Origin of the sequence: Streptomyces sp. NBC_01775 (genome assembly GCF_035917675.1) — a bacterium.
GTDB lineage: Bacteria > Actinomycetota > Actinomycetes > Streptomycetales > Streptomycetaceae > Streptomyces.
In genome coordinates this window covers 171,720-275,123 of record NZ_CP109105.1, presented here as the reverse complement: position 1 = coordinate 275,123, position 103,404 = coordinate 171,720, and the positions used below count along the sequence as shown (strand labels likewise).

Sequence of the window (103,404 nt, the reverse complement as noted above, 5' to 3'; positions counted from 1 at the left end):
GCCCGCAGACACGACGCGCCGCCTCTACGAGGCGGGGCTCTGGTGTCCTCCGGGCGCCAGTCCGTCCCCTCCGGGGACGGGGTCCCGGCCTCCGGCCGGGCCAACTGGCCTCGCGGCCTGTTGCTTTGAGCCATCACGGCCTGCAGCTGGCCGGGGTGAAGGCGCGCCCCTCCGGGGCTGCGCTGGCGGGCCACGAAGAAAAGAGCTCGGCCACGGTTCGCGTAGCCCTGTATGCATAGCGGGGTTCATTTTGGGATTTAGGGCCACTCCCCTACTCCCATGACGCCTCCCTGACTCCCTGTCAGATATGCAACTCGGGGAGGAATTTAGGTTCCGGTACAACTCCCCTATGTTCCGGGAGCCGTCACCTGCTTCCAGCCCTTTCTACCTTAACCATAGAGAGCACGCCAGGAATTACGGTAACTCGTTGTATGCGGGTGCGCGTGTTTCCCTTCACCGATTTTCTACAGAAGCCCCTTATCCGAATTTGCGGGCGGAGTGATGCAGCAGCCCATGGACAGAAGAACCCCGGAGGTGCGGTGCCGGCCCCTGGGGCCGACACGGTGACGAGCCGTAGGCGCGGGGATGGGTTCGGCTGGATCACCACTCGATGGGGAGAGTAGGGCTACTTGGCGGAGTCGGCCGGGCCTTGGCCACGAGGCGTTTTCGTCGACGTAGTGGCGAAGTGGCCGCTGACCTCAGCCACTGATACCTACCAGGATCAAGAAACTCCTGGTCAGGGCGTTGTGCGTGGGGACTTGTGTAGCTGCTGAGGTTGCATAGGTCTACCAATGTGTAGCTGCTGAGGATGCATATCGAGCCAGAAATGTCGGCGAGGCTGACGTCTGTGTGCGCGGAATGTCAGCGCTGCCGACGTTCCGGAGGTGGGCGCGGAGCGCTGATGTCAGTGAACGCGGAGGGCGACGCCGGGAAGTTGCGTACCTCGTGGGGGTGCACAACTCGCCGGAACGTCGGTATGGCCGACGTAATAGTCGGGCTGGCTGACATACTGGCGTCCTACGCGATCAAGGAAGTGGAGAGCCGCCTCGTGTCAGCCGAGCCACGTCGCCGGAGCGCACCAACGCCCATCCCGGCGCCGTCGCCTTCCGACGACGCCCTGTCGGCGTGGTCGAAGCCCGTCGCGCCGGTACGGGATCTGGATGCCCTTGCGCGCAAGTACCCCAACCGCAAGGTGTCGCTGGACAGCGAGCGGAAGCCGCTGGAGTTCTACTCCCCCGATGGGGCTCCGAACGCCTTCTCCATGGACTCCCTGGAGTTCTTCTTCCTCATCGCGCAGTATTTTCGAGAGGCACTGCCCCTGCGTCTGATCCTGTTGATGATCGCCTGTCAGCGGGCAGGCGGGCGCATCCACTTGACTCAGGAGGAGATGGCCACGGTGCTGGACGTGCATCGGGTGAAGGTGGGGGAGGCTCTCAAAGAGGTCATGGGCCACGGCATCGTGTTCAAGGTGAAACGGGGCGTCTATCAGTTCAACCCGCCCTTCTCCTACCGCGTGGCCGAGTTCATCCCCGGCACCGAGACGGTGGAGGCGGAGTACGTCAACGTGCCCCAGCACAAGACGATCGCGTCCATCCGGAAGAACGAGAAGCTGCCCGACCTCGTGAGGTTCCCCTCGCTGGAGCACATGCGGAAGGCCATCGAGGAGCTGAGGCAAGAGCGCGCCGAGCAGCGCGCGGAGCGGCGCCGGGCACGAGCCCAGCGTGAGGAGGGAACAATCCAATGAGCACCCTGCGATTCGCCTCGGTCAACGCCGACGGACTCCTTGCCGACCTCGACCTGCCTCCCGCCGCGTACCGAGCGCTGCTGAAGCTGCGCGCCATGAGCGAGGCCGGCGGGCGGATCCATACCGACCAGGCCACGATCGGCCAGGAACTGGGACTCAGTCGCCCCAGCGTCAACGCGGCTCTGCGCACCCTGGAGCTGGCCAAGCTGGTCAAGAAGGTCCGCAACGGCCTCTACCAGATCAACCCGATGCTCGCGGGCTACCACTCCCCCGAGGACGCCGTCGCCGCGGTGCAGGCGATGCCCAAGGACGAGCGCCTGGACGCCCGGAACTTCGTTCTCAACTATCGCCAGGCGGTGGCCGCCTACGAGGACCAGCTCGCCGAGAAGCGCCGCCGCAAGGACGACCAGAAGCGCCGGCAGGTCTTCAAAGCCGTCTCCTGAACGACAGCCCGGCCGTCGGCCGCCGCGTCCTGGACCAACTGCTGTACCTGCGGCCCGGAGACCAGCACGGCCGCGATCAGCCAGAACGAGATGTGCGCCGAGCTGGGCGCCAGCAAGCCGACAGTCAACCGTGGCTTCAAAGAGCTCCGCGAGTGCGGACTCGTCTGGAGTCTTGAAGACGGCCTCTACCAGCTCCACCCGCTGCTGACCGGCGGCGCCGTCTCCTCCCCCGTCATGCCGGTCCCGGAGATCAGGGCCGCCGAGCCCGGCCGCTTCACCGAGCAGCGACGGGCGAGGTTCGCCGCCCAGACGGCCAACCTCGCCGCCACCGGCTGAACACCTGCCAGGGGGCCTCCTGCGCCCTCCAGCGGACCCCTCTGCCCCTTCGAAGCCTCCAGGCGCTGCACTTCGGTGCAGCGCCTTCTTCATGCCCAGCCCCCGGACGCCGACGGCGGTAGCACCAGCTGAACCGGGTTGTTCTAGAGGACCAGAACAACCCGACTGCCGCACAGCTCCTCCCGCGCCCTTCCAAAGGGAGCTGGAGGACGCCATCCACGACGCCGCGGTACGCATCGAGGACGGGGAACTGCCCGAAATCGCAGCCCCGGTGTACGAGTCGGAGCACGGCCGCGAGCTCGGCGGCCGGTCACACCAGGTAAAACCCCACGTCTGGCTGTCTCCCGCCCATCAGGTCAACGGGCGCCGTCCAGCTCGGCGAGCAGCGAGGGGTTGACGGTGCGGATGATGGCCTCGACGTCGGCCCGGTTCGCAGCGTGCGGATGTGCCAGCAGGCCGGGCACAGCGGCCCGTCCTCGCTCAGGGCGGGGGCGCGTTCGGGGCGGGCCTGGCAGTCCGCGCACTCGCGCGCGGCGGGGCCGGCGCGGCGGTGGGCTGCTACCAGCTGCGCGGCCGAGGCGCTGGTCGGCTCGGACTCATCGACGCGGTAGAGGGTGGGGGTGGTGCGGCGACCGAGCCCGTCGTAGCCCTCGACACTCGCCGCCGGCGGGCCGGGCTCGCGCGGCAGGTCCATGCCCTTGAGTTGGGTCTTGGTCGCATAGACGCCTTCGGGCACCTGGCGCCAGGTGGGGAAGTGCGGGCGTTCGGTGGTTCCCGGGTCTGTCGTCAGTGTCATTTCTTCCTCCCGTTGGTCGGTTCCTTCTTGTGTTTCTCCGGTCCGTCGGTACTCGTCTGCGACGGGCTGGTTCGCTGCCTGTTGGATATCAATCATTGGCCCGGAAAAAGGGTAGTTGATGGTAGTCACTCGTTTTTTGCTTTTCCTCTATCGGTCAGCTCCGAGAAGGAAATAGACGTTGAAGGGCGAGGGTTGACCCCCTCCGAACGGTCTCCGGAGCGAGGTGGAGCCGGGCGCGGCAGGGGCGCCCCCGCCTTGGCGGCCGACGCCGCCTTCCGGGACGACACATCCCCGAGCTGAACACCACGCGCGGTCCGGCACCCGGCCCAGCCGGACACCGCCGCCCCCCGGACACCGCCACCCGGCTCGCAGGCCCAACGGCCCCAGCCACGAAACCGGCTGCCCCCCAGTCCCATACCGGCTGTTCTTGAGTTCGTTTGCGCGCCGTAGACCGCTTCCCACAGCCCCGGCGCGTAGGGACGGACCAGGACCGGCTCGGACGCGCTCATCCCGCCCCGCGCGGTACCGATGTACGGGAACCGGTGCCGGGCCGCCGCGACTCCGGCAAGAGGGCCGATGTCTTCCAGGGCACGGTCACTCTTGCCGCGATTCGGTGGTGTCTTCGCGACTGATCCCAGCTACGACAGCGGATGTCCGATGGTTGCCTTAGAGGTCATCTCATTTGGCTGGGTCGGTAGTCTGTCGGTCGTGGTGGGGATCGTTGAGCGGCTGGTGCCGGATGAGTTGTGGGAGTTGTTCCAGCGAGTGGTGCCGGAGGTACCGGCAAGGCCGCAGGGTGGTGGCCGTCGTCGGCACGGCGACCGGGAAGTGCTGGCCGCGATCGTGTTCGTGGCGACGTCCGGCTGTACCTGGCAGCAGGTGCCCGCAGCGTCTTTTGGGCCGTCCGGTGCCACGGCCCACCGCCGCTTCACTGAATGGTCGAAGGCCAGAGTGTGGGCGAAGCTCCACCGCCTGGTCCTCGACGAACTCGGCTCTCGCGGTGACCTGGACTGGTCCCGATGCGCGGTCGACTCGGTGAACATGCGCGCCCTGAAAAGGGGGACCTGACAGGTCCGAATCCTGTCGACCGGGGTAAGTACGGCTCGAAGATCCACTTGATCACCGAGCGGACCGGTCTGCCCCTGTCGATCGGGATCTCAGGGGCGAACCTGCACGACAGCCAGGCACTGATCCCTCTGGTCAAGGGCATACCGCCGATCTGCTCCCGCAGCGGCCCCCGGCGCCGCCGACCGGGCAAGCTCCACGCGGACAAGGGCTACGACTACTCCCACCTGCGACGCTGGTTACGCGAGCGCGGCATCACCCACCGCATCGCGCGCAAGGGAATCGAGCCCTCACAGCGACTGGGCCGCCATCGCTGGACCATCGAGCGCACCATGTCCTGGCTGGCCGGCTGCCGACGCCTCCACCGTCGCTACGAGCGCAAAGCCGAACACTTCCTCGCCTTCACCAGCATCGCCTGCACCCTCATCTGCTACCGCAGACTGGCCAAATGAGATGACCTCTTAGTCGTCGGCGGCGACGATGAGAGCGATCTGCCTGGCCGAGCGGTCGACGAGGACGAACTCGTGGAAGTAGTCGTGCACCCGTCCCCAGTCATGAATCGCTTCATCACCGAGCTCGTTGAGGTAGTAGATGCCATCAGCTGCGACCAGGCGGTCGAACACCTCCCGCTGCAGTTCTGCCTCCAGCACGGCGGGCACGTCCCGGAGCGGATCCACCCACTCCCGCAGGATCCGCACAGCTTTCTCCTGGCTGACAGGCTCGTAGACATCGGGGGTGATCAACCGTCGCCAGTACGGACCGTGCCGGGTGCCCTCCGGCAGCACTCCACCACCCGCATAGTCGTTCCGGAACTGCTCATGCCCAATCAGCGCGGCAAGCAGCCCTCCATCGTCCACGGACTGAGCGCAGAAGCGGAGCTGCTTGATATCGACCCACCGGAATCCGTGCTCCTTCGGGTCCGGGAGGTAGCGACGAAAGTTGATGAAGGCGCTTCCCTCGTGAGCGAGCTCGTTGTCCATTACCCCAGCCTAGAAAGCAGGCAAGGACCCTTACCGACCCACCAGACAGATGCTAGAGGACTTGTCCGGGCGATCTCTGAGGCAACGGTGCTGCCCGTGAATCTCATTGTCGAAGGTCTCGCCGAGTGAGGTAGAAGGGCGGTATGGATGCCGCCGTACTTGAACAGATGCTTGACGAGACCTTCGATCACGCGGTCGTGCACCACGGATACACCAACTACATGCGCGACTACGAGGTCATCGTCTACGCGACGGCAGATCCCCGTACCGGCATCACGCCGTCCCACCTGCGGTATCTCTTCCGATGCTGCGTCGAGGCCCGGTGTGAGACGTCAGTACCGGCGAAGACCTGGCGGGTCTCTTTGGACGACCGGCTCATCGACCACGAAACCGGTGTCGATCTCGACGGATACGTCTGGGGAGTGAGGTGGCACTGCCTGTACCCGGGAGCCAAGCTTCCCGCCGAGTCGGCGGCGACCCGCCGCTGGTCGAAGGCCCTTGGGATCGACTTCCACGAGGTTCTCATGGAGACCAACGCTCACAACCTCACCTTGCTCTTCTCCGAGCTTCAGGTGAGCGAGGTCCCGGTCGGATACGCACCCTTCGTCACGGAGTAGCGATCAGGGTTCGTCTCGGCAACGGCGGCTGTGCGGCGGGCGAGGTCGCGGATCCCCGGCAGTCGCCGTTCGTAGGGGAGGAGTTTCCTCGTGAGTTCGCGGATGCTTTCGCGCCGTACCTCTTCCGGTACGGCGCGCTCGGCTGAGAGCAGAGCGCGGTAGCACTCCTCCGGTCTCCCCCAGTCCTCGTACGCGCGTGCCACATCGATGCACAGCCGGGCCGCGCGCTCCCTCGGGAGCCCCCGGACAGGGAGTGCCCGGGCGGCCTTCACCGCGGCTTCCGGGTCGCCGAGGACTTGGTGGACGGAGACCTCGTGCAGGGCGACCTGGCGTGGCCCGAACCAGGCGCTGCCTGCGCAGCGTTCGCCTCCCAGTGCTTCCGCCGTGCGGTGGGCGGCGCGGATCAGCTCCCGTGCTCCGGCTCTGTTGCCGTGCTTGGCCGCGGTGTAGGCAGCCGTGGCGAGCAGGTTGCCGCCGTGCGATGCGCGGGCGGCGCGGGGGGCGGTGCGGTCGGCGGCGAGCTGGTCGGCCGCGCGGACGGCGGTCTGGACGGCGCGGTCGTAGCGGCCGGTGCGGCGGTAGCCGCTGGAGGCCATGCGGTACGCCTCGGCCAGGGCCAGCGCGTCACCGGCCTCGCGGGCGGTGAGGACGGCGCGGTCGGCGGTCAGTGTCACGGTCGTCTCCGGCCTTGATGGCCGCGCGGGCCGCGGTGGACAAGAGCGAGGAGAGGGCCGAGCCCCCGTCCTCGTCCCGGTAGGTCTCGGCCAGAGCGAGCTGGTGTGGGAGGCCGGCGGCCAGTTCGCGGTAGCGGCCCTGGGCGAGAAGGGCGCGTGACTCGGATACTGCCAGGGCCACCGTGGCGGTGGTGGCTTCGTGGCTGCTGGGTGGCGGTCCGTACAGCAGCGCGTCCTCCAGGCCGGACAGGTCCGGATCGGCTGCGGGCTGTGGCCGCGCGGTGGCCGCTGCGGGGAGGCCGGCGAGCACGGCGGTTGCGGCGGTGCCGGTGAGGGCGAGCATCTGGCGGCGGCGCACGGCATCCTCCCAGTCCTCGGCATCGGGACGTGACGGCACCCTAGTGGCCCGGGCGACGGGCGCGGCACCTGTTGGCGGCGACCCGCTCGAATGGGCCAGCCCGAGCTTCTCGGGGCCGATGCCGAGGACGGCCGCGAGCCGGGCGACGGTGGGCCAGTCCGGGACGGTGTGGCCGGTCTCGATCCGGCTGATGGCCGAGTGCGAATACCCGCAGCACCTGCCCAGCTGGGTCTGCGTCATCCGAGCGGCGGCCCGCGCACCGCGGATGACGGCCCCCAGGTCCGGGAGCGTGCTCGTGGACATCGACGCGGTCAGCATGAGGGTCCTCCCGCGCGGCCGGCGGTCAGCCTTCCCACGCTAGCGCCGCGCCCGCGCCCCCGACAGGGCACGGCAGCGCGACGCACGCCGTGTGCGGGATCCGCACACAGCGTGCGGCCGGGCCTGCCGCGTCTTCCCGGCGGGGTGTCGCGGCGGTGTGCTGGGAGTGTCAGGCACGAGCCGAGGCAAGGAGGCAGCGATGACGACAGGACTCGCTGAGAGGCCCGTCCTTCCCGTCGAGCGGGTACGGGATCCCAGGGCGTTCGTGAGCCCTCAGGTGTGGGAGCGGGAGGTCACTCTCCTCCAGCGCGACCACCCCTTCGACGAGGTGATGGCCGAGCGGCTGTTCGGGCAGGCAGTCGCCTACCTGATCACCGCCATGGAGAAGTTCGGGCAGGGCCTGGAGATGTGCTGCGGCAGGCTGGTCGACACCGCCGTGCATGTCTTCATCCTCGACACCCGCAACTACCGCGAATTCTGCGCCCGGCACTTCCAGGGCGGGTTCCTGGAGCACATTCCCGAGATCGCGTTCAAGTATGACGGCAGCGTGGAGCGCACCGCGACGATCCTGCACGAGAACGGGTTCGCCGTGGACTGGCCGCTGTGGGAGCACGACTACGGCAAGTGCGGCCCCTGCAGGCCAGGAGCGAACTGCCACTGAGCGGGCATGAGGTGGCCCGGACGCGAACGTTCGCGTCCGGGCCACCTCATGCCCGCTCAGTGGCGAAGTCCCGGCAAAGACGGCGTGCCGCGATGGAGGCCCCGCTACGGTGTCCAGCTCCACCGGACACACGAGGAGCCCCATGCCTCACCCGCCCGTCTCGCTCCCCGCGTACTGGGACCTGTACAAGCCCTACCGGGGAGAAGGCGACCAGCCGCCCCCGCCCGACGACCGGTTCGACTGGACGCAGTACCCCGGCCACGGCCCCGGGGCCGAACTTCTGGGTCCCTGCACCAGCGCCCTGGAACTCGGCCCCGGGGAGGGCGCGGAGGCGGCCTACCTCGCGCAGCTCGGCGTCCACGTGACGGCTATCGACCTCTCCCCCGTCCAGACCGAGCGCGCCCGCCGTTTCTGGGCCCACCTGCCGGGGCTCGATTTCCTCCACGCGGAAGCCTGTGCCTACCTTCAGGCCGCCGGCCCCTGCTTCGATGCGATCTACTCCAACTGGGGCGCGGTCTGGTTCACCGACCCGGAAGAGCTGATGCCCCGCATCCTGCGCCGCCTGGCCCCCGGCGGGACGCTGGTCTTCTCCCAGGCCGAGCCAGGAGATGCCCACGGGCCCCAGCAGATGGGCGGCAGGTGGCTGGAAGGACGGGAGCGGGAGCTGACCGTCCAGCGCTGGCAATACACCCCCCAGGCATGGACCGGCATCCTCAAACGCCACGGTTACACCGACATCAACGCCCGCACCCTCCCCGCCCCCCAGCCGGGCCGCTTCGGCACCCTCCTCGTCCAAGCCCACCGAGACCAAGCGTCCTGAACGAAGTCCGGCTCCCGGCATCAGAAACCAACCGGGCCGAACCCGGCACCACCCCCGGGTCTGCTTGATCATCCGGACGGTAGATGTTCGATGGACAGTAGGTCTAGGCTCCGCGAGTTGGTTCTGTTGAGGGAGCGGGGGCCGGGTGTACCGCGGACGGTTGGCGGCGAGGGTGTGGGTGGGTGGTGCGGTGATCGTGGCGCTGCTGTCGGCGGTGGGGTGCGGTGCGGGGTCGGTGATACCTGACGGGGCAGGGCACAGCAGTGCACCCTCGGATTATGGGGTCGCGGACTTGCCGGCCGGCCTGGACGCTGCGGGGCTGAAGAAGTCCATGCTCCGGTCGGAGAACCTGGCCACGGCCTGGGAGGTGGGGGCCAGGCCCTCGGCCCGTGACGCCCCCGCGGACCTGCCGTGCAGGAAAACGTCGGGCCCCACCAGGTGTGCCGGGCTGAAGGCTTCAGGGCGGGCGCGGTACGACGACCCGTATCAGACGGGCACGATCTCCATCGACCTGCAGGCGTACGAGAGCCGCACCGCGGCCCGCCGGGACTACACACGGCGCAAGGCATCCCTGGCCCACCAGCCCGGCCGCAAGCGCGCAGTGTCTCCCAAGGTGGGGAACGCGAGCACGATGCGCGAGAGCGTCGATGAGGCCACGGGCGAGACGACCGTCACGCTGGTGATGCGGGCAGGCACGGTCTCGGCCGTGACGCGGTACGTCTGCAACGATTCCTGCGAAGAAGACCCTGACTTCGGCGCCAAGGACGACCTGTTGATCTTCGCGACGATACAGTTCAAGCGCATCCAGTACGTCCAGCGCGGCAAAACACCCCCCACCCGGCTATGAGCCGCCCCGGCACTCCCCTGAGCATTCGCGCAGCTCAGGTCAGGGCGGTGGCGGAGGGGTAGCGCGAGACGTGCACGTGGTGTGTGGGCGCCACCGGTCGGTTGTCCGGACTATCAGAGGCCACTCCGCGAACGCGGCCGGGACGTCGAAGGCGAGCACCTCCACGACCGTCTCCCCCGCGTGCCGCCGTCAGTTCGCCGAGCACAGACGGTCCAGCTCCTCTCCGATCGCCCGACGCAGCAGGTCGTGCTGCGGACCAAGTGCGAATCGCTCGTCGGACCACCGGTCGCGGGGGTAGAGCCACACGGGCCTGCCAACCATGTCGGCGGGCTCCCACTCGAACCGTGGCCACACGTGCGCGTGCAAGTACCTTTCGGTGTTGCCGAGGATTTCCAGATTGACCCGCCGGAAGGCAGCGTCCATGCGACGGGATGCTCGCTCGACTGCCTCTCCGAGCCGGTCCATGTCGGACAGGAATGCCAGCCTCTTGTCCCCGGGCAAGTCCGACAGCCTCTCCACCTGGGGGTCATCCACCAGGAGCACCGAGTAGCCCGGCAGGAACTGCACATCGCCTATCGCGGCGAACCCCGCATTCAAGCGCCGCAGCACCGCAGGGTTTTCACGGCGCAGCGCACTTCCGATCCGATCCGTCCGCCAGTCACCAGTCACTGCAGGAGCCCGATGGTGCGGGCCTCGCGTGCCTGCTCGGAGGTGAGTTTGTGCTGGTTGTGGTGGGTGCGGGTGTTGCTGCGGAAGACGCCCAGCCGGATGCGGTGCTCCCTACCGTCGGCGCCGGTGACGGTCTCGGTGTGGGCGCGCGGGACCCGCAGGTGGCCCTCGCGGGCCTTGAACTGTCGGGCGGCGGCGAGGTTGATCTCCCACCGGGAGGCCCCGGCGGGAGGGGCCACGGCCGCGGGGAGGGCCCCGGCCGGGGCGGGGCCGATCCCCAGCGCGGCCAGGCGCTGCTGCTGGCCGTCGGTGAGGGTGTGCCAGGCGGCGGGCTGTTCGGCCAGCCAGGCGCCGACGTCGTCGCCGCCGAGGTGGACGCCGGGCTGGAGCTCGCCGGGGGTAGCGCCCTGGGAGAGGAGCCAGCGGGCCTTCGCGTAGTGGCGCTGCCAGGTCAGGGGCCAGGCGGGGTTCCAGTCCGGGTCGATGGCCTCCAGCCGCTCGCGCCGGGCTGTGGCGCGCTTCTTGCCCAGGCCGCCAGGTTTGCGCACCTGGTGCAGGCGCTCCCCGACCGCCACCCCGGCCAGCACCGCATCCCGCGGGGCGGCGAGGGTGTGGTGTCCGGCGAAGTAGAGGGCGCACACGTCCAGGAACTCGGTGAACGCCTGGTCGCGGGGGTCGAAGACAAAGCCCGTCTCGGCCAGCAGTTCGGTTCGCCAGTCGGCCAGGTCCCCGTGTCGCCAGGCGCGGCGCTGCTCGGACGCGAACTGGCCCACCTGATAGTCCACGGCCTGGTCGCCGAGGTGGACGGTGGCGGTATAGGGGACGTTGGCGTGCCCGTGCCCGGCGGCGAAGGTGCGGACGGCCTCCAGGCCGGTGAGCCAGGCGGTGGACTCCGGGCGCAGGACGCGGGTGCGCACCAGCCGGGCGATCTCCTCGGCGTCCCGGCCCCGGTCGGAGAAGTGCAGCAGGGGCAGCTCGCGGGCCGGCTCCTGCGCCGGGCCGTGGTCGTCGGCCGGCTCGGCGTCCTCGGCGGCGGGCTCGGTGCCGGTCTGGCGGGCGTCTCCGTGCGGGTCGGCGGCGAGTGTGTCTTCCGCTGTCCCGCTGCGGCGTCCTGCGGGACGCAGTGAGAGCTGTTCGATGATGCGCGGGTCGAAGGAGCGCAGTGCGCGAAGGACCTTCACCAGGGGCTCGAACGCGGCCGTTGCGGCCATGTCCCGGCCCTCGTCCTCCTCGGCCAGGAGGACGGGCACGACCAGCCGTGCGACCTTGCCCTCGTGCGGGGCCTGGCGCAGGGCGCGACCGACGGACTGGACGATATCCACCGGTGAGCTGCGCACGTCGGCGAACAGCACGCCGTCCAGGCCGCACCGTCCGGTGATGTCGGTGCCCTCCCCCAGCAGCCGACAGGTGCACAGGATGCGGAACTCGGTCTTGTGCCCTTCGGCGTCCACCCCGTTCGCGATCTGGTCGAGGACGGCGCGCTGGTGGGCTGCCGGGTGGAGGCCGCACAGCCACTCCCCCCAGATCTCCCCGGGGAAGCGCCCGGCGGCGCGCAGCTCGTCGGCGGCGTCGGGCAGGCCACGGGCGAAGGAGAGGGCCTCCTGGGTGCGGGAGTGGAAAGACAGCAGGCTGACGACGCCGGCGGTTTCCATGTGAGCGAGGGCGGCGGCACGGATCGCGCCCAGCCGCATCCCCCGGCGCTCCTCCAGGCTCGCGTCGTCGCCGGGGGGTGCGGGGTCGCGGATCTCCAGGACGTCGATCTCGAAGGAGGCCAGTACACCTTCCTCGATGGCCTGGCCGAGGGGATAGACGAACGCGGGCTTGCCGTAGAGGGCCTCGTCGTCCATCGACGCCACCAGCACCTCACCGCCCCCGCCGTCGGAGCCGGTGCCGCCGGTTTCCCAGATGCGGGGCGTGGCGGTCATGTACAGGCGCCGGTCGGCCGGGATACGCGTGTTGTCGTGGATGACCGCCCACGGCTTCGACGCGAGGCCCGCGGTGCGGTGCGCCTCATCCACGACCGCCAGGCCGAACCCGTCCAGCTGCTGCCCGAAGTTCCCGGCCAGCGCGCGCTCCAGGACGCCGGCAACGGCGCGCTCCTCGACTGCTTCTCCTTCGGCCGCGGCCTCGTCGACGTCGACGTCAGTGTCGTCGGTGGGACGGCCGGAGTTGCCCACCAGAGACGCGTAGGTGGCGAAGATCGTCACGGGGCCGGTGCCCGCCCACATCGCCAGCCGGATCGGGTTGGTCGTGCACCGCACATCCAGCTCGTCCGCCAGATACGCGCGCACCTCAGGGTCGCGGTCCAGGGAGCAGACCGCGACCGCTTGGCCACGCATGCCGTACTCGCGCCATTTGGTGACCGTCTGTACCAGCAGGTTGAGTGTCGGGACCAGGACCAGGACACGGCCGCGCGGCACGGTCCGGCGGGCCACCTCGTAGGCGACCAGCGTCTTGCCCGACCCAGGGGCGGCGACCACCTGAGTACGCAGACCGGCCGCGGGAATACCGCCAGGCGGTGCCTCCAGTGCGAAGACGGCCGCGTCGACGGCTTCCTTCTGCCGGAGGCGCAGCTCCAGGGGGCTGCCCGTGCTGTCTTCCTTCTCCATGCCTGCTGATCCCTCCCCTTTTGCCGGTCCGTGGCTGTCAGGCGGAGAAGCCGACGGAGGTGGCGTACTCGTACTGGCCCCACTGGGATCCCAGGTCGGTGAGCTGGTCATCCCACGCATCGGCGAGCGCGGCCTCGTCCTGGGCCGCCCAGGCTTCCACGATGCGGTCCCAGGTGCGGATCCGAAGCCGACGGAAGTCAGCCCGGTCGGTAGCGATGTGCCGCTTGCGGGGGTCCGCCACGGCGCGCTGGTCCAGCGGCTGGATCTCCACCCGGGTCCCCCCGCGGGCGTTGAGCCGCTGCAACAGGTGAGGGGCCACGTTACGGCGGCGGTGGGCACGGTAGGCCGCGTCGATCCGGGCAAGGTTGTCGCGGGAGGGGCTTTGTTTGTGCTGGAGCCAGTTGCGCAGCGTGCGGCGGGTGACGGTGATCCCGGCCTCTGCCATCGCCTGGCGTCCGGCGTCGGAGCGGGTGAGGTAGTTGAGCCGGGCGCCCAGGCCCCGGCGGCTGGTGACGGGTGAGCGGATGCCGCCCTCCATCGCCAGCTTGTCGAGGACCTCGCCGGCGAGGTCGGCGCTCTTGCGGCCTCGCGCGCCGTAGAGGCCGAACTGCATGGTGCGCTCCGGCATCCGTCAGTCCGCCTCTCGTTCGCGATAGCTGCCCTCGGCCACCTTCTCAAGCCGGTAGAGCTGCTTGGGCTTGACCTCGGTGACTTCACGCCCTTCCGGGAACAGCGGCGTATCCTTCCCGGCCGCCCGCGCGGTGCGCCAGTTGCCGGCGAGGTGGAGTTCGTCGGTGCCCATCATCCGCACCACCGTCAGCCCCGCCTGACGGGCGCTCCAGGCTTTGTGCCACAGGTTGGCGAACGCCTGGGAGCGGATGATGTGCATCCAGTCGCTCCGATACAGGTCCCGGTTGTAGTTGGACTCCCCCATCGTGGAGACCAGCTTGGAGTACATCGCCTTCACGTACTCATACGCCGCCTCCCCGTGCGCCGAGCCGGCCACCAGGGCGTTCGTACGCACCTGCACCAGCGCCCGTCGCAACGTCTCCAGTAGCTGCTCCGTCGACCCCGACGTCCACGACTCGTGGATCAACGGCCGCTCGCACAGGCCGAGCTTCGGGCCGGACAGGCGCAGCAGGAGACGGAGCGTGGATTCGGTGATCCAGATCTGACCGGGCTCTTCCCGGTCGCCGATCGGGTTCGGCAGGTCGGCATGCTCCCAGGCGGGCGGGGTGACCAGGTGGACCCCCGAGCGCTTGGTGTCGTGCGCCGGGCCGCCGGCGTCCGGGCCCAGGTGGTGTTCGAGCTGCCCGATGGGCAGATGGGCCTTGAGCGCGCTGAGGTAGGCACCGTTGATGTCCAGGGCCGTGACCACGCCGCCGCCGATCTGGTCGAGGACCTCGGGCGGAGCGGTGAAGTGGGGGCGGGCTTCCCAGATGTCGTCGGACTCCTCACGGCCCCGCTTGTGGAGGATGTCGGGCAGGTCGGGGTAGTTGCGGAAGTCGTAACGGCCGCCGGTCCGGCTCGCGTCCAGCAGGTCCATCACATCGGGGATCGCGGTCTTCTTCAGCGCCGCCACTGCCTCCTCGACCTCTCCCCCGGTGTCGGTGAGGACGGTATGGACCTTGCCCTCGATCCGCTCGACGAGACCGGCCACCGCACCGCTGTTCTTGTGTACCGCGGCTGACGGACGCGCGCGGGCGGGACCTGCGCTGCCCGCTCCAGCGCGCTGGGGACGGGGGGAGGTTGGGGCGGGGGGAGGTGAGGTCTGGGCGGGTCCGCGTGCGGCGCCCGCATGAGGCGCCGGAGCCGGGAGGGCCGGTGTGGTCGCGGGTGTGGCCGTGGAAGGGGCGGGCGGGGCGGGCTGGTCTAGGAGACGCAGGTGGGTCATGTCCAGCGCCACTTCCACGGCCGTCAGGGTGCCCAGGTCCCGCGCGGTTACCGTGATCCGGGCCGTGGCACCGTCGCCCGGCCGGGTCAGATGAAGGATGCGGTCCGCGTCCAGACGGGCCAGGATCTGGGCATCGTCGGTGTCCAGCAGTACGACCACGGCGGCCTGCCGGTCGGTAGCGAGACGGGCCAGGGACGTCATCACTGTGGGCAGGGCACGCCCCGAGAGCGGGGTGCCCTCCGCACGGGCGTGCTGAAGCCGGTCGACCACCACCAGACCCAGCCCCTCGATACGGGACGCCTCTTCGGTGATCGCCTGCACGGTCGGCTCGGGCCTGGTGAACGACAGGGGCGCCGCACGCAGCCGACTGTCCGCGTCGAGGACCGCCTGGCGCTGCCCGGCCGTGAGAGTGCCGGCGGCGAATTGGGCATAGGGCACCGGAGCTTCGGCCGCGATCAGGCGACGGGCCGCGACCTGCAACGGCACCCCGGAGGGGACATAGAGCACCGGGGTCGGCTGCTCAGAGTGGAACGCTGCCGCACGCGCGGCCTGCAAGGGCAGCAGGCTCCCGCCCGCGTTCGGCGGCGCGGCCACCAGCGTGACACTCCCCCGCGCCAGCCCCCCACAGGCCCGGTCCAGCGCGGCAACCCCCGTCGACAGCCCCGAGTGCTGCGGAGCGGTCTCCAGCAGGCCGTCCAGCACATCGCCGAGCCCGGTCACGCCCGGCTCCGCCTCCCGCTGCGGCTGCCCGGCCGGGGCCTGGTGACGAAGGACTATTGCGGCGGGACGCGCGCCGACCGTCAAAAGCTGCGGCTCCTCCTGGGCCGCGGAGATCAGACTGCCCAGCTCCTGCCGGGCCCGAGTGCTCGTCCACGTCCCAGCGGGAGCCCGGTCCGACTCCTCAGGGCGGCGCAGCAGAGCTGCTTGACCGCTCTTGGCGTTGGTCAAAACGACCTGATCGCCCTGCTGAAGGCGCTCGACCACTTCGCTCCACCGCTCCCGGGCCTGGGAGAGCGTCACATCCATCAAAGCCTCCTCGCTCGGTCTCCCATGATATCGCAGTATCTACTTTGCAGGTTGATGTATGAGGCATTTGCAAACCGCCGAGGAACGGGCCCCAGCCCCCCAGGTGTCCCCGGACGTTCAGGGTGTTTCGGGCCCCAGTCCCCCAGGCGTCTCACGGTCTCCCCCAGGATCTGTTGCGCAGGGTGAGGCCAGCGCGTCGGAAGGGGTCGTGCAAATGCTGCGTTACGAGCGGGTAGGGCCGCGCGGGCGCCGGCGGCTTCGGCTCGGTGGTGGCGGTCCGGGCCGCGAAAGCCAGCTGTCCGACGTCGACGTCCTGGACCAGGGAGCGAGTTCGGCGAGCAGCGCGGCGTGCGCGAGGAGCAGATCGCCTGTGGGCCGACGCCGGGCTGCCGCGCTCAAGTCGCCTGCCGTCTCCGGGTGTTAGGAGGGCGGCGGTGGGGGAGCGGAACGGGGCGCGCAAGGGCGCCAGACGCAGTACGCCAGCACTCCCGTCATCGACTTCGACGACGGCCAGCGGGCCGATCTCGAACCGCGGATCGGCGCCGTCCGCCGGGGCGTCAGCCGGGGCCGCCTTCTTCGCGCCCAGACGGCGCGACGTCGACTCCGCCGTCGGCCTGGTGGTGCGTGCCGGACGCGGCGCGGCCGCCGGAGCAGCGGCGGCCTCCGACTCAGTCGCCGGCCCGGTAAACGTCGTCCGACAACTCCGGCTGGGACACGGTGGCCGGGTCCGGTGCGGAAGCGTCGTGGGCGGGGTACTTCGCCGCCCAGCCCTTCAGCAGGCGCTTGTATGGCTCCAGACGCGGTGGCCTTGGCTCGCTCCGGGTCTCGTTCTCCCAGTTCTTCACCGTCTGCGTTGATGTCTTGAGCGCGGCCGCGAGGCGGGACTGGGTGACGCCGGCGGCCGCTCGCAGCCGGGCGCGCTCCGCAGGGGGCGGTAGCGGCTCCTCCTCCAGCAGCGCGTCGACGGACGCGAACAACTCTTCCTGGCTTGCCATAGGGCTACCTCCTGCGCCGAATCCTAGCATCTCTTAGCCCTCAAATGCGGATCCACTTAACCTTTGATGTAGCCTTCTGTTTAATCTATGCGGGTTGAGGGCTATGGCCGGAGGGATCACCTGGTGCAGCAAGACGGTTCAGTGGACGGGCCGGCCCCGGACGCGCTCACGGACCGGGAAAGCCTCGCCCTGCTGCGCCAGGTGATCCTTCCGGCCGCTATGAGCGGGGCTGTGCGCCAAGAGCGCCCCGTGGTCGTCGTGGTCGGAGGTCAGCCCGGGGCGGGGAAGACGCAGATCGCCGATCTGCTCGAAGCTGTTCTCCGGCGGCGGGGTGGCGCCGTGCGGGTGGGCCGCGACCTGTACAAGGCCGCTCACCCCGGCTACCTGGCCGCGCTCGCTGCCGATGTGCGCACCGCGGGCGCGGCGGTGCGCGAAGAGACCTCTCGCTGGCAGACGGCCGTCGAGGACCTGGTGCGCGAGCGGGGTTTCGATGCCGTGGTCGAATCCGCTCTCGCGGACATCGGTGAGTTCCGGGCATCGGCGGCCACCTACCGGGAGGCGGGGGCGCGCCTGGAGGTGGTGGCGGTGGCGACGCCCGAGGCGCTCAGCCAGCTGGGGATCCTCGACCGTTTCCTCAGCGAGCCGGTGCGGGGCGGTGGCCGGTACGTGTCGTGGGACAACCACGACACCTGCGCGCAGCGGATGCCCGCAGTGCTCGCGGCCATCGAAGCCGAGCAGCTGGCCGACCGCGTCACCGTGCTGCGCCGCGACGGCACCGTGCTCTACGCCAACGAACTGGTCGACGGCGCCTGGAGTCGGGAACGCCCGGCCGCGGCCCGGGCGGTGACCCGGAACCGCGCCCGGCCCTGGAGCGCGCCGGAGACCGCCGTCTTCCGTCGCGAGTTGGCACGCACTGATCGGCGCCTGCATCGCAACCTCACCTGCGACGACCGCCGCCTGGCGGTCCAGCGAGACGTCGAGCGTGCTGCCGCGTGGGCGGAGCCGGTCCGCCGTATAGCCCAGCCTCGCCGCCAGGCACCGGGGGTGGACTACCACCGGCTGTCGGCCGAGGAACACCGGTGGGTCTTCGAGGAGCTGATCACACCGTCGTACCTGAGTGGCATCGTCCGCCGGGACGACCCCCGCGGGGTCTACGTGCTGGGCCAGCCGGGGGCGGGAAAACTGCTGGCGGCCAGGATGGTGAAGCGGGCCGTGCGTCCCGGGACGGCGCATTTGCTCGGTGACGACTTCAAGGCGTCGCATCCGGACTATCTGCAACTGCTGACGGAGGATCCTCGAAACGCCGGGGCGGCGATCCGTGCTGACTACCGGGCATGGTTCGCCGAGGCTGAGGAGTATGTGCGGCGCGCACGCGGGGATGTGCTCATCGAAGGTGCGCCGGGCAGCACCGGTGAATTCCTCGACAGCGCCCTGCCTTTCGCGGGCGATGGATATCCGATCGAGTTGGTGGTCCTCGCCGTGCGAGGGGCCGACAGCCGGCAGGCTGCTGCGCTGCGATACGCCCGCGCCCTCCAGGCCGGCATCCCGGCCCGCTTCACCTCCCGCGCCGGCCATGACACCTGCTACCGCGCCCTGGACGACGTCGTTGCGCTCGCCCAGACGCACCCGGCTGTCACCGCGCTGACGGTGCTCGGCCGGAACGGGCAGGCACTGCTGCGGCAGGAATCCGGCTCCCCGCCCCACGCGTCCGCGGCGCTGGCTGCCGAACGGTCCCGGCCCTATACCGAGACCGAGGCCCGGCGCTTCCTGACGCTGCACCAAGGACTGCTGCGCGCATTGCCCCAGCACCGCGCCGAGCTGGAGGAGATCGCGGCGCTGGCCCGGCCGATGATGCCCGCAGCGGTGCGGCCGCCCCAGCTGGAGCGACCGCACCCGGTACTGCGGCATCTGCCCACCTCGGCGGCCGCCGCGCCCCGGCCGCCCGTCGCGGCATCGCGCACCTGGCCCGCATCGCCCGTGACTTCCCCACCGGCCTGGAGACAGCCCGGCAACTGGGCTGGGAGGGCCGCGGACACCGCGTCGAAGGCGACGTGTGGTGGCCTCACGGTGACCTCGGCCGCGCGGCCGCCGCCTACCGTGCCGCACGCGCCGAAGCCGAAGAACACGATGTCGCCGGCGAGCGTGCCACCTGCCAGGCCCAGCGTGCTCTCGTCCTGTCCTTCGCCGACCCCGCGGCCGCCGACGACGAGATCGACCTGGCCGAAGTGCTTCTCCAGGGCCTCGATCTGCGCGCCACCGCCCTGACCGTGCGCACCGCCGCCCTCGCCCGGGACGCCGGACGCGGCGAAGCCGGCGTCGATGACCGTGCCCAGGTGCTGCGCACCGAAGCCCGGCTCGCCGGCGTGACCGCCGCCGAGGCCACCGTCGAACTCGTCCTCGCCTTCCACCACGCCATCCGTGACGATCAGCAGCAGCTCGCCGACAGCATCCAGCACCTCAACGCCATAGCCGACCGGGGTGACTACGCCTCCTACGCCGACATCGCGCACTTCATGGCCAACCGCCCGCAGCCCGCCGGCTCATCTGCCTCCACCCGCTGGATCGGCCCCCCAGACCAGGTCCACACACGATGGCGCGACCTGGTCACCGCCCGCCGCTCGTACCTGGACGCCCGGCGCTGAACCCCGGCGCAGTCCCCGGAGGAAACGGCCCGCCCTCCCCGCCCTGCAGGGCGGGGCTCAGGTGGGGTCCAGCGGAGTGATCCCGGTCGCCGCGTACAGTCCGGGCTCCAGCGACAGCACGGTGAGCGGCTCGCCCGCCTTCACCGCGTGCCAGGCGACCGCCGCGACGTGGGCCACCGGCCAGTCCGCCTTCGTCCAGCCCATCGCCTCCACCGCGTGCGCGTCCGTGAACGGCACGCTCTCCGCGAAGCGCAGGGAGGCCGCGTGCTGGCCCGCGCCCGGGAGATGCCGCTCGGCAGCAAGCACCGCCAGGGACGGGATGAGGACGCGGCCGGTGCCGCGCGAGGCCTCGATGTAGAGGCCGGTGAAGAACGGGTCCGCGCGGTACAGGGCGGACACCGCGGTGTGGTCCAGGACAGCCGTCAAGCTCACGCGGCGCCGCCCTGGTGGGCACGGACCCTGGCCCAGGCGTCCTGACCGCTCTGCTGGACCTGCTCGGTGTAGTCGACGCCCAGCTCACCGGCTGCCTCACGCGCGCGCTGTTCCCGCTCGGTCTCCGTCAGCTCCCGGGAGGCGAGCTCCTCCAGCAGCTTGGTGATCGTGGTGCCGCGCTCACTGGCCAGGATGTGCAGCCGGTCGCGCACATCCTCACTGGTCTTGATGCTCGTCGCTTTCCCCATACCCGCGATTCTACCGCCGGTAGAACCCGTGGGTGCAGGATCACCTCTCACGGAGTGCTTCGAGTTCCGCCCGGGACAGAGTGAAGGGCGCTTTCCGCCCCCTCGCATGAAGCCTCTCCCGAAGTGATCAGCCTGCCGTGGCGGGGCTGACTCTTCCCCGATCAGGTGGTTTTGCCTTCCATCGCCCGCGCTGGTGAAGCAGCGGCGCTTGAATGCGGACGTGAACTCCCTTTCCCGCGGCCTGGTGGCCGCTGCCCTGGCCATGCCCCTTCTGGCCGCTGCCGTGCCGGCGGTCGCCACATCAGCCGTGATCGACTGCCCCAGTGGCTACGTGTGCATCTACCCCGAGATCAACTTCGGTGGCCAGCCGTGGGTCAAGCGCGCGGTCGACGGCAGCGTGAAGGGCCTGCCCACAGCCATCCGCGACCGGGGCAGCTCGGTGCGCAACAACTCCGAGCGCACCGCCCGCGTCTACGAGAAGCGCAACTTCGCCGGACGATGGGTGTGCGTCACCAAGAGCGGCGGCTCCATCCACGACCTGCGTGGCTACAACCTCAACGACCAGACCCGCTCTTTGCGCATCAACCGCAACGACTGCGGCTGACACCACCCCGCCGAAGGCGCGGTTGCCGGCCGTACGGCAATGTGGTGTACGCGATCAGGGCCCGGACCGTACACCGCCGCGACTACTGGCCAGCCCGCCGGGTGACCTTGCCGGAAGACCGCCGAGCTGTTGGCGGAGGCACGCGCGGACCGGTCGGGCGACCTGTGGCGCCCGACCGGGGTGTGCGCTCGGGGGCGACGAGCTGCCGCCGGACGCCGGCTCCCAGGCATAGGGCCCTCCACCGCGCCATTCGATCAGTGGGCCGTCCAGCGCGACTTCGTCCGGGTTCAGCCCGGCACGGCGTAAGAACTCCAGCAGGTCAGTCACGCCGTAGGCCCGGCCGAGGATCGCCCCGTCAGCGCGGACCCGCCCTCCTCGTCGGGCGGATACACGATGATCGGAGCGGTGGCCATACATAAACCGTGCGGCCAGCACCTGACGCACTCACCCTGAGCGCAGTTAGACGGCCCCGGACTGCAGGGTGGCCGGGGCCCTGCGTGGCGGGCCCGATGAGTGGGCGATCAACAGGCTGAGGCAGTCCCGGGCCGTGGCCACTCGCTACGACAAGGGCAGATACGTCTACCGCAGCACAGCCACCGCAGCAGCCCTCCGGGCATCGCCTATTTCTGAGCACGGTTAACTTCCCCAACCCTGTCTGTCAGTTTCAGTCTGCTCTCAGGCGATGGTGGTGCGGGCCAGATGCGGATCAGATGTTCTTCCACCATGTGCTCTCCCCCGGAGGCGTCGATGAACTCCGCTTCGTAGCCGGCGTCTCGACCGCGGGCGTGAACACGCAGCCGGTAGATCTCCCGGCTTGCCGGGAGTTCCACGTCACCGATATGGATGCCATCAGGCACGAACACACTGATAGCGTCCCCGGTGATTACGGCGCTGACTTCGACGACCTCCTCCCAAGGGCCCAGGTCGAGAGGAGGTTCGCTGTCATCGATTCCGAACTCAACGGGAATATCGCCGGAGTCCACACCGGTCAGCACCACAATGCGCCCCTCGGAATTCCAGAGCAAACCATTTCCCCCTTTGAAGGGAATGGCGTCGGGATCCCATGCGGCCCACTCCAGTGTGTACTGGTGGTAGGCCGCACTGACACGCAGGGATGTCTCACTCAAGGTTAAACCACCACGTAGAAGGCCTCACCGTTGAGGGCCCGCCAGTCGTTGTGGGATCCGGTGATGTAGCCCCCTTGCTTGCCTTGCTCCCATGCGGGCACCCAGGCGACGCCACGGTTCTTCTTACTCAGAGCCGTACCGCCTTCGCGGGTGCTGGCGAAGGGGTACTCGTCGCAGCTGACGCCCGGCCGCGGGCGAGGTCCAACAATGCGCCTGCCGCACACGGCCCTACGGTTCTTCCCTTGCTTCGTCGCATCCATCATCCGATGCAACGGGTGACCGCTGTGCAGCTTCCCGTAGTGACCAGGGCTGTTGTTCTGAATGCGGCGGATGTTTGCCGCGATACCAGGGAGTTTTTTCATCGCGGTCATCACTTCCGGGAACTTCGGAATCACGCATCCCACGGATCGCGTCTTGATCTTATCGTCACAGCGATAACCGATAGACTTGTAGGTGGTGGCTGCTGGTACGTGCGGAGGCTTCGAAACGGTCCAGGTGTAGCGAGTGGCCGTGGAATGGACCTTGTCCTTCTTCACCGCGTCGGCGTAGGCAATTGTACCCTTGATGATATCACCCTGCTTCAATACCCTGTTTTGCGGAAAATTGTTCGTGGCCCGGCAAGGGGATCCGCAGGAGACTGCCAGGGTCTCACGAATACCTGTCGCTTTGCCGGTGATGCTGTCGACCTTCCGGACAATGGTCTCTCGAAACTTACGACTCTTGGTGCTGAACACCAGTGCATGGGTTGACGTGCTCTTGACCTCACCGATGGGAACCCCCCGCTTGTTGAAGACGGTGGTCGTATGCTTGACAACTCGGCAGGACTGGACGCGGGTGTAGGTGCCACATGCGGCTGCAGCGGCAACGCCACCTGCCAGGGGCTTCGGCAACATGGCGGCAGCACCACCTGCCAGGGTTGCCAGGGGCTTCGGTGACATGGCAGTAGCACCACCTGCCGGAGTCATGGGCGTGGCAGAGGTGGTGGTGACGAGCCGCTGTCCACCCTGGGGGCCGCTACCCCCCTCGGAGGGAGTCGCTGCGGATGTACCGGGTAGGGCGAGGACGCCGGCAAGTGCGGCGGTGCTGGCAACGGCTAAGGCAGAACGTACCTTGCGCATGTGGGATCTCCCCCGATGGTCGTGAACGGCTACTCACCCAAAGACTGCTGACCTTGACGGGTGTAAGCGACGAAATCGGCTGTCTCGAACAGCCTCGAAATTCCGCAGTAATCACACTGCTCCACCAGCCTTGCAAAAAACCTGCAACAAACCTTGAATCGCTACTCGCAGAAGCGCTGCGCGAGGGCGGCGGCCGGCGGCGGCGTCACGCGGCGGGTGGGAGGCGCGGCGCGCCGTCGGCGTGCGACGGGGCCTTTACAGCGACTACCTCACGCCCGTTCCCGCGGCGTTCTTGGGCATGTTCACTGTCCCAACAACGCGAGCGGCAATGGTCCTCGCTGTCTTGAGTGCCAGCGCACGGGCGAGCCGTGAACGCCACCGCCGGACTCACCTGATCACGCCGTCACAGATATGCAGGTAACAGTGCATGGGTTCTACTTTTGGGCCCTCAAAAGAGGGCCCAAAGCAGGATGCCAGACCCGATCACTTCGTCTCGATGGCGCTCTTCACCTCATTGAGGTCAAAACCGGCCTCCATCACCCCGTGGGCGATGGCAAGCAGGGCGTACACCGTCGCCTTCTGTCCGGGGTCGTTGATGCTCCCCAGCAGTTCCTCAGCCTCGTTCGCGAACTTCCGTGCGGCTGGCAGGTGCTTTGACACAGATCCCCCTCATGGGCGACAACAACGCACCATGCTTCCCCAGGTACCCGCGTCAGCACACTGCATAGAACAAGGTCAGAAAGGCGAACAGCCCAAGTTGCCGAGCCGCTGGAGAAGTTCACCCAACGCGTCGAAGACCACCGCAACGAGCAGCAGCGGCGCCGCCAGCAGCAGTTGGACCAGCCCGCCGACCAGGCCACGCCCACAAGCCAGCTGCCGGCGCCCTGACCCCGGGCCTCAGCCCTGCGGATGCCGACGGACTCCTCCTCTGCGTACGAGTGCGTCAGCACATCGTGTGGTTTCTCCCTTCTGCGGTGCAGATGGGCGGGCTCATGCCGCTAGGAATCACCACATGAACACCCTGATGCGCGGTCTGCTGGCCGCCACCTTGTCCGCATCCGTGCTGTCCATTGCCGCGCCCGCGCTCGCCGAGCCGGCCGCGCCAGGTGCGGAGCGGGTGCGTGTGCCTGTGGCCGACGCGATCGAGCAGCTCACGGTGCAGACCGAGGACCGCACTGGCTACAAGCGCACGTCCTTCAAGCACTGGATCGACGCCGACCGGGACGGCTGCAACACCCGCCAGGAAGTACTCATCCAGGAGGCCGTCGAAAAGCCGGCCGTGGGCAAGGGCTGCTCTCTCACCGGCGGTCGGTGGCATTCCTACTACGACGGCCAGGACACGAGCGACCCCCGCAGCCTGGACATCGACCACATGGTGCCCCTCGCCGAGGCATGGGACTCAAGTGCATCGAACTGGGATGCGAAACAGCGGGAAGCCTACGCCAACGACCTCGGCAGCGAGCGCTCCCTGGTGGCCGTGACCGCGAAGCACAACCGAGCCAAGGGAGACAAAGACCCCACCGACTGGTGGGTACCGAGTGCCGACGCGTCCTGCCAGTACCTGTCGGACTGGGTGGCCACCAAGACCCGCTGGAAGCTCACCATCGACCAGGCGGAGAAGCAGGCCCTCACCGACCGCGCCGCCCAGTGCCCCGATACCCGCATCGACACCGAACTCGCCCACTGAACACCGTGCTGGCTCCCCTCTGGCGGGGGCGGGAGCCAGCACGCCCCTTGAAGATCCAGCTCCTCCAGTGACGCGCGGCATCGAAACAGCCAGCCGGGTTGCTGAGCGCGCTCGCCGAGCCAGGCAGCTCCTGGCTGATCGGGCGGTTCAAACCTCGGTGATCTCGTTCGACTGCATGGTTCGGTTCCTCCTTCTCAGCGCAGTTGCTCGGCCAGTCCGACGATGATTCCCTCCGGGCCGCGGAGGTAGCAGAGCAGATAGCTGTCCTCGAACCGGGCGATCTGGCCGACGAGTTCGGCGCCGTGAGGGCGCAGGCGGGCAACGGTGTCCTCGATGTCGTCGACGGCGAACATGACGCGGTGCGTGCCCAGAATGTTGTGCGGCCGGTTGCGCGGCCCGGCGCTGATCGCCGCGGGGCTGCGGTACTTCGCCAGCTCGAGCCGGCTGTGACCGTCCGGGGTCCGGACCATCGCGATGTCACAGCGGACGCCGTCGAGTCCGGTGCACTGGTCGGCGACGAGGCCCTCGACCTGCGCCCTGCCCTCCAGCTCCATACCGAGTTCCACGAAGAACGCAATGGCGGCATCCATGTCCTCGACGACGATGCCGACGTTGTCCATCCGCTGAATCGCCATGCTGGTTTCTCCTTCTTCCCCGTGCGGCCGGTGCTGGCCGCTGATGTCCCTGGGACGGAGCCGGTGGCACGTTCTCGACATCCACAGACCGCCGAACTCCGAAAAACCTGGATCACACTCAGCACCACTCCGCTGGTGACGCCGATGCTGGCGGCACGGGCATGCCCGTCCCAGGGACACCTCCGGGTCGGTGCACACTCGCGACACCCGTTTATCCCCCGCGCTGCACCCTGGTGGCCGTGTGCCTGCTCTGTCCCCGCCGATCGCTCCCATGCTCGCCCGCCCGATCGAGGACCTTCCCCGCCGCCGGGGGCTTTGGTACGAGGCCAAGTGGGACGGCTTCCGCTGTATCCGCTTCGCGCGTCCCGGCGGCACCTACCTCCAGGCCCGGCGGGGCACGGACATGGGCGGCGCCTTCCCCGAGATCGTCCGGGCCGCCGACCAACTCGCGGAGCTGCCGGCGCACGGTGATCCGTCGGCCGGGGCAGCCATGAGGAGGCCCGGCTACTTAACCCCCGACCAGATTCGGCTCCGGGCCGAACTGGAGGAAGCCCGTTCCCTGATTCGGACTTGTCTGATTGAGGCCATCGGGCCAGGACTGGACCGGGAGACGGTCCAGGCGGTGCTGGAGGGGGCCAGGGCATGGCGCGGTCCGAACGCGCACGCTCTGGCGGAGCACTTGCGGCAGCACCCGGATGCCTTGACATCTTCCTCCCCTCATTGTCCGGCGGTACTGGTCAGGGTCTTGGACCTGCTGGTCAATGCTGGGCACGGGGCTACGGTGGCGCGTGTGGCGTGCGCGGACTGTGGCCGCACCAGCCCCCTGCCGTGCGGGTCCACCTTTGATGGCCGAGTCTGCGGAACGTGCGCGTCGCGGCGCCAACATAGTTCCTACGCCCGGTGCGGGAAGGTCAGGAGGCTGCACGTCCGCCGACCCGAGGGAACCATCTGCAAGCCCTCCCGGGACAGAGAGCCCGACGCCCGGCAGGAGTGCGAGAACTGCCACCGCTTGATGATCTGCCGCCGCAACGGGAGCGAGGGCCGGCTTCTGTGTCAGATCTGCTGCCCGGTCCACCGCCGTCGCTGCGTGCGCTGCGGCCGTCAGCGCCGGGTCAACGCACACACACCGCAAGGCCCAGTGTGCAGCAGCTGTTACACCAGTCCGCCGAGGAAGTGTGGGGTGTGCGGCCGTATCGCCTCGATCCGGTCGAAGGCCAAGGGAGGGCAGCCGGATATCTGCGGCGACTGCTACCAGGAGCCGAAGAAGCCGTGCTGTGTGTGCGGCCGTATCCGGCAGGGCCAGCACATCGACAAGGGCCGGGGGGCTTTCCACTGCTCCACCTGCACCCCACGGCCCCTGCGCACCTGCGGCATCTGCGGGCAGCAGCAGCCGGTCAAGACGACCTGGCCCCTGGGTCCGGTGTGCGACCGCTGTTACCGATGGCGGCGCCGCACACCTGCCCCTTGCAGCCAGTGCGGGCGAAGCGGGATTCTCGTCGGCCGAACTGATGAGGGTGAAGATCTGTGCGGCGCGTGCTGCGGGCACCAAAACTCCGCGGCGGCTTGCGCGCGATGCTCCTCTACTGGCCTTCTGCGGCCGGACAGCCTGTGCCCGCACTACTCACTCACACGCAAGGTACGCAGCCTGCTCTCCACCGATGAAAACACCGTCCCGCCCGTCCTGGAGCCACTCGCAGATGTCCTGGCTCAAGCGGACAACCCCTACCCCGTCCTTGAATGGCTGCGCCGCAGCCCGGTCTCCACGCTGCTGGCCAGCCTGGCGCAGGAACCGACGAAGATCAGCCACCAGACCCTCGATGCTCCTCCGCCAAACAACTCCATGCGCTATGTGCGCGACCTCCTGGTCACCGCAGGCATCCTCCCCAGGCGGGATGAGAATTTCGCCCGGCTGGAAATCTGGCTCGCACGTACTCTCACCCAACTACCAGCCCACCACGTCACCATCATCAGGCCCTTCGCCGAATGGGGCGTGGTGCGAGACGCACGCCGCCGCTCAACGCGCGGGCGCTACAGCCTGGGCGCCTACAAGGGAGATTGCCGCGACATCCGCTTCGCCGCCGCCTTCCTGACCTGGCTGGACACCCAGAACATCCAGTTCGCTTCCCTCACACAAACCGACCTGGACCTGTGGCTGATCGAGCACCCCACCATGCGCAGCCGCATCATCCCCTTCCTCCGCTGGGCGAAAGCCCGCAACCTCACCCACGGGGTCACCCTCCACTACCCGCCCAGCCGAAGTCCTGAGCACTTCCAGCCCGAGGACCTCCTCCACCGGCAGCTCCACCGCCGCCTCCACGAGGCCACCCTCCCCCTCGAGGTCCGCCTCTACGCCCTCCCCCTGTCCCGGATCGTCGAGCTGACCGCCGACCACTTTCACCGGGATGCCCAAGCGACCTACCTCACGCTCGACCGCCACCCCATGGTTCTCCCGCCCGCGCTGGCCCACCTGATCGAAACGCAGTTCTCAAGTCTCCACGGTGCTCCTGCACATCAGCGGCAGCTTCACGATGCCACCGGCTACCTGCTGCCGGGCCACAGCCTGGGCCGCCCCCGCATTTCCATGGGGCTGGCCGACACCCTCAGGCGCTATGAGCTGCCGGTCCGGGCCGCACGCAACACCGCAATGATGGAAGCCATCACCGACCTGCCACCCGCCGTGGTCGCCGACCTGTTCGGCCTCACCCCGCCACCGCCCACCGATGGGCTCAATTCGCCGGCGGCCGGTGGACCGACTACCTCGCCGCCCGCCACCCACAGGGCCCTCCGCTCGGGTCGGCGCGACCAAGCGGAAAGTAGCTGTACGTAGTTATGGTGACTGATGGTGACGACCCCTCGGCATCCGGGGCGGGAATCTCGGTGTGATGTCCGCGGTTGAACGGCCCATGGTTAGCATCAGTCACGAAACACAACAGGAAACTCGCGCGCGGCTGCGCCGGGTGCTGGCGGAAGCCGCCTTCGAGGTATTGCCTGGGCACTGGGCGTACCACGAGCACCCCGGAGGGCCGGTACCGCAGCCGTCCGCCGACGCGCTGGCTCTGGTGCGCGACGAGGAGAGCTGGTCGGTCCTCGGACCGGCGCAGGGCGACGAGGCGGAGGTCTTCGGCGTCTTCGCCTTCCACTTCCCGGCAGCGGCCGACAACAGCGGCTTTGTAGGCTGGCTGGCCAGCGAGCTCAAGGACCAACTCGGCACGGGCGTGGCCGTGCTCTGCGGCTACAACTCCGCGCAGGGCGGCATTTACGACTACTGGCTCGTCCCCGCACGACTTTTGGGCGAGGCCGTGGCACACGTGCAGGATCTGGCGGCAGAGGACAGCCAGTAGACAGGATCGTAGCTCTTCGTAAAGCCTTTGCTGTACGGCCCCCGGGACCCATGACGACGTCCGGACATCGATGAGTAGGTCAGGCGGCATGCGGGAGCTGGCCCGGCCGCGTCCTGGCGGTGCGGTCCGGTGCGGCGCAGTCTGACGAGCGGGACTCGTGGTCGGCGCCGGGAGTCTTCGCCGCGTCGCAGCAGACGCTGTCGGTGCAGCGAAAACTCCCGGCGCCGCGACCATGGCGCCAAGGAGAAGCCGACAGCGCGGGCCACTGCTGCGCTGGTGACGAGGCCCAGCACCATGGCGAAGACCTGCGCCAGCCCCTTCAGTCCTCCCTCCGCCCCGGGCAGATCACCCCGTCCCGGCACGTCTGAGCGTGAATAGCGCACCTTCCAAATACTGCATATCTGCCAGTGCTCGCGCAGTGCGCACGACGCGGTGATCGGCGCGGTCACCGGCCCCCTCACCATGCCGCACACCGTGCTCCTCGGCCGCTGGGACGAGGCAGGCCGCCTGCGGCTGGTCGCCCGCAGCACCCCGCTGCCCCTCTCGCTGCGCCAGCAGATCGGCGGCGTCCTGGGGGCGGCCGCGCCCGACCACCCCTGGCGGGAAGTCACCTTCTCCGCCGGCTGGGGCACGCGCGAGGCGCTGGAGCACCGGTGCGTGCGGCCAACGGCCGTCGTGGAGTTTGAGGGCGACGCGGCCCAGGACCGCGGCCGGTGGAGACATCCGGTGCGAATCAGACGCCTACGCCCCGACCTCTCCCCTGATGAACTTCCCGATTTCGAGGGACACTGAGCTTGTTGCTTATCTGAGGAGGCCCGTTTCGACCTCTTCAGATAAACAACAAGCTGAGACCCGGGACCATCCTTGGCACGCCACGGCCGTGCCTCCACCGCTTCCCGTTGCCGAGTAGAATCACCTTCACCCACGCTAGAAACGATATCGTGTTCGATTATTTGGTGCGCGGGACGGTCCATTGCCGGTGCGGTCTGGTGTGACTGAGCCCTTCTGTTGGCCAGTTGAGCGCTTGGTGCCCTGCCTGCTCCACCGACTGGAACCAGCAGATACTTGTCCAAGATTGTCGCTTCGGCTGCCTCAGCAACCTGTGGTCGGCGCGCCATCGTCCCCCCGGTCATGACCGCTAGCAACGGCACCGTGCCAACCACCCCCACCCCTCCCTGGCCGCACTGCGGACACGAAGCTGAGCCTGACTGCCGCGGGATCAGGGTCGGATCGCATGACTACTGCCTGGCTCACCTCGAGGAAGCCGATCGTTCGGCCTACTTGGCGAGCTTGCAGCCCGGCGCCGACATCGACCACCGAGGCACCCGGTTCGACGGGGTACTACTGGCAAAACTGCTCTCCGCGCTCACGCCCACTGCCGACGACCGGGCCCACCTGGGAAGCGCCTTATTCATGGATGCGGAGTTTGAGGGGGATGTCCGCTTCACGAGGGCGGTATTCAATGGTGAGGCCAGGTTCACCGAGGCGCGCTTTCGCGGGGACGTTGAATTCGTGGGGGCGACATTCAAGGGGAAAACCGATTTCAGCCGGTCAGAATTCAGCAATCACGTCAACTTCTTCCATGTAGAGGTCGACGGTGACATCTCGTTCGCCCTGGCGAGAATCGGCGGGAATGGCATCTTCACGAAGGTGGACATCAGTGGCAGCGCCTCGTTCCACATGATGGAGTTTGGCGGGCTTGCCTCGTTCGCAGACGCGCGCATCAAGGGCGACACCAAATTCCACCGAACAAACTTCCAACGCGCGCCCAAACTGGGGCCCATGTCTTGCTGCGGGACGCTGGATCTCTCGGAGGCGACGTTTGGGGCAGCCGTGACAATCGAAGTGGCGGCGCCCACGGTGCTGTGCCGACGGACGCGATGGGCCGCCACGGCAGCACTGCGCCTACGCTATGCAACCGTCGACTTGAGCGACGCAGTATTGGAATACCCAGTAATTGTCGCCACTCACTCCCGGCCGTTCACGCTGCCATTTACCGATCCCCCGGGGTCGGAAGAGCCCGAACTGGATCGGCAGAACCCCCGTGTGCAGGTGGTGTCCCTGCGAGGCGCGGACGCCGCACATCTTCTGCTCGCCGATATCGACCTCACCCAGTGCCTCTTTGCTGGGACCGTGCACCTCGACCAACTACGACTGGAAGGGCTCTATCACCTGCCCGCCACCCCATCCGGCCTGCGCCGGCGCGGGGTATGGCCCGTTCGCTGGACGCCGCGCCGCACCCTGGCCGAAGAGCAGCACTGGCGTACCGCCCGCAGTACCGGCACGGATGGCTGGACGACTCCCGCCCCAGAGGGGGTTGATGTACTGGACCCGGCGGCGCTGGCGCCTGTATACCGGCAGCTACGCAAGGCATTCGAGGACGGCAAACACGAGCCCGGAGCAGCGGATTTTTATTACGGCGAGATGGAAATGCGCCGCCACGCTGACGACATTCCCTTGGGTGAGCGGAGCGTGCTCGCCGCGTACTGGGCGGTATCGGGGTACGGCCTGCGCGCTTCCCGCGCCCTCGGGTGGCTGTTGCTGGCCATGACCACCACCGTGCTGCTGATGACGCTGTGGGGCCTGCCCAAGGATGACCAGAAACCCGAGACCACCGGCAAGCTCACAGACCAGCGCATCTCGCTGACCACCGACACTCCCGAGGCAGCCACGCCTGACGGACCGCTCACACAACGCATGACCCCTGACCGGTTCGAGAAGTCATTGCGAGTGGTCATCAACTCGGTAGTATTCCGTTCTTCCGGTCAGGGCCTGACCACCTTCGGCACGTACACCGAGATGGCCTCCCGTGTCACCGAGCCGGTCCTGCTCGGTCTAGCTGCCCTCGCCATTCGTGGCCGTGTGAAGCGGTAGCCGACCGTAGTCGAAGGAGTATCGCCTCGGCACGAGGCCATGTTCCAGTTAGCCAGCTGTGGTGCTCAACGGGCCAACTGGAATGCTCAGTCGCAGCTGGAGGCTACGCGTCCAGCCCGGCGCCCCTCGGTCGGGTGAACTGCTTTGCCATGCGGAACACATGAGAGGCTGCGGGCGATACGACTACGACGTGATCACTATGACCCGCAGCCTGCTGGCCGCCGCCCTTGCCACCCCGCTCCTGGCCGCCGCGGCTCCGGCTGTGGCCGAGCCCGCTCCCCAGCGCGTCGACCTGCCGGTGCAGCGCGCCGTCCAGGCCCTGCCCGTCGACGAGGAGTCGAGGGCGGGCTACAAGAGGACGTCCTTCAAACACTGGGTGGACGCGGACCGCGACGGCTGCAACACGCGCGCCGAGGTGCTGATTGCCGAGGCGGTCGAAAAGCCCACGGTCGGCGCGGGCTGCAAGATTTTGGGAGGTCAGTGGCGTTCGTACTACGACGACATCACCGTGAGCAAGGCTGGGGCCCTCGATATCGATCACATGGTCCCCTTGGCCGAGGCGTGGGACAGCGGGGCGTCGAAATGGGATGCGGACCGGCGCATGCGCTACGCCAACGATCTTGGTAGCGAACGCAGTCTCGTCGCGGTCACTGCGCGATCGAATCGCCAGAAAAGCGACCAGGACCCCAGCACGTGGTGGGTGCCGAGCGCCGACGCGTCGTGTCAGTACCTGTCCGACTGGGTCGCCACCAAAACCCGCTGGCAACTCACCATCGACCGGGCGGAGAAGAACGCCCTCACCCAGCGCGCCACCGAGTGCCCCGCGGCGAGGGTGAGCACCGAGATCGCGAGCTGAAGCATCCTGGGCCTGGTCACGGACGCCGCCGCGACCAGGCCCAGGCTCAACCGGCGATGCCGGCCGAGGAGCAGCCGAGAGAGTGGTGGAGGGTCTGGCGCGGTCGGGGACTCTGGGCGGGGAGGGCGGTTTCCGCGCTACGCACTGACGAAGTCCTTGAGCATCTCGTTCAGGTCGTTCAGGGACTCCCGCACCGGAACGCGGAATTTGACGGCGCGCATCTGGATGCAGCTGGCGGTGTAGTCGGCGAGCTCCACCACCAGGTCGTAGAACTCACCCTGGTCTCGCGCGAATGCCTTCCCGAGCTCCTCTGCACCGGGCCCGCCGTGGTCCGTGAGCATGCCCCGCAGGACCGGGCCGATAGAAAATTCCTTGCCTCGGGCGGCTGCTGCCGACTCCATCGAGTCCACGAGAGTCTCGGGTGTCTGGTCGCTCTCCTGGGCGAGAACGGTAGTCACCGCCGTTGCGCTGGCTGCCGTGCCTGTCGCCAGGAGCAGTACACGGTCCATGCCACCGTCGTCGGCGTCGGCGTGCGCTTCGCGGGCCATGACGCGGCAGGCGGGGTGATCGGTACGACGTGTGGTCGTGCGGCAGGCAGGGTTCATGGAGGCGCGGACGATTTCCATCACGGTCGCGTGGGGTTCGGGCATGTCTTCATGCTGGCTCACCGGCGCGTCTTTCCGTGGCGGAGTACGCAGATCCGTACTGCTAACGGATAGGAGTGCGGCAGGCGGAGGGCGTGCGTGGCGGTGTCCGCTCTGTCCGTGGCGGGCGTACGGCTCGTTGTGCCGGGCGCCGGAGGGGGATGCTTCGCCCGGGCCGTCTATCTACGCAATAGCCCCGAGACCGCCCGGCGTCACTTCCACCACCGCCGCTACAACCGACTCCACCCCGGCAACCCCCGCCCCGACGCCACCGACGCCCCCCACCTGCGCAACTCGTCGAGGACCCCCCACCCAAGGACGCGGCGCCCGTCCACCTGCGCGCACGCAAACAGCTCGCCCCCGTCCTCTCCCGCCTCCAACGAGCCGCGCGCATGCCACTACGTCACCTCGGACTGCGCGTCGGCGTCTCAGCCTCCTACCTCAGCCGCGTCCTGGCCGGCCAGCGCTTCCCCTCCTGGGAGGTGACCGAACGCCTCGGACGCGCGCTGGGAGCCGACGTGTGCACCCTGCGACGGATCTGGGAGGACGAGGACCGCTACCTGACCGTCGAGAAACTGCACCGCAAATCCCGCGCGAGCACCTCCTTGGGGAAGGCCACACCCGGCGCCGACCTCGCTTCCGCCCTCAGCGCCCTCCACCAGCGCTGCGGGACGCCCACAGCCCGCGCCATCGCCATCGTCCTCGACCACGCGCTCACGCCCGAACAGATCAGCGCAGCCCTCAACGGCACACTGCTGCCCGCCTGGCCATCCACCGAACGGCTCGTGCGAGTCCTTCAGGGCGACCCCGCGACCTTCTACCCGCTGTGGCAGGACAGTGCCACCCCGGCCGCGTCGATCTCGTCAACCGGGGGGCCTTCGCACCCCCCGCGCGGCCCCGCGCCGGCCGCCACCCCCGGCAGCCGACTCACCGACATCTTCGCCACCTTCGGAGCCACCCTCAGCGCACCACCTCCCGCCCTCACACATACCTGACAACGGCCAGGACCTGCCGCCAGGAAACTTGGAAAGGCCCCGGCCACGGTGTTCTCGATGCCGTCCGCCAGACCGCGCGCACCGCCTGACGGACGGCGACACCAGAGCCCAGCTCGGCGGTGGACAGCGAGTTGGCAGCGACGACTACAGGCTCTGGGTGAGGGTCTCGCAGTAGCCGAGGGATATTGTCGCCTGGTGGAGGTCGTCGCTGGCCGCGGACCGGCGAGCCATGCCCATCATCATCACGATGCTTTGCAAAGGCCCGTCCTCATCGGCACCGTCGTCTTGCTCCAGGCGGTCGCGCAACACTCGGCCGGCCTGGTCCAGGAAGTCGGGCCAGGCACCGCGGGAGGCATCCGGGCGTACTCCAGTCAGGGGCGTCAGCCACAGATCGGCGTGCGACTGGAGCAGCTGCTCGGTGGCGCGGAAGTCCAGGACGGTCCCGCAGGGGAGCGAATCGCTGTCGGGATGGGTCCTTGCGCCAGGCCATTCGGGCAGGCTCTCTGAGTGCGCGGGACACAGAAACGCGAGCCAGGCCGCATTCTGTCCGGGCTCGTCAGCGGGTCCCTCTCGGAGCGCGGTCGTCTTGCCGGAACATTTCAGTACGGTTCGGAGCGCGCTGAGTTCACGGTGAGCGGAGAGCTGCTGGAAGGGGGTTGGCATCTGCGCTCCTTCGCGGGCCGGGCCTTGCTGGGGCCGGCGTGCGGTGTACGGCGGTCTCGATACGGCGCGGGCCGTGCCGGCCGGTGGCGTGCGGGCCTCGCGCGGTTGTTCTCTGCGGTCAGCCGCACCAGACCACGACGGGTATGCGGATCTCACGGGCTTCGGGGAGGACCTCGTACTCGAAGAGGACCAGCGCGCCGTGTAGCGCCGCCCGGCGTCGTCCATCGGGTCGCCAGGCGGCCGGCGTCGCCGTAACGGGGTCTTCACCACCGGCGTAGGTCCTCGCGGAGCTTCTCGTACCGCTGGCGCCGGTGCGGCTGTGCGGCACTGGGTGCGGGGCCGAGCGCGACGACCTGGTCGTCGATGCCGTAGGTGAGCCGGTACAGCAGGACGTGGGTGGCGCACTCCATCCAACGTTCGGTGCCACGGGCCGGTGGCGCCGCGCCGAGAACGGTGGCGAACCAGGCCGGCAGAAGGGAGCGGCTGCTGACGGCGTCGTCCAGCCGCCCGCGAAGGGCCAGCGTGAGCCGCTTCTCCGCCCGGACGCCTGCCGCTATTGCCGGCTGCTTGTCGGCGCGGGCCGTGGTGTCCGCGGCCAGGGCCTCGGAGGCTTCCTGTGCCTCGGCTTCCTGCCGGGCCAGGCCCTGGCGCAGTGTGGCCTCGGTTGTGATGGCGCTGCGCAGTTGGGTGGCGGCTTCGGTGTGGTCTTGTGTGCCGTAGCGGGTGCCGGCCAGCGTGCCGGTCAGCTCGACGACTTCTTCCCGGGCCGTTTGGTGTCGGGCTCGCGTGTTGCGGAAGCGTTCCACGCGTGCCCGGTGGATGCCGCGTGAATGGTCGCTGAGGAGGAACTCGGCGGCGTTCCAGCCGGACTGCATGGTGCGTGCCAGGGAGCGCTGGTCCTTGGTGAAGGTGTCCAGGTCCGCGGCGGGAGCTCCGCCGGCGGCCATGATCTGGCCTTCCAGCAGCCGTACGTGTCGGGTGAGACGCGCGACTGCCTGTTCCGCGGTGTCGACGCGGCCGCCCAGCTCTTCTCGGATCTCATCGACTCTGCCGTCGACCTGTTCGATGTCGCTGCGGATATCGCGCAGCTCGTAGTCCAGATCGTCGGTGTATCCGAACCGGGTCTTCAGGCTCTCGTGCTCGCTGTCCAGGTCGTCGAGGCGCCTGTCCAGGTCGCGGACGCGCCGTTCGGTGGCCTCCATCTGGTATTCAAGTTCTTCGCTCATTTCACGGCCCCCTGCTCATCCGCGGAGGCGATGCCGACCACGGCCCAGCCGAACAGGACGGCGATGATGAACCATGCGGACAAGACTCCCAGGGTGACCAGGACGAGCAGCACTCCCACGAGGTGCAGGCCGATGGCCGCTTTACGCCGGGCCTTGTGCTCCTTCGGGCTCGCTTTCAGCGACCAGCCGGTGAGAGTAGCCAGCGCGTGGGGAATGATCAACGCGAGCCACCAGGCGGTGTGCCCGAAGAGGAACACCGCAGCGATGAGCGCAGCGGCCACGCCACTCTGTGCACGCCAGGACCAGAAGATGACCTTCTCGCTGCGCAGCCGCTGCGGTTCGGCGAGCTTGGCCGGCATCTGCTGCTCGAACGCCAACAGCTCCTCCGCCCGACCCACCAGGGCATCGAACGCCTCATCGGTCACCGCGTCGCCGGACCCGAGAGCACCGACGCGCGCATGCTGGTCAGCCAGAGCGCGGGCGAGGCCCTTGTGCCGCTCGTGCAGATCATGTTCCGTCTCGGTCACCGGCTCCCCCGTCGCAAGCTTCCTCATCCCGCCTTCAGATGGCGCGCGGCTTCGAGTATCGCGACTACGGCACCAGCCCACCCGATCTTCGGGAACGCTGGCGTGATTCATTCCCCGCGCGGCAAAAACCTCGCGGAACCAAAGCGACCGCCGATGGATGGAGTGGTGCATCCCCGGGCCCGTCGGCGGCACGCCTGGCTGTTTCACGGCGGCTCGGTGTCGCTTGTTCGGCCACTTCGTGTGACGAACCGGCCAATCTGGCCCTACTCGGGCAGGAATCCTCCTCCGCTTCGGAAAACTACGCAGCGCAACTATCTTGTTACGCGAGCCTGTTGGAGGGATGTCTTGGCGCGCAGGGACGATGTCATCACGCTGCTGATCGACACGAAGAACGAGATGAAGAAATCGGTCGATGACCTGGACAGCCGCGTGGGCGATCTGGACCGGGACCTGCGAGCGACGTTCACCCACGAGATCACCACCTTGCGGGACAGCGGCCTGGCCGACCTGAAGTCGTCCCAGCAAGAGACGCGCGCCAGTGCGAACAGCGCTGGCAAACGGGCCGGTGACGCAGTCACCGCAGTGGCCGAACTACGGCGGGATGTCGACCAGTTGCGCAGCGGGCTGGACAGTCTTCGTCTGGAAGTCGGGGAGGTGCTCGCCCTCCTCCGGACTGCGGCGCCGGTGTCTTCCGGCGGGCCGCCCGACGCGGCCGCAGGAATTGAGGAGGAGCACGGTGTCCTCCCACAACAGCGGCAGCTGATGGAGGAGCCGGCATCGACATCCTTCCCCTTGGGCGCCGGCCCGGAGACGGACGACGCTCTGGATGATCAGGAATCGGCGGATACTGCGGAGCCAAGGGAGGACGCTCCGAAGGCAGGCAAGGAACCGGCGGCGGCCGCGCTGTCCGAACCGGGTCGCGCCGAGGAACACGAAGAGCAGCAGGAGCAGGCCGCCCTCCAGGCGGCGCAGGAAGCCGGCGTCGGAGAACCAGCGCCCAGCGAAGTGAAGGAACCGGCCGCCCTGAGTGAGGCCGGGCGGATCTGGGCGATCATGCGGGCCGGGCGGGTCGCGTCGGCCACACTGGTCTGCCACCGGGACACGTGGGAGTTCGTGGCGTCCCTGGCCGGTTCCCACCCGCACTTCCGTGCCCCGGCTCTTGAAGAACGTGAGGCCGGGCTGGTGGCCGCCGTGCTCTCCGGCCGGTCCCTCGTCGCGGTGCTCCTGGCTCTCTACCGTGCGGCGAAGCCCCCGCACGGGGCGGACGACAGCGACGACAAGCTGGCCGCATATGCCGATTGGGCGATGGCCTCCCAGGTCTACCGGTCTACGGCCAAGGTGCTGTACGACGCGGTACACGCGGAGGGAGCGCCGGTGGTGGTGACTATCGACGACCGCCTGCGCACCAGCCGACCGTAGCCGAGCGGTGCGGTCCGACGCCGTTGGCGCCGCGCGGTCCGTGGCCACATCCGGGCGCTCCGGTACCCGCGTTCGTCTCGGGCGGGACCGTCTCGACATCTAGACGATCCCGGCCGAGAGAAGGCCGCGGTTCTTTTCACGGACGCGTACCAACCGCCTGTCAGCAGGTCCTGGGCGAAACCTGGCAGCAGCAGAGCGCCGCTTCGGTATGCAGCCGCCCTCTCCTCTGCGGCGTGCCTGAGCGATACCCCTTCTTTACTCCTGTGGCTGGTTCGGGGGCCACATTCTGAGTAGGTGCCGCTCGCCGTCGTCGGTCACTTCGACGAGTTGCAGGACGTGGGAGCCGCTGCCGTAGAGCCCGAGCTGCTCGCGATACTTGCGCAGCGCCGTGTCCTTGTCCTCCCCCACACACCGGTCACCGCGGCCCCGTCATCACCGGCGACTGGGAGGAGTGGGAGACCGCCGATCGTAAATACCGTGCCTGGGTCGGCCAGTACGGCGGTGACAGCACCGGGGTAACCATCCGCCTCACGAGAAGGGCGGACGGGCACGTGCTCAAGTCCTGGCCTCTGGCGGAGGAACGAGTGGACAGATGAGCAGCGGGTACGCGACGTGGCGCGGCTCGCTGTCCGCCATGGCCGCTCAGCGTGCCGTGTGTTCCGCTGGCTGTCGGGTCCGCCACTTCACCATGCTGGAGGCCCGAAGAATCCCGGTCACAAGGTGGTTCTCTCAGAAAGTGCGGGCGCCCGCGTTTAACGCCGGCCGCGGTCGGCGTTGCGCTTGCCGGCCGGGCCGGCGCCCGGATGCCCCGAGATGGATGCCTGGTCAGACCAGGGAGCAGGGCCTGCCCGATGCCTGACCGGCGGTCAGGTCACTGACCACCACGCGGTGGTCGTCGTTCACCGTGTGCAGCATGCAATTCCGGGAGTTCAGCCCCTTGTGGAGGATGTAGTCGAACTTCTTGCCCGAACCGACCTGCGTGCCGTTGCAGCGGCTGTCCCAGGTCTGCTTGCAGAACGGGTCGACGTCCGAGAACCCTGACTTCCAGATCCGCCCCATTTCCGGGTACTGGGGCGACCAGGGCTGGGCGTTGAAGTCACCGGCAATCAGCGTGTTCGGCATGCCAGGGACGGCATCCATCAGCTGGTCCACCTGTTTGACGCGGAGGTCTCTATCCCCGGCGTCGCTGAGCTGCGTGTTGAACACCCGGACGTCCCGACCCGCGAGACGGGTTATGAAGAACGTGAGGTTCCGGTTCTCGTTGAAGTCTCTGTCCTTGTAGGGGTCAGCACCGTATCCGTCGACCTTGGTGCCCTTGGCTGCCAGGGCCACCGACCCCAGCATTTTGGTGCCGTCGCAGGTGTTGAGGTCGGTCCACTGCCCGGGATAGGCGTCGTACTCCAGCCCCTGTCGCTTCAGCATCTTGACAGCCTCGTCCACCTCGCCGTGGCACGATTCCTGGAGCAGGGCGATCTGGGGCTTGAAACGCATGATCTGCTCGGCAACGAGCTGCGGTGTGCCGAGGTCCTGCCCGTTGGAGTTCCAGGACATGACCCGGTCACGGACCACCGAAGCCTTGGCGGCCTGCCCCTCGCCCGACCCGCCGGCCCCAGCAGCGAGCCTGGATGTCACTCCTGCCGTCTCAGCTTTGGCGGCCTGCCCCTCGCCCGACCCGCCGGCCCCAGCAGCGAGCATAGGTATCGTCACTCCTGCCGTCACAAGCAGCGCCAGCCCTGCGCCCCATCTTGACCTGTTCATCATTCCCCCTCCTGGCTGGTACCCGCGCGGCCGGCCTGTACGGGCGCGCACGAGTACCCCTTTCCGTCGCGAAGGCCAGTGCCCGACGGACCTGGCCCTTCGCCTGGTCAGTGTGTTCCCACCGTGCCGGGGCGGGCTGGGAGAAACCTGCAACAAACCTTGAATGTGGAGGTGGGCTGAGGGATCAGAGAGTGCGGATGGACTCGGGGCGGTGACCGGACCGCTGACGCTCCCCCACACCCTGCTGCTCGGCCGCTACGACGACGACAGGCTACGAATGATCGCGCGCAGCACTCCCCTGCCCACACCGCTGCGGCATGAGGTGGGCGCCGTCCTCGCAGCTCCCTCACCCGATCACCCCTGGATGAATGTCACCTTCAGCCCGGCCTGGGGAACCCGGGAGGCTTTGGAGCACCGGCGTGTGCGGCCGTCGGCGGTCGTCGAGTTCGAGGGCGATGCCGCCGTCGCCGCAGGGAGATACCGCCACCCGGTGGGGGTACGGCGCCTGCGCCCCGACCTCTCCCCCGACGAACTGCCCGTATTCGGGGAGAACTGAGGCCTGGCGTAGCCGGCCGTGAGGGCGCTCGGCTCGTTCGGCTCCCGGCCGCAACGGTGCGTGCGATGCGCGAGGTGCGTTCAGCGTCGATCTGCTGCCAGGTCCCTTCAAGACAGGGGAACCAGTCCAGGGTTCGCCCCCACGGGATGTGCGTTGTTTCGTAATGCCACCAACGGCCTGCTGCGCTCGCAACTCCGTCGTCGGCGGGAGGTGGCTAAGAGCGCGGTCACCGTCGCGCGTTCGGTGCCGGTGACAAAGGCGATCTTCTCAATGCTCAGCCGCAGGTGCTCATGGAGCAGAGCGGCATCATCGGCTGCGGTGCGGGGGTGGCCGCTGCGCTGGGCGACGGCGCGGGTGTGCCTGCGCCATGCCCAGGCGGCGGGGCAGGGTTTCGCGACCACGGTGCTCCAGTTGCTGGCGACCAGGTTGAAGAGGTGAGCGACGGCGACCTGGGCCTCCTCCGGCGTCAGATGGGAGGCGGCGTAGGCGTGGTAGACGGGGCGGTGCAGGTCGTAGAAGGCGTAGAAGGCGGTCGTGAGCACGGCGGGCGAGACGGAAGTTTTCATGATCCTTCTCATGGGTGTGCGGGTCAGCCGAAGACCTCAGCGGGGGCGGGGCCGGTCTCATGGATGTAGCGGGCCTGCTGCCACATCTGGTGCGCGGTCTGCGGCAAGCCCTTGAACGCGGTGACGACTTGGGCGATCACGTCCCAGTGGGGGACGCCGGGCCCCTCGAGTGCCTGCTGCAGCCTGTGGTCGGTGAGGCCGGGTGCGGAGTCGAGGACGCGCCCTTCGCCCGGGGAGCCGGCGGCGTAGTGAAGGGCCCGCAGATAGGTGCGCAGGTACTGGACTGGTTTGTCCGAGTTCGCAGGAACACCCGCGGCGACCTCCCACAGGGGTTCCAGCAGTTCGGGCTCGACCCCGCACACGTCACAGACCTCCTTGACGTGCAGCCAGGAAGCTTCCCGCTCGCCGGAGAGCAGCCGCGAGATGTAGGACGGGTCGACCTGGAGGGCTGTGGCGACCTGCCGCTGGGAGGTGTTGCTCTCGTGCACCATCCGGGTCAGAGCCGCCGCCACGCGCTGATACGGCTGGCGCCACTCCGGCTGGAGGGCAACGGTGCTCCTCCCCTCGGACGGCCTGCTGCACACCAGCCGTTTGTGGGCCGCGAGCTGTTGATCGACCTTCTCGGGCGGGTATTTCTTGCGTAGCCGGTCCTCGGACAGACCGAGTTCGGTAGCGATCCCGGTGAGGGGTTTGCCCTGTGAGCGCTGCCGTACGACGAGGGCTCCGGCCTCTTTCTGCAGCAGGGTGTTCATCCCTGCGAGAAGCCGGGCGATCTCTGCGGGGGAGCCGTCGCTGTAGGCCGCGAGCATCAGGGACTCGGAGAGCGTGTGGAGCTCTTCGGCGATGACGCGCAGACCGTAGGTGCAGCGGGCCGCCCGGCCGGAGTCGAGAGAAGGGGTGGTGCGGGGCTGCGGGCCGGCGGAGTGGGAACGAGCGGGCACGGACACGGGTGACCTCTTTCGGGGGTGCCTGGGCGGGTATCTACGCCCGCCCGCCGAGGGGCGTGATGGTGATCAGCGCTGCTGCCGGGCGGCGAGGCGGGCGGTTCATCGCCGTGGGCCGCCGCCCGGCCGGGCGGATCAGCGACGACGAATACGCCGGTGGACCAGGAAGGATCCGTGGGAGGCCGCCAGGAGGACCGTGACGAGCGGTACCCCGCGGGGCGGGAGAGCGTCCGGCACCACGAGCAGAGGCAAGCAAAGTGCTGTGATGAGCAGGCTCCCGCGGACGGTGACAGCGCAGACATTCCACTGAGGCGTTTCAACCGCACCGCGACTAGGGATGATACGTTCGCGACTCGATTTCCCCGTAAGTGCATCAGCACGTGCAGGGAGGCGAATTGGACGTGGGTGTAGAGCCATGAGGGGTTCCTCTCGGGGTTCGGACTGGCGTCAAGAAGTGACAAGGACCCCGGTGGGCCGGCCAAGCACAGCCGGGGTCCTTGCTTGCCCGGCGAATGGCCGGAGAGGGGACAGTACTACCTTCCGCACGCACCCGGTGCCGGAAAGTAGCACCATGGGTATAGACGCCCGTCGGCGCTGAGCGACCAGCCTTCTCAATGCTCTGAGCGGTACTGTTCGGTAGACGCTAAAAATCGATCAGCGATTCGGGCATAAGCCGCGAAAATCTCCGCCTTGAGAATCGAATACGCGCGCGCAGCTCAGATCGTCAGTGCCCGCATGCGCCGCCCCGAACGCCTCCCGGCGAGCAACATGGTTGTCATCAAATCCCCCCGGAACCACCGAACTCGTTAACTCTAAAGAGTGACGGCTTCCCCATCACCCAACCGGCCAGCCCGCACCCACCGCGGGCCCGGCGACGCCGACGTGCCGGATGTCCAATCAGTCCCGCACCGCCATGACTCCACGGCCAGCGGGGCCGCGCGCCCACGTCGCCCCGGACCGGCGCGCGGAATACGCGGGGACTGCCGAACCGCTACCCGGAGCGCGAAGCGCAGGTGCCAGTCCTGGTGCAGGGGTGTCAGATCGCGGGCGAGGCCGTGTTCGTGGGCGGGCTCGTGATCGGCACGCAGCTGACGGAAGCCGACGTGGCGGGGGGTGGTGTCGCGGGCCGGCATGAACTGGGCGAGGCCGCGCACATGCCCGACGGCCTGGCGCCCGTCCTCGGAGACGCTGATCGCAACATGTCCCAGACGGCCCCAGGGTGCGACGATCCGCGCGCCGGGCCGGGCCCTGGCCACCCAGCTCAGGGGATCGTCTCGACAGCGTAGGTAGCGATGACCCGCTCGTACCCGTCGCCGGGTACGTCACCCGTCTCGCCGTCCCCGTTGTGCACGTGGACGGCGACCTCGGCCTGCTTCAGTCACTGCCGGGTTGCGGCGGCGATTTCCTCGTCGACTTCGACACTGGTGACCCGTCCGCGCGGGGCTTGTGCCCCGGCCTGCGGTCCGTTAGCCCGGCTTGCTCCCACCCTCCCTCCATCGCTGGGCGAGGTCGATTACCTCATCGACGAACACGCGGAAATCTATGTTGGCTGGAGTAGACATTAGGTTGTGGTGTGGTTATGGTTTCTCTCGTAGCCGAGATCGACGAGGCCTGGCAGAGACGAACTGCCGGCCAGCAGTAGCCGCAGTTGCAGTTCGCAGGACGGTTCGGTGGTGGAGTTCCGGAGCCAGGGTTGTTGCAGGACGGCGACGGGACTGACGACCGGACCGGGGGGCCCGCAGTGATCAGGGGCCGCCGTGAGCAGTACCGCAGTTCGGTATGTGCAGTTCGCAGTACCCAGCAGTGCAGTGAGCAGCACCTCGGTGAAGGCGTCGGCTGCGGACGCACGCACCGGGAGGTTCGGCAGTGGGGTTCCAAGCCGGGGCAGACGCAGGACGGGCGACGGGGCTGGCTGCCGAAGAGTGGCGCTACAGCAGGCCACAGAGCAGTTCGCATCACCAGCAGTACGCAGGAGCGCAGTACCCGCAGTAGGTAAGTGATTGATCCCAGAGGGAAGAAACGGAGGAGCCAGGCGCCATCAGGATCGCCCGGGCGGAAGTCTTGAGCCCGGGTACCGCAGGACATCGATAGTGAGGTGGTCTCCGGTCAAGCAACCGCGATCCCCGCACCCCCGACAGCGTCTCGGTCGGGTCTGCGGATACAGAAGGCCGGTGCGGTATCAGGGCCGGCAGATGGTGTAGCAGTTCCTTCGGGGCCCTGGTGCCAGACGGCACCAGGGCCCCTCCACGCGTTCCACAGAGAGGTGCAATGACAGCAGACGACTCCTTCGGCCGTCTCGACGACGACGACTACCCCGCCTACACCATGGGCCGGGCCGCCGAGATGCTCGGCACCACCCACAGCTTCCTCCGAGCCATCGGCGAAGCCCGCCTCATCACCCCGCTCCGCTCCCCCGGCGGCCACCGCCGCTACTCCCGCTACCAACTGCGCATCGCGGCCCGCGCCCGGGAACTCGTCGACCACGGGACCCCCATCGAGGCTGCCTGCCGCATCGTCATCCTCGAAGACCAGCTCGAAGAAGCCCAGCGCATCAACGCCGAACACCGCCGCACCGCCAAAACAGCAAGCCCAACAACCGCGGCCTGAGACGGCTGAGACCTGCAACTTCCCCAGGAGCCTGCGGGCTGCCAGCCAGGTCCGCTCCGGACTGGCGGCCCTGCGCGACACAGCGGCCGAGCGGGGCTGGCCGTCACTGATCTGGACCAGAGCGGACGGCTACGGTGAGCGGGAAGCACTGGTTCGGCTTCGGCTTGGGCTTGACCATCCAGGAAGGCGCGCTTCTGGCCAGGTGGAAGGCGTACGGCTGCGGGGAACGACACCGCGTCAGGCCGTGCTCTCGCCTCGGCCCTGTTCTCCCGAAGCTGCCGCGAAGTGACAAGTAGCTCTCTGTAGCGGATCTGGGGTGCGCTCGTCAGCGTTTTCGATCTTCTGGGTTCATCGGGGGCCGTGCTCAGCGACGTTGGTCCGGTCATGACGGCCGGAAGGAGCCCGGGGTGCGCCAGGAGTGGGAGCCGGAGGACCTGATCGAGGTCTGGACGCTGCTGGAGGAGGATCAGGAGCGGCTGCGGAACAAGTCGGGGGCGAACCGGTTGGGGTTCGCGCTGTTACTGAAGTTCTTCGAGGTGGAGGCCCGGTTCCCAGAGAACGCCGAGGAGATCCCGGCGCCGGCGGTGGCGTACGTCGCTCAGCAGGTGAAGGTGGCGGCGGAGGAGTGGGCCGCGTACGACTGGGCGGGGCGGGCGATCAAGCGGCACCGGGTGGAGATCCGGGGCGCGTTCGGCTTCCGCGATTGCACTGAGGAGGACCAGGACCAGCTCGCCGAGTGGCTGGCGGTGGAGCTGTGCGGGGTGGAGCTGTCGAGGGACCGGCTGGCGGAGGCGGTGGTGGTCCGCTGCCGCAAGGACAGGCTGGAGCCGCCGACGCCGGGGCGTATCGCCCGCCTGGTGGGGTCGGCGGTCAGCACCTTCGAGGAACGGTTCTGCGCGACTACGGTGGGCCGGCTGTCGGCGGCGACCCGGTCCCGGCTGGATGACCTGATCGCCGAGGACGCCGACGCGAGTGAGGACAGCACGGGCGGCGGGGGCACGTTCTTCACCGAGCTGAAGGCCGACCCGGGCGCGCTGGGGCTGGACAGCCTCCTGGCGGAGGTGAACAAGCTCCAGCGGGTCCGCGCGCTGGAACTGCCGCCGGAGCTGTTCGGGGACGTGTCGGAGAAGCTGGTGGCCGCCTGGCGGGCACGGGCGTCGAAGGAGTACCCCTCGGACCTGCGGGCGGCGGCCGGCCCGGTGCGGTACACGCTGCTGTCGACGCTGTGCCATGTGCGCCAGACGGAGATCACCGACTCGCTGGTGGAGCTGTTCATCCAGCTCGTGCAGAAGATCAACACGCGCGCGGAGAAGAAGGTAGAGGGCGAGTTCAACAAGGAGATGAAGCGGGTCCGCGGCAAGGAGGGCATCCTGCTGCGGCTGGCGGAGGCGGCGGTTGCCGAGCCGGGCGGCACGGTCCGCAAGGTGATCTATCCGGTGGCCGGGGAGTCGACGCTGAAGGCGCTGGCGGCGGAGGCGGCGGCGAACGAGGCCCGCTACCGGGCCCGGGTGCGGACGGTGCTGCGTTCGTCGTACTCGGGCCACTGGCGGCGGATGCTCTCGCCGCTGCTGAACGCGCTGGAGCTGAAGTGCAACAACACCGCCTACCGGCCGGTGATGGACGCGATTGATCTGCTCAAACGGTATCTGGACCAGCCCATCGCGAAGGAAGGAGCGTTCTTCGACGAGGCGGAGAAGATCCCGCTGAGCGGGGTGGTGCGCGAGGAGTGGCGCAAGGCGGTCGTGGACGAGCGCGGCCGGGTCGAGCGCATCCCGTACGAGTTGTGCGTGCTGGTCAGCCTGCGGGATGCGCTGCGTCGGCGGGAGATTTGGGTGCCGGGCGCGAACCGGTGGCAGAACCCGGAGGACGATCTGCCACCGGACTTCGAGGACAACCGCGACGTGCACTACGACGCGATCCGCCAGCCGCAGGACCCGGAGAAGTTCATCGGGGCCCTTCAGAAGCGGCTGCGCGAGGCCCTGACCCGCTTCGACACGGCGCTGGAGGTGGGCACCACGGGCGGGGTGGACATCGTCAAGAAGCACGGCGAGCCGTGGATCAAGGTCTCGCCGCTGGGCAAGCAGGAGGAGCCGGAGAACCTCGTCGCACTGAAGGCGGAGATCGAACGCCGCTGGGGCACCATCGACCTGATCGACGTCCTCAAGGAGGCCGAGTTCGCCACCGGCTTCACGTCTGAGTTCACCTCGGTCGCCACCAGGGAGGCGGTCCCGAAGGCGGTGCTGCGGCGCCGGCTGCTGCTGGTGCTGTTCGCCCTGGGCACGAACATGGGCATCAAGCGGGTCGCGGTCACCGGCAAGCACGGCGAGAGCGAGGCCGTCCTGCGGCGGGTGCGGCACCTGTTCGTCAACCGGGCCAACCTGCGCTCCGCGCTGGTGCGGCTGGTCAACTCCACCTTCGCCGCCCGCGATGCCGCATGGTGGGGCGAGGGCACCGCCTGCGCGAGCGATTCCAAGAAGTTCGGCTCCTGGTCCAGCAACTTCATGACCGAGTGGCACCAGCGCTACCGCGGCCCCGGGGTGATGATCTACTGGCACGTCGAGAAAAAGTCGCTGTGCGTCTACAGCCAGCTCAAGTCCTGCTCGGCCTCCGAGGTCGCCGCAATGATCGAGGGCGTGCTGCGGCACTGCACGGACGTGGAGATCGACCGGCAGTACACCGACACGCACGGCGCCTCGATCGTCGGGTTCGCCTTCGCCCACATGCTCGGCTTCAACCTGCTGCCCCGGCTGAAGAACGTCGGCTCGGCACGCCTGTACCGGCCGGCGGCCGGTCAGGACGAGACGTGGCCGAACCTGGCGCCGGTGCTGTCGACCAAAACGATCGACTGGGACCTGATCCGCCAGCAGTACGACCAGATCGTGAAGTACACCACCGCCCTGCGCCTGGGCACCGCCGAGGCCGAGCAGGTCCTGCGGCGCTTCACCCGCGGCGGGCCCAAGCACCCCACCTACCGGGCGATCGAAGAACTGGGGCGCGCGGTGCGTACGGCGTTCATCTGCGACTACCTCGCCGACGCCGACCTGCGGCGCGAGATCAACGACGGCCTCCAGGTCGTGGAGAACTGGAACAGCGCCAACCACGACCTGTTCTACGGCAAGGACGGCGACCTGACCGGCTCGGACAAGGAGTCCCAGGAGGTCTCGATGTTGGCGCTGCACCTGCTCCAGTCGGCGCTGGTGTACCTGTTGACTGAACTACCGAGAGAGTTTCCGCAGTTCAGCGGACAGCTCGCGAAGCGGGTGGCTATGGTCCCGGCTCGTGATCGAGAGACATGGGGAAGGCCGGGATCTGCGCTCGCTCGACGTACCACGGGTAGGGTCGCTCCTGGAGACCAGCGATGTGTGGGAGCCGTACCGGCTGCTTGATCCGGCAGGCACGGTCGTCGAGCCAGTCGCGGTGTACCTGAAGGACCTGCAGGGCATCGGACGGCCCGCGACGACACAGCGTTCGTACGGGATGGACCTGCTCCGGTGGTTCCGGTTCCTGTGGGCTGTCGAGGTGCCGTGGGACCAGGCCACCCGGGACGAGGCGCGTGACTTCTCCCGCTGGATCCAGATCAGCGACAAGCCGAACCGCGCCAGCGCTCCTGCCACGGCGGTCCCGAATCCGGTGACGGGCAAGGCCGGCCCGGGCCGCAAGTACGCGCCAGCCACCCGCGGTCACAGCGAGAGCGTGCTCCGCGGCTTCTACGACTTCCACCGCGACGTTGGCTCAGGACCGATGGTCAACCCGTTCCCGCTGGTCAGGTGCGGCAGCAGGGCCCATGCCCACCACAACCCGATGGATCTCCACCGCAATGAACGGTCAGGGCTATACCGCCCTCGACCTGTTCAGCGGGCGCCGCGGTCCATCCCGGACGAGAAGTTCAACGAGGTGTTCGCCCAGCTCGGCTCCAATCGGGACCGGGCTCTGGTGGCCTTCTGGGTGTCCACGGGCGCTCGCGCGTCCGAACTGCTGGGCGCGCACTACGGCGACGCCGATCCAGGCCAGCAGCTGATCACGGTGATCCGCAAGGGAACGCGAGCGATCCAGCAGCTGCCGGCCTCGCCGGACGCCTTCGTCTGGCTTCGCCTCTACCAGGCCCAGATGCACGGCCTGGTGCCGACGAGAGTGGATGATCCCCTGTGGTGGACGCTGCGGCGCCCCTTTACGGCGCTCAGCTACCACGCTGCCTACCGGATGTTCAGCCGGGCGAACGCCGCACTCGGGGCCAACTGGTCGTTGCATGACCTGCGTCACACGGCGGCCTACCGGATGGCCCGCGATCCCAACATGTCGCTCACCGACGTGCAGTGGGTCCTCGGCCACGCCCATCTGAGCACGACTCAGCTCTACCTGAACCCGCTCACCGAGGACGTCATCGCGCAGGCCCTGGCCCACCACGCGCGCGTGGCGGCTGGCACCGTGACGGCGACAACGATACCGAAGGACGGGCCGTCGCCGCTGTCGTACCGGCCAGAAGCGCTGAACATCCTGTTCGGGGAGGGAACCGCGTGATCAGGCAGGTTCTGGCCCCGGAGCGCTCCCCGCAACGGCAGCACAGCCCGGAGGTGACGGCGATGCTGAAGCGCTTCCCACCCCGCCGCCGTGAACGCGCCTGGGCTGCCACTGGGCAGCCGCGCGAGCAGGTGACGGAGCGGCTGCTCGCGGCCCCGTTCGTGCTGGCCTCCCCGGCCTCGCAGTCCCGGCGCCGAACCGGACTGACCAAGACCCTGGCCTGGCTGGAGCAGTTTCCCGGGCAGACATGGCAGGACCGCTGGCACGCCAGCGGCGCGGACGAGGTCGGCAACATCGCCTGGCGGCACCTGGCGACCGCCTGGCTCCAGTCCACCGGCTGGTCCTACCAGGACCCGAAGAAGGACTTCGACGCCCTCGGCAGCGGCATGCTGGTGCTGATCAGCGGCGATGTCATCCGGCCCGGCCTGTCCTGGTTGCTCACCCCGGGCACCGTGCAGATCCTGACCGCCGAGATGGCACGCAGCCGCGACCCACAAGGGTTCGCCGCCCTGGCAGCCGTCTGCCGGAGAGACCCGGCCAACGCCCACACCAAGGACGGCGCGCTGCGGCGGATCGCCACCCTGATGGCGGCCAAGGGCGGCAAGGTCCGCGACATCACGGTCGGGGACTGCCTGGAGCTGGCGGACCACCTGCTCGGCATCGGCAGCCGCTCGATCGACACGAGCGTGTACTTCTACCAGTTGCTGCACGCGACCGAGGTCTTCCCGAGGGAGGCACCGGCGACCGTCCGCCTCCTCGACCCCAAGAACCAGGGCCAGATCAGCGTCGAGCAGATGATCGACCGCTACGGCATCGCCTGCCGACCGGTGCGGGACCTGCTGGTCAACTACCTCCACGAACGCGCGCTTTCCCTCGACTACGTCTCGCTGCGGGCGGTGGCCTTCAGCCTGGGCAAGCTCTTCTGGAAGGACCTGGAGGATCACCACCCGGGCATCGACTCTCTACGCCTGGCCCCGGGTGTCACGGCCGCATGGAAGCATCGGATCGGCCTGAAGACGGTCCGTAACAAGACCGCCGACGGCGAGCTCGTCGAGACGCAGACCCCGCGCGCCGATCGCGGACTCAACCACCTGGCCGTCGTGCGGGCCTTCTACCTAGACCTCGCCCAGTGGGCCATGGACGACCCCGCACGCTGGGGCGTTTGGGCGGCACCTTGTCCCATCCGGGAAGAGGAGATGTCGCGCCGGAAGGAAAAGGGCCGGCCGCAAGTCGCGCATGGATCAGCGGACCCGCGAACGGCTGCCCGTCCTGCCGGTCCTGGCCGCGACCGTCGACGCACAGCGCCGACTGGCAGCCGAGCAGCTGGCAAGCTCCCAGGCCGCCCGCCCGGGGACCGACTTCGTCGCCGCTGGCAAACGCTGGCACCGGCCGACCACCAAGAACCCCGCCGCCAGGGTCTGGGCGGTTGACCCCGACACCGGGCAGCGCCTCGACCTCACCCTGGAGGAGCATCGCGCGTTCTGGTCCTGGGCGATCGTCGAAGTCCTGAGGCACACCGGGATCCGCATCGAGGAGCTGACCGAGCTCTCCCATCACAGCCTGGTCCAATACCGGCTGCCCGGCACCGGAGAGCTCATCCCGCTGCTGCACATCGCCCCGTCCAAGACCGACGCCGAGCGTCTGCTCGTCATCAGCCCCGAGCTCGCCGACGTGCTCAGCACGATCATCAGCCGCATCCGCGGCGAGAACGGCGCCGTCCCGCTCGTGGTCTCCTACGACGGCCACGAACGCGTCTGGAACCCTCCGATGCCGCTGCTGTTCCAGCGCCACGTCGGAGTCGAGAACCGGCCGATCCCGCCGTCCGGGATACGGCAATTGCTCAACGAAGCACTCTCGCGCACCGGACTCTCCGACACCGGCGGCCAGCCGCTGGCCTTCAGCCCCCACGACTTCCGCAGGCTATTCATCACAGACGCGATCATGAACGGCATGCCGCCCCACATCGCCCAACTCGTGGTCGGCCACCGCGACATCAATACCACCACGGGCTACAAGGCGGTCTATCCCGAGGAAGTCATCAACGGCCACCGCGCGTTCATCGCCCGCCGCCGGGCCACCCGCCCCAGCGAGGAATACCGGACCCCCACCGAGGCGGAATGGGAGGAGTTCCTCGGCCACTTCGAACGCCGCCGCGTCGCCCTGGGCGACTGCGGCCGAGCCTACGGAACCAGCTGCGTGCACGAGCATCTGCGATGCAGCCTCCTGCGGCCCGACCCCGACCAACGCCACCGCATCGTCGCCATCCGCGACAACCTGCTCGACCGGATTGCCGAAGCCGAGAAGGAGGGCTGGCTCGGCGAGGTCGACGGACTCAAGGTCAGCCTCGCCGGCGCCGCGGATAAGCTCGCCCAGATCGACCGTCGTTCCCGGCGAAGAACAACCGTCAGTCTCGGCATGCCTAGGACCAGGAGCGAAGATCATTGAGCACCGGCGCAGATCACGAAGAACCGGAGCTCGGACTCAGCACGTGGCCGATCGAGCGCCTTCAGGCGTTCACCGCGGACGCTGACCGCCGGCAGCTTGAAGCAGTACGTATCGTCGCGCAGCAACACGCTTACTACGACTCCGAGCAGCCGCAGGAGGCCCGGCGGCAGTGGGCCAAGTTGTCACTGCTGGCGAACCGGCGCATGCACGGTGACGATCCCGGTAATCCATCGCGCGAGGTCCAACAGGACTTCATGCTCCGAATGTGGGTCATCGACCACCTCGGTCCCGACGATAAGGATCCCGATTGGAGCCCCGAGAGGCTGGCGTCCGACACACTCGATGAGCTGGCTCTCACACTGCCACAGGCCCGTGCTCTCACCAGCAGTTGGCGTGAGCTCCCCATCGAGCAGATCCGCGAGCTACGGCGGCACAAGAACCTGACAGCCCATCTTGAAAGGCTCATGAACCGCCTGCGGCCCGGCCCAGCACGAGATCAACTTCTCCCCTGGGCCGAGGCCCGCCGACTCCTGCCCTGACCTGCCGCTGGCCGATCAGACGCCGTACTGCGGGCCCGCCACGGAGTTCAGAGAACACATCAACACCCTGCTCCTCCAGGACATCCTGAGTGAGAAGAAGTGGCAGAAGCGGCTCACCGATGCCGACCGGCGGGCCCTGTCACCGCTGTTCTGGACCCATGTGAACCCCTACGGCCGGTTCGAGCTGGACATGAACTCCCACCTCGATCTCGCTGCCGCAGTGGCCCTGCTGCCTGGTCCCCGCACCGCGCCCGACCCGCAGGCTTCCACCCGCCCGCAGCGCCCTCACGCTCGACTGCGGGGGGATGAGGAGGTCACGCCGGAGTTTCTTTACTGGGGGGCGTCGATCAGGACGCGCCCGCGACCGCCGGCGTCGATGCGGTCGTGGGCCTTGGCAATGTCGGCGAGCGGGAAGCGGTCGCCGACATCGACGGTGAGGGCGCCGACGGCGGCCGCGGCGGTGAGATCGCGGGCGGCCTGGCGCCTGGCCTCGGCGGGGAAGTCGTCGCTGCCGAGCAGGCGCAGGGTGACGTTGTTGAACAGCAGGGTCCAGAACGGGATCTCGGTGCGGTCGTCGCGGGTGGCGTAGGCGGCGATGACCGCGCCGTTCGCGGCGACGGCGTCGTCCAGGTCGGCGTTGTCGGACAGGGCAACCTCGATGATCCGGTCCACGCCGTCGGGTGCGCGGATCGCGGCGGCGGGGTCGCCTGAGTCGAGGGCGACGGCGTGGGAGACGACTGCGGGGTCGATCCGATTCAGTTCGGTGCCGCGGCGGACGGTGCCGATGACCGTGGCGCCGCCCCAGCGGGCGAGCTGGGCGGCCAGTGAGCCGACCCCGCCGAGGACGCCGTTGACCAGCACCAGTTTGCCGTCGACGGGACCGTCGGCGAAGACAGTGCGGTGCGCGGTGATGCCGGGGATGCCCAGGCTCGCGCCGAGATCGTCGGACAGGTGGTCGGGCAGGGGGACGGCGAGGTCGCCGGGGACGACGGTGTACTGGGCGGCGGTGCCGAAGGGGCGGTAGGACTGGGCGCCGTACACCCACACGCGCGTCCCGACGCGGCGCGTGTCGACGCCGTCGCCGACGGCGTCGATGATGCCGGCGGCGTCGCTGTGCGGGACCACCCGCGGATAGGGCATGGCCGAGCCGGTCCAGCCGCGCCGCTTCTTGGTGTCGCCGGGGTTGGCGCCGGAGACGGTGACGCGGACACGGACCTCACCGGGGCCGGGGGTGGGGTCGGGCAGCTCACCGAACTGGAGCACTTCGGCGGCCGGGCCCTGCTGGTCGTACCAGGAGGCAAGCATGTTCAGTCCTTCCGATCACGGGTGGGTCTGCGGGTGGAGCTGTTCGTCCGCTGCCCGGATGCCGTCGCCGTCCAGGATCTCGTGGAGCCAGGCGCGTTCTGCGCGGCTGGTTGCGCGGGCGGTGAGCAGCATGCCGCGCCGATAGGGGTCGGTGACCTGCTCGGCGCGCAGCGGGGTGTCGCCGTCGTAGAAGAAGCTGGCGGGGGTCTCCAGGAAGTCCAGACGGCGGCGCAGCACGGCGTGCTGCTCGGCACTGTCGGGCAGCAGCGAGAGGAACGCCAGGATCGTGAACCAGCGGGAGAAGTCGGTGATCTCGTGCTCGGCAGGTTCCCGCAGCCGCCGCAGTATGTCCTCGCGTCCTGCCGTGGTCAGGTTCAGCACGTACCGGCCGCCGCCGGCCTCGGGGGCGGGGCGCCGTTCGATGAGGCCAGCCTTCGTCAGCCGGTTGATCGCCGGGTAGAGGGTGCCGTCGCTGACCGGACGGCTGTAGCCGGTCAGGTGCGTGATGCGGCGGCGCAGCTCGTGACCGGGCAGGGGGCCTGCGGCGAGGAAGCCGAGTATCGCGAGTTCAAGCATGACTCCAGGATCACACATCGAAACGATGTGTACATCGTTTCGATGTTACGGTGAATGCGGAGGCGCCTCCTCCGTACCGCCTGCAAGGCCAGCCCGGGCGGGCTGCCCGCCCGGCCGCACAAGGAAGAAGATCATGACTGCCGCTCCCCCCGCCGCCAGGCCCACGTCACCTCCACCGACGGCACAAAGATCGCCGTCACGGTCACCGGCCAGGGCCGCCCTTTGATCGTCTCCCCCGGCGCCCTCAACGCCGCCCAGGACTGGCAGATCCTCGCCGACCTGCTGGCCCCGCACTTCACCACCTACGCGATCGACCGCCGCGGCCGGGGCGCCAGCGGCGACCACAGCGAGCACACCATCCAGCAGGAGGCCGACGACATTGCCGCCATCCTCGACCTCGCCGGCCCTGACGCGATCCTGCTCGGCCACTCCTACGGCGGACTGGTCACCCTCGCTCACGCCCTGCACCAGCTCCCGGCAGCGTTCATCCTCTACGAGCCCCCGATCCCGCTGGGCGGCCCCGTCGGCGGCGACGCCATCGCTCCCTTTGAGGAGGCCGTCCAGGCAGGCGACCTCGATCAGGCCCTCACCCTCGGGCTGCGGAACTTCCTGAAGTTCCCCGACGAGGCCATCGAGGAGTTCCGCCAGACCCCGTTCTGGGCCATCCGTGCGTCCATGACCCCGACATGGGCCCGCGAGATGCGCGCGATGGACAGCTTCGGCGACGACCTCACCCGCTTCGCCACCCTCAACATCCCGACCCTCCTCGTGATCGGCGAACTCAGCCCCCGCTGGCTGACCGACGTCTCCCGCCGCCTGCACAAGGCCCTGCCCGACGCCCGCCTCGTCGAGATCCCCGGCGAAGCCCACGACGCCTTCCTCACGGGCCCCCACGCCCTCGCCGAGGCCATCACCGCCTTCGCCGCCGACCTGCCTCTCTGACCGAAGTCGACGCCCGGCTCTCACAAACGACCCTTTGCGCGAGCAAGATCAACAGCAGGCCACCGAACCCTCGCCGGACCCGGATTCGTTCTCAGAACCCGTTCTCACTCAAAAGCGGGACGGACCCCCTTCTGAGACTTGCATTGTGCGAAAATCCGGGGCCATGACGGACCCTCAGCAGCCTTCCCCGACCGACCGGTCGGACGCGGACGACGTCGAACAGCACACCTGCCCGAAGTGTGACGCGCAGCCCGGCTCGCCGTGCCGCTCGCGCGGTGGCGCGGTGGCCTCCGCCTACCACACCCGCCGCTTCACGATGGTGCCCCGGCTGAAGAAGGCGTTGCGGGTGCCGACCCCCGCCGACCGCGGACCGGGCCGGCCGTGGCGGCCGGGCACCCCGCCCCCGGCGCCGATCGACCCGGCCCTGCCGAGCGCGGACATCCGCATCGGGTACGCCCGCTGCTCGACGCTCGGGCAGGAACTCGACTCCCAGCTCGACGCACTCAGCAAGCACGGCATCCCGAGGGACAAAATCTTCAGCGAGAAGATCAGCACCCGGGTACGGGTCCGGCCGAAGTTCGAGGAGGCACTGCGGACGGCGCGAGAGGTCAAGGCGCACGCCCCGCACTGCCGGGTCATCTTCACCGTCTACGAGATGAAGCGGCTCGGCCGCGACGCCGCCGAACTCACCGCCCTCGCCGACCACCTCACCGCCCACGGCCTGGTCCTGGAGATGCTGGCCGGACCCCTGCCCGGCATCTACGACCCCACCGGTCCAGGGAAGCTGCTCTTCGCGTTCTTCGCAGCGATGGCGGAGACCGAGCGGGAGAACATCCGGGAGTCGACCCTGGAAGGGCTCGACACCGCGGCACGCAAGGGCAAGCACGGCGGCCGGCCGCCAGTCATCACCGAGGACATGCTGCACACCGTGCTCCTCAGGCGGGCGAACGGCGAGTCCGTCGAGCAGATCCAGCCCGACCTGATCATCCCTACCGGCAAGCGCAAGGGGCAGAGCCCGTCCGTCGCCAGCATCTACCGCGCACTCGCCGAGAACGAGAAACGGGTGGCGTACCCCGAAGCCATCGAACAGGCCCACGTCGACTTCGCCGCCCTCACCGGCAGCGAGGTGCCTGAACCTCGCACAGAAGCCAAGGCCCTAACGACACGCTGAGTTACTTGTCACTTCGCGGCAGCTTCGGGAGAACAGGGCCGCCTCACCCGTTCGCCACAAGCCCGACAGCACCTTTCCCCAGCCGCCCGGCCCGCTCGGACACCGCGCCATCAGGGCCGGGGATCGCAAACAGCTCAGGGCCAGCGGTGCGGTCACGCCAAAAAGGGCACCGAAGCGGGTAGGTGCGCGCCGCGTCCCCGACGTTGTCGCCCCGGCGCAGTCGGCGTTCCCCGGGGCAGCTACGTCCGGTAGTGGCGGTGGACTTGCTGGACACTGCTGCGCCAGGCCGTCTGATCACTCCCAACGGGGGCGAAGCCGCGGTGGAGGGGATGAGGATCGCCTGTCTCGGTGGTGATCAGAGCGCTGAGCGCGAGTCCGGGCTGGCCGGGCACGTTCCCGGCCTGACGCAGTGCGGCGCGCTGGCTATCCTCCGACAGCCCCGCCAGGCCCTTGACTGAGGCGCACAGCCGCGGCCAGGTAACGGTCTTGCCCAGTCGGGCCGCGTGTTCGAGGACATCGCGGACCGCGGCGGCCAACTCCGGTTCGGACCGGGCGCGGGCGAAGTCGCTTCGCGCCGTGGTGCGGGCCCGTGGAGGCGAGGCAGGCACCGACGCCTTCGACTGGTGCCTGCCCGGCTCCGGGGCGGGCACGCTGTCGGCGGCTTCGCGCTTCCACCGGGCGATGGCTTCCTGCTGTTGCGGAGTCAGGGAGGACATGACCGGGGCGGCGCACTCCTCCAGCCGGGTCACCCTGCGCCGCAGCCCTTTCCCGCTGATGACGTTGCGTTTGCGCTCCAGGTCGTCCAGCAGTTCCTGAACGCCATTGGAGGAAGCGTGCCTTCCCTGAGCCCGCCCTCGCTTTGGCCTCGGCTGGCTGCGCGCCCTCTCGTGACCCGCCGCCGGCTTGCGGGCGGCGCGCTCGGCGCTCTCGACCCGCTTGGCCGCGAGGGCTTTCCACTCCGCAATCTGCTCTCTCTCCCCAGCCGTGACGAGGTCGCCCGCCTCGGCCAGCGCCCGCACAAGTTTCGCCACCTGGCTGCTCAGCTGGGGCCCGAGAAGGCTGTGGCCGCCATTATGGTTGAGCGCGCCCAGGCCCTTCCGTAAGCGCTTGGCCGCCGCCTCCTTGACGACGCGCTGCGCGACCACCGTGCAGTGCCCGCGGGCCGCCTCGATGGCGGCATCCTCGCTCTCCGTGCGGTCCTCCATCGCTGTGGCCCGTTTCAGCAGCTCGCGGACCGTCGGAGTGTCCTGCGCGCGCACCGCCTCCTCCAAACCGAAGAACAGCGCACGGCGGGCCCGGGTCTCTTCTTCCAGCCAGCGGTGCGCGTCCTGGAGTGCGCGGTCAAGGAGCGCCCGTTGTGACTCATCCACATCGCCCACAGCTTCGATGTCTCGGCAGGCCCGTTCCATCATGGCCACGGACCGCTGTCTTTGTGCGCCGGCCAGGCGGCGCAGCAGCAACTCGACATGGGCCTGCAGGGGAGGCACCCTCTCGACTCTGCCGGGCCGTCCTGTGGGCGGGGGTGTTCGGCGGGCCTGGACGATCCGTTCGACGGCCGGTGTTGTCAGCCCCCGCTCGGACAGGCCGCACTCGGCCAGCCCGAACCACTCGGTGGCCCGTGCAAACGCCTCGGTGCCGAGCCGGACGCGCCGCGTGGTGCCCTCGCTCTCCAGCCGGATACGGTGCACATACCAGCGGTCGACCAGCGTGTCCCGGTCGACCGGCACCGACACCCCCAGCACCGGCTCGCGGCCTTCGTCCCACGAGGGCGGCACCGCCTGGTCCAGGTGCACGCGCAGCGCGCCACGCGGCGACTCGATGTCCACGACCGATCCGATCGGCGCCCCGTCCGGACGGGCGAAGTCGAAGCGGACCTGCGCCCCCTGGTCCTGGAGCCACGTGCGGGCAGCGGCCTTGACGTACAGGTGGTCGGCGCTGGCCACTCCGCGAGCACGCCGCCCACACTCGTGCGGCAGACCATCCGGGCCGGGATGGTGGGCGAAGTGACAGACCCGATCGGTGTAGAGCTTGGTGGTCAGCTGGCCGCCGCAGCCCCCGAGCAGCAGCCCGCACCAGAACGTGTCGTGCTCATGTATCTGACGGAAGACGTCCAGCTCGATCGCTTCCAGGGGCAGCATCAGCGGCTCGTCCGAGTCCGCGCTGCCCAGCACCGCTGTCTGGATCCGCCGCCTGTCCTCCTGCACGAAACCCCCACCTTTCATCCCAACTCATCGTTCCATCAACGGGGTTGAGTATCCAGATCGTTGCGAGCCGCTGATCTTCCGGCGGTCCGTGGCTCGGTGAGCGGCGGTGGCGGGAGGGCAAGGCGCTGCTGCTAGGGCGGCGTGTGCCGGGGGTCTGGTTCCGGATAGCCCGGCGACGGGTACGAGCGGATCATCGCTACCTACGCTGTCAAGACGATCCCCTGGAACTGGGTGGCCCAGGCCAGACCCGGCACACCCTGGGGCCGCCTGGGACACGTCGCGCTCACCGTCTCCGACGACGCGCACCAGGCCGTCGGGCACGTCCGCGGCCTCGCCAAGTTCATGCCTGCCCGCGACGCCGCACCCCACCACGTCGGCTACGGAGGACGACCGCCACCCCGCGTCGTGGCCCTCGTCGTCGACCAGGGCGAGGTTGCGATCCCCAGTCGCCCCGGAGGACGCGGAGGACGACCGCCACAACATCCTGTGGCCCATCTACGCCGGGCCGGTGTGGTTGCGATCCTCGGTCGCCCCGGAGGGTGGCGGTCGCCCTCCAGGGCGACCGAGAATCGTCTACGCGATCAACCGATCCGGATTCCGCCAGTTGCTCGATGAAGCAGCGGTCGGCGACACCATCCGCATCGCGGACGCCGCGCGGCTGTTCCGCTCGACCAAGGATGTCATCCAGATCCGGGAAGCCCTACAGCGGCGCGGCCTGCACCTGCACATCGCCACCGGCGCATGGTCCGGCTTCGATCTCGCGGCCGACGACCCGCAGGCCAAACTGTTCGTCACGATGCTCGCCGGGGTCCTAGATGTTGTTGGACATGAGGTTGTTGACGCCTGCGTAGTGGTTATGTCCAGCTCTTGATGATGTTGTGTCCTTGCGGGATGGCGAGGTCGAGGAGCCCGGGAAAGCGATTGTCGAGGTCGGTACGCCGGAGTCGGTTCAGGCGCCTGGTGCCTTCGTCTCGCTGGTAGATCACTCCCGCTTCGCGGAGGGTCTTGAAGTGGCCGCTTTGGGTTGACTTGCTGACGGGCAGCGCGAATGTCGTACAGGCCAGTTCGCCTTCGGGTTCGACCTGGGCGAGCCGCGCAACGATGGCCAATCGGACCGGGTCGCTGAGTGCTGCCAGGACGACCGTGAACTCCACCTCGCCGGGGGCTGGGTGCACGAGCTTGGTTGCAGTCCTACTGGCCATGACTCCCACTCTACCGAACATGTTCAGCGTGCACGAACATCTGCTATGTTCGGCAACCATGAACATGAGGCATGGTGGCAGGGCGGCCGACGACGGCGCTCAGAGTGTGGTTCAGCCTGCGGGCTCAGCAGCATCGGGTGCCCGCGCACGGATGGCCGCCGGGGCGAGCCGGTGGAGGTTCTGGGCGACGGCGTACGCGCTGCTGATCCTGCTTACCGGGACCAACCTGCCCACACCGCTGTATCGCAGCTACGAAACGGCGTTCGGGTTCTCCCCGTTCGTCGTCACGCTGATCTTCGCCGTCTACGTCGCGACCCTCGTCCCATCCCTGCTCGTGGCCGGCCCACTCTCCGATGCGATCGGGCGACGCCGGGTCCTGCTGCCAGCTCTGATGTTGGCGGCCGTGGGATCACTCGCGTTCGCGCTGGCCACCAACACCGGGTGGCTTTTCGCCGCCCGTATCTTGCAGGGCCTCTCGGTTGGGGCGGCATCCGGAGCTCTGACAGCTGCGCTCAGCGAACTCGAACCCACCGGCAGCCGCCGCAAGGCCGCGCTGGTCACCACGGTGGCGTCAGTCGGCGGCCTGGGCCTGGGACCGGTGCTGGGAGGGCTGATCGCCGAGTACGCAACTGCTCCCGATGTGACGCCGTTCGCCGTTGAGATCGTGCTCCTCATTCCCGCGGCCGTCGCGGTCACGCGGATGCCCTCGACCCGCCAGGCGACACAGTGGCGTCCTCGACGACCTCAGATTCCGGCCGCCATGCGAACAGTGTTCATGACCAGCGGAAGCGCCAACTTCCTCGCCTTCGGGGTCATCGGGCTCTTCCTCACCCTCATTCCGACCTACGTGGCGACGCTGACGGGCAGTACGAACCTGCTTCTTGGCGGAGGTACCTCAGCGCTCATGCTGGCCAGCTCTGTCGCTGTCCAACTCATCACCTACGGACGGCGTCCGCGCCATCTTCAGCTCGCTGGACTGCCAATCCTGGCAGCGGGACTGGGGCTGCTCGTGATGGTCGGGAACACACCCTCGCTCGAACTGCTGCTGGCCGCCGCCGTCCTCGCCGGGGCCGGCCACGGGCTGGTGTTCCTCGGCGGCCTCACCACCGTGAACAACAATGCCCCTTCCACCCGGCACGCCGAGGTGCTCTCCAGCTTCTACGTCATCGTCTACACCGGCGTAGGACTACCCGTGCTCGGTGTCGGCGTCCTGGCCACCATCTTCGACCTCGCCACGGCCATGACCTGGTTCGCCGGAGTCGTCGCCCTCTTGTGCCTGCTCGTGCTCGCCGCACTCTCCCGCACCAACCGCGACACCGCCGCAGTGCTCAGCAAGTAGCCCGGATCACCCCACACCTTGGAGGGCCCATGGACACCACTGAACTCGAGGCCGCCTACCGAAACCTCCTCAGGCTCGCCGAGTCAATTCCGGACACAGCAGGCTACGCAGCATCAGCGCGCGAGGACATCGACTGGACGTTGAGCCATATCGCGCTCAGCGACCCACTCCTCACCGAAGCGGCCCGCGACATCCACCGCGGACGCCATGCCATCGTCGACATTCAGGACGCAATGGACCAGGGCGTGATCGCCGAGCTCATCGCTTCCACCACTCATCGGCAACGCGTTGCGATGGTCCGCGACCATGCCCACGCGCTCCGCGAGGCACTCGGCGTCGTCCCCGACCAGGCGGCTGACAGTCCCGTGCTCCTGCGTCTCTTCGACCGTGCCGGCGCCCCCCTTCCCGAACAGCACATGCCCTGGCAGGACCTGATCGCACTCCGCGCCACCACCCACATCCCAGGCCACACAGCCCGAATCAAGACATACGCATCAGCGGAAGACGGGACGCGCGATGCATAAGAACGCGCCACTGACGCCAGAGGGCCGACGTCGGCTTATCGCTCGTTGCCAGACCCAGCCGATCGCCCATGTCGCGGCAGAGATGGGGATCTCCCGCGCGACCGCGTCAAAGTGGATAAACCGGTACCGGCGCTACGGTGAACTCGGGCTGGTCGACCGAACCTCCACGCCCCAGCACCAACCCGCGGCGACGGACCCGACGGTTGTCACCCGGATCGAAGAGATGCGTCGTACCCATAAATGGTCGGCCTCGCGGATCGCCTTTGAGCTCGAAGCAGACGGAATCCAGATCGGCCGGCGCACTGTAACTCGTCACCTCGCGGCACTCGGCCTCAATCATCGTCGCTTCATCGACCCCAACGGTGAAACCAACCGCGAACCGCGCAAGATCATCGCGCGTTGCGTCCCGGGCACATGGTCCACATCGACGTGAAGAAGGTCGGGCGCATCCCCGACGGCGGAGGGTGGCGTGCACACGGCCGCGGATCTGACGGAGCCAAGTTCGCCGAACGCTCGAAGCGAAAGACCCAGCGCGGAGGCTACGTCTACCTGCACTCCGCGATCGACGGCTACTCCCGCCTTGCCTACACCGAAGCACTCTCAGACGAGAAGGCCGTCACGGCGATCGCGTTCGTGCACCGAGCCCGTGCCTGGTTCGCCGCGCACGGCATTGCCCACATCGAGCGGATCATCACGGACAACGGGGCGTGCTACCGCGCTGGGGCCTTCGCCCGCGCACTGCTTGGGTCTCGGCATCAGCGCATCACCCCATACACGCCTCGCCACAACGGCAAAGTAGAGCGCTACAACCGGATCATCTCCGAGGATTTCCTCTACGCCCGCACTTGGACCTCAGAGGACCAGCGCCCCGAGGCCCTCGGAGCCTGGAACATCCACTACAACTATCACCGGCCCCACAGCGCCACCGATGGAAAACCTCCAGCATCGCGACTCCAGGCAGCCGTAAGTAACGTCCTGGCCTCCTACAGGAGTGAAGAGCACACGTGGTCGTTTTCAAGAATCGCCATCACGAGTCGCTGCACGCTATCGACATGCCCGGCCTGCTCGCCGAGCACCTCAAGGCCACCAAGGTCTCCGATATCCGGGAGTCACTGCGCAGCGGCCGGACGATCCGCCGCGGGCAGGGCTACTCGGTGCGCGTTACCGCTCCGCTCGTGCTCCACCAAGCCGCGCTGAAGCAGTGTGTTGCCCTCGCCGCTGACGGCGGCACCCGGGCCGGGCGCAAGGCGTACCGCACGTATGCTGGCCGAATCGCTGCGGAGCATGAAGATGCGGCGCGCGTGGGCGCAAGTACAACGTCTCTTGGCGGGCGATCCGCAATGGCCGTGGACTCGGCTTGGCTGCCGCCGGGGGTAGCTGGGCAGGGCCGATGATGCTCCCGGGTGCCTGAGTATCGGGGCAGGGTGCCGCGGGTGAGGGCCGGGGTCAGCCTCGGATGATCTGGGCGGTGGTGACGGCGCCGTGCTCAAGGCCCCAGTCGGAAAGAATCTTGCCGTATTCGCCGCTGTTGATGAGCGCGTTGAGGGCCTTCCGGGTGGCGTCGCGCAGCGCGGTGTTGGACTTGTTCACAGCGATGCCGATGGGGGCGCCGTCGGTCAGGTCGCCGTCCGGCAGGTGGAAGTCGCCATCGGTGTTCTTTGCCCTGTAGACGGCGTAATCAAGGTCGGTGACCACCGCGTCTATGGAGCGCTTACGGAGCCAATCCACGTCGTCGAGTTTAAGGCCGTCCTCGGACGTCTGCTTGATCGGTTTCGGGCCGCACTCCTTGTAGGACGCCGCCCGGATGGCTTTCTCGGCCGCTTCGTCGTTGTAGCGCGTGGCGACACGCATGCCGCAGAGATCGGCCCACGAGTGGATGTCGTGGGCCGTCGCCCACGTGGTGTAGACCGTGTATCCGGAGTCAAAGTAGTGGACCAAGTCGACGCCCTCTCGTGCCTCCGTGTCGTAGCCGTGGTCGTCCACGCTCGTCGGGACGTCCGTCGGCATGACCAGGTCGTAACTCCTTTCCCTCAGGCCGCTGAGCCCCTCGTAGCCTTCTGTGTCGACAATCTCCACCTTCAGGCCGAGTTGCTCGCCGAGCGCTTTGGCCAGATCAACGTCGAGACTGGACACATCGCCGCTTGCGTCTTTGGAATCGAGCGCACCCGTGGAGTATGTGGCGACCCTGAGTGTTCCGGGCTTCACGAGCTGGAGTTTGTTCTCCTGCTGGCCCGGGCTGCTGGCCCCGCCCGATGCCTTGTTGCCGTCGCCGGAGGAATTCCCCAGGGTGTATGCCGTGACCGCGACCAGCACGGTGGCCACCATCGTCGCTCCGGCGATCAGCCATGAACGCCTACGGCGAGACGGGGCGGCGGGCGGTGGCATAGGGCCCGGTTCCCGAGCCGGGACCCGGGCGGTCTGGGTGGTCTGAAACGCCTCGGGGAGCTTGGCCGTCGTGCCCTTGCCGCTTTCCGCCGCGGCCAGCATGGCGTCGAGCCGCTCGGCAGAGGGCCTCGCCGCCGAGTCTGTTACGAGGAGTTCCGTCAGCACGGGCGCCAGAGCCCCGGCCCGGACGGGCGGCGGCACCGCGCCGTCGAGGACGGCCGCCATTGTGGCCAGTGAGGTCTGCCGGCGCAGCGGGTTGTGGCCCTCGACGCAGACGTACAGCGTCATGCCCAGCGACCACAGATCCGAGGCGGGGTCGTCGTTCGTGCCCCGGATGCGTTCGGGGGCGAGGTAGTCGGGCGTGCCGATGAGTTCTCCGGTCGCGGTCAGCGGCGCGGACCCGACGGCGGAGTCCGTTGAGCCGGTTCGCTGGAGTGCGGCGATTCCGAAGTCGGTGAGTACCGCGTCGCCGTCCGGGCGCAGCATCACGTTGGCGGGCTTCACGTCGCGGTGACGGATGCCGGCAGCGTGCGCGGTCCGTAACGCGGCCAGCACCTGGCGGCCGACCCGGGCGGCTTCTTGAGGCGTCAGGAGCGTTCCCTCGTTCAGCAGCTCCGCCAGGCTGCTGCCTGGCACCAGCTCCATCACGAGCAAGGGGTAGGAACCGTCGCCGTCGTCGATGACGTGATAGATCGTCACTACGTGGGGGTGGCTGAGCCGAGCCAGTGCACGGGCCTCGCTCAGTACGCGTTCGCGCAGCACCCGCGAGGCGTCGGAGCCCTTGGGGACCAGTTCCGGAGCAAGCGGGCGGACCTGCTTGACCGCAACCTCCCGGTGCAGCGCGATGTCCCGCGCCCGCCACACCGTGCCCATCCCACCGCTGCCTAGCCGCTCCACCAGCTCGAAGCGCCCGTCAAGGACCTGCCCGCTCTCCCCATCGATCACGCAGGGAGCGTACGCGCTCGCGCGTGCCCCCAGCACGCCATCAGCCGCCGTAGCACGCCGCGGGCTGCTCCCCATCGCCGCCGACCCTGTCCTCCGCGCCGCAGTCATCACCGTGCTGACCCGGGTTCCACCTCTGCTGATCATGTGACTTAAGGTGAGCGCCGTCACACAGGAGAAGCGATGTGGAGGGGCGGACGGTGGCGTTCCTGACCGATGAACAGCGCCGCAACTACGGCACGTTCAACGCCGTACCGGACGACGGACAGCTGGCCGGCTACTTCCTCCTCGACCGCGTCGCGAGACGGCGGGCGATGGCCTGCCGGGCGCGAGGTCGCAGCTCGGCTACGCCGTCCAGCTCGGCACCGTGCGGTTCTCGGGCACCTTCCTGGACAACCCCGAGGACGCGCCCGCCGAGGCTGTGGAGTACGTCGCCGACCAGCTCGGCCACCCGGCCTCCGTGCTGGCCGGGTACGGCGCCGAGCGCACCCGCTGGGACCACCAGAACGCCATCAAGGACGCCTACGGATACCGGGACCTCAAGGGCGATGCCTGGTGGAAGCTGGCCCGCTGGCTGTGGGACCGCTGCTGGTCAGGCAACGAGCGCCCCATCGCCCTGTTCGACCTCGCCACGCTGCACCTCGTGGAGAACAAGGTGCTGCTGCCCGGCGCCACCGTCCTCGAACGCATGGTCACCACCATCCGCGAGCACACCAACCGCAAGACCTGGCGCACCCTGGCTGCCAAAGCCAACCGCCGAGCAGCGTGCCGCCCTGACGGCTTTGCTGCCGGTCGAGGACAGCCGCCGTACCTCCAAGCTGGACCGGCTGCGCCGCTCCCCGCGTGACATCACCGGCCCCGGTGCGGGCAAGGCCATCGACCGGTTCATCGAGCTCAACAAGCTCGGCGCCTCCAGCTGGCACTTGGCCGCCATCCCCGCGGGCCGCCTGGGCGCCCTGTCCCGCTACGCCTCCTCGGTGCGCGCCCGCGCGGTCGCCGACCTCACCGAACCGCGCAGGGTGGCCACCCTGGTGGCGTTCGCCGCCGCGATGCGCACCCGCGCCGCAGACGAGGCGATCGAGGTCTTCGACATGCTGATCTCCGACCTGGCCCGCACCTCGGCGAACCTGGCCGCCAAGCAGCGCATGCGCACCCTGGGCGACCTGGACGCCGCCGCGCTGATGCTGCGCGAGGCGTGGATCATCCTCAGCCACGCACCGCCGACCCCGAGGGCGACGTCCGCGGTGGCTTCGACCTACTCGACATCACCGCCATGCACCTGGCCGCCCGCACCGTCGGCGAACTGGCCCGGTCCGAGGCCGAGACCATCGCCGCCGAGCTGACCGCCCGCTACCGCACCATCAACCAGCCGCTGCGGCGTCTGGCCAAGCACCTCGGCCTGGAGAGCGTCGAAGAGGCCGGTCCTCTGATGGAGGCGTTGGCGTTCCTGCCGAAGCTGGAGCGGATCCTGGCCAAGAGCCGCCAGAGTGAGCTGTTCCCCTCCGTCCCCATCAAGCACCTCGGCCCCACCTGGCAGACCCGGGTGTTCCCCACCGAGGGCGAGCACGCCGGTGGCGTCGACAAGCACGCCTGGATCGTCGGCACCGCCGAAGCCCTGCGCGGGGCGCTTCGCCGCACGACGTGTTCGTACCCGGCCTGGACAAGTGGGACGACCCCCGCAAAGCCCTGCTCCAGGACGCCGCCTGGGAAAACGCCCGCACCCGGGTCTGCCGCAGCCTCGGCCTATCCGCAAAGCCCGGGGTCGATCTGGACCGCTGGTGCCGCGAACTCGACGACGACTACCAGCGCCTGGCCACCGGGCTCGGCGACAACCCGCACGTCCGCATCGAGCAACGCACCGAGAACGGCAAACTGCGCGACCACCTCGTCCTTACCGGCCTGGACAAGCTCACCGAACCGGCCAGCCTCACAGAGCTGCGCGAAGTGGTCGCCGCCCGCATCCCCACCGTCGACCTCCCGGAGCTCCTCTTCGAAGTCCACGCCTGGACCGGATTCCTGAACCGCTTCCACCACGCCTCCGAAGCCAGCAGCCGCGCCGAACATCTCGTCACCTCGCCGGCGGCGACTCTTGTGGCCGAGGCATGCAATATCGGGATCCAGGCGATGGACTCCGAGGACGAGCCCGGCCACTCCCGCGACCAACTGTTCTGGGTCGAGCAGAACTACCTGCGCGCCGAGACCCTCCGCCTCGCCAACGCGGTCCTGGTCGACTACCAGGCCACCTTGCCGATTGTCGGGCACTGGGGAGGCGGCGACTCGCCTCCGCCGACGGCCTGCGCTTCGCCACCCCGTTGCGGGCCCTCAACTCCGGCCCCAACCCGAAGTACTTCGCCGCCCGCAGCATCACGCTCTACAACTACATGTCCGACCAGTACAGCGGCTTCAACCACATCGTCATCCCCGGCACCCGCCGCGACAGCCTCTACCTGCTCGACGGCATCCTCGACCAGCCCACCTCGCTGAACCCCACCGAGATCGCTACGGACACCGCAGGCGCCTCTGAAATGATCTTCGGCGTGTTCCGGCTCCTCGGCTACCAGTTCTCCCCACGCTTCGCCGACGCCGGGCACACCCTGCTCCACCGCGCCGACCCGGCGGCCGACTACTGCCCGCTGAACCCGCTGACCACCGGTCGCATCCGGCTGCGGACCATCACCGAGAACTGGGACGACCTGCTGCGTCTGGCGGGCTCCTTGCGCGAGGGCACCGTCCGCGCCTCCCAGATCCTGCCCGTCTTCGCAGGCCAAGGCCGCCCCAGCCCGCTGGGCCGCGCGGTCATGCAGATCGGCCGCGTGGACCGCTCCGCCTTCCTCGCCCGTTACTACCACAGCGAACTCTTCCGCCGGAAGATCAACACCCAGCTCAACCGGCAGGAGTCCCGCCACGAACTCGCCCGCCGCATCTTCTACGGACAGAAGGGCGAACTACGGCAGAAGTACAAGGAGGGGCAGGAGGATCAGCTGTCGGCACTCGGACTCGTCCTGAATGCCTGTGTTCTATGGAATTCGGTGTATGTCCAGGAGGCCGTCAACCAACTCCGTGCCGAGGGCAGACACGTCTCCGACGCCAACCTCGCCCACTGGCGACACCGGTAGACCGCCAGTGCACAGCGAACGCGGAGTCTTCCCCCGTCCTCTCGCCCCCGCCCGATCAGCCGTGCGAACAACTCTCCAAGCCAATACAACTACGGCTGACGACGACGCGGGACACCGTCGAGCACTCCAGCGCGCCCCCTCGCGGCGAGCCCTCCAGGTAATGACGACCCGTCGGCGAGAAACGCCTCGCACACGCGCTGCGCATGTTGCGAGCCCTCGGTCGCCCCGGAGGGCGACCGCCACATGGCGGCCTTGAGGTAGAGCATCCCCAGTACCAAGTTGCGATCCTCGACCACCCCGGCGGTCCAGGGCGGGGAGGGATCTGGGTCTGGTCCCTCCCCGCCCTAGCAGGGACCATCCCCGCGGGCACGGGGAGCACTGGAGCCCAAGCTCGACGGCTGGCGCGCGCTCGGGACCATCCCCGCGGGCGCGGGGAGCACTTGCGTACGTCGTCGATCGCGCGCTCGCTGTTGGGACCATCCCCGCGGGCGCGGGGAGCACCTCGGTGGCGATCCGGGGCCAGGACAGTCCCTGGGACCATCCCCGCGGGCGCGGGGAGCACCCGGAGTCGGGAGCGACCTGCGGTTTTGCGACGGGACCATCCCCGCGGGCGCGGGGAGCACACTCCAGACCTTTTCTTGTTGTGCTTTCCGTCGGGACCATCCCCGCGGGCGCGGGGAGCACTCCGGCCCTTCGCCGCGTCGGGAGCGGTAGTCGGGACCATCCCCGCGGGCGCGGGGAGCACCGCGAGCGCGCCGAAAGCGCCATCAGCCGACCGGGACCATCCCCGCGGGCGCGGGGAGCACGACGGCCCGCAAGGGGGCTGGGGCGAGCTGCTGGGACCATCCCCGCGGGCGCGGGGAGCACATGACCTGGAGCTTCTCAGCGTCCCGCGAGGTGGGACCATCCCCGCGGGCGCGGGGAGCACCGGAGCCCGGTGTCATGCGCGGGGGCGGGCCCGGGACCATCCCCGCGGGCGCGGGGAGCACATGACCTGGAGCTTCTCAGCGTCCCGCGAGGTGGGACCATCCCCGCGGGCGCGGGGAGCACCGGAGCCCGGTGTCATGCGCGGGGGCGGGCCCGGGACCATCCCCGCGGGCGCGGGGAGCACACCACCGCGCTGGCGAGAACGGCCCGGTCGTAGGGACCATCCCCGCGGGCGCGGGGAGCACGAGGTCGAGCCCGAGGTCGAGTTCGAGGTCGAGGGACCATCCCCGCGGGCGCGGGGAGCACTCAAACCGGCGTTCAACGCGCTGAAGCGGGGCGGGACCATCCCCGCGGGCGCGGGGAGCACCGGCTGCTCCGGTAGCCGCTGTGAGGCGTCTTGGGACCATCCCCGCGGGCGCGGGGAGCACATCTCGAAGTCCCAGTCCGCCATGGGCAGGACGGGACCATCCCCGCGGGCGCGGGGAGCACTTCTTCTCGGCGACGCCGTCAATGATCGTGGCGGGACCATCCCCGCGGGCGCGGGGAGCACCGCGAGCTGGGCAATCCGCTCTTGGACGCGGCGAGACCATCCCCGCGGGCGCGGGGAGCACCTGACTGAGGTAGAAGCAGAAATCAGGTAACCGGGACCATCCCCGCGGGCGCGGGGAGCACTCCTCCGGTGACGTGCGCTGCGCCAGCAGCCGGGGACCATCCCCGCGGGCGCGGGGAGCACGGACGTTCCCCGTGCTGAGGAGGAAGCGCAGCGGGACCATCCCCGCGGGCGCGGGGAGCACGGAGTCCGCCTCTTCGGCGGGGACTGGGACGAGGGACCATCCCCGCGGGCGCGGGGAGCACCGAGCCCCCAGGTCCAACAACCTGCGCGGCCAGGGACCATCCCCGCGGGCGCGGGGAGCACCCAATACGGAAACTTGAGCGTTCTCACGAATGTGGACCATCCCCGCGGGCGCGGGGAGCACAGAGATCGGCGACGTGGTCCCCGCCAACCTCCGGGACCATCCCCGCGGGCGCGGGGAGCACCGCTGGACTTCAAAGGTGATCTCGGGGGCGTCGGGACCATCCCCGCGGGCGCGGGGAGCACAAAAAGGCGGCGGCGGTGGTGGCCTGTCTCAAGGGACCATCCCCGCGGGCGCGGGGAGCACTGGAGCAGCCGCACCCGCCCCAACACCACGGCGGGACCATCCCCGCGGGCGCGGGGAGCACAAGGCCCGCGTGCGGCATCTGGCCGCACGACGGGGACCATCCCCGCGGGCGCGGGGAGCACACGGTTCCGTTCGCGTTCCCGTCACGGTGACCGGGACCATCCCCGCGGGCGCGGGGAGCACAAGGCCCGCGTGCGGCATCTGGCCGCACGACGGGGACCATCCCCGCGGGCGCGGGGAGCACACGGTTCCGTTCGCGTTCCCGTCACGGTGACCGGGACCATCCCCGCGGGCGCGGGGAGCACCACGTCCACGTCGCCACGGTTGCTTTCCAGCAGGGACCATCCCCGCGGGCGCGGGGAGCACCGCGCGAAGCTGGCGCCCGCGCGGCACGCCGCGGGACCATCCCCGCGGGCGCGGGGAGCACGGGGCGGGGGGGGGGAACGGCCGGGATCGCGAGGTGGGACCATCCCCGCGGGCGCGGGGAGCACTCTCGTTGACCAGCGTGTTCAGCGCGCCGAGAAGCCGTGTTTTACCACTTTCTCCGAACGCGACATTTGGTGCACTTCCTGAATTTATCAGTGCTAACGGTTTCCGAACCGCCGTCGTTTCGAGGCTTTGCTCCAGCCGCGTTCGGGCGGCCTCGCCGGAGTTGGTGCCGCGGAGCCCGGCTGCTTCGGGCGGCGGATGAGGGTGAGGCCCTCGTGGTCGGTCGGTTGCCACTTGTGGTCATGGGTACGGAAGGTGAATCCCTGTTCGTTGTTGGTGGTGTAGGCGAGCAGTGCCCGTCCGGTGCCGGCGTAGTGCTGGACCTCTGTCCACAGGGCTTCTCGGATCCGGGCGGAGGGGCTGCCGAGGAAAACACCGGGGGCGATCTCCAGAAGCCAGCGGGTCAGGAAGCCTCGCAGACCGACCGGGCAGGTGGTGAGGACAATGACGGTCACCAGATGATTCCGTCGGAGTAGTTGCGGCCGGATTCAACCTCGCCGCTATCGGTCTGGAGGGTGACCCGGTCTTCGTATGGGTCAGCGGCTTCCGCTGAATTCGCGGTGGGGTCCATGAGCAGGTGTTTGATGTCGGAGACACAGCGTTCGAGGAGGCCGGCCTCGTGGACGCGGTCTCTCAACGCGCGGCGTGTGCGGGGTCCGACCTCTTCCTCGCTTTCGGCGGCCACTTCGAAGGCGACGGGGATGCCGATCTCGGTCTTGTAGAGGTCGGCGATGTCGAGGACGAATGCGAGTTCGTGGCCGGAGTGGACGAAGCCCAGGCCGGGTGCGCAGCCCAAGGCGGCGACGACGGCCTGGGCGATGCCGTAGGTGCACTGCGCTGCGGCGGTGACGGCCTGATTGGCAGCGTCACCGGATTCGAACGCGCCGGGAGTGTAGTGACGGCCATTCCATGGAATACCGACGCGGGTTGCTTCCCTGCGGTAGAAGTCCTTGACCCGTGTGCCTTCCCGGCCGAGAAGTTCGCGGCGGTTGCATCCGGAAGGGTCTTCGCTGGGGAAGCGCATGGCGTACATGGCGCGTGCCACCTCCAGCCGGGAGCGGCGGCTGGCCCACTTCGTGGCCTGCGCCTCGACAAGCGCCGAGGAGCGGGTGAGGGAGCGGCCTCCCGCGTAGAAACGGACGCCGCTCTCCCCCACCCACACCACGCCGGCGCCGCTTTCCCCCAGCACGCTCATCGCCTGGTGGGTGACGCGTGTACCGGGGCCAAGCAGCAGGGTGCCAATGGTCGCCGAGGGAATGTGGGTGATGCCCTCTGCGTCCTCGGCGGTGATGGCGTTGGCGTCGCGGTGGACGGTGCACCGCTCCAGATAGAGGAAAGACATGCGGTCCGCGGCCCGTGTCAGCTCACGAGGGGTGGAGGCGCGGCGCTTGCCGACGGTGGGCATGGCTTACTCCGCCGGGGAGAGTGTCATCAGTCCGCATCCGTACGCCTTGGCCTTGCCGATGCCTGCGGTCAGGGCGTGACGCAGCGCCTCCGGGTCGGTGATCCGCAGCCGGCCGTCGAAGGTGGCGGTGACCAGTGAGACGCGGTTGCGCGACTGGGAGCCTCGAGGTTGTTCGCCGGTCTTGCCGAAGTTGAGATTGCGGCGGTCGTGGACCATGATCTGCCACTCGTCGCTCTCGGGCAGCAGCCGTTGCGCCGCTGGTTTCTCCAGCACTTCGAAGCCGGCGGCTTGCTGGCGTTTGAGCAGCCAGCCGATCTGGTGGCGGGGAGTGATGTGCGCGGTGCGCTTGATCGGCTCGCCGTTTTTGCGGCGGATGTGGTGGACCGGGTTGGCGGTGAGGCGGAAGGCCCACGTGTCCCCGGCCTTCAGGCGGGAGAGGAAGGGTGCGTACTCGTAGCTTTGCCAGCCGTCGGGGGTTGTGGGCCAGCCGGCCTGCTCGACGAGGTGTGTGAGGTCGGGCTTGGTGTGGCTGACGATGTGCAGGTGCACTGCGGCTTTGGCGCTGCGGTCCACCCGCCACAGCACGCGTGGGCCGCTCTTGGCCGCTTCCCCGGGTGGCGGGAGGAGCTGTGCGAAGGAAGACATCACCCCGGCGTGCAGCATCTGGGGCGAGGAGAGCAGTCGACGGGCCCCGGCGCGTGCGGTGTTGAGGCGGAAGCGGGTCAGGTACATGCGTCTCCCCCTAGCACTGTGGTCGGGTCGTGGTCGGGCACTTGAGGGCCGCGGCGCCGGCGGCACGGGGTCGCAAGCGGCACGGAATAGCTTTTGACACCGCGGTGCGCGTACTGGCGGTGGGCCGGGTCGAAACTGAGCGGCTGGTCCCGGAGGCGGTCGCCGAGCCCGCCTTGGGTCTCGATGAAGGCTTCCAGCTCCACCGTCTGCTCACGGTGCCGCCGCTGCCGCCAGGGGGAGGCTTGCCACGGTTCGGTGCTCAGCACGTCCTCCAGGCCGCGACCGGTACGGACGCCGAGTTCCACGGGGCGCGAGGGCGGGCAGGAACGGCGGCCCAGGTAAGGCAGGAAGACAGGTGTCCGCAGTGCCTGGTGAAGCCCCTCGATGGTGGTGTCCTCGCCTTCGACGGCGGCAACGAAGACCGCGTCCGCCAGGTAGAAGCGCTCCGATACCGGCATGGACTTGCCGGTATCGAAGTGATGAGCCGTTTGGTAGTCCCGGATACGCGTGCCGGGCTGGTCGACGCGTACCGCGAATCGCAGCCGGGCCAGATCAGTCAGATCCTGGGTGCGCTCACGCCCCTGCGCCGCGGCCAGCAGTCCGATCACACCGCTCTTGGTGGGCGCGGCCTCGGTCGTGCGGCGGGCGAAGCGTGCGGCGGCTCCCCAGGACTGCAGAGGGCCGGCCAGTTGCAGGACCAGCACGCTCATGCTTCTGGCTCCTGGCCCGCTTCGGGCTGCTGGCGGGCGGCTACCGCCTCTCCGGCGGCGGAGACCAGTTCCGGGAGGGAGACTGAGGTGCCCAGGCCCTCCAGCGCCTCGGTGTTCTTTCCCACGCGCAGCACCCACGTCTGCGCGTCGTCCTCCACTCCGTAGGCTCGTTCGATCTCAGGGACGTAGGCGGCGAGCTTCTCGCACGCCTGCCGCATGTTGCCCGTACCGGTCTCCTCCTGGGTGGGCTCCTCGAAAGCGCTGACGAAGCTGATGGGGCGCGAGCTGCGCAGCTTGACCAGGACGGCGTCGGGGAGGGTGTGGTTGCCGAAGGTGTTGAGCTTGCCGGTGGGCAAGGAGGTGATGAAGCCCTCTACGAACGCTTCCACCGCGCGGCGCACCGGGCCCGTGGGGGGCTCGTCTTCACGCAGGCCGGTGCCGAGGTTGCGGGCCAGCGCGTCGGCGTCCAGTGCGGCGAACCGGTAGAGCGTGGCGGAGTTGAACTCCACAGTGCCGATCATTCCCGCACCCCGGTCCTCCTCCCCACTCTCCTCCAGGTCTCCTTCCCTGCGGCTCTTACGGTCATCGACCGCCGTGTAGTAGTCGGACTCGTTCTCCACACGGTGCACGCTGATGGCGTGTGCGACCTGCGCTGCGGCGTCCACGTTGATGTCGGCGCTGTCGGCGACCATCCGGCCGAAGAGAGCTATGTCCACGGAGTGGCGGGTATTGGCGATCTCCTTGGCGCGGGCCTTGTTCTCTTTGGCCTTGAAGAACGCTGTGCTGTCGGCGCGGGCTTCGACGGCCAGCCGGGCGAGCCCGTCGCGCTGCCCCGCGCTGAGGAAGAGCAGGTACGACGACTCCGGCGCCGGGTCCTTCTCCCTGCCCTCCTGCGCGCTGGTCGCCTTGCGCTTGGGGGGCTCGACCTTGACCCCGGTGGCCGCACGAACCGTCTCGGCGGCCAGCCGCAGGGACTCCGCCTCTTCGATGGACGAATCCAGCTGACGGATCCGGTAGCCGACGAACTCCGCGACCCGCTTGGTGCGGGTGCCCAGTTCGGAGGGGTCGAGCAGCTGGTCGAAGGCCAGTCGGGTGGCGCGTTTCCACGATTGGCTGGAGACCCGGGCTCGCGGCACTCCTCCGTAGATGGCGCTCTTGGGGGCCCCGGTGTCGTCACGGTTGAGATTGCTGGGCGGCACGGTCTGCAACAGGTGGAGTTCGAGGATCGTACGGCTCACCAGATGTCCTTCGGGTCAAGAGGTGCTCGGTAACAGGGGCGATGGGGCGCACGTCGGGGCGGACGGTGCGTCATGCGGAAGATTGGTCAGATGCCGGGTCCTGGACCGGTTGCGTGTCTGGAGGGGTGTTCTTGCCGACGTCATCCGGTTGGCGGAAGCGGTAGGCGTGGAAGCTGCGGCCCCAGATCTGTCGTACCTGGCGCATTCCCCCCGGTTGCTGGGCCTGGTAGAGCCGGTCGGCGAGCAAGGCATAGTCCAAGGGGATCTCCTCGCGCCGCAGCAAGGTGACGACCTCTCGCAGACGGACGGCGAGCAGCCCCGGGGTGGCTGCTGTGCCGACCCTCACGAAGCGTTTGCGCACCGCTTCATCGATCCCGGTGGGCGGCATCAGCTGGCGTACGGCGGCACCGATTTCGATGCCGGGGACGTGCATTCGGCGGGAGCGTTGCGATTGCTGGTGCAGCGCGTAGAGCGTGACCGCGAGGTGCACCGCTGTCTCGGCCTGGGCGGCTTGCCCCTCCTCCATCGGCCCTTGTGCGTACAGGGCCTCTGTGCCCGTCAGGCCCCACAGCTCGGGCACCTGGTCAGGGGTCTTGCCCGCGCCGCGGCGTAACTGCGCGAGCAGCGCCACGGCGCTCGCCCTGTCGGCGAGGAAACCTCTCTGAAGGTCGGTGACGTATGTGTCGACGACGGTGCCGGCCCGCTGGAGTGGGACCTGCCGTTGAGGTTTCCGGGGCTTGCTCGGCTTCTGGCCCCTTGCAACGGTGCTCATACGCTCTCCGCAACGGTTTCGGACGGCGCCAGGCGGGGGCTTTGGACCGCAGCCGGCTCATCGGCGGACAGGGGAAGCACCTCACGCAGATTTCTGCGAAACCACAGCTCGGCACTGGCGCTGCTGAGCCACATCTCGCCACGCTTGGTGTCGATCACGCGTCCTTGCCAGGCCCCCTCACCTGCGTCGGCCACCATCTGCGTGCCAAGGCGGCTGATCGCACGGTGGGCGCTGCGCTGCCATGTGCGCCGACGCTCCACCGGATCGCTGTCCGGGGTGAAGTCCCTCAGCCAGCGGCGGAATGGCGCATCCAGTTCGGCGTAGCCGCGGTCACGGGCGCCCGCCCGGTGGGGCTCAGGGTCCTTCCCCGCAGCCTGGGCGAGGGTTTCGGCCAGCTCTCCCAGCGCCTTGACCGCCTTGTCCGCGTCCTCGACGGCGTCGACGGCCGTCTGTCCAAGGCGGGGATCGGCCGCGTGCAGCAGCACGACGGGCATCGTGACGCTGTCGTCCACCACCTCGTCGATGACCGACTGCTGCGTGCCGTAGATCGCGCCCGTCAGCCGGGCGCGAATGAGGAAAGCGGGCGGCAGGCACTCCTCTTCGACCAGGCGGGCGATCCAGTCGAGGATGCGGGGGCGCACGTACTGCGCCGCCTCCTGCCGCTGCTCTGCCCCCGGCGTTCTACCGGCGACGAGCGCGCCGAGACCCCGCCAGGCACTGCGTGCCGGGTCATGCTCCCTCGGGAGGTAGACCTCCGGCAGGCCCAGCTTCTTCTCCTGGACCGGGCTTCGCCGCCACGCGGTCATGGGCTCATGCCGGTGCTTGTTGCGTGCGTGCAGCCGGTCTCCGTAAGAGAGCACCACCCCGTACACGCCCTCAGCATCGTGGTGCAGACGCACACGCCGGGATTGCCACGTATACAGATCGCGGGGCCCGAACGGCCGGCGGGCCAGCTCCAGTTCACCGGTCTCTGCGGGCCCCAGCCGGGCGCCGCGCCAGGCAGGCCTGTCCTGACTGGCGATGCGAAGGTTGCCGGTGTCGGCTGCGACCAGGTTGAGCAGGAGGGTCTCCCTGAGCGTGCTGCCCTCGACCAGCACTCCGCCGAGGTTCCCCGCCCAGGCGACGCCCTGCGGGTACCCGCGGCCTCCTTTCACTCTGGGGTCTCCCTCCGCGCCAGTCTTGATACCGGAGGAGTCGAAGGCGTGGACATGCACCAGCCAGCGCGCCGCCTCCGCGAATCCCAGCCGCGAGGCGCCGGCGGCCCGCATCGTGAAGAAGCGGTCGCCGTTGGGCACGTCCGCAACGACGCGATCGAGCGAGGACACCTCCCCGGACACGGCCCGCAGCCCGGCGGCCTGGAAGAACGGGGCGGAAGGGTGCAGCAGATCGAAGCTGCCACGGTGCTTGTCCAGATAACTGGCCACAGGGCCGAAGGAATCCTTGTCTTCCCACAGTTGGCGCCAATCCTCCGCGTCCGCCGGGCCATCGAGGGCGTCGTGGAGGATGGCCAGCAGCAGCCGTACCAGCGCAAAGTCCTGCGTCGGAAGATCACCCACCACACAGCGCAGCCCCTCCGCCTGCGCGAAGACTTCCCGGAGCGACAGCTCCTCCTCTAAGCCGTCCTCCCCAAGCACCCGCACCCAGGCATTCGACGTCAGGTCAAAAGCAGCGCAAACGACTTCGGGTCCTTCATCCGGCACGGGTCACCTCCAGCCCATCAGCAGGCGTATAGCGAAGGTCGTAGCCTGCCAGCCGGGTGTGACACTCCTCATCCAGCAACAAGATCAGCTCCCCGGCCAGCCAAGGGCACTCTTTCGCCTGCCACGCACGGAAGCAGTTCCCCTCCAACTCCTCAATGGCACGCCCAAGCACCGCCGGCAGGGAGAAGACGAAGGGCAGCCGCAGACCGCACGCCGCCGCAACACGCGCCACCCCCGCAGACGGCACCGCATCCGTCGGCAGCTCCAGACCTCCGCGCCCCTCACCAAGCCAGGGAACCGTCACCACACTGCCGTCGGCCCGCTGCTGGAGAACCAGAACCTCCAGACTCTCCCGGCTGTCGCGCACCTGCGCCCGGCCCTTCCTGGTGTCATCCGCATCACCCACCCCCGCCTCCACCCAGCCCACCAGCGAACGCCCCGGCTTGGCCACCTCCCCCAGCTGAAAGACCTCCGCCCTCTCCATCTGCTGCGCCTGGGCCAGCCTGTGGGCATCGGCAGCACGGTCCATCGCCTCCTGCCACGCCCCGGGACCGACCTCCTCGGGCCCATACGCCGACTGCACCAAAGCACTGATGTCCTCCGGCAACCGCACAGCCTTGCCCCGCTTGCCACTCCCCGACGGGCCAGCCGACTCCGTCATCTCGCCGCTACCAGCGAGGAAGGGCTCCAGAACCGCGAGGGAACGCAAAAGAGCATGCTCACCGTAGACGTTGCACGATCCCTTGACCGGCACAGGCGGAGACGCACTCCACTCGACCCCGGTCACCAGACACCGGGCCGTGCGTAATCCCGGCGGCCGGCCCCGCTGCTCCTCACCTCCCCGGGGGTGGCGGTGCACACGACCGAGCCGCTGCAACAGCAGGTCGACCGGACACAAGTCCGTCACCAGCAGATCAAAATCGATGTCCAGCGACTGCTCCACAACCTGCGTCGCCACCACAATGTGCGGCCCCTCCGGCCGGCACCCCGCACTCGTCCGCGGAGGCCCGAACCGCGCCAACAAGTCCGCTTCCTTCGCCGCACGGTCGAGATCGACAAAGCGCGCATGCGCAACCGTGACACACCCCTCACCGAAGCGCCGACGCAGCCGCGAAGCTGCCTCCAGAACCCTCTCGACGGTGTTCCGCACCACCAGGGCACACCCCCCATCAGCCAGCTCGGCCTCAAGACGGTCAGCCAGCACCTCAACGTCGTCCGGACACCGCTCCATCACCACCTCGGTACCCCGACCCGACGGCTGCGGGGTCACCACGCGCGGCGCCGAACCGGGCGCAACGCAAGCGAGCAACGGATATCCCCGCGCCTCCTCCAGCACAGCGAACCCCTCCACCCCCTCCCGGCCCGGCCCTGTGCCCGCGTACGCCTCCGCCAACTCACGCCGACGTCGTGCCGGCAGCGTCGCCGACAGCACCACCACCGGCACCCGGTAGGCACCAAGCCAGGACAACACCACATCCAGGTAGGAGTTCATGTACGCGTCATACGCGTGCGCCTCATCGACCACCACGACCTTGCCCGCCAAAGCCAGATGCCGCAGGGCCAAATGCCGGCTCTTCAGCCCCGCAAAAAGCAGCTGATCGACCGTGCCCACCACGAAAGACGAAAGCATCCCCTTCTTCCGACCCCGCAGCCACTGATGCGCCACCAACTCCGCACAAGCAGCCCGAAAATCCCCACCGGCACCCCGCTCCTCCCCCGCGCCATCCAGCTCCACAGCCGCAGGACCCCGCGCGGCCGACCACCTCAGGCCCTGATAATCCGCATTCAAAGCCGACTTGGAATGAGCGAGGAACACCGAGTGAGCGCCCGGCTCCTCCCGCTCGTCCGGCACACGCCCCAGCCACGCCAGCAAACGGGAGAACATCGCGTTGCCCGTAGCCATCGTCGGCAACGCAACAAAACATCCCCCCGCCCCCGAACGCGCCGCGAACACCTCCGCCACCGCCAGCGCCGCCTCCGTCTTCCCCTCCCCCATCGGCGCCTCGATCACCATCAGACCAGGCACAGCCATCTCCCGCGCCACCCCCACCGCCGACTCCTGCACCGGACGCACCCGCGCACCCCGCGGCAGAGAAAACCGCCCCACGAACAGCTCACCCGCCCCCTGGCCCCACTCCACCGCCCGCCACGGCGGAGGCAGACCAAGCGCCTCCCAGGCACCCTCAACCCGCGCCCGCTCCCCACGAGGACACTCCTCGGGAAAATACGGAAAGAGATCCGCGTTACTCGCGATCCAGTCCCCCACGATGACCAGCGCACTCAGCAACACCTGCACCGGCTGCGACAGCTTCAGCCCCCGCCACCTGCCCAAACACCCCTGCACACCGTGGATACCGGAGCAGGCATCCAGCAACTCCCACTGCACACTCCGCCACGCCTCCTCGCTGGGCGGATCCCGCAGCAACTCCGGATGATCACCAACCACCTTGATGTCCCAGTGCTCCGGCGGAACACCATGATGCCCCCCGACAACAGCTGTGAGCTGCGCGGTCACAGGCCCTGCCCAACCGTGCTGCTCGACGAGCCACTCCTTCAGGAGCACCTGCCCGGCAAGAGCATGCCGCGCCAGCCGACGGTCCAACAGCTGCTTCTCCAAAGGCACCGACAGACCCTGATCGCGCATCCTGGCAGCAAGCAGTTCCACCTGGCAGGCGAACGCCGGGGTCGCCTTCCCGATGTCATGAACACCCGCCAGCCACACCGCCAACCGCCGGGCGTCATCCTCACCCTCAGGTAACCCCTCGGAAACCAGCCGTCGTACCTGCGCGGGGACCCAGTGATCCCACAACAGGCCAGCGACAGACCCGGTGTCCGCCATGTGCCGCCACAGCGGCACCCACCCATCACTCAATCGATCATATTTGGCCCACACCGACCGCGCAGCAGACGACAAGCCAAGCCAACGCGACAGATTCGCCCTCTCCCCAGACATCACAAAACCATTCAACCGAATACTTCATCATGAAGGAGGACTATCCTGAAAACACTCCATCAATTGTTGGAATGCGCTATAGAGCACCATGCAACGAACGATTGAAAGCAGACGGCCGCAAGGCCACCTCGCGAGCAAACAGCAGAAACGGCCACGCCACACCCTCTCGGGACCATCTCCGCGCCTGCGGGGAGCACCCTGCGGCTCTGACCCCGGGCCCAGGCAGGGAGGGACCCATCCCCGCGCCTGCGGGGAGTACCAGTTCATCCGAGCCGCTGTGAAGCCAGGCTAGGGACCATCCCCGCGGGTGCGGGGAGCACTTTGTCTGTGTGAAGTCGTTCGGCGATGGCGGGGGACCATCCCCGCGGGTGCGGGGAGCACCGGGACGAACGCGTCGTCGGGCGCCAGGTCGAGGGACCATCCCCGCGGGTGCGGGGAGCACTGGCCGGAGTGGAGCACTGGCCCCGGGAGGTGGGGACCATCCCCGCGGGTGCGGGGAGCACACTTCTCATGAGAAGTAGAGGGGGTGCGGACGTGGGACCATCCCCGCGGGTGCGGGGAGCACCGGGTGACCGCGTCGGGGCGGGGGGTCATACGGGGACCATCCCCGCGGGTGCGGGGAGCACGGACGGGCAGCCGGTCCGGCTGGCGACCGGCGGGGACCATCCCCGCGGGTGCGGGGAGCACCAGGACCTCCGCGATTTCGTGGTGCGGTAGTAGGGACCATCCCCGCGGGTGCGGGGAGCACGTGCGCCGCACAGCGCGATGGTGGCCAGGCTGGGGACCATCCCCGCGGGTGCGGGGAGCACAACCGGCCGCCGGAACCTACCTCTGACCTGCTGGGACCATCCCCGCGGGTGCGGGGAGCACCGAATCCGCCAAGGAGGCCGCGTGATGTGCGTGGGACCATCCCCGCGGGTGCGGGGAGCACTCTTGTTGACCAGCAAGTCTTTCCGGCCTGGACGGCCTTTGGACCCACTTTCTCCGAACGCGACATTCTACGCAAAGCTCGATTGAGTCTAATTCCTAATTTCTTCTTAAGTACTCCGGGGTGCCGGGTGGGATCACCGGAGTGTTCGAGTGGTGAGGTCCGTTACGTCTGATTCGAGCTGGGCTTGTGAAGCCTCTGGTTAGAGCGTGCGGGCGGGCCTCGCGCTCGGTGTGGTGGCGGGCGCGTGGGCGTCGGGCGGATGCCTACAGCGAACCGGGTCTCGATGCCTCCGACTAGAGAGGTGGCGCCCGGCGTCTTCGCGGGCGTCATCACCAAGGTGCGGTGTTGTCGGTCGTCGGTTCCGGGCGGACGTCTGAATTGAGCCCGGCTTCGACGCCTTCCGGTAGAGCGGCGACGCTGGCCGTCGAGCGTCAACACCTGCCGCCTTGATCCCTCGTTGGTGTTGGTGAGACGAACCCACCGCACGGTGACCTCTCGTTACACCGGAGCCCTTTGAGCTCTCGCATAGACCGAGGCCCGCGCGGTGCGCTGGTGCCACGGACAACAGCTAGTGAGGCGTTGGTCCGAGAGACCTTGAATTAGGGAGCTGCGTGGCCCGCATGCGCTCGTGACCAGCGCAAACACCAGCACACGGAAAAGAGAGCATAGTGATCTACTGCGGAATCGACTGGGCGGAGAAGACCCACGCCGTCGCTTTGGTCGACGACAGCGGCCAGTTACTGGCCAAACGGAACATAACCGACGACTCAACCGGCTACAAGATCCTGCTGGACCTGCTCGTCGAGTACGGCGACACCGAGGAGAACCCGATCCCGGTGGCCATCGAGACCTCCCGCGGCCTTCTCGTCGCGGTGCTGCGGGTCGGCAAACGGCAGGTCTTCGCGATCAACCCGATGGCCGCCGCCCGCTACCGCGACCGCCACAGCGTTTCCCGCAAGAAGTCCGACCCCGGCGACGCCCTCGTCCTGGCGAACGTCCTCCGCACCGACATGCACGCCCACCGGCGCCTGCCCGACGACACCGACCTGGCCCGCGCCATCGCGGTCCTGGCCCGCGCCCAGCAAAACTCGTTGTGGAACCGGCAGCAGCTCGCCAACCAGCTCCGATTACTTCTGCGCGAGTACTACCCGGCAGCACTGGACGCCTTTGCGAAGTGGACCAACGGGCTGTGCCGGCCCGAAGCCCGCGAGCCCCTCAAGACCGCACCCACCCCGGCCCAAGCCGCGAGGCTGACCCGCAGCCAGATCATTGCCGCGCTCAAGCGGTCCGGGCGTAAGCGCGGTATCGAGGCCGACGCCGAACGGCTCCGCGAGGCTCTGCGGGGAGACTGGGCCCGGCAGCTGCCGCTGGTCGAGGACGCGCTTGGCAAGCAGATGCTTGCCCTCCTTCTGCAGCTCGATGCCGCCTGTACCGCCGCGGACGACCTGGCCCAGGCGGTGGAAGAGGCTTTCCCTCAGCACCCGGACGCTGACGTGATCTTGAGTTTCCCGGGTCTGGGCGTCCAGCTCGGCGCCCGGGTGCTGGCTGAGATCGGCGACGACCACACCCGGTTCGCCGATGCCCGCGGTCTCAAGGCTTATGCGGGCTCCTCGCCCATCACGAGGGCCTCCGGCAAGCAGTCCAGCATCACCCGCCGCCGGGTGAAGAACGACCGGCTCAACCATGCCGGCTACCTCTGGGCCTTCGCCGCCCTGACCGCCTCGCCCGGAGCCAAAGCCCACTACCGCCGACGGCGCGACGAATGCGGCGACTGGCACGCCTCCGCCCTGCGCAACCTCTTCAACCGCCTGGTCGGCCAGCTCTACCACTGCATCCAGGCCCACGAACCGTTCGACGAAGCCCTGGCCTTCCCGGCCCCGGTCGAAGTCCCGACGGCTACGGCCGCATAAGCCACGCACGCCGAAACAGGCCGAGCAGGCCGGTCTACTCCGGGATGATCAGCCCGCGTTCGCGCAGCTGCGGCAGGCACTGCTTCAGGCACGACTCCACCGACACAGCATCCGTCCGGACCAGCAGATCCTCATGGAACGGGTTGCCGCTCGCGACGAAGGTCCATGGCTTCCTGCCCTCACGCATCCGCTCGGCATCCGCCTTGAACAGCACCGTGACCCCCTGCTCGGCCAGCGCCTCCATGACCCGCACCACATCCACCGAGACGCCCCCTTGAGCTGCTAATCGAACAGTCAGCAAAGCTACACCGGGTATTCCAGCTACCCACTTGACGGCTTGGGGCCGTGAGGCGTCTATCGGCACACTGACAGGCCAACGTTCAGCCCAGGACAGCTCGTCGCGCCGCCCCGGGATCCCCGCGGGCGCGGGGAGCACGCGCCCCGGGTGCGGATGCTGCGCAATCCGCTCGGGACCATCCCCGCGGGTGCGGGGAGCACCCAGCGGCCGGCCCCGGGGAAGTGGAGACGCCGGGACCATCCCCGCGCCTGCGGGGAGCACGCGGGTTTCTCCAGGAACAGAGCACCGGTCAGGGGACCATCCCCGCGGGTGCGGGGAGCACGAGGCGCCTTCGATCCCTCCCGCATCGAGCCAGGGACCATCCCCGCGGGTGCGGGGAGCACGTAGTCCGGGAGCCCGCTTTGGACTGGGTGAAGGGACCATCCCCGCGGGTGCGGGGAGCACAGCCACCGTCAGCGGGCGTTCGAGGCGCGGCGGGGACCATCCCCGCGGGTGCGGGGAGCACTCGGCGGCGATCACTCCGCCGCCGGTGTGGACGGGACCATCCCCGCGGGTGCGGGGAGCACTCGCGCAAGATCGTGCCGGTCTGGTCGATGTGGGGACCATCCCCGCGGGTGCGGGGAGCACAGTGCCGCGCCGGACGCCGCTGCGGGCTGGACGGGACCATCCCCGCGGGTGCGGGGAGCACATCGTCGCTCAGGGCGCCGCACAGCGCTCCGTGGGACCATCCCCGCGGGTGCGGGGAGCACGTCGGGCAGAGCGAGCCGAGCAGCGCGCCTTGGGGACCATCCCCGCGGGTGCGGGGAGCACCGCGTACCGCAGGATCGCGATCCGGCGGCGCAGGGACCATCCCCGCGGGTGCGGGGAGCACCGCGGCGACCAGGCGGGCGATGACGGTGAGCAGGGACCATCCCCGCGGGTGCGGGGAGCACCCCGTTGACGACTTGGAGACGCCCCCCTGGGGGGGACCATCCCCGCGGGTGCGGGGAGCACGCGATGTCCTGGCAGCCCAGGACCCGGGCGAGGGACCATCCCCGCGGGTGCGGGGAGCACTGCCGGGTCGTGCCCAGCGCACGGCCGATCGCGGGACCATCCCCGCGGGTGCGGGGAGCACCCCTCGCGTACGGCGCTCAGCACCCGGTCCCGGGGACCATCCCCGCGGGTGCGGGGAGCACTCTCGTTGACCAGCAAGTCTTTCCGGCCTGGACGGCCTGTGGACCCACTTTCTCCGAACGCGACATTCTACGCAAAGCCCGGTTGAGTCTATCGGCACACCGGTAGGCCGATGTCCGGCGCCCGGGGCAGCTCGTCGCGCCGCCACCGGAACCCCGCAGGCGCGGGGAGTACCCCTCCGCACGGGTGGAAGCTGGGCTACTCGCTGAGTATTTCGGTTCACACAGCCGACTCTTGCCTGCTCGGCTCGGGGCTGCGACACCCTGTGCGTTGGTACTTGGCGGCATGGTGTGCGGCGAGGGCTCGCTGGTAGCTGGCGCAGGCGTTCTCGCGAGTCTTGACCTGCCGTTCGTCAGCCGAGCGGTCCGCGAACCAGACATCGCTGACTTCCCGTACACGGTCGGCGCCTCCCTGGGGGCGATCTGTTTCGGGGACAGGTTTCTGCCCTTCCTGCAAGGTTTGGTGCAAGGTCGCGGTCCGCTGGCGCAGCAGGTGCTCGGCAGTGCGGGAGCGAGCCTCGGCTGCGGCCTGCCGCGCTTCCGCCTGTGTGTCGTACTGGTGGGCAGCGCGCAGACAGGCGGCTGATGCCTGCCTGGCCTCGGCGTCGGCCTGCGGGGTGCGGGGTGCGGGCCAGGATTGCGAGCGCGGAGCGGCGGTAGTCGCCAACGGCGCTTTCGGCCAGCAGCCGGGTGAAGCTGGCGACCATGGTGTCGGTGGCGCCCCGGTCCTTGAGGACGGCGAGCTGCCCGGCGAACTCGCTGTCGAAGGTCTCCCGGACGCGGACACGGACCGCTTCGATGTCCTGCGGGTCGGTGACATCGGCCCAAGCTCCCGCCGCAGTCGTACCAGCCATCTCCAGCAGCTGCTCCGCAGCATGGTGCTCCGCGCACGTATGGCACTCCCCGGCTGTGCCGGGTACCCCGCACCCGGCACACGGCTGCGCTTGCCGCTCCTGGACCGTGGCCGCCTCCCGGGCCCTTTCACGGGCTGCCGCATGCTGCCGTTCCTGGAGCTTGGCGGCGGCCTGATGGCGGGAACGGATCTCGGCCTGCTGGCGGGCTGTCACCTCGCACAGCCGCTGCTCGTAGACGGCCTTGCGGTCGGCGGCGCTGGCCTGCGGCATCTCGGCGCCGACCTGCTCGGCCACGCTCTTGCGCAGCGCACGCCGGTCCGCGACCAGGTAGGCACAGGAGGGGCAGTCCTGGCCGGTGTCCATCCGGATGCCCTCGATGCACCGCACGTCGCTGCACCCTGTTCGTGCCGGTAGTCCCCGCTTGAGTAGCCAGCCGACCGGATCGCACACCGTTTCGGGGCCGCCCTGGGTGGTCAGATGCCGCATCAGGCGATCCGCCAGCCACTCGGCCGCCTTCGGGTGAGGCATCCATGCCGTCAGCGTGGCCAGTTCCCGGCGGGCGGCCGTCAGGATTCGATGTCGGGCCCCGGACCGCTCCAGCCGCGCCCACAGGGGCGCGACCACCTCAAACACCGTTTCAAGGTCACGCGGCGGGTGGGGCACCCGGCCCTGTCGCTGCCTGCTTGAACCCCCGCCCGGTGCGGCCAGGGTGGGTGCACCACCGGTCTGCCGGCGCGTTCGACCACTTCGCTCCATCGCTCGCGGGCCTGGGAGAGCGTCACGTCCATCAAAGCCTCCTCGCTCGGTCTCCCATGATATCGCAGTATCTACTTTGTAGGTTCATGTATGAGGCATTTTGCAAACCGAAGACCCCGGAGGAAGAGCTGGCCCTGGTACTGAATGCGAAAGAGGTCCTAGCGGCGGCTCAGCGGTGCACGTGGGCCCTGGCCAAGGCGGCTTCCTCGTTCCCGAGGCGTCGGAGGAGATCCTGACGGTGGTCCTCAGCACCGTGCCCGACCACGAGCGGGACGGGTACGCGCAGCGCCTGGAAGCGTTCGTCGAACAGCATCGCGGGCGACTCTCCACCTGCATCTGGTGGCATCCGACCTGGGACATTCCCGGCTCGCCAGGCAGCGGACCCGGGATAGCCGCGCTGCGCCGCCATGCCCGCGACGAACAGCAGGGAACGGCACCTGAGCGAGCGCCAGTCCGCGGTCCTGCGGGTCCTGAGCCAGCGGATCATCGAAACCGGCGACCCGCCCTACCTCCATGAGATCGCCGACGCCGTCGGCCTGACCAGCCGCTCCAGTGTCCACTACTAATTCAGGCAGCCGGAGGAGCAGTGACTTGTAGCACGTACCGTCTCCCGGTGCCGCCGCTACCGCCCCGTCTGACGCAACAGGCTCGGGCGAAGCGACGGCTGCACCCCGGAGGTTCGGCAAAGCACGATTCATCCGGCTGATGCCAGGGCCGCGGCTGGCCTCCCGCCCATCACTGACAGGGACCAGCGGCGGGTCCTGTGAGCGACTGAGCCTCAGCCCAAGAAAGCACGCCACGATGATGCAGGAAGCCGGACGGGCTGGCGCGCGTATGTCCCAGCAACCCCCCACCCGGACCAGCCACGCTAATCCTTGTTGCCACTGCCTTCAGCACGGACAACGCAGAGATGGACAGACAGGATCAGGCGGCGCCCCGAGGACCGGAGCGCTTGCGCGAGGACCGGAGGGCCTCCGGTACGGCGGCGCACATGTCCGGTCCCTATGCGTGTACTAAGAGGGCGCAACCCCCGCAGGTTTCTGACCTGCGGAAACGTGTGGGTGATCAGCATCGGGGGATGTCGATATCGGCATTCTCAGATGCTCATATCGGCATCGCAGGATGCTGTTATTGGCATCCTGCGATGCCGTTGCATGCCGTCTATGGTCATGTCGTCAGCGGTAACCGAAGGAACCTCGGGGTTCCTCTGATGACCCCTGCCACGGGGAGACACCGGACGAACTCTGGGATTCGCTCGGTGATGCGTGACGACATGTCGGCAGCGGTACACGGAGGAATCGCCGAGTTCCTTCGGTTACCACAGGCGACATGTCGCCTGTGGTAACGTCGAGACCGTTAGGGAGAAGCTAGGGAACGAACGCCCAGGTCAGGGGTCGTAAGTGCCAGAGCACAGGCGCACAGGACGCAGCCGCGAGCTGGTCAATCGCGCGACCGGTGAAGTCCACGAGCTATGGGAGCCGGACGAGGAAGAGAAGCGCCGTTCCTACCAACTCGGCGGTCGGCACGGACAGTTCTCCTTCGCGCGCATCCTGGACATGCTGGCGAAGGACTCCGGGATCACCGGGGACGACTTCCGGATCTTCTGGTACTGCGCGATCATGACCTACGACAAGGGCGGTGCCACCGCGTCGGAGGCCGCGAAGTACCTGGGACTGACTCCACAGGCTGCAAGGAGAATGGCAAAGAAGCTGTGCGAGAACCGGATCTTCCTCGTAGAGGAAGTGATCGGCCGCACCAAGAAGTACAAGGCCAGTCCACACATCGTGTCCAGCCTCAGCGGCGCGGAGCAGTCCTCACTAGCCGCCGCCTATCACCTGCCGACTATGCCGGGCCGTTCCGGCGCAGCATCGAAGGGGCGACAGAATGCCACGCCAAAGCCCGTACCCGGAGCTCGACGCTCTGCAGGAGCGGACGAGCGAGCTGTCCCACCTCAAGCAGAATCTGCTGATGACGTACGCGATTCTGGGCGGCCTAGAACACGCCGTCGAGCGAACGGCGGCTGATCTGGCCGTACGCATAGGCGTTCCGAGGCCGCATTTCTCGCGCGCCCGTCGGGAGTTGGAGGCTGACGGCTGGCTGGAGCACGTCTACAGCGAGGGCCAGGTGCCGTTCTTCCGCCTCGGAGAGAAGGCCACCGGCCGGGAAGTCGTCGTACCACTGCACAGCCGACCGACCGCCTGAACCACCGGCCGGCCACGGAAACGGCGCCGCCCGTTCAGGGGTGGCGCCGTCGGTCAGGCAGGGGCAGAAGGCCAGCTCCGCCAAACGGGAGGGTTCACGGCCAGCTACCGACTGTTAGCATCCACCCGACCAAGCGGGGTGCTGACCGGAGCGGTTGTAAGAGGTCGCGCAGATAGGCGGTCGGCAGACGGGGACAGGCACGGTTCCGTGATCATGGAATTGTGACGCGCTGTGATCACCGGAGATCCCCTGCCTGCGCTGCCATCATGGCTGACCGAACCGCTGCGGGAACGGCTGTGGTGGTGGCATCCCGGCGGTGGCCGCGGGCGTCGACGCGTCGTAGCCGGGAGCGGCTGCTCGGAGGGCGGCGGTCAGGTAGCGGTGAACGATGTCCAGTTCGCCCGGGGTGAAGCCCTCGGCCGCCTCGACCAGGTTGGCGATGAGCGGGCCGAAGAAGGACCGACCCAGCTCCACGGCTTTCTGCTCCACCGTCAGCACGACGCGTCGTCGGTCGTTTTCATCGCACCTGCGGCGGACGAGCCCCAGGCGCTCCAGCCGGTCCAGCAGGGCAGTGGTGCCGGCCGAGTTGAGCCGCAGCGCCGCACCGAGTCGTCCCGGGGTGACGTCGGTACCCGCCCGATCGGCGTCAAGCAGATGGATGAGGGCCCGCAGATCGGTCGGGTGCAGACCGTTTCGCGCGGCGAACTCGGCGCCGCGCAGATCGAGTTCCACGGTCACTGCGCGCAGTAGATGGACCAGCCGCATCGCGGGGTTGATGTCATCACTCACCGGGCTACTATCTCGCCAAGCGAGATACTTGGTCAACGAGACGATTCCCCGGGGGTTCACCGTGTCCTCATCGCAAGAGTTCTTCGCGGCTTACGACGCACTGCTCGCCCGCTGGCCCACCGGTACCGCCGAGATCGACATTCCCACCCCGTACGGGACCACCCGTGTCCACGCCTACGGCCCCGCTGACGCCACTCCAGTCCTCCTTCTACACGGCGGCGGTTCCACCGGCGCGGTCTGGTTCGCCAATGCCTCAGCTCTTGGCACGCACCACCGGGTGCTGGCCGTCGACATCCTGGGCGATGCGGGACACAGCGTCCCCGGCGGGCGCCCGCTGCGCACAACCAGCGACCTGATGGCCTGGTTGGACGCGCTGCTCGACGGCCTCACCGTGTCCCGCACGCACCTGCTGGGCCACTCCTACGGCGGCTGGATCGCCCTGACCTATGCCCTGCACGCCGCGCGGCGGGTCGATCGGCTGGTACTGCTCGACCCGACCCAGTGCTTCGCCAACTTCCGCCCGGGTTTCCTGCTGCGCTCGCTGCCGATACTGCTCCGCCCGACGCGAGCCCGCGCACACGCCTACCTGGACCGCGAGACCGCAGGCACCGACACCGACCTGGGCTGGAAGCGGCTCTATGCCTTGGCGGTCTCGGGCTTCGCGAACCGGAAACTGGTCGTCGGCCGCCGCCCGGACCCCACGGCACTGAGCGTTCCGCTCCTGGTCCTTCTCGCCGGCCGCAGCGACGCCCATGACGCCGCCAAAGTCGCAGCCTGCGCCCGCAAAGCCGTACCGGACGCCCGGATCGAAATCCTCGCCGAACTCACCCACTTCGCTATGCCCACCGCCATGCCCACCCAGACGAACCACCGGATCACCGACTTCCTGGCAGACAACCAGGAGAAGCAAGCCGCCCCGGGCGCGGTTTGAAGGAAATAAAGCGGAGCGGACTGCGCTGAGGCCATTCAGCAGCTCGATCCACACTGGGGGCGAGGTACGTGGGGGCTTCACCCTTGATCGTGGACACCCTGATCATTGGATCGTGAAGATCCCAAGGACAGGAGTTCCCGTTGGGGACGTCGAAGTACTCGTCTGAGTTCCGGGCCGATGCCGTCGCGCTGTACCGGGCCACGCCCGGTGGCACCTACGCCTCGGTGGCCAAGGACCTGGGCGTCAATCACGAGACGCTCCGCACCTGGGTGCGGGACGCTGAGCAGGCCGCCCGGCCCGGCGCCGGCGAGGCCGGCGCGATCGAGAAGGAGAACCGGCAGCTGCGGGCGCGAGTGAAGGAACTCGAGCTCGAGCGGGAGATCCTGCGGAGGGCCGCGAAGTATTTTGCGGCGGAGACCAGCTGGTGAGCAGCCGCTTCCAGTTCGTTGACGATCATCGTGGCGCCTTCGGCGTCAAGCGGCTGTGCCGGATGCTGCGTCTCTCGCGGTCCGGGTTCTACCGGTGGCTGGCCGGCGCGGACGCGCGGGCCGAGCGGGTCCGGGCGGATGCCGACCTCGCCGAGCGGATCGCCGCCATCCACGTCGAGTCCGACGGGACTTACGGCGCCCCGCGGGTCGCCGCAGAGCTTCGCGACGCCGGAGTACAGGTCAACCACAAACGCGTAGCCCGGGTCATGCGTGCGCGGGGCATCGTCGGCTTCCACCTGCGCAAGAAATTCCGCACCACCATCCCCGAGCCGTCGGCGACACCGTTTCCCGACCTGCTGCGGCGCGACTTCACCGCGAAGACGCCGAACACGAGGTACGTGGGCGACATAACCTATCTCCCCGTCGGGAACGGCCAGTTCCTTTATCTGGCAACAGTGTTGGACCTGTGCTCTAAACGCCTGGCGGGCTGGTCGATCGCCGACCACATGCGCACCGGTCTGGTCACCGACGCACTCAAGGCCGCAGCGGCGGCGCGGGGCGCCGGCGGCCTGCGCGGAGCGATCTTCCACAGCGACAACGGGGCGCAATACTCCTCGAAGGAATTTGCCCAGGTCTGCACGGACCTCGGCGTGATCAGATCGCGTGGCGCGGTGGGCACCAGCGCGGACAACGCCGCCGCAGAGTCGTTCAACGCGACCATGAAACGCGAGACGCTCCAGGGAAGAAAACACTGGCCAGGAGCCCGCGCAGCCCGCCTCGCGGTCTTCCGATGGGCCACCCGCTACAACACCAGAAGGAGGCACTCCAGCATCGGTCAGATCAGCCCGAACTCCTTCGAACAACGATCAGTTACGCTGACCACCGCCGCATGACAACCGGTGTCCACGATCCCGGGTCAAGGCCCCCGGGCCACGTCCTCGTTGAGGACGTCATGCTCCCGCTCCTCGGGCGGCAGGGCCCGCAGGTGGTCGACGGCGGCGTCGAGGTAGCGGGTTGTCAGAGCACGGCGGCATTGAGGACCAGGCCGAGCGCCCCGAGTTGGTCCTCCTGCCCCGTCCTGGCCCGGCAGGTCGCGGAGGAGGGGCCGGTGGCGCTGTTCAACCAGTCGGTGCACTGGCTGCGCCGGAACCGGGTGCTGTTGCCCGGGGTGAGGCTGGGGTCTTGTCCGGCTTGTTCCGCTCCGGCTCCCGGATCCGTCACAAGCTGCCGGGTGTCGTGATCGATCTTGCCTACGGCAGCGTGAAGTGTAAGGTTCTGTACATGAGTGAGATGTTGCCGATCACTGAGGCGCGGGCCCGGTTCGGTTCGCTGGTGCGCCGTGCTTCCCACACGCGGGAGCGCATCACGATCACCGATCACGGCCAGCCCGCGGCTGTCCTGGTCAATCCGCAGGAGCTTGCCGACCTGGAGGATGCGCTCGCTGTGGCCGAATACCGCGCCCGGCAGGCGGCGGGCCAGACGGTCATGGTGCCGCATGACGAGGTGCGCGCCCGGCTCGGCCTGGAGCGCGGTTGACCTACACAATCGTCTGGGAGGAAGCGGCTCTCAACGCCGCCGCGCGCTTCCTCAAGGATGACGCCGATGGGCTGCGCCAGCTGATGGACGCGGTGGATCTCCTCGCCGGCCAGCCACGCCCGGAAGGCACCGTCGAATACGGTTCGCCTGACCTGCGCCGTATGTACGTAGGCCGCTACCGGGTGGTGTACGAGATCACCGACAGCACCGTCACCGTCGTCGTCATGCACCTCGGCCGGACCGGTTGACCCCCGCCGGGGCGTTCAGACCACAGCCGGGTGGTGCTGGACCGGGCCGGCCAGCGTCAGTGTGTGGTCTCCGTGCCGTCGGTCCGCTGGGCCGTGGTGTCAGGGGACGGTGGAAGGCCGGCCATGAAGCGGGCGGTCCAGATGTAGTGGGCGTGGTCGCTGATCTCGGACACCTCACGCAGGCGGCCGAGATCAGCGGCAAGCTGCTCCCGCTCGCCGCGGACGGCGTGGTGGAAGCGGACTTCATCACCGGCGGTCGGCCGAACCGGTCTGGGCGCGCCGGGGCAAGGCCGTAGTCGAGTGCGACGAGGGGGACGTCGTGGTCGTGAAGAGGGGCCCGCCACCGCCGACGGGCAGCCATCTCAGCGACTGAAGCGACTGAGGTTCGTACCCGGTGCAGAAATCAGGGTGCCGACCTCTGTTCCTCATCGGTTCCGGCGGGCAGCGACCGGAGCGACTCAAGCTCAGGACTGGCGCCGGCTCCGGGGGTCAGACGCGTGGCAGCTCTATGCCCATCTCGCGCATGGCGTCGGAGGCGGGGCCGCCCTCGGAGCGTTCGGTCTTGTAGCCCTTGACGGAGGGTTCCAGGGTGCGGGGGTCGATGGCTTCGGAGGGGGCTCCTGTGGCGTACAGGCCCTCGGGGTCCTGGTCGCGGTCGTGGGGGGCGAGCCAGAAGACGCGCCGCAGCCAGGTGCCGGAGGCCCGGGAGGGTTTGGCGTCTTTGGCAAGGGTTGCGTAACCGACAAGCCGGCCGTCGCGGTGGTAGGGGGGCTGTCGGCGGCGGGAGGAGACGCGATCGAGGGTCTGGCGGACGTAGTCGAGGTCCTCGGTGTCTTCGAGCCAGACGAGCGCTTCCTCGTGAGCGAGATCTTCGGGGTCGATGAGCGCGCTCACGGGGTCTCCTCGTCGGGGGTCTCGGCGATCAGGCCGATGCCGGGGTAGTACTTCTTCTGGTTCGAGGTGGCCATGTCCTTGGGGGAACGCATACCCAGTGTGTCGCGGACCCGTGCGGCGAAAGCTCGGCTGGATACGGGAGTTGCTCCTTCACTCTCGCACCAGCGGCAGTAGGCCAGGTAGAGGTGCTTTTGTTCGGCGCGGAGGCCCGGGGCAGTCTTGCAGGTCTCGGTGAGGAAGCGGCCCATGTGATCTTCGGTCTCGGCGTAGGCGGTGGTGGCCACCCGGACGAGTTCAGGACCGGTCAGGTCCTTCTCTCCGGCCAGGTAGCGGCGGGCGCCGTCGATGAGCCAGGCGAGGATGCCGGGGCCTTCCTCGCGGACGAGGATGTCGGCGAGATTGTCGATCTTGCGTTCGTCCGGGATGATCCGCTCGAAGGGGATCAGGCGCATGCGGCGCCAGAAGGCGTAGCCGCCGGTGCCGACCTCGGGGCGGTGGTTGCCCAGCAGGAAGAGCTTGTGGGTGGGGGTGAAGGAGAAGAAGTCCTGCCGCATACGGCGGGCCTTGAGCTGGTCGCCGCCGGTCAGCAGCTTGACCCGGGATTCGTCGAACCGGTCGCCGGCCTTGAGCTCGCTGCACACGATGACGCGGCGGCCGTGGAGTTCTGCCAGGTCGGTGGGGTGGCTCTCGAAGGTCTTGGCCATCAGGAAGCCGGGCGGGGCGGCGTCGGCGTAGTCGCCCATGAGTTTCACGATGACGTCCAGGAGGACGGACTTGCCGTTCTTGCCCTGGCCGTAGAGGAAGGCGAGGACCTGGGCGCCGACGTCGCCGGTGATGGAGTAGCCGAGCAGCAGGTGCAGGTAGCGGATCATCTGACGGCCTTCGGCGTCCTGCCCGAAGGTGTCGGCCAGGAACTGGTCCCAGCGGGGGGTGGGCATCTGCTCGGGCGGGGTCAGCGCGCTGCGGGAGTGGAAGTCGTGTTCAGGGTCGGGGCGCTGGAGGCTGCCGGTGGTCAGGTCGACGACGCCGCCGGGGGTGCACAGCTTGTAGGGGTCGGCATCCAGGAGGGAGGCGTCCAGGCGCATGCCTCGGGCGGCTCGGGCTTGTTGGAGGACGGCCTTGATGCCGGAGGTGGACATGGCGCGCTTGCGTTCGCGGCGCATCTCGGCGTTGGTGTAGGTGCCGGTGGGGTCGGTGGTGGCCAGTTCCTCGGCCATGTCGCCGGCCGCCCACACGACGCTCTCGTGCTCGTCGGGCTCCCAGCGGGCACCGGACCAGCGGTACCAGCCCAGGCCGTTGACGTGGCGGAAGTCGCGGGCGTAGAGGCGGGCGAAGGTCTTGGCCAGACCGCGGTCGGTCATCGAGTCGGGCAGCAGGCCGTGTTCGGTGGCCTGAAACGGGGGCCGCTCACGTGCCGGTGCGGTGGCGGGGGTCTGGGCGGGGAGCGGGGCGGGAGGCTGCTGGAGGATCTGGCGTGCCACGGCGGCCGGGTCGAATGCTGCGCTCACGTGCGGGCTCCCGGATACATGGGGCGCTGGGTGCCGGCGGCGAGTCCGGCGTGGATGATCTGGGCGGTGCGGGCGTGCTGGCCGGGGCGGGCGTAGTCGGCCGCGGCCTGGAGGGCTTCGCGGGCGGCGGCCTCGTCGAGCTGTCCGGCGGCGACGAGGCCGCCGGCGGTGTAGGCGGCGCGGTTGAGTTTCTCGGTGAAGCCCGTGTTCTGTGCTGCGGCGGCGCATTCGGCGACCTGGGCCAGGACGGTCTCCATGGCCTTGGCGGCGGCCTCCCGTCCTCCTCCGGCCCGGACGACCGCCGCGCGGGCGCGGGAGGCCACCGTGACGCGGGGGCGCGCTGGCGGGACTTGAGCGGTGTGGCCGGTGCGGGTGAGTTCGTCGGCGAGCCACCGGGGCAGGGTGGCTGGGGAGCGGGCGGTGCCGAGGCGGGTGTAGGTGCCGTCGGTGGTGCGGGTGCCAGGGGCGATGATGTAGCCGCCGTGGGCCCGGACGTCCACCTGCCAGCACAGGCTGCGCCCCGATCCGGTGCCGGAGCCGACGGAGGAGACGAAGCGCTGCGCGGCCTCGACCTGGTACCACACGTGCAGGCCCCCGGATGGGGTGCGCACGCGCAGCGTCGAGTTGTCTTCGGCCGGGTCCGGGGCGCCTCGCAGGGCGGCGAGCACGGCGAGGGTGTGGAAGCCGTCTTCCAGGCCGACCAGGTCGACGTGGTCGTGCACGGGGATCCCGGGCCACAGCCGGTCGCGGGCGGGCAGTGGTGCGGCGTGTGCGTCGATGTCCAGGACGACGATGCCTGCGGGGCCGCAGGAGACGCCGACGCCCGCCTCGGGGAGAGTTGACCACCATGTGTGGATGCGGGCCGGGTCCGTCGTGGCGCTGTGGAAGCCGTGACACCACCCGCCCTCGCACAGGCAGGCACAGTCGCCGGGCAGGTGGGATCCGCGGCGGCAGGCCGGGCAGTTGCGGACCGGACCTTTACGGCCGGGAGTGAGCGGATGCACCGGCCAGCCTGCCGCCGCGCACTGTTGCGCGGTGGTGAGCATGTCCTGCCTCGCGCTGCTGATGGCCGTCTTCCTTATGGACGTCGGGATTCTCGATCCGGTTCAGTCGCTTCGGTCGCTAGGAGAAGATCGCAGATCAAAGAGCATTCGTTTCTCCGTGCAGCGACTGAAGCGACTGAAGTTCAGAACCAGGCGGAGCCACCGTAGCGAACATGTTGAGACCGGGCGGGCGGCTGGGGGCGGCGTGGCGCTGCCAGCGCCGGGCATGCAGCGGTACCCGCGGGCGGGCGGCGGCTGGTGGCCGCTGAGTCGCTGCTTCAGTCGCTTGGAGAAACCGCTGGTCAGAGGTCATGCCGGGCGCGTAAAAGCGACTGAAGCGACTGGAGTTTGGGATTGTGACGACATTCGCAGGTGCGCGGGCGTGTCATAGACACCAGTCTTGAGTCGCTTCAGTCGCTGTTTTTCCTATACGTGCAGGTCACAGCAAGCGCACCGCGGCGACGTGCAGCGACTCAAACGCTCCTGCCCCAGCAGGAAGGGCTCTTCAGTCGCTCCAGCGATCTCTTCAGTCGCTCCAGCGACTCCGGCCACGCCCAGCGCCACGGGTAGTCGCGCACCGACCGAGCTCTGCGCCGAGCCTGCCCCGTTACAAACACCCCCCACGGGCGCCCCCGAGCCACAGCTCGGCGTGAGCCGTGTGTGCAGCGGGAGGAGCTCGGCTCGCTCAGCAGTCGGTGCCGGTAGACGTCGTAGTAGTAGTCGCGGTCGGTATACGACCGACGCGGCCGATGGCGCGGTCGGCCCCGCTTGCCGCGCACCGGACCAACCATGTCGACAAGCGGAATCAGCCGGGTGACGTCATGGGCGGTTCCACCGCCGGCGGCTGTCGGCCCCGATACTCGCCGAGGCCATACGCAGGACCGTGCGAGAGGACCAGTACGGCCGGCGGGCACGTCAGGTATCGGCGGTGGTCCGCAGCGAAGACGGCGCCTCCCACGTCGTAGCGGCGGTGGATCGGCTGGCGGGTCACAGCGGTTGAGGTGCCACCTCCCGGGCGGACACGCTCGTGGCGGGGCCGCCACCTGTGTCCTGCCCACCGGAGTGCACGAGTTCCGCCGGTCCGTCACGGACCCGTGGCGCCGCACACTGTCGCCCACCCCGACCGGGCTGCCCGTCGGTGTCTCAGATGCCCTCTGAGGGCACCAGCACGACACGCCAGCCGTCGGGGTCTTCGATGGTCACCGCGCCGTTCTCCTCCCAGTACGGGTTCTCCGCCTTCACGGGAGGGTGCCCCATGGCCGACAGCCGGTCCACCAGCACTCTCATGGCATCGAGGGCCGTGGTGTAGAAAACCAGCAGGTTGTCCTTTGTCGGCGCGGGGCATGGGCTGCCGTCCACGTGCTGGGTGAACTCCAGATGGTACGGCTTGCCAGGCAGGCCCAGCATGACCCCGTCGTAGCCGGCGTGCTCCTGGAAGCGGAAGAGCTCCGCCAGTCCCAGTCCATCGCGGTAGAACCGGGCGATCTCCTCGAGCCGATCGGTCGGCCGTGCGACGCGCACCTGCTGAACGTCGAGCCCGTGGGGCCAGTTGTCTTCATCGTGAGCGGTCATCAGTGATCTACCTCCGTAGAGTTGAGGAGCACGCATGTCAGATGTTGATGACGAGGACGCTGAGCAGCGACGCCTTGAGCAGATTCAGATGGGTCTGCTGAACGGGGCCCAGTTTGATCCAGTACGAAAACCACAAACCCCCGACGATCATGGCCAGCCACAGTCCGGTGAACGGCAGCATGCCGAGGTTGGCAGCGGCCATGGCGTCGCGCAGCGGTCCCGCGCTGTACCCGCCCAGCCCCGCGGCCATGAGCATCACCGCGGCCCTCCACAGCAGCACGGCGGTCACGGCCTGAACAAGCACAACCCCGTAGAGCGCCAGCCGGTGCACGGCCGGCGAGTCGACCGCCCGCCAGACGACCCCGCTTCCAAGACCGTCGGGATCCTCCTTGAGTTCCCGCATGGTCATCATCCGCACGATCGCACCAGAATTCGTGGCCTGGTCCGTGAGGTTGTTGAGGATGAAGAGAGTGAGATAAGCGGCCAGCCCGCCGACCAAGACGACCTTGGTCCAAACAAGGACATGCGTCGGGTCCATGGAGCACCCTCCATTCGAATACAGTACGTACTGTATCACAAATGGTGACGCTCGTCCGCCGGCCTCGCTTGAGGGCGGGTGAGAGCCGCCACGCGCGACGACACCACGGTGCGTGGCACCGGGCGGCGCGGTGTTAACGACGCTCTGACCGTAAGGCGGATCGGACCGCCGCTGTCTGAATCACAGGGCCCGCAAACCCTCGCCGCGGCGCCGGACACCGGTGGGGTCAGGGCGGCGGCTGCCCCGTCGCCGGCGTCGGGCTCCACCACGCGGTGACCGTGCGGGCCTCGCCCGCCACGGTCACCGCGTGGCGAGTGAAGCCAGCACGAGATCAACGCTCTGTTCGGCCAGCTTCCGGGTCACCGGCGCATGACCGAACAGTGCCCGGTAGTAGACGGGGGCAGCAAGCGCGTCCATGGTGAACTCCAGGTCGAAGTCGGAGCGGATCTCACCTTGCGCCGCCGCCCTCCGCAGGCGACGGGCTGTCGAGTCACGGCGGGCCTGAAAGACAGAGGCAAGGAAGTCCTCGCGCAGCCGTGCATGGTGGGCAAGATCCGCGACGAGCGCGGGCAGTACGTTGCCGACCACGGTTCCCTCGAACGAGTCGACGAGCGTGCTGATGCCCGTGATCAGGTCCGCACGCAGGTCACCGGTGTCAGGGGTGGGGTCGTGCCCCAAGGCGGAACCGACGGCTTCGGCGACCAGGTGTTGCTTGGACGGCCAGCGGCGGTAGATCGCGGGCCGGTGAACCCCGACGCGTTCGGCGACCTTGCTGAAGGACATCTCGGCATATCCGATTTCCGCCAGCAGCTCGAGGGTGGCCTGCAATGCGGCCGAGTCGATCTGCGGGTCCTTTCTCCTGCCGGCTGTGCGCGGGGCGTCGGCGGGTGGTGGGGAACTCCGAGTCACGAGCTGTGTTCCATTCGTCAGGTGGAGGCGGATGACAGGTCCCCAGTCTGCCTCCGCAGCCACCGCTTCCTGTCCGGGTTCCACCAGCTGCTCGACGAAGCGGCGGTCGGCGGCACCATCCGCGTCGCGGATGCCGCGCGACTGCTCGGCTCCGCCAAGGACGTCGTCCAGATCCGGGAAGTCGTCCAGCGGCACGGACTACGCCCGCACATCGCGACCGGCGCATGGTCCGGCTTCTACCTCGCGGCCGACGACCCGCAGACCAAGCTGTTCGTCACGATGCTCGCCGGGGTCCTGGAGTTCCACCGCGACGTGATCAGCGAGAGCACGAAGGAAGGGGCGTCGCTGCCGCCGAGGCCGCGGACCAGACGCTGGGGCGCCCGGCCGTGTCCGGCAAGGACCAGGCGGCCGACGTCGTAGCCGCGAACGCCAAGGGCGCCGCCGTGAAGGCGCTCGCCTGGTGGTACGACGTCGCGTCCAGGACCATTCGCAGGGTGCTCGATGCGGCCGGCGCCCGCAATTTTGGCGACGGACTGGAGGGACTCGACGGCGTGGCGCCTATGTAGGGAACCAGGGGCAGGCGCCCGAGCTTGAGCAGCCGCACGCGCCCGTGTCTGCCGTGCCGATCGCCGTCATGGTGAGAATGCGCCAGCCGTGTGCCACGCGGAGGACATCGTGGAGCCCCTTGAGGTCGAAGGCTCGGACTCTGAGTGCTGGATGAGCCGTTCGTAGTCGCGTTCGTGTCTGCGGGCATGCATGATCCAGGCGAGGGACCGCTCCACCACCCAACGGCGGGGGAGGATGATGAAGCTGGGGGTGTTTCTGGGCCGAGTGACGGTCTTGAGGGCCTTTCTGATATCGCGGCAGGGGTCTCAGTCTCCGCCGTCTCCTCCTCCGTGGCCAGCGTGGCTGCCCCCGTCGCTCGCGTGGGGCGAGTCGCTGCTGTGGGGGGAGGTGTGACCACTGTTGGCGAAGCCGAGCCGCCATCCTTGGATGAGAGCGAGCACCGCGAGCAGTGTCGCGAAGACGACGCCAGCGTATTCGCCCTTGAGGACAAGGATGGTTATGGCGATGCTGGCGACGGTTCCGATGATGGTGACCACTATGGCGCGTTCTGCGGCGGCGGGCTTGCCGTGTGGGTCGTGCCCGGAGTTGTCTGATCCCATCTGTGAATCACCCTTCTGACGGGACGCCGGGGCACAGGATCGGGGTGCCCACTGGTTGCGGTCGAGGCTTTGTCGTGCACCTCATGCACGAGGTTGCCGCACGCACCTCGGACAGATCCATCGGGTGCCGAGGATGCGCCGCATCTGGGCCTGTGGGTGGTCGGGGCATGTGGGTGTGGTGCTGCCGTCCACGGCCCGGCTGGCTGGCCGGTGGAGGTAGGGGGCGGCCCATTTGCGGCCGTCTTCTTTTCTCTCCCTCGCCGCCGTCCTCGTCTTCGGGTTCGGGAGCGGTGACGATCTCTTCCTCGAAAAGGTTGTAGCCGTTGTTTTCGCCATCTCCGCCCATGGAGCCTCCTCATGCGCCTGTGACTTGAGGTTCGCGCGGACGGTACTCACGGTGCACAGGTGTGGCCATAGACGAAGCCCCCGACCGCGACTGCGGTCGGGGGGCGCGTCTTGTCTGGTTTAGGCGACGACGTCGACGAGGGTGATGGTGCCGGCTGGGTCGCTGATGAGGAGGATGGTGATCGCGGCGGGGAGGGTGGCGGAGCGGACGCGGATGGGGCCGCCGGTGTCGAGGCCGTAGGGCTGGGTGGCCGCGTCGGGGTCGGCTTCCAGTTCGGGGATGAGGGTGAAGAATGCGAACTGGGCTTCGATGGGGAGTGCCGCGATGAGGTCGAGGGCATTCTGGTCGCGGGAGAATTGCCAGGTCACGCCGCGTTGTGCCCTTGATGTTGCCTCATCTGCTGCTCCCACTCGTTCCAGGCGTCCCTCGATTCGGGCGTCTCACGGTAGTCGGATGGGAGCTGTCCGTCATGCTGTTCGGCGTACTCGCGGAGCTGCTCGGCGCGGGTGCCAGCGGCCTGGATCTGCTCGACGAAGCGTTGCCAGCGTTCGAGGCGTGCGGGGAGCTGGTCGACGCTGGTGAAGGAGACGTCGCGCATGAAGGCGGCCCGCTGGTCGGGGTGCGGGAGGGCGTGGGCGATGGTGTCGATGGTCCACGGCTGGTTGCTCATGCCGCCTCCCGTCTTGATCAATTCATGATTCGTGAATCCCGATGAGACACGAGGTTAGCGCGGGCGGGGGGTGCGACGCATAGGTGTGGGCACATGCGTCAGCCTTCTGCCTTTGCGCTCCCTTCCGGCCGGGCGTAGAGCCATACCTGCACGGTGCCGTCTCCGGTCAGCTCAGGGTCGGTGGGTCCTCCCCCGCCGGTGGGCATGGCAAGGCTGTGGGCGGTGCGGACGGCGAGCTGCGGGTCGGCGGCTTCGATGCTGATGCGGGTGGGGTGCCGGGCTGGTCGGGGGCGTCATGCAGGTGGGTACCCCGCCGCGGGTCCGGTTGGTTCGTGGCGGGGCCGGGGTTCACTCGGTCTGGTCGGCCCGGTCGGCTTGCGCCGGCGGCACGGGCGGTGGCAACGACTGTGCAGGCGGTGCTGACCGCAGCGAGTTGGCGGGCCCGAGAGGTTCCAGTGACCAGCGGGTTTCCCGATTCGCCGGTCACGAACTTGACCTTGACACAGTGATAAGGCTTTCACTTGGGCGCAGGAGGTGGTCCCGATCAACACGACCAACATAACCCCGCAGAACACCCGTGTGACCAACGCCCTGGGCGCCAAGGACTCATCGGTCCGGCTTCAGACGGCTCTGGCGGTCGGCTCGAACCCCGACCGTGTGTTCCTGGAGACGCTCGTGGAGCGGTGCGCGGTCGAGCCGGACTTCTTCGTACGAGACATGCTGTCTTGGGCGCTGACCCGCCTCCCGGCGGAGGTCACCCTGCCCCGGATCCGCCAGGAGCTCGACGCCGAGCGTGCCCAAGCCCGCAGCCAGGCGCTGCACACGCTTTCCAAGATCGGCGACAAGAGCACGTGGGCCTGGGTCACCCGCGACATGCTGCGGGACGCCGACGACGAGGTCGCGCGGACCGCGTGGCGCGTCGCGGTCGTCCTCGTGCCCGAGGACGAGGAGAAGGACCTGGCCGACGAACTGGTTCTGCAACTCGGCCGTGGAGACCGCAATGTGCAGCTGAGCCTGAGCCGGGCCTTGGCCGACCTCGGTGACGTGATCAAGCCCGCTCTGGAGAGGGCCGCGGAGAGTTCCGACCCGGCGGTGGCCGCGCACGCCCGCGCCACCGAGCTGCTCCGGCAGAACCCGGAGACCGGTTTCGACGCGGCCCTAGACGAGGCGAAGCGTGTGGTCGCACTCGGCCCGGAACGAGCTGCTGCTGCCGCGGCTGCGTCAGCAGGCACCGAGACCTCAGAGACCGCCGAGTCCGCGGAGACGACCGGGCCGATGGAGGCCGCGAAGGCTGCAGAGGCCTCGGAGGGCCTGGATTGCTGATCGGCGATGTGGCCCGCCGCTCCGGGGTGAGCGCCCGGATGCTCCGGCACTACGATGCCCTGGGGCTGGTGCGGCCCACGGGCCGCACTGTCGGTGGCTACCGCGAGTACTCCGCCGAGGATGTCCGCAGGATCTTCCACGTGGAGAGCCTGCGGTCCCTCGGGCTCTCGCTCAAGCAGATCGGGTGCGCGCTGGAGGACCCGGCCTTTATGCCGTCCGCGTTGGTCAGCGACCTCATCCGGCGGACGGAGGACCGCCTGGCGTGGGAACAGGAGCTGCTCGAGCGGCTCCGTGCGATCGACGCGTCGGCGCCCACCGGCTGGCAGGGAGTGCTGCGCATCGTCGAACTCATGCGGGAACTCGGCTCGACCAGCCCGCGCGCAGACAGCGGGCCGTCCTGGCCCGGCCAAAGGACGTGTCGGTACTCGCCGAACTGCTGGCCGGGGCGGTCCTGACCGAATCCGACCCGCACGTCGCAGGCGCCCTGCGCTGGGCGCTCGCCCGATCGGGCGGCGACGGCTTGGCGACGCTGCACGTCGGCACGCACTCGGAGGACGCCGACATCCGGCGGCGCGCAGTGCTGGCGATCGCCGAGATGCCCGGGGCTCCGGGTGCTACCGCGGTGCTCGCGGACGCCCTCGGGGACCCGGACACGACGGTGCGCAGGCACGCTGCTCTGGCTCTGGGCAGGCAGGGCGTGGCCGCGGCCGTGCCCACACTCGTCAGCATGGTGGTGGAGGGCTCCAACGACGATGAGCTGGTCGATGCGCCAGCACCCGGCCAGGGACTTGACCTGCTGTGATTTCGGCACGGCGACGACGTAGCCGAGTCCGGATTCCTCGAGCATGCGGCGGAAGTTGCAGTCCTGACCGTAGAGTGCGTCCGCGGTCACCCACGCGATGGACAACGGCGAGGCCAGTGCCCGGGTGACCAGGTTCCGGCCCCGCGTCGAGGCATAAGCCGCGAACACCGCGACCTGGCAGTTTTCTGTGCGTCCTGCCGTGCCCGAGTACTGCCGTTGCACCCCGGCCGAAGTGCTGCCTTTCTTGAGGAAGCCCGTCTCGTCGATGATCAGGACACCGTCGGGCTCGCCGAGGCGTTCGGCCACGTATTCCTGCAGGTCGTCACGGATCTCGTCCGGATCCCACCGGGCCCGGTTCAGCAGGTGCTGCAGTCCGGCCGGCACGTCGTGGCCGACGTACTCGGCCAGTTGCCAGCCATTCTTCCTGCCGACAGGACCGAGCAGCCCGCGCACGTAGTCCCGCATCCGCCGCCGCAGGTCGACCCGGCCGAACCGGTGACCGACCCGCAACAGCACCTCCTCCAGCTCATGAGCCCAGATATCGGGCCGCACATCATCTCGCACGATCAGCACAACAGCGATCACATGCCGACGGTCACGAACTCCAGCCACATGACGCACAGTCAGCTCGCTACACTTGAAAACAAGCCTCCGACCAGCAGAAATAGCAAACTGCAACTGGAGTACTAACGGCTCAAACCTCGGTGGCGGTGATGAATCCGTGGGTGAGCTTGACGATATCGCCGGGACGGGCGAACCAGTCCAGGTGCCCTTGGCCGTCGAGTTCCACCAAGCGGCTGCCGCGGATGCAGGCATGCAGCAGACGGGACTGTTCGATCGGGGCTACCTGGTCTGCGCCGAGCCCGATTACGAGGGTCGGTGCCTGGATCTCCGGCAGCAGATCGGTCACATCGACCGTGGCGGCCAGATCGATCTGGCGGAGCGTGCCGGGCGGCCACTCGT

At 68.7% G+C, this 103,404-nt stretch carries 98 protein-coding genes, 6 pseudogenes and 3 CRISPR repeat arrays (1 of these 107 cut by a window edge); of the genes and pseudogenes, 50 read left to right on the top strand and 54 right to left on the bottom strand.

Features of this window, described 5'->3' with window-relative positions; all coding sequences use genetic code 11:
• Positions 1 to 901 precede the first annotated feature (901 nt).
• The 3 genes from OHB04_RS41600 (at position 902) to OHB04_RS41590 (ending at position 2,523) form a co-directional block, all read left to right on the top strand.
• Positions 902 to 1,744, top strand: a complete 843-nt coding sequence (locus tag OHB04_RS41600) for a hypothetical protein (protein ID WP_326693153.1) — start codon at positions 902 to 904, stop codon at positions 1,742 to 1,744.
• Positions 1,741 to 2,187 (top strand): MarR family transcriptional regulator, encoded by a 447-nt coding sequence (locus OHB04_RS41595; RefSeq protein WP_326693154.1) that lies wholly within the window; start codon positions 1,741 to 1,743, stop codon positions 2,185 to 2,187. The genes OHB04_RS41600 and OHB04_RS41595 overlap by 4 nt, the downstream gene beginning before the upstream one ends.
• A gap of 90 nt (positions 2,188 to 2,277) precedes the next feature.
• Complete coding sequence (locus OHB04_RS41590) at positions 2,278 to 2,523, top strand: hypothetical protein (RefSeq protein ID WP_326693155.1); 246 nt, start codon at positions 2,278 to 2,280, stop codon at positions 2,521 to 2,523.
• Between the two features lie 310 nt (positions 2,524 to 2,833).
• Here OHB04_RS41590 and OHB04_RS41585 read toward each other — a convergent pair whose 3' ends face one another.
• The gene (locus tag OHB04_RS41585; RefSeq protein WP_326693156.1) at positions 2,834 to 3,319 is read right to left on the bottom strand and encodes a hypothetical protein; all 486 of its coding nucleotides are present in this window, start codon (positions 3,317 to 3,319) and stop codon (positions 2,834 to 2,836) included.
• Between the two features lie 657 nt (positions 3,320 to 3,976).
• On the opposite strand from OHB04_RS41585, the gene OHB04_RS41580 reads away from it, so the two are divergent.
• A protein-coding gene (locus OHB04_RS41580) for an IS5 family transposase (RefSeq protein WP_326693157.1) occupies positions 3,977 to 4,836 on the top strand; the annotation gives its coding sequence in 2 pieces (ribosomal slippage) (positions 3,977 to 4,376 and positions 4,376 to 4,836; 861 coding nt in all).
• A gap of 9 nt (positions 4,837 to 4,845) precedes the next feature.
• Here the strand turns inward: OHB04_RS41580 and OHB04_RS41575 are convergent.
• Positions 4,846 to 5,364: a hypothetical protein gene (locus OHB04_RS41575; RefSeq protein ID WP_326693158.1), complete on the bottom strand. Its 519-nt coding sequence runs from the start codon at positions 5,362 to 5,364 to the stop codon at positions 4,846 to 4,848.
• A 143-nt stretch (positions 5,365 to 5,507) separates the two neighbouring features.
• Here OHB04_RS41575 and OHB04_RS41570 point away from each other — a divergent pair, with 143 nt between their 5' ends.
• Positions 5,508 to 5,981, top strand: coding sequence for a YxiG-like protein (locus OHB04_RS41570; protein WP_326693159.1), 474 nt, complete (start codon positions 5,508 to 5,510; stop codon positions 5,979 to 5,981).
• Here OHB04_RS41570 and OHB04_RS41565 read toward each other — a convergent pair.
• Together OHB04_RS41565 and OHB04_RS41560 are read right to left on the bottom strand one after the other, a co-directional pair.
• A complete protein-coding gene (locus OHB04_RS41565; RefSeq protein ID WP_326693160.1) occupies positions 5,933 to 6,655 on the bottom strand; it encodes a hypothetical protein in 723 nt (240 codons plus the stop codon). The two genes, OHB04_RS41570 and OHB04_RS41565, sit on opposite strands and share 49 nt — an antisense overlap.
• Entirely contained in the window at positions 6,606 to 7,331 is a 726-nt protein-coding gene (locus OHB04_RS41560) for a helix-turn-helix transcriptional regulator (protein WP_326809668.1), read from the bottom strand. The genes OHB04_RS41565 and OHB04_RS41560 overlap by 50 nt, the downstream gene beginning before the upstream one ends.
• Positions 7,332 to 7,530: 199 nt before the next feature.
• Between OHB04_RS41560 and OHB04_RS41555 the strand changes: the two genes are divergently transcribed.
• The 3 genes from OHB04_RS41555 (at position 7,531) to OHB04_RS41545 (ending at position 9,659) form a co-directional block, all read left to right on the top strand.
• Positions 7,531 to 7,992 (top strand): glycine-rich domain-containing protein, encoded by a 462-nt coding sequence (locus OHB04_RS41555; RefSeq protein ID WP_326693162.1) that lies wholly within the window; start codon positions 7,531 to 7,533, stop codon positions 7,990 to 7,992.
• Positions 7,993 to 8,134: 142 nt separating this feature from the next.
• Entirely contained in the window at positions 8,135 to 8,812 is a 678-nt protein-coding gene (locus tag OHB04_RS41550; RefSeq protein WP_326693163.1) for a class I SAM-dependent methyltransferase, read from the top strand.
• Positions 8,813 to 9,002: 190 nt separating this feature from the next.
• Positions 9,003 to 9,659 carry a hypothetical protein gene (locus OHB04_RS41545; protein ID WP_326693164.1) on the top strand — a complete coding sequence of 219 codons (657 nt, stop codon included), beginning with the start codon at positions 9,003 to 9,005 and terminating at the stop codon, positions 9,657 to 9,659.
• Positions 9,660 to 9,848: 189 nt separating this feature from the next.
• Here OHB04_RS41545 and OHB04_RS41540 read toward each other — a convergent pair whose 3' ends face one another.
• From OHB04_RS41540 to OHB04_RS42140, 5 genes are all read right to left on the bottom strand, one after another.
• The gene (locus OHB04_RS41540; protein ID WP_326693165.1) at positions 9,849 to 10,328 is read right to left on the bottom strand and encodes a diadenosine tetraphosphate hydrolase; all 480 of its coding nucleotides are present in this window, start codon (positions 10,326 to 10,328) and stop codon (positions 9,849 to 9,851) included.
• Positions 10,325 to 12,937: a DEAD/DEAH box helicase gene (locus OHB04_RS41535; RefSeq protein WP_326693166.1), complete on the bottom strand. Its 2,613-nt coding sequence runs from the start codon at positions 12,935 to 12,937 to the stop codon at positions 10,325 to 10,327. The genes OHB04_RS41540 and OHB04_RS41535 overlap by 4 nt, the downstream gene beginning before the upstream one ends.
• A 37-nt stretch (positions 12,938 to 12,974) precedes the next feature.
• The gene (locus OHB04_RS41530; RefSeq protein WP_326693167.1) at positions 12,975 to 13,565 is read right to left on the bottom strand and encodes a transcriptional regulator; all 591 of its coding nucleotides are present in this window, start codon (positions 13,563 to 13,565) and stop codon (positions 12,975 to 12,977) included.
• Between the two features lie 3 nt (positions 13,566 to 13,568).
• Complete coding sequence (locus OHB04_RS41525; protein ID WP_326693168.1) at positions 13,569 to 15,857, bottom strand: DnaB-like helicase C-terminal domain-containing protein; 2,289 nt, start codon at positions 15,855 to 15,857, stop codon at positions 13,569 to 13,571.
• A 668-nt stretch (positions 15,858 to 16,525) separates the two neighbouring features.
• Positions 16,526 to 16,852, bottom strand: a complete 327-nt coding sequence (locus OHB04_RS42140) for a helix-turn-helix domain-containing protein (RefSeq protein WP_405807801.1) — start codon at positions 16,850 to 16,852, stop codon at positions 16,526 to 16,528.
• Positions 16,853 to 16,975: 123 nt separating this feature from the next.
• Here OHB04_RS42140 and OHB04_RS41515 point away from each other — a divergent pair, with 123 nt between their 5' ends.
• The gene (locus tag OHB04_RS41515; RefSeq protein ID WP_326693169.1) at positions 16,976 to 19,117 is read left to right on the top strand and encodes a zeta toxin family protein; all 2,142 of its coding nucleotides are present in this window, start codon (positions 16,976 to 16,978) and stop codon (positions 19,115 to 19,117) included.
• Complete coding sequence (locus tag OHB04_RS41510; protein ID WP_326693170.1) at positions 19,078 to 19,494, top strand: hypothetical protein; 417 nt, start codon at positions 19,078 to 19,080, stop codon at positions 19,492 to 19,494. The genes OHB04_RS41515 and OHB04_RS41510 overlap by 40 nt, the downstream gene beginning before the upstream one ends.
• A 57-nt stretch (positions 19,495 to 19,551) precedes the next feature.
• Here the strand turns inward: OHB04_RS41510 and OHB04_RS41505 are convergent, their stop codons facing one another.
• Positions 19,552 to 19,926, bottom strand: a complete 375-nt coding sequence (locus OHB04_RS41505; protein WP_326693171.1) for a hypothetical protein — start codon at positions 19,924 to 19,926, stop codon at positions 19,552 to 19,554.
• Positions 19,923 to 20,174 (bottom strand): hypothetical protein, encoded by a 252-nt coding sequence (locus OHB04_RS41500; protein ID WP_326693172.1) that lies wholly within the window; start codon positions 20,172 to 20,174, stop codon positions 19,923 to 19,925. Before OHB04_RS41500 ends, OHB04_RS41505 begins: the two co-directional genes overlap by 4 nt.
• A gap of 220 nt (positions 20,175 to 20,394) precedes the next feature.
• Here OHB04_RS41500 and OHB04_RS41495 point away from each other — a divergent pair, with 220 nt between their 5' ends.
• Positions 20,395 to 20,778 (top strand): peptidase inhibitor family I36 protein, encoded by a 384-nt coding sequence (locus tag OHB04_RS41495; RefSeq protein WP_326693173.1) that lies wholly within the window; start codon positions 20,395 to 20,397, stop codon positions 20,776 to 20,778.
• Positions 20,779 to 21,398: 620 nt separating this feature from the next.
• Here OHB04_RS41495 and OHB04_RS41485 read toward each other — a convergent pair.
• The 3 genes from OHB04_RS41485 to OHB04_RS41475 all read right to left on the bottom strand — a co-directional run bounded on the left by OHB04_RS41485 (position 21,399) and on the right by OHB04_RS41475 (position 23,683).
• Complete coding sequence (locus tag OHB04_RS41485; protein ID WP_326693174.1) at positions 21,399 to 21,905, bottom strand: hypothetical protein; 507 nt, start codon at positions 21,903 to 21,905, stop codon at positions 21,399 to 21,401.
• 2 nt (positions 21,906 to 21,907) lie between these two features.
• Positions 21,908 to 22,843: a NucA/NucB deoxyribonuclease domain-containing protein gene (locus OHB04_RS41480; protein WP_326693175.1), complete on the bottom strand. Its 936-nt coding sequence runs from the start codon at positions 22,841 to 22,843 to the stop codon at positions 21,908 to 21,910.
• Positions 22,844 to 23,506: 663 nt separating this feature from the next.
• Complete coding sequence (locus OHB04_RS41475; protein ID WP_326693176.1) at positions 23,507 to 23,683, bottom strand: hypothetical protein; 177 nt, start codon at positions 23,681 to 23,683, stop codon at positions 23,507 to 23,509.
• Positions 23,684 to 24,035: 352 nt separating this feature from the next.
• Here OHB04_RS41475 and OHB04_RS41470 point away from each other — a divergent pair, with 352 nt between their 5' ends.
• A complete protein-coding gene (locus OHB04_RS41470) occupies positions 24,036 to 24,710 on the top strand; it encodes an HNH endonuclease family protein (protein ID WP_326693177.1) in 675 nt (224 codons plus the stop codon).
• A 194-nt stretch (positions 24,711 to 24,904) separates the two neighbouring features.
• On the opposite strand, the gene OHB04_RS41465 is transcribed toward OHB04_RS41470, so the two are convergent.
• Positions 24,905 to 25,345 (bottom strand): VOC family protein, encoded by a 441-nt coding sequence (locus OHB04_RS41465; protein ID WP_326693178.1) that lies wholly within the window; start codon positions 25,343 to 25,345, stop codon positions 24,905 to 24,907.
• 1,180 nt (positions 25,346 to 26,525) lie between these two features.
• Here OHB04_RS41465 and OHB04_RS41460 point away from each other — a divergent pair.
• The 5 genes from OHB04_RS41460 (at position 26,526) to OHB04_RS41440 (ending at position 32,416) form a co-directional block, all read left to right on the top strand.
• A complete protein-coding gene (locus OHB04_RS41460) occupies positions 26,526 to 28,172 on the top strand; it encodes an XRE family transcriptional regulator (protein WP_326693179.1) in 1,647 nt (548 codons plus the stop codon).
• A 76-nt stretch (positions 28,173 to 28,248) separates the two neighbouring features.
• Positions 28,249 to 28,686 carry a DUF6196 family protein gene (locus OHB04_RS41455; RefSeq protein WP_326693180.1) on the top strand — a complete coding sequence of 146 codons (438 nt, stop codon included), beginning with the start codon at positions 28,249 to 28,251 and terminating at the stop codon, positions 28,684 to 28,686.
• A 432-nt stretch (positions 28,687 to 29,118) separates the two neighbouring features.
• Positions 29,119 to 29,478 carry a hypothetical protein gene (locus tag OHB04_RS41450; RefSeq protein ID WP_326693181.1) on the top strand — a complete coding sequence of 120 codons (360 nt, stop codon included), beginning with the start codon at positions 29,119 to 29,121 and terminating at the stop codon, positions 29,476 to 29,478.
• 339 nt (positions 29,479 to 29,817) lie between these two features.
• Positions 29,818 to 31,560 carry a pentapeptide repeat-containing protein gene (locus OHB04_RS41445; protein WP_326693182.1) on the top strand — a complete coding sequence of 581 codons (1,743 nt, stop codon included), beginning with the start codon at positions 29,818 to 29,820 and terminating at the stop codon, positions 31,558 to 31,560.
• Between the two features lie 199 nt (positions 31,561 to 31,759).
• Positions 31,760 to 32,416, top strand: a complete 657-nt coding sequence (locus OHB04_RS41440) for an HNH endonuclease family protein (RefSeq protein WP_326693391.1) — start codon at positions 31,760 to 31,762, stop codon at positions 32,414 to 32,416.
• A gap of 137 nt (positions 32,417 to 32,553) precedes the next feature.
• On the opposite strand, the gene OHB04_RS41435 is transcribed toward OHB04_RS41440, so the two are convergent.
• On the bottom strand, positions 32,554 to 33,066 hold the full coding sequence (locus tag OHB04_RS41435) for a hypothetical protein (RefSeq protein WP_326693183.1): 513 nt from the start codon (positions 33,064 to 33,066) through the stop codon (positions 32,554 to 32,556).
• Between the two features lie 329 nt (positions 33,067 to 33,395).
• Here OHB04_RS41435 and OHB04_RS41430 point away from each other — a divergent pair, with 329 nt between their 5' ends.
• On the top strand, positions 33,396 to 34,055 hold the full coding sequence (locus tag OHB04_RS41430; RefSeq protein WP_326809673.1) for a helix-turn-helix domain-containing protein: 660 nt from the start codon (positions 33,396 to 33,398) through the stop codon (positions 34,053 to 34,055).
• 144 nt (positions 34,056 to 34,199) lie between these two features.
• Here OHB04_RS41430 and OHB04_RS41425 read toward each other — a convergent pair whose 3' ends face one another.
• The 3 genes from OHB04_RS41425 to OHB04_RS41415 all read right to left on the bottom strand — a co-directional run bounded on the left by OHB04_RS41425 (position 34,200) and on the right by OHB04_RS41415 (position 36,471).
• The gene (locus tag OHB04_RS41425) at positions 34,200 to 34,718 is read right to left on the bottom strand and encodes a hypothetical protein (RefSeq protein ID WP_326693184.1); all 519 of its coding nucleotides are present in this window, start codon (positions 34,716 to 34,718) and stop codon (positions 34,200 to 34,202) included.
• Positions 34,719 to 34,981: 263 nt separating this feature from the next.
• Positions 34,982 to 35,944 carry a hypothetical protein gene (locus tag OHB04_RS41420; protein ID WP_326693185.1) on the bottom strand — a complete coding sequence of 321 codons (963 nt, stop codon included), beginning with the start codon at positions 35,942 to 35,944 and terminating at the stop codon, positions 34,982 to 34,984.
• Entirely contained in the window at positions 35,941 to 36,471 is a 531-nt protein-coding gene (locus OHB04_RS41415; RefSeq protein WP_326693186.1) for a hypothetical protein, read from the bottom strand. The genes OHB04_RS41420 and OHB04_RS41415 overlap by 4 nt, the downstream gene beginning before the upstream one ends.
• A gap of 345 nt (positions 36,472 to 36,816) precedes the next feature.
• Here OHB04_RS41415 and OHB04_RS41410 point away from each other — a divergent pair, with 345 nt between their 5' ends.
• On the top strand, positions 36,817 to 37,890 hold the full coding sequence (locus OHB04_RS41410) for a hypothetical protein (RefSeq protein ID WP_326693187.1): 1,074 nt from the start codon (positions 36,817 to 36,819) through the stop codon (positions 37,888 to 37,890).
• 255 nt (positions 37,891 to 38,145) lie between these two features.
• Here the strand turns inward: OHB04_RS41410 and OHB04_RS41405 are convergent, their stop codons facing one another.
• Complete coding sequence (locus tag OHB04_RS41405) at positions 38,146 to 38,298, bottom strand: hypothetical protein (RefSeq protein WP_326693188.1); 153 nt, start codon at positions 38,296 to 38,298, stop codon at positions 38,146 to 38,148.
• A gap of 417 nt (positions 38,299 to 38,715) precedes the next feature.
• On the bottom strand, positions 38,716 to 39,651 hold the full coding sequence (locus OHB04_RS41400; RefSeq protein ID WP_326693189.1) for an endonuclease/exonuclease/phosphatase family protein: 936 nt from the start codon (positions 39,649 to 39,651) through the stop codon (positions 38,716 to 38,718).
• A gap of 208 nt (positions 39,652 to 39,859) precedes the next feature.
• On the opposite strand from OHB04_RS41400, the gene OHB04_RS41395 reads away from it, so the two are divergent.
• Complete coding sequence (locus tag OHB04_RS41395) at positions 39,860 to 40,204, top strand: hypothetical protein (RefSeq protein ID WP_326693190.1); 345 nt, start codon at positions 39,860 to 39,862, stop codon at positions 40,202 to 40,204.
• Positions 40,205 to 40,311: 107 nt separating this feature from the next.
• Here OHB04_RS41395 and OHB04_RS41390 read toward each other — a convergent pair whose 3' ends face one another.
• Positions 40,312 to 40,770 carry a hypothetical protein gene (locus OHB04_RS41390; RefSeq protein WP_326693191.1) on the bottom strand — a complete coding sequence of 153 codons (459 nt, stop codon included), beginning with the start codon at positions 40,768 to 40,770 and terminating at the stop codon, positions 40,312 to 40,314.
• Between the two features lie 23 nt (positions 40,771 to 40,793).
• The gene (locus tag OHB04_RS41385) at positions 40,794 to 41,717 is read right to left on the bottom strand and encodes a helix-turn-helix domain-containing protein (protein ID WP_326693192.1); all 924 of its coding nucleotides are present in this window, start codon (positions 41,715 to 41,717) and stop codon (positions 40,794 to 40,796) included.
• Between the two features lie 1,010 nt (positions 41,718 to 42,727).
• On the opposite strand from OHB04_RS41385, the gene OHB04_RS41380 reads away from it, so the two are divergent.
• From OHB04_RS41380 to OHB04_RS42135, 8 genes and pseudogenes are all read left to right on the top strand, one after another.
• Entirely contained in the window at positions 42,728 to 43,000 is a 273-nt protein-coding gene (locus OHB04_RS41380; RefSeq protein WP_326809667.1) for a hypothetical protein, read from the top strand.
• Between the two features lie 982 nt (positions 43,001 to 43,982).
• Positions 43,983 to 44,321, top strand: a complete 339-nt coding sequence (locus OHB04_RS41375) for a helix-turn-helix domain-containing protein (RefSeq protein ID WP_326689387.1) — start codon at positions 43,983 to 43,985, stop codon at positions 44,319 to 44,321.
• Positions 44,322 to 44,728: 407 nt separating this feature from the next.
• Positions 44,729 to 47,707, top strand: coding sequence for a Tn3 family transposase (locus tag OHB04_RS41370; protein ID WP_326693194.1), 2,979 nt, complete (start codon positions 44,729 to 44,731; stop codon positions 47,705 to 47,707).
• Positions 47,682 to 48,839: a tyrosine-type recombinase/integrase gene (locus OHB04_RS41365; RefSeq protein ID WP_326693195.1), complete on the top strand. Its 1,158-nt coding sequence runs from the start codon at positions 47,682 to 47,684 to the stop codon at positions 48,837 to 48,839. The genes OHB04_RS41370 and OHB04_RS41365 overlap by 26 nt, the downstream gene beginning before the upstream one ends.
• A complete protein-coding gene (locus OHB04_RS41360) occupies positions 48,836 to 50,269 on the top strand; it encodes a hypothetical protein (protein ID WP_326693196.1) in 1,434 nt (477 codons plus the stop codon). Before OHB04_RS41365 ends, OHB04_RS41360 begins: the two co-directional genes overlap by 4 nt.
• Positions 50,163 to 51,284 carry a tyrosine-type recombinase/integrase gene (locus OHB04_RS41355; RefSeq protein WP_326809672.1) on the top strand — a complete coding sequence of 374 codons (1,122 nt, stop codon included), beginning with the start codon at positions 50,163 to 50,165 and terminating at the stop codon, positions 51,282 to 51,284. Before OHB04_RS41360 ends, OHB04_RS41355 begins: the two co-directional genes overlap by 107 nt.
• Positions 51,281 to 51,823, top strand: coding sequence for a hypothetical protein (locus OHB04_RS41350; RefSeq protein WP_326693197.1), 543 nt, complete (start codon positions 51,281 to 51,283; stop codon positions 51,821 to 51,823). Before OHB04_RS41355 ends, OHB04_RS41350 begins: the two co-directional genes overlap by 4 nt.
• Positions 51,780 to 51,992 (top strand): annotated as a pseudogene (locus tag OHB04_RS42135) (Tn3 family transposase); the annotation flags it as partial. The gene OHB04_RS41350 and the pseudogene OHB04_RS42135, both read left to right, overlap by 44 nt.
• Positions 51,993 to 52,153: 161 nt before the next feature.
• Here OHB04_RS42135 and OHB04_RS41345 read toward each other — a convergent pair.
• Positions 52,154 to 53,128 (bottom strand): NADPH:quinone reductase, encoded by a 975-nt coding sequence (locus OHB04_RS41345; RefSeq protein WP_326693198.1) that lies wholly within the window; start codon positions 53,126 to 53,128, stop codon positions 52,154 to 52,156.
• A gap of 15 nt (positions 53,129 to 53,143) precedes the next feature.
• On the bottom strand, positions 53,144 to 53,704 hold the full coding sequence (locus OHB04_RS41340) for a PadR family transcriptional regulator (RefSeq protein WP_326693199.1): 561 nt from the start codon (positions 53,702 to 53,704) through the stop codon (positions 53,144 to 53,146).
• Positions 53,705 to 53,758: 54 nt separating this feature from the next.
• On the opposite strand from OHB04_RS41340, the gene OHB04_RS41335 reads away from it, so the two are divergent.
• Positions 53,759 to 54,646: an alpha/beta fold hydrolase gene (locus tag OHB04_RS41335; RefSeq protein ID WP_326809666.1), complete on the top strand. Its 888-nt coding sequence runs from the start codon at positions 53,759 to 53,761 to the stop codon at positions 54,644 to 54,646.
• Positions 54,647 to 54,809: 163 nt separating this feature from the next.
• Positions 54,810 to 55,817, top strand: coding sequence for a recombinase family protein (locus OHB04_RS41330; RefSeq protein ID WP_326809665.1), 1,008 nt, complete (start codon positions 54,810 to 54,812; stop codon positions 55,815 to 55,817).
• A 239-nt stretch (positions 55,818 to 56,056) separates the two neighbouring features.
• On the opposite strand, the gene OHB04_RS41325 is transcribed toward OHB04_RS41330, so the two are convergent.
• Entirely contained in the window at positions 56,057 to 58,021 is a 1,965-nt protein-coding gene (locus OHB04_RS41325; RefSeq protein ID WP_326693202.1) for a hypothetical protein, read from the bottom strand.
• 106 nt (positions 58,022 to 58,127) lie between these two features.
• Here OHB04_RS41325 and OHB04_RS41320 point away from each other — a divergent pair, with 106 nt between their 5' ends.
• Positions 58,128 to 58,892 carry a recombinase family protein gene (locus OHB04_RS41320; RefSeq protein ID WP_326809664.1) on the top strand — a complete coding sequence of 255 codons (765 nt, stop codon included), beginning with the start codon at positions 58,128 to 58,130 and terminating at the stop codon, positions 58,890 to 58,892.
• Here the strand turns inward: OHB04_RS41320 and OHB04_RS41315 are convergent.
• Entirely contained in the window at positions 58,876 to 59,223 is a 348-nt protein-coding gene (locus tag OHB04_RS41315) for an ArsR/SmtB family transcription factor (protein WP_326693204.1), read from the bottom strand. The genes OHB04_RS41320 and OHB04_RS41315 overlap by 17 nt on opposite strands.
• 19 nt (positions 59,224 to 59,242) lie before the next feature.
• On the opposite strand from OHB04_RS41315, the gene OHB04_RS41310 reads away from it, so the two are divergent.
• From OHB04_RS41310 to OHB04_RS41295, 4 genes and pseudogenes are all read left to right on the top strand, one after another.
• Positions 59,243 to 60,562 carry an MFS transporter gene (locus OHB04_RS41310; RefSeq protein WP_326693205.1) on the top strand — a complete coding sequence of 440 codons (1,320 nt, stop codon included), beginning with the start codon at positions 59,243 to 59,245 and terminating at the stop codon, positions 60,560 to 60,562.
• A 29-nt stretch (positions 60,563 to 60,591) separates the two neighbouring features.
• The gene (locus tag OHB04_RS41305) at positions 60,592 to 61,086 is read left to right on the top strand and encodes a hypothetical protein (protein ID WP_326693206.1); all 495 of its coding nucleotides are present in this window, start codon (positions 60,592 to 60,594) and stop codon (positions 61,084 to 61,086) included.
• A pseudogene (locus OHB04_RS41300) lies at positions 61,079 to 62,073 on the top strand (IS481 family transposase); the annotation flags it as partial. The gene OHB04_RS41305 and the pseudogene OHB04_RS41300, both read left to right, overlap by 8 nt.
• 17 nt (positions 62,074 to 62,090) lie before the next feature.
• The gene (locus OHB04_RS41295) at positions 62,091 to 62,480 is read left to right on the top strand and encodes a hypothetical protein (protein WP_326693404.1); all 390 of its coding nucleotides are present in this window, start codon (positions 62,091 to 62,093) and stop codon (positions 62,478 to 62,480) included.
• A gap of 52 nt (positions 62,481 to 62,532) precedes the next feature.
• Here the strand turns inward: OHB04_RS41295 and OHB04_RS41290 are convergent, their stop codons facing one another.
• Positions 62,533 to 64,416 (bottom strand): serine/threonine-protein kinase, encoded by a 1,884-nt coding sequence (locus OHB04_RS41290; protein WP_326693207.1) that lies wholly within the window; start codon positions 64,414 to 64,416, stop codon positions 62,533 to 62,535.
• Positions 64,417 to 64,732: 316 nt separating this feature from the next.
• Between OHB04_RS41290 and OHB04_RS41285 the strand changes: the two genes are divergently transcribed.
• Together OHB04_RS41285 and OHB04_RS41280 are read left to right on the top strand one after the other, a co-directional pair.
• Positions 64,733 to 65,260 (top strand): DUF4158 domain-containing protein, encoded by a 528-nt coding sequence (locus OHB04_RS41285; RefSeq protein WP_326693394.1) that lies wholly within the window; start codon positions 64,733 to 64,735, stop codon positions 65,258 to 65,260.
• Entirely contained in the window at positions 65,196 to 65,756 is a 561-nt protein-coding gene (locus tag OHB04_RS41280; RefSeq protein ID WP_326693208.1) for a hypothetical protein, read from the top strand. The genes OHB04_RS41285 and OHB04_RS41280 overlap by 65 nt, the downstream gene beginning before the upstream one ends.
• A 400-nt stretch (positions 65,757 to 66,156) precedes the next feature.
• On the opposite strand, the gene OHB04_RS41275 is transcribed toward OHB04_RS41280, so the two are convergent.
• Positions 66,157 to 66,477 (bottom strand): hypothetical protein, encoded by a 321-nt coding sequence (locus OHB04_RS41275; RefSeq protein ID WP_326693405.1) that lies wholly within the window; start codon positions 66,475 to 66,477, stop codon positions 66,157 to 66,159.
• Here OHB04_RS41275 and OHB04_RS41270 point away from each other — a divergent pair.
• Positions 66,358 to 67,529: pseudogene (locus OHB04_RS41270) on the top strand (transposase). The gene OHB04_RS41275 and the pseudogene OHB04_RS41270 overlap by 120 nt on opposite strands.
• A gap of 350 nt (positions 67,530 to 67,879) precedes the next feature.
• Positions 67,880 to 70,107: a CRISPR direct-repeat array (repeat unit 29 nt; unit sequence GGGACCATCCCCGCGGGCGCGGGGAGCAC).
• Positions 70,108 to 70,200: 93 nt separating this feature from the next.
• Here OHB04_RS41270 and cas2e read toward each other — a convergent pair.
• The 8 genes from cas2e to cas3 all read right to left on the bottom strand — a co-directional run bounded on the left by cas2e (position 70,201) and on the right by cas3 (position 79,615).
• Positions 70,201 to 70,560, bottom strand: coding sequence for a type I-E CRISPR-associated endoribonuclease Cas2e (cas2e, locus tag OHB04_RS41265; protein WP_326693209.1), 360 nt, complete (start codon positions 70,558 to 70,560; stop codon positions 70,201 to 70,203).
• Positions 70,557 to 71,510 carry a type I-E CRISPR-associated endonuclease Cas1e gene (gene cas1e / locus OHB04_RS41260; RefSeq protein ID WP_326693210.1) on the bottom strand — a complete coding sequence of 318 codons (954 nt, stop codon included), beginning with the start codon at positions 71,508 to 71,510 and terminating at the stop codon, positions 70,557 to 70,559. The genes cas2e and cas1e overlap by 4 nt, the downstream gene beginning before the upstream one ends.
• 3 nt (positions 71,511 to 71,513) lie before the next feature.
• Positions 71,514 to 72,242, bottom strand: coding sequence for a type I-E CRISPR-associated protein Cas6/Cse3/CasE (cas6e, locus tag OHB04_RS41255; RefSeq protein ID WP_326693211.1), 729 nt, complete (start codon positions 72,240 to 72,242; stop codon positions 71,514 to 71,516).
• Positions 72,233 to 72,952, bottom strand: coding sequence for a type I-E CRISPR-associated protein Cas5/CasD (cas5e, locus tag OHB04_RS41250; RefSeq protein ID WP_326693212.1), 720 nt, complete (start codon positions 72,950 to 72,952; stop codon positions 72,233 to 72,235). Before cas5e ends, cas6e begins: the two co-directional genes overlap by 10 nt.
• Entirely contained in the window at positions 72,949 to 74,190 is a 1,242-nt protein-coding gene (cas7e, locus tag OHB04_RS41245; protein WP_326693213.1) for a type I-E CRISPR-associated protein Cas7/Cse4/CasC, read from the bottom strand. The genes cas5e and cas7e overlap by 4 nt, the downstream gene beginning before the upstream one ends.
• Before the next feature lie 70 nt (positions 74,191 to 74,260).
• Positions 74,261 to 74,962, bottom strand: coding sequence for a type I-E CRISPR-associated protein Cse2/CasB (gene casB, locus OHB04_RS41240; RefSeq protein ID WP_326693214.1), 702 nt, complete (start codon positions 74,960 to 74,962; stop codon positions 74,261 to 74,263).
• On the bottom strand, positions 74,959 to 76,662 hold the full coding sequence (casA, locus tag OHB04_RS41235) for a type I-E CRISPR-associated protein Cse1/CasA (RefSeq protein ID WP_326693215.1): 1,704 nt from the start codon (positions 76,660 to 76,662) through the stop codon (positions 74,959 to 74,961). Before casA ends, casB begins: the two co-directional genes overlap by 4 nt.
• A complete protein-coding gene (gene cas3 / locus OHB04_RS41230) occupies positions 76,652 to 79,615 on the bottom strand; it encodes a CRISPR-associated helicase Cas3' (protein WP_326693216.1) in 2,964 nt (987 codons plus the stop codon). The genes casA and cas3 overlap by 11 nt, the downstream gene beginning before the upstream one ends.
• 168 nt (positions 79,616 to 79,783) lie before the next feature.
• Positions 79,784 to 80,546: a CRISPR direct-repeat array (repeat unit 29 nt; unit sequence GGGACCATCCCCGCGGGTGCGGGGAGCAC).
• Positions 80,547 to 81,214: 668 nt separating this feature from the next.
• Here cas3 and OHB04_RS41225 point away from each other — a divergent pair.
• Positions 81,215 to 82,456, top strand: coding sequence for an IS110 family transposase (locus OHB04_RS41225; RefSeq protein WP_326693217.1), 1,242 nt, complete (start codon positions 81,215 to 81,217; stop codon positions 82,454 to 82,456).
• Positions 82,457 to 82,490: 34 nt separating this feature from the next.
• Here OHB04_RS41225 and OHB04_RS41220 read toward each other — a convergent pair whose 3' ends face one another.
• From OHB04_RS41220 to OHB04_RS41210, 3 genes are all read right to left on the bottom strand, one after another.
• Complete coding sequence (locus tag OHB04_RS41220) at positions 82,491 to 82,718, bottom strand: hypothetical protein (RefSeq protein ID WP_234388159.1); 228 nt, start codon at positions 82,716 to 82,718, stop codon at positions 82,491 to 82,493.
• Between the two features lie 207 nt (positions 82,719 to 82,925).
• Positions 82,926 to 83,929: a CRISPR direct-repeat array (repeat unit 29 nt; unit sequence GGGACCATCCCCGCGGGTGCGGGGAGCAC).
• Between the two features lie 350 nt (positions 83,930 to 84,279).
• Complete coding sequence (locus tag OHB04_RS41215; RefSeq protein ID WP_326693218.1) at positions 84,280 to 85,413, bottom strand: hypothetical protein; 1,134 nt, start codon at positions 85,411 to 85,413, stop codon at positions 84,280 to 84,282.
• A gap of 292 nt (positions 85,414 to 85,705) precedes the next feature.
• Positions 85,706 to 85,849 carry a hypothetical protein gene (locus OHB04_RS41210; RefSeq protein WP_326693219.1) on the bottom strand — a complete coding sequence of 48 codons (144 nt, stop codon included), beginning with the start codon at positions 85,847 to 85,849 and terminating at the stop codon, positions 85,706 to 85,708.
• Positions 85,850 to 85,943: 94 nt separating this feature from the next.
• Here OHB04_RS41210 and OHB04_RS41205 point away from each other — a divergent pair, with 94 nt between their 5' ends.
• The 3 genes from OHB04_RS41205 to OHB04_RS41195 all read left to right on the top strand — a co-directional run bounded on the left by OHB04_RS41205 (position 85,944) and on the right by OHB04_RS41195 (position 87,738).
• A complete protein-coding gene (locus OHB04_RS41205; protein ID WP_326693220.1) occupies positions 85,944 to 86,102 on the top strand; it encodes a hypothetical protein in 159 nt (52 codons plus the stop codon).
• A gap of 834 nt (positions 86,103 to 86,936) precedes the next feature.
• A complete protein-coding gene (locus OHB04_RS41200) occupies positions 86,937 to 87,560 on the top strand; it encodes a helix-turn-helix domain-containing protein (protein WP_326693221.1) in 624 nt (207 codons plus the stop codon).
• Positions 87,505 to 87,738 (top strand): MarR family transcriptional regulator, encoded by a 234-nt coding sequence (locus OHB04_RS41195; protein ID WP_326693222.1) that lies wholly within the window; start codon positions 87,505 to 87,507, stop codon positions 87,736 to 87,738. Before OHB04_RS41200 ends, OHB04_RS41195 begins: the two co-directional genes overlap by 56 nt.
• Before the next feature lie 264 nt (positions 87,739 to 88,002).
• On the opposite strand, the gene OHB04_RS41190 is transcribed toward OHB04_RS41195, so the two are convergent.
• Complete coding sequence (locus OHB04_RS41190; protein ID WP_326693395.1) at positions 88,003 to 88,503, bottom strand: MarR family winged helix-turn-helix transcriptional regulator; 501 nt, start codon at positions 88,501 to 88,503, stop codon at positions 88,003 to 88,005.
• A gap of 52 nt (positions 88,504 to 88,555) precedes the next feature.
• On the opposite strand from OHB04_RS41190, the gene OHB04_RS41185 reads away from it, so the two are divergent.
• Together OHB04_RS41185 and OHB04_RS41180 are read left to right on the top strand one after the other, a co-directional pair.
• A complete protein-coding gene (locus OHB04_RS41185; RefSeq protein WP_326693223.1) occupies positions 88,556 to 89,458 on the top strand; it encodes an alpha/beta fold hydrolase in 903 nt (300 codons plus the stop codon).
• A gap of 140 nt (positions 89,459 to 89,598) precedes the next feature.
• Positions 89,599 to 90,779 (top strand): IS3 family transposase gene (locus OHB04_RS41180; protein WP_326693224.1). Its coding sequence is split into 2 segments (ribosomal slippage): positions 89,599 to 89,866 and positions 89,866 to 90,779, totalling 1,182 coding nucleotides; the frame shifts between segments, so codons are not numbered across the junction.
• 124 nt (positions 90,780 to 90,903) lie between these two features.
• Here OHB04_RS41180 and OHB04_RS41175 read toward each other — a convergent pair.
• Complete coding sequence (locus tag OHB04_RS41175) at positions 90,904 to 91,107, bottom strand: hypothetical protein (protein ID WP_326693225.1); 204 nt, start codon at positions 91,105 to 91,107, stop codon at positions 90,904 to 90,906.
• A gap of 60 nt (positions 91,108 to 91,167) precedes the next feature.
• On the opposite strand from OHB04_RS41175, the gene OHB04_RS41170 reads away from it, so the two are divergent.
• Both OHB04_RS41170 and OHB04_RS41165 read left to right on the top strand, forming a co-directional pair.
• A complete protein-coding gene (locus tag OHB04_RS41170) occupies positions 91,168 to 91,422 on the top strand; it encodes a type II toxin-antitoxin system Phd/YefM family antitoxin (protein WP_326693396.1) in 255 nt (84 codons plus the stop codon).
• Positions 91,419 to 91,670: a type II toxin-antitoxin system RelE family toxin gene (locus tag OHB04_RS41165; protein WP_326693226.1), complete on the top strand. Its 252-nt coding sequence runs from the start codon at positions 91,419 to 91,421 to the stop codon at positions 91,668 to 91,670. Before OHB04_RS41170 ends, OHB04_RS41165 begins: the two co-directional genes overlap by 4 nt.
• Positions 91,671 to 92,159: 489 nt before the next feature.
• Here the strand turns inward: OHB04_RS41165 and OHB04_RS41160 are convergent, their stop codons facing one another.
• From OHB04_RS41160 to OHB04_RS41130, 6 genes are all read right to left on the bottom strand, one after another.
• Entirely contained in the window at positions 92,160 to 92,564 is a 405-nt protein-coding gene (locus OHB04_RS41160) for a DUF6009 family protein (protein WP_326693227.1), read from the bottom strand.
• Positions 92,561 to 94,072: a DNA primase family protein gene (locus OHB04_RS41155; RefSeq protein ID WP_326693228.1), complete on the bottom strand. Its 1,512-nt coding sequence runs from the start codon at positions 94,070 to 94,072 to the stop codon at positions 92,561 to 92,563. Before OHB04_RS41155 ends, OHB04_RS41160 begins: the two co-directional genes overlap by 4 nt.
• Entirely contained in the window at positions 94,069 to 95,118 is a 1,050-nt protein-coding gene (locus OHB04_RS41150; protein WP_326693229.1) for a bifunctional DNA primase/polymerase, read from the bottom strand. The genes OHB04_RS41155 and OHB04_RS41150 overlap by 4 nt, the downstream gene beginning before the upstream one ends.
• A 1,140-nt stretch (positions 95,119 to 96,258) precedes the next feature.
• Positions 96,259 to 96,687 (bottom strand): VOC family protein, encoded by a 429-nt coding sequence (locus tag OHB04_RS41140; protein ID WP_326693230.1) that lies wholly within the window; start codon positions 96,685 to 96,687, stop codon positions 96,259 to 96,261.
• A 37-nt stretch (positions 96,688 to 96,724) separates the two neighbouring features.
• Positions 96,725 to 97,225, bottom strand: a complete 501-nt coding sequence (locus tag OHB04_RS41135; protein ID WP_326693231.1) for a DUF2165 family protein — start codon at positions 97,223 to 97,225, stop codon at positions 96,725 to 96,727.
• Positions 97,226 to 97,525: 300 nt separating this feature from the next.
• The gene (locus OHB04_RS41130; protein ID WP_326693232.1) at positions 97,526 to 98,329 is read right to left on the bottom strand and encodes a TetR/AcrR family transcriptional regulator; all 804 of its coding nucleotides are present in this window, start codon (positions 98,327 to 98,329) and stop codon (positions 97,526 to 97,528) included.
• Here OHB04_RS41130 and OHB04_RS41125 point away from each other — a divergent pair.
• Positions 98,222 to 98,554 (top strand): recombinase family protein, encoded by a 333-nt coding sequence (locus OHB04_RS41125; RefSeq protein WP_326809671.1) that lies wholly within the window; start codon positions 98,222 to 98,224, stop codon positions 98,552 to 98,554. The two genes, OHB04_RS41130 and OHB04_RS41125, sit on opposite strands and share 108 nt — an antisense overlap.
• Complete coding sequence (locus OHB04_RS41120; protein WP_326693233.1) at positions 98,521 to 98,700, top strand: hypothetical protein; 180 nt, start codon at positions 98,521 to 98,523, stop codon at positions 98,698 to 98,700. The genes OHB04_RS41125 and OHB04_RS41120 overlap by 34 nt, the downstream gene beginning before the upstream one ends.
• Before the next feature lie 135 nt (positions 98,701 to 98,835).
• On the opposite strand, the pseudogene OHB04_RS42130 reads toward OHB04_RS41120, so the two are convergent.
• The 4 genes and pseudogenes from OHB04_RS42130 to OHB04_RS41100 form a co-directional block, all read right to left on the bottom strand.
• Positions 98,836 to 98,979 (bottom strand): annotated as a pseudogene (locus OHB04_RS42130) (IS5-like element IS4811 family transposase); the annotation flags it as partial.
• Positions 98,980 to 99,006: 27 nt separating this feature from the next.
• Positions 99,007 to 99,300: a hypothetical protein gene (locus OHB04_RS41110; RefSeq protein ID WP_326693234.1), complete on the bottom strand. Its 294-nt coding sequence runs from the start codon at positions 99,298 to 99,300 to the stop codon at positions 99,007 to 99,009.
• Between the two features lie 465 nt (positions 99,301 to 99,765).
• Positions 99,766 to 100,014, bottom strand: a complete 249-nt coding sequence (locus OHB04_RS41105) for a hypothetical protein (RefSeq protein ID WP_326693235.1) — start codon at positions 100,012 to 100,014, stop codon at positions 99,766 to 99,768.
• Complete coding sequence (locus tag OHB04_RS41100; protein WP_326693236.1) at positions 100,011 to 100,316, bottom strand: hypothetical protein; 306 nt, start codon at positions 100,314 to 100,316, stop codon at positions 100,011 to 100,013. Before OHB04_RS41100 ends, OHB04_RS41105 begins: the two co-directional genes overlap by 4 nt.
• A 534-nt stretch (positions 100,317 to 100,850) precedes the next feature.
• Between OHB04_RS41100 and OHB04_RS41095 the strand changes: the two genes are divergently transcribed.
• Positions 100,851 to 101,639, top strand: coding sequence for a HEAT repeat domain-containing protein (locus tag OHB04_RS41095; RefSeq protein WP_326693237.1), 789 nt, complete (start codon positions 100,851 to 100,853; stop codon positions 101,637 to 101,639).
• A pseudogene (locus OHB04_RS41090) lies at positions 101,633 to 102,405 on the top strand (MerR family transcriptional regulator); the annotation flags it as partial. The gene OHB04_RS41095 and the pseudogene OHB04_RS41090, both read left to right, overlap by 7 nt.
• Here the strand turns inward: OHB04_RS41090 and OHB04_RS41085 are convergent.
• Positions 102,391 to 102,993 (bottom strand): annotated as a pseudogene (locus OHB04_RS41085) (IS701 family transposase); the annotation flags it as partial. The pseudogenes OHB04_RS41090 and OHB04_RS41085 overlap by 15 nt on opposite strands.
• Before the next feature lie 142 nt (positions 102,994 to 103,135).
• A protein-coding gene (locus tag OHB04_RS41080) for an alpha/beta fold hydrolase (protein ID WP_326693238.1) crosses the window boundary here: on the bottom strand, positions 103,136 to 103,404 show its end. The gene runs 454 nt beyond the window's last position; the window shows 269 of its 723 coding nt (coding positions 455-723); the start codon falls outside the window, past its right edge; the stop codon is at positions 103,136 to 103,138.

Excerpts from the sequence above, each read along its gene's own strand:
- OHB04_RS41170 (WP_326693396.1), top strand. The coding sequence starts at position 91,168 with ATGAGTGAGATGTTGCCGATCACTGAGGCGCGGGCCCGGTTCGGTTCG.
- OHB04_RS41480 (WP_326693175.1), bottom strand. The coding sequence starts at position 22,843 with ATGTCACCGAAGCCCCTGGCAACCCTGGCAGGTGGTGCTGCCGCCATG.
- OHB04_RS41140 (WP_326693230.1), bottom strand. The coding sequence starts at position 96,687 with ATGACCGCTCACGATGAAGACAACTGGCCCCACGGGCTCGACGTTCAG.
- OHB04_RS41570 (WP_326693159.1), top strand. The coding sequence starts at position 5,508 with ATGGATGCCGCCGTACTTGAACAGATGCTTGACGAGACCTTCGATCAC.
- OHB04_RS42140 (WP_405807801.1), bottom strand. The coding sequence starts at position 16,852 with ATGGCAAGCCAGGAAGAGTTGTTCGCGTCCGTCGACGCGCTGCTGGAG.
- OHB04_RS41455 (WP_326693180.1), top strand. The coding sequence starts at position 28,249 with ATGGTTAGCATCAGTCACGAAACACAACAGGAAACTCGCGCGCGGCTG.
- OHB04_RS41345 (WP_326693198.1), bottom strand. The coding sequence starts at position 53,128 with ATGCTTGCCTCCTGGTACGACCAGCAGGGCCCGGCCGCCGAAGTGCTC.
- OHB04_RS41420 (WP_326693185.1), bottom strand. The coding sequence starts at position 35,944 with ATGAGCGAAGAACTTGAATACCAGATGGAGGCCACCGAACGGCGCGTC.
- OHB04_RS41275 (WP_326693405.1), bottom strand. The coding sequence starts at position 66,477 with ATGTTCGGCGCGGCTGCTGGCTTCGGAGGCGTGGTGGAAGCGGTTCAG.
- OHB04_RS41465 (WP_326693178.1), bottom strand. The coding sequence starts at position 25,345 with ATGGCGATTCAGCGGATGGACAACGTCGGCATCGTCGTCGAGGACATG.
- OHB04_RS41560 (WP_326809668.1), bottom strand. The coding sequence starts at position 7,331 with ATGCTGACCGCGTCGATGTCCACGAGCACGCTCCCGGACCTGGGGGCC.
- cas1e (WP_326693210.1), bottom strand. The coding sequence starts at position 71,510 with ATGCCCACCGTCGGCAAGCGCCGCGCCTCCACCCCTCGTGAGCTGACA.
- OHB04_RS41585 (WP_326693156.1), bottom strand. The coding sequence starts at position 3,319 with ATGACACTGACGACAGACCCGGGAACCACCGAACGCCCGCACTTCCCC.
- OHB04_RS41210 (WP_326693219.1), bottom strand. The coding sequence starts at position 85,849 with ATGCTGTTCGACGAACGCTTCCAGGCGCTGCGCGTACCCGTCCCGCTC.
- OHB04_RS41500 (WP_326693172.1), bottom strand. The coding sequence starts at position 20,174 with ATGGGGAAAGCGACGAGCATCAAGACCAGTGAGGATGTGCGCGACCGG.
- OHB04_RS41525 (WP_326693168.1), bottom strand. The coding sequence starts at position 15,857 with ATGGATGTGACGCTCTCCCAGGCCCGGGAGCGGTGGAGCGAAGTGGTC.
- OHB04_RS41600 (WP_326693153.1), top strand. The coding sequence starts at position 902 with ATGTCAGTGAACGCGGAGGGCGACGCCGGGAAGTTGCGTACCTCGTGG.
- OHB04_RS41435 (WP_326693183.1), bottom strand. The coding sequence starts at position 33,066 with ATGCCCGAACCCCACGCGACCGTGATGGAAATCGTCCGCGCCTCCATG.
- OHB04_RS41550 (WP_326693163.1), top strand. The coding sequence starts at position 8,135 with ATGCCTCACCCGCCCGTCTCGCTCCCCGCGTACTGGGACCTGTACAAG.
- OHB04_RS41400 (WP_326693189.1), bottom strand. The coding sequence starts at position 39,651 with ATGATGAACAGGTCAAGATGGGGCGCAGGGCTGGCGCTGCTTGTGACG.
- OHB04_RS41590 (WP_326693155.1), top strand. The coding sequence starts at position 2,278 with ATGTGCGCCGAGCTGGGCGCCAGCAAGCCGACAGTCAACCGTGGCTTC.
- OHB04_RS41150 (WP_326693229.1), bottom strand. The coding sequence starts at position 95,118 with ATGCTCACCACCGCGCAACAGTGCGCGGCGGCAGGCTGGCCGGTGCAT.
- OHB04_RS41310 (WP_326693205.1), top strand. The coding sequence starts at position 59,243 with ATGTTCAGCGTGCACGAACATCTGCTATGTTCGGCAACCATGAACATG.
- OHB04_RS41305 (WP_326693206.1), top strand. The coding sequence starts at position 60,592 with ATGGACACCACTGAACTCGAGGCCGCCTACCGAAACCTCCTCAGGCTC.
- OHB04_RS41340 (WP_326693199.1), bottom strand. The coding sequence starts at position 53,704 with ATGCTTGAACTCGCGATACTCGGCTTCCTCGCCGCAGGCCCCCTGCCC.
- OHB04_RS41335 (WP_326809666.1), top strand. The coding sequence starts at position 53,759 with ATGCGGAGGCGCCTCCTCCGTACCGCCTGCAAGGCCAGCCCGGGCGGG.
- OHB04_RS41390 (WP_326693191.1), bottom strand. The coding sequence starts at position 40,770 with ATGAAAACTTCCGTCTCGCCCGCCGTGCTCACGACCGCCTTCTACGCC.
- OHB04_RS41555 (WP_326693162.1), top strand. The coding sequence starts at position 7,531 with ATGACGACAGGACTCGCTGAGAGGCCCGTCCTTCCCGTCGAGCGGGTA.
- cas5e (WP_326693212.1), bottom strand. The coding sequence starts at position 72,952 with ATGAGCGTGCTGGTCCTGCAACTGGCCGGCCCTCTGCAGTCCTGGGGA.
- OHB04_RS41315 (WP_326693204.1), bottom strand. The coding sequence starts at position 59,223 with ATGGCCAGTAGGACTGCAACCAAGCTCGTGCACCCAGCCCCCGGCGAG.
- OHB04_RS41195 (WP_326693222.1), top strand. The coding sequence starts at position 87,505 with ATGACGTACGCGATTCTGGGCGGCCTAGAACACGCCGTCGAGCGAACG.
- OHB04_RS41330 (WP_326809665.1), top strand. The coding sequence starts at position 54,810 with ATGACGGACCCTCAGCAGCCTTCCCCGACCGACCGGTCGGACGCGGAC.
- cas3 (WP_326693216.1), bottom strand. The coding sequence starts at position 79,615 with ATGTCTGGGGAGAGGGCGAATCTGTCGCGTTGGCTTGGCTTGTCGTCT.
- OHB04_RS41425 (WP_326693184.1), bottom strand. The coding sequence starts at position 34,718 with ATGCCAACCCCCTTCCAGCAGCTCTCCGCTCACCGTGAACTCAGCGCG.
- OHB04_RS41135 (WP_326693231.1), bottom strand. The coding sequence starts at position 97,225 with ATGGACCCGACGCATGTCCTTGTTTGGACCAAGGTCGTCTTGGTCGGC.
- OHB04_RS41205 (WP_326693220.1), top strand. The coding sequence starts at position 85,944 with ATGCCCGCGACGAACAGCAGGGAACGGCACCTGAGCGAGCGCCAGTCC.
- OHB04_RS41190 (WP_326693395.1), bottom strand. The coding sequence starts at position 88,503 with ATGCGGCTGGTCCATCTACTGCGCGCAGTGACCGTGGAACTCGATCTG.
- OHB04_RS41530 (WP_326693167.1), bottom strand. The coding sequence starts at position 13,565 with ATGCCGGAGCGCACCATGCAGTTCGGCCTCTACGGCGCGCGAGGCCGC.
- OHB04_RS41595 (WP_326693154.1), top strand. The coding sequence starts at position 1,741 with ATGAGCACCCTGCGATTCGCCTCGGTCAACGCCGACGGACTCCTTGCC.
- OHB04_RS41575 (WP_326693158.1), bottom strand. The coding sequence starts at position 5,364 with ATGGACAACGAGCTCGCTCACGAGGGAAGCGCCTTCATCAACTTTCGT.
- OHB04_RS41375 (WP_326689387.1), top strand. The coding sequence starts at position 43,983 with ATGACAGCAGACGACTCCTTCGGCCGTCTCGACGACGACGACTACCCC.
- OHB04_RS41100 (WP_326693236.1), bottom strand. The coding sequence starts at position 100,316 with ATGAGCAACCAGCCGTGGACCATCGACACCATCGCCCACGCCCTCCCG.
- OHB04_RS41470 (WP_326693177.1), top strand. The coding sequence starts at position 24,036 with ATGAACACCCTGATGCGCGGTCTGCTGGCCGCCACCTTGTCCGCATCC.
- OHB04_RS41440 (WP_326693391.1), top strand. The coding sequence starts at position 31,760 with ATGACCCGCAGCCTGCTGGCCGCCGCCCTTGCCACCCCGCTCCTGGCC.
- OHB04_RS41535 (WP_326693166.1), bottom strand. The coding sequence starts at position 12,937 with ATGGAGAAGGAAGACAGCACGGGCAGCCCCCTGGAGCTGCGCCTCCGG.
- OHB04_RS41110 (WP_326693234.1), bottom strand. The coding sequence starts at position 99,300 with ATGGGATCAGACAACTCCGGGCACGACCCACACGGCAAGCCCGCCGCC.
- cas6e (WP_326693211.1), bottom strand. The coding sequence starts at position 72,242 with ATGTACCTGACCCGCTTCCGCCTCAACACCGCACGCGCCGGGGCCCGT.
- casB (WP_326693214.1), bottom strand. The coding sequence starts at position 74,962 with ATGAGCACCGTTGCAAGGGGCCAGAAGCCGAGCAAGCCCCGGAAACCT.
- OHB04_RS41445 (WP_326693182.1), top strand. The coding sequence starts at position 29,818 with ATGACCGCTAGCAACGGCACCGTGCCAACCACCCCCACCCCTCCCTGG.